The following is a 95,849-nucleotide window of genomic DNA, read 5'->3' on the forward strand; positions in this document are numbered from 1 at the left end:
CGGCATGACGTTCTTTTCGTACATTGAACTCAGATTAAACTAACAACACACAACTCGTAAATCGCTTCATGACTAAATCAGAGATTAAAAATTATCATAGAGTTATTGGATACGTAAACCTATCGTTGAGTGTCATGCATTTAATCTTCTCGAGGAATAGCGATCTTTCAGGCAGGCTCTTTGAGGCTATTCTCATTAACCTCGGATATCACATGCTCTACTACTACTTCGCTCTAATTTACAAGCTCACAACCAAGGTTAGATTACTAAACAAATTCAATAAAGTAGCCTTGTTAATTATGCTTAAACTTTTCGCAATTTTCGGCATACTTGGTTCTGCTTCTTTTGGGATTCTAACCATTTTTGATGCAATAGACTCCAGTAAACTCCACGAACTATTTGGTATATGTATTCCCTTTGGACTGTTCCTTGGGGCAAATTCACTTCTAAGAGATATTCAAGAAGAAAGCCAGAGTTTTATGGCCTAAAAGACATATTCCGCAGTAGAAGTTTTTATACTTACTAACCGCCACAACTCTGCTGTTGACTTTCTAAAAATGAATCTTGACTTAGCCTAACTCTTTTAAAACACTTTTCCCTTTTTCAATCAAAAATCCGGTATCTGTTCCACAGGCAATAAGTTGGTAGGGCTCCTTCTGCCTGAAAGGTTTAACCGCCTCCGGAGTAGTACCAAAGTAGCCCATGGGAATTCCTGCTTTATCACAAGCTTTTTCAACTTTATCGATGGCTACTTTCACCAGCGCATGCTCTACTTGCCCGGCCACTCCAAAACTGGCAGAAAGATCATAAGGCCCAATAAAAACCACATCAATCCCTTCAACCTCCACTATTTCATTGATGTGATTCACCCCTTCGAAGTGCTCTATTTGAATAACCACCAGCGTTTGCTCATTGGCCTTTTCTACATACTCCTTAAAGCTAAGTCCATAGCCATGGGCACGGGCCGCACCCACTCCGCGCACCCCTTGCGTTGGGTATTTGGCATAAGAAACAATTCGTCCAGCCTCCTCGGCCGAATTGACTTTCGGTACAATAATGCCTTCAGCCCCCGTATCGAGCACCTTTTTAATACTAGCCTCGCTCAGCTCCGCCACCCGCACCAGAGCGCTACATTCCGGTTTCATAGCCTGAAGCATCCGTTGCAACTCCAAAACTCCATGCGGCCCGTGCTCAAGGTCGATAAACAACCAATCGAAGCCCACCTGGCTCATTATCTCAGCTATTTCAGGAGAAGGCAGGCTCAATAGCGTACCCAATAGTGTTTCTCCCTGCTGCAGTCTTTTTTTCAGGTTCATAGCTCAAGATAATGAGCTTTGACAAACTTTTGCTTTTCAGTACCTTTCAGAATATCGGCTTTAAGTTGACAAAGCCAGTGGCATGAGCAAACTGCATAGTTTTGGCGCCTATGAACAGCCCCATGAGAAAAACACTGAAACGCATTGGTATTTCGCTACTGATTATTGTGGGGCTTTTAGTCATATTTGCCACGTTTTTTCTCAAAGGCATAGTCAACAATCAACTCAAAAAAGAGATTAAAACCACCTTTGGCGGATTCTACACGCTCACTTTCCAAAAGAGCGCTACCTCCCTTTCTACTTCGGGGTTTAATGTGCAATACCAAGGCGTCACCTTTCGATCCGACACCAGCAGCCACTCGGTAGGCTCGCTTCATCCTCCCCTTTTCTTTAAGGCAGAAAAGCTCGATGTATTAGAAATCAATGTGTTTGAACTCCTTTTTGGATCGACCATTAAGACCGGACGAATAGAGATAGACAGACCGGAAATGATATTCTTTGTGACCGATGATTCCAAGGCAAAAACCAACCATGCTGAAAAGGAAACATCGCAGCCCATTAGGCATATTGTAGTAGGCAAACTAAACATAAAAGAAGGAAAGGCTTCTTTTTTGGCCGATCGCAACCACCGCGATACCCTAGGGACAGGGCAACAACTGGATCTGGCAATCGAGAACCTAAACCTTAACATTGAATCTAACCTTAATTTTCTCCATTCGGCTACTTTAGACCAGTTCAAACTGGCTCTCAAGAAGCTAAAAATGAAACCTCGTGATGGGCAATACAGCTATTCCATCGATCAGATGCACTTCGATTACCAGAAAGAGGTACTGCGTTGCCTCGGGCTTAGCATGGAACCTCAAGGCAATCCGGTTCAAATGGCTGCCCACTCGAAGTACCGAAGGTCGGTTTTCCAAATCACTACCGATTCTATGGTTTACCACTCCGATAATTTCAGGACACTCAAAAATCGGCAGTCCATTGATGGTAGTTCCCTAAAACTCTACAAGCCGCGGGTGACTATTCATCGTCACAAGAGTCTTCCGCTCAATGAAAACCAATACAAACGGCTGTTTCATGAATCATTACTCGCTCTGCCCCTTGAGGTTGAATTAGATAGTGTGCAGATAATAGACGGGCATATAGACTACCGGATATACAGCAATGAGGTACAACCCGGCAACCTGGTACTCAGTCGGTTGAATGCTTTAATAGCACCAATAAATACACGACAGCGCACCACTATTCAGGCACAGTTTAATGGACGCTTTATGAACGCATCGGCCTTTTGGTTACAACTGAACCTCCCCCTTTCTACCCCGGAAAAACACAGTTACAAAGGGGAAATTGAATCTATGAAATTTACTGCGCTCAATCCGCTCATTGCCAATTTGACCCGTGTGCAGATGGAAAACGGCACACTTGAACATATAGCTTTTAGTGGTACGGGAGGCACCTTGCTAAACCAGGGCCAAATGACTCTCCGCTATTCTGATTTTAAATTTTCATTGACTAATAGAGCCAATGATAAACGGTGGTTGCAGTCTGGTTTGGGTAACCTATTAGTTCGTGGCAGCAACAAAACCGATAAGCAGGGCGAACCTTTAACCATCAGCTACTCTTATAAGCGACCGCCCTACAAGGATCACCTCGATTTATATGCCGGAGGACTGATTGACGGATTTGCCCAGGGCGTTCTACCCAAGCTTATTTATCAGTTAGTGATGCAGGATTGAGGGGGCGGGAAGCGGGAAGTATGAAGCGTGAAGCTAGTTGCGTGAAGCCGTGTTTCCACAATCCAACACCTGACTTTGGGTATCTGTAATCTCTAGCCTTATCCTTTTCCATGCCGAGCTCAGCCGAAGCATCTGCGAGTATTTAAACTTGGGCAGACCCCTCTCTAAAGTCGGGATGGGGAAAACTGGGACGTGAAGGGAGCGCCAAGTTTTGAAAATCCGATATCTAGGCTCAAGCGTGATTTGCACACAATTCAATAAAGCCGTTGGGCAATATGAAGCAAACAACTTATTTTGCCATAGGTCTAAACCATTGCACAACCTATGGACATTTTTGCAATCATCACCATTCTTACGGTACTCTCTGCTGCTTTCGCATTCATAAACACACGCTTCCTGAAACTACCCTTTACCATTGGCCTGATGATTATTGCCATGTGTTTTACACTGGTTATTCTGGCCCTGGGGCAGTTCAATCATAGTATACTGGAGCAGTCTAAACAGCTAATTCAATCCATAGATTTCAAAACTGTATTGCTCGAAGTAATGCTGAGTTTCCTGCTCTTTGCAGGAGCACTGCACACCAAACTGGATGAGCTTTCCAAACAGCGCTGGCCAATAATGCTATTCGCCACATTTGGGGTAATCACTTCAACTTTTATAATTGGGGGTATTTTCTATTTCGTTACGCAAGCAGTTGGCCACCCCATTGAATTCATCTATTGCCTTTTGTTTGGTGCACTTATATCTCCTACCGACCCTATTGCTGTATTGGGCATATTAAAAGACGCTAAAGCACCCAAGAAACTTGAGATTAAAATTGTGGGCGAATCGCTCTTCAATGATGGCGTAGGCGTAGTGGTTTTCCTTGTTATTTTCGCCATTGCCCAAAAAGGTATTGCCTCAGTAGAAGCCGAAGAAGTTGGTCTTTTATTCTTCGAAGAAGTGTTTGGTGGTATTGCTCTGGGTTTGGTACTTGGCTGGCTGGGTTTTCAAATTATGCGCACGATTGACCATTACGAAACGGAGGTAATGATTACCCTTGCACTTGTAATGGGTATTTATACCATTGCCCATTACGTACACTTTTCAGGGCCTCTGGCCGTAGTAGTGGCCGGAATTTTCATAGGCAACAAATCGCCAGAAATTGCCTGGTCCGATACTACCCAAAACTACGTGGATAAGTTTTGGGAATTGGTCGATGTATTTCTGAATGCCATTCTCTTTGTACTCATTGGCTTCGAGCTATTAATTGTGGTAATTAACGGAGAGTACATTTTACTCGGAATACTAGCCATTCCTATTACGCTGATTGCGCGATACATTGCCCTGAAGGGTCCAATTATGCTTTTCAATAAGAAGTTGGAGTTTATTCCTAAAACCGATCTTATTATGACCTGGGGCGGAATACGCGGAGGTATCTCTATAGCATTGGCTCTATCTCTGCAGCCTGAAATGGAGCGGGAGCTATTCTTAACCGTAACCTATGTCATTGTGGTTTTCTCCATTATCGGTCAAGGCCTCACCATTGGGCCATTGGTGAAGCGGGTACTGCGCAAATAATAGACATCAACGATAGTAGATCACTACTTTGGGCTGTTCAGGAAGGGCTCTATATATAGCGGTTAAAGCTTTGTTTTCAGCTTCCAGATAAACTTTGGGCTCGTACGTATATTGGCTGAATGTAATCACCGATTTTAGAAATACCCCTCTCCTCCTCCAACGATAGGCCGAGTATAGCTTACGTCCTGTTCTCCCTCCAAACTTGTTGGCCTCATCGCTTAAAATAAGCTGTGTGCCATTGTCTAAGGCAAGGTGCACGAAAGCCGGGTCGTAGATTAACGAGTCGGGAGAAGTTACAGAAGCCAAAAACTCTTCCTGAGTTTTGGGAGCCACCTTTTCGATCACAGGCTCCTTTACAATGTTTGCTTGCGAGAAGACTGTTTTTCGAGGAATACTCCACTGTGCCCAATATACCGATGTGTTCAGTCGCTTTATCAGTGGGTCAACCTCAATGGCGGTGGCTTTTGCCTGGTAGATGGTTAATCCATTCATAAACAGGTTAATACTGCTGTCTGCCAGGTTAACTAGCAAATGAATAGAGTCCTTTTTCGGCAATTCCAAGAGAGCTTTTCTTAGAGCCAGTTCACGTTGAAGGGAGTCCAATGGAGCCGTATTAACCGGCCAAGGCCCATTCTTTGCACGAGATGCTTCAATGGGCTTTTCCCAATCATTCAGCTTATGTATAGGTGCCATTACCCATTGCGCCAATGTAACCAAAAGTATCAGGCATAGGCCAACTCCCACCACCAAAGCGGTACGCTTGTGTTTCATTGACCGGATTATTGACAGACTCATTTTTTTAGAATATAAACACCTTGGAACCCATGGGCAGCGACTTATAAACCAGCTCAAGGTTTTCGTCATCGAGACGAATACACCCGTGGGTGACAGGAAGTCCCAGAAATCGCTGAAACAAGGTGCCATGAATGAGGTATCCATCGCCCAGGCTCAGAGAATAGTCTCCCAGTACTCCATATTCGAAACGAGATGGGTGGTTGGCCGATGGTACCGGCAGCCCTTCTTCCACAAAGGCCCAGTCTGGCTTTTTCCAAACCGGATCTTTGGTTTTATTCCTAATCCTAAACTCTCCTTTAGGTGTTTTGAACATCCACTTTTCTTTTTCGCTTTTTTTGAGCAGCACATAACTACCGGTAGAGCAAATGTCTTTCTTCACCATTTGTTCTCCTTTGTATAGGTAAAACTCGTTGACCGTACTATTCACTACGAGGTAGTGTCCTTTGGGAACATTTGCCCTCAGTTTCTGATCGAGTTCTTCGAGTTCTTTTTGGCCCGTATGCTCTAAAGCCATCAGTGTTGAATCACTTACACCGGGCGACCAACTGATGGTGACCAAGGCAATGGCAAGAGGCTGCAAGTTGAACAGTACTACAAGTACAGCTACCACAGAAGCCGATATCCAAACTGATTTATGAACTTTTGTAATCATATTATTTACCCTTTCCGGGCACGGTTAAAGCCCCTACAATTACTACAGGGGTATTTTCTACAACAGCATCAAAAATCTTATCCATATCCTTGTTTTCCAGGGCAACACAACCATCGGTCCAGTCAATCCCCTTACCTCCATCGCCATGTATTTCAATCAGATTGCCAATAGAGGCATTGGCGGGTATTAGGCCACTAGCCTTGTTTTGCTTAAATCGCTTTTTGTCTTCCTCGTTGGGATAATCGAGCAATAACGCTTTGTAGTATCGGGTTTGTCCGTTCTTCTTTTTGCGAACGACTTTGTAATGACCTTCCGGGGTTGTTTTATCACCGGCCTTCAACTTGTCTCCCATCCAGTTGGCACCCAGCTCTACCTTGTAGGTGGCCACAGCTTTGCCGGCTTTGTATATGGTGCATTTTCGCTCATACTTTTCCACCACCAAAAGAGCTGTACCCTTTCTTTTAGACTCTTCTATGGCTTGGTTTACCAGCCTGTTCCACTGCGGAATTTCTTGTTCCAGTTCGGCCACCAGTTTTTTTGCCCTTTCTGAAAGTTGACGCGTATCTTTTTCCAGTTTATCAAGTCTTTTCTCGAGTGCTTCCAGATTATCCTGAGCCAGGGCATTGTTAAGTTCTTGTTGAACCAGCTTACTACTTGCCAAAAGCTTTACTTCTTCCTTGCTGAGTGGCAAATGCTTGAATTGAGTATCGAATTGTCTTAACTGATTTTCTACAGATGCCAGCCTGTGGAGATAAGCATTCAGCGCCTTTTTAGCGGCTTGCGAGGCTGTATTTGCAGCTTGTTCGGCTATTTGAGCTGCTTTTTGGGCATGCTGCTCTACGGTTTTAAAATTTCTTAGCAACAGAAAACGCCTGTTTTGCTGTGTCCAGCCGGTCATGGCCGAATCGTAATGAGCCGTAGCTTGTTGCAACTGCCGTGTGGCATATGCACCAGCCTTCTGTTTTTCGGCCTGTGAAATCTTTTCGCGCGCTGCCTCCAACACTTGTACGGGGGGCTTCGGCAAGAAAATCACTCTTAGAACAACTGTGAGAATAATTAGGGCCATTATGGCCAAAAACAACCTTTTCAACTTCATGAACGCACCTCTCTAAAAAGCAAACAGTTGGCTAAATCTCGAAAAGTGGGTTGCCTCAGAAACTACCCCAACTTCACATGCTTCGTCAACCTTAAACCACCTAAATGGTAGCCGATGAAGCAATTGCCAGTCTCCGAGACTTAGCCAACTGTCTTATAATAAAAATCCCCTTGGGGCCGAAGCCTTTCCGGGGACCTTCAACCAATTACAAATACATTACTTTCTGTTAGAAGCAGTTTTGTATTTGCTGATCACTTCTGTTAATTCTGTATTGATGGCACTTGCCTTTTCTCTGGCAGCGCTAAGTTTTTCCATGGTTGGTTTCAACTCACCGTTCTGATACATGGCGTTTGACTCGTTTACAGCAGACTCAATTACATCTAGCTCAGCTTTGATGGCAACAAGGGCAGTTGCGCCTTCCTTACCTCTCGGGGCCTCGCTAATTAAGTTTCTGCCTTCAACCACCAGGTTTTGAACCTCTGTAATGGCAAACTCGATTTCTGCTTTCAACGACTCAATAGCCTCGTTGGTGTTGGCAGTCACTTGTCCGGCCATTTCAGTTACAGCGTTTAGCTTCTCTACGGTTTTGCTGTAGTTCTTGAAGAATTTAGATTTTTGCTCTTCAAGGCTAGTCATAGCAACGGCCATAGAATCGTTAAGCGCCTGGAATTGATCGGCTACATAAACATCGGCACCTGCAGCTTTTGCCTGCTCAATAGCAGCATTAGCAGCGTCTACTTCTGCCTGAGGCAGCTCAGCACAAGATGAAAGGCCAATAATGGCAATAAACAATGCACTGATAAATGTGTACTTGGTTTTCATAATTAGTTATTACTCTGTTTTTAGTTTTAGTATGCCCTGTGGGCTTCTTCATTTTTCGAGCATATGACGTAACCTTAGAAAAAGGTCACAGGTGGAAGGCAAAAATATTTTTAAAAGAGCGAAACCTTTTATAACTAATTGAAATACAGAAAATTAAAAACCATAACAGATGCTTCGGCTGCGCTCAGCATGGAAAAGGAGAAGGCTAGAAATTACAGATACCCGAAGTCAGATGTTGGAATACGGAAACCCGGCTTCACGCTGCTAGCTTCATGCTTCGCGCTTTCAACATAAACTCCTCTAGTCGTTGCCCCTTCTGGCCGGAGGTAAGGCATGATGAATCCGATCGACCAACTTACTGAATGGAAGGCTTTGCAAATACACCTTACCGGGCCCCTGCAGGTTGACCAAAAACAGTCCTTCTCCTCCAAAAAGAGCATTTTTAAACCCGCCTACAAACTGAATATCGTAATTAACGGTGCGGCTAAAAGCCACTACACAACCGGTGTCTACACGCAGTGTTTCTCTGGGCTGCAAGTCTCTTTCAATAATGGTTCCTCCTGCATGAATAAAAGCCAGTCCGTCACCCGTAAGTCGCTGGAGAATAAATCCTTCGCCTCCAAAAAGTCCGGCTCCAAGACGCTTGGTAAAGGCAACTTCTATTTCAACCCCATAGGCCGCACATAAGAAGGCATCTTTCTGACAGAGAAACTCCCCTCCCATTTTAAGTAAATCTATAGGGACAATTTTTCCGGGGTAAGGTGAGGCAAAACCTACTTTTTGCCGACCGGTACCTATGTTGGTAAAAGAGGTAATGAAGAAGCTCTCTCCGGTAAACATCCGCTTAAGTCCTTTCATAAGTCCGCCTCCTGTACCGGTTTCCATTTGGATGCCTTGGTCCATATACATCATTGTTCCGGCCTCAGCTCTTACTGTTTCCTGTGGGTCGAGCGTTACCTCCACCAATTGCATATCATCTCCTATTAATTCATAGTCTATTTCGTGTGCCATAATATTAGTTAAGTGATTAATTGTAATATCGTTTCAATATTGCTTAGGCTTATTCGGCCTTGTAATCTACTACTACAGAATCTTCAATAAGTTGCCCATGTTTACGTCCAAAGGCTACATGAGCCGGGTGAATAAGGTACAAATCTCTGTCCTTTTCGTTTTTAAAGGTGAGCAAAAAAACATGGGTCATACCTTTATCGTACCCTTCAGGACTCACGTTGAGCCCCCACTCAAAAGATTTAACTAAATCTATTTGCTGTTGCAGGCCGGCAAAATCTTCAATAAGACGGTTTACCTGATCTTTTGTGGCTTCAGGAATAAACTTAAAAGTCACCACGTGCCGGAGTTCACCTTTCATTTCGGGTAATGGTTGATTACAAGAGTTCATAAGTAACAAACTCATTAGCAGTATAGCGATTCTCTTCATGGTTTAGCGCAGAGTTAATTTCAAAGTTAAGAGGAGTATCTGAAGCACAAGCTATCTCCCCTGAACCAACAGGTTCACCCTCAGTTTTTAAAAAGTGACAGAAATTTAAGGTTCATCCGCAAGTTATCTACCGGGCTGGCATCTAAGAAGCAAAACCATAATTAACCATGAAACAAAAGACACTACTTTTTTCAACTCTTCTACTTGCACTGTCTTGCTCCGACTCTGGCGATGGTAATGCGCCTCAAGATGAGGTTACGGATGTACCGGCTGTTTATCAACGCTTTACAGATAACGTAACGCTTTATGTTGAAGGAGAATTTTTAGTCATTGAAACAGACGACATCCCCAACCACCCCAGCCCATACTTTAGCCAGACAGACTCGCGATACGAAGCATACAATGGCGGCAACAGCAATTTCCATAGAAACCCTAATACCATAGCCGAGCAAAACATTACCCTGCGAATTCCCCTCAACCCTACTCCCGCCACCCAAAACGAAGCCACGCCTCTGGGTGCTATAGGCATTAGCCTGAATGGGGTTGTTTTTTTCAATCAGTATGCAGGCCCCAATAATCAGCCTTTAACCAACGAAATCGATTCTTTTGATCAGTATCTGGGACACCCGGCCAACTCGGGCAACTACCATTACCACCAGGAACCTCTTTACCTAACCACAAACAATGGGTCTGATGCTCTTCTGGGTTGGTTACTGGACGGGTATCCGGTGTATGGCCCGGTAGAAAACGGTAGTCGGGTGAATAATGGGCAATTGGACGAATTTCATGGGCATAGCCATGCCACAACTGACTATCCGGAGGGTATTTATCATTATCACATCACCGATGCCGACCCTTATATTAATGGCAGTGGTTTTTATGGTGTTGCAGGAACGGTGACCAACTAAATGAAACGACTGAGTCCTTATAGCATCTTGTTTATTCTTGTCCTGGTGGTTATAGTGACTGCAGCAAGAATACCTCACCACACCATTGATGCCAATGAGCTGAGAAGGCAGGGGGGCCTTTTTTACCATAAGGATAAACCCTACACAGGCAGAGCCATAGAGTATTACCCAAGAGGCGAAATAAAAGCTGTTCGGTACTATGCAAATGGCAAGCGCCAGGGCAGACAAAGGGGCTATTATGAAAGCGGGCAGTTGGCTTATAAACGCTATTACATGCAAAATCGGAAAAGTGGCCTGCACCTGGGCTGGTGGCCCAATGGTCAGCAAAAGTTCATGTACTCGTTTAGAGATGGTATAGCGGAAGGCATTAGCAAAGAGTGGTCTGAGTCAGGCACTTTGTTAAGGGCTATGACTTACCAAAAAGGCAAAGAGGATGGCGCACAAAAAATGTGGAATGAAGACGGAAGCATTCGCGCCAACTATGTGGTAAAAAACGGCCGCAGATATGGCCTAATAGGACTAAAGAACTGTAAATCTGTAAGCAATGAAATTGAAGGTTTTACTGCCATTGATTATTAGTGTAGGTCTCACTGCCTGCCATAGCCCCAAAAAAATTGAGGGCTTGCCGTTTTTTAATTCGGCCAGCTTTAGCCCTGAATGGATTTCTAGCAATGACGAAGCCTTTGGTCAAATCCATACTATTGCCCCGTTTCAGTTTATCGATCAGAATGGGGTTCTGTTTGGAAGCGAACAATTGAAAGGAACTCCTTATGTGGCTGACTTCTTCTTTACCTTGTGTCCAAGCATTTGTCCTAAAATGACCAGCAACCTGGCAGAAATTCAAAATAGCTTTGAAGCCAGCGAAGTGCAACTGGTTTCTTTTAGCGTAATGCCCTGGGCCGATTCGGTGACGGTGCTACGAGACTACGCTGAAGCTCGGGCAATTGATGACAAGCAATGGCATTTACTCACCGGAGACACAGGCGCCATTTATACTCTGGCTCGAAAATCTTTCTTTGCTGAAAAAGAAATGGGGCTGAACAAAAACTCAAATGAATTTTTGCATACCGAAAACTTCATTCTGGTAGATGGTAGCGGAAGAATTCGAGGGGTATATAACGGTACGCTGAGCCTGGAGATGAAACGACTGAAGGAGGATTTACAGATTCTCCTGACTTCAGGCTAACAATTCGGCACACCATTTTATAGCCTCGGCCGACCATACCACCAATATTCCCAACCTCGATTTTATTTTCTTAAAGCTTTTAAGAAAGAGCACACCGAATCCTAACAGGTAGAGCATTCCGAAAATATATTTGGGAATCATCTCATCGAAGCCAAGCACCTCGGAAACCGTAATGAGTACTATTACAACAGCAGTACCAATGAGAAAGGCTTTGTGGTAGTTTTTCAGGTTTAACGAATTGGCCGACTCCACAGAAGCTAACACTGAGCAAAAAGCAAATACATAGGTACCAAAAGGGCCTATACCCATTATGGGATCGAGATAGATAATGCTAGACAAGGCGAGCATTACTGTGACCATTTTGGTTAGTGGTTTTCGGGCAAAACGCACTAAAATAAGTCCGGCCAAGGCACAGACTAAAGTTAAGGTTGAAGAAATCATACGGCTCTGTAAAGGTAGTAATTATTAACCACCAATATCCTGATAAACAATCGATTAAAGATTAAAATAAAGTAGCCCCAATGTTACCATCGGGGCTCTTTTTCACCTAAACACTGTAGTATGACAGTTACTTCTCAACCATCAACTTCAGATTTCTTACCTGACCGGCCGTCACCAGTCTTACTATATACATTCCACTTGGCAGTTGCCCTGCATCGTAGCCTACTTCTACCTCCGTATTGGCTTCGAGTTCACCGGAGAATACTTCTTCCAGTTCTATGCCAGAAGTAGAAAGCAGCGCCATACGGGCCGAACCACTTACGTTGCTGGAAATTTTAAACGTTGTAACGCCTCTGGTCGGGTTAGGATAACTTTCCAGTTTGAGTTCCGGCACAAATAGCTCTTCTTGAGCCGGCTCACCCAGCGTAAACTCACTGGCTGTCATTATATTTCCGGAGTCACAAGCTCCCAGAGTAGCGCCTCTTCTTATCATGTCTTGCACCTTGTTGCGCTTAACCACTAGCTTTCTGCCTTTGTAGCACATTTCTATGTACTTACCCAGGTTAGAAATATCAATCACTTCTACATTGATTTGGCCATATCCTATATTGCCGGCCTTATCTTTGGCGGCTACAGCCACCTGATTCATTCCGGCATCGGCCACACCAAATCGTTTCTTGTCGAAGTAGATTTTGTATACACCACAGTTGTCTGACACCAAAGGCTCCACGTCCTTATCTTTCAGATACTCTGTGTGTTCTTTGGTATATACCTTCCGTCCTTTTCTGTACTCCTCATTGTACACTACAATTGTGGCAGGCTCTGAAGAGAACACGGGCGCGAGATCATCTACTATAGTGATGTAGGCCGTGGTACTGGAAGAATTACCGGCAGCATCAGTAACAGTAAGGGTTACCTTATGTCCTTTCTTCTTTGTGCCTTTCTTATGGCCCCAGGCATATCCGTTGCCCGGATCATTGTCGTCATCATCATCGCCATAGTTATGGCCTTTACCTTTTTTGTTCTTATGACTGTCGCCTTCAGTTGCTTCGTAATAGTAGGTTCCTTTGCCCACATCGTCACAACTAAAGGTGTCTCTGTCTATACTAAAGGTAAGCGGACAGTCTGTATTATCGGTACTGCCTCCATCGAGCAAGGCCGGATCTACCACCACGGTGCCATCGGCTCCTAAACCAACGGTTATGTTTTGCGACACAGCCACCGGAGCTATATAATCGTTTATAGTAACTGTTATTGGAACTGTGGTAGTGTTACCACTTTGATCTGTGACAGAAACGTTGACCGTGTTGGTGCCCAACTGCAGGCAGGTAAAGTCTGATACATCTACTGCCGTTGAGGCAATGCTACAATTGTCGCTGGTGTATACTGTTCCGTCAGGAACCGGCACCAGACCACAGTTGGCTATATCGAAGTTGAAATCACCACGTTGCTTTTCGCCTTTGAGATTGGTATAGTTAATCCATCCCGACATGCCATAATCAGCATCTTTGTCGTTGGCCCCATCTCCAAGCTGGAATCCGAATTTATCGTTTCCATTTTCAAGAGGCATCACCTCTCCGGCATTTCTTCCTTGCCCTACCAACTGGCCAGAAAGAAGTTCAAAGTAGGTCCAATCTTTGTACTTATCCCACACAGTCCACCAGTCGCCTTTGAATGTTTTGCCCATGGCTCTCCACTCCTGCCAGTTATATCCCTGGCTCAGGTTTAGAGTTACTTCCCATTGGTCGGTAGCATCGTTCAGGTTTTGCAATACTCCTGTTACAGTAGCTGTACCATCGAGTTGTCTGGTAAGCACTCCTGCCGAAGTAAATGTGAATCGAGCGTCTTTTACTTTTGGTTTCCCTCCATCGTCATCATCGCTATCTCCACCTTTATCATCGTCATCGTCATCATCACTACCGTTTTTACCTTTCCACTTCTTCTTCCATTTGTTCCAGGAGCTTGAGTGCGAAGCCTGTCCATTGAGCACATTATCGGTATTAATACCCACAATTGGTGCATTGCCGGCATTGCCCGGAACATACTTTTTAAGGAACATACCGTGGTCTGTGGCATCGGTTACGTCACACTCGGTAGGTCTTTCGATATCATCTTCTGAATAGATGAGTACGTCTTCGGCAGTAAAGCTGGCCTGACCGTTTTCATCCAATTCTAGGGCTATATCATTGGCATTTACCGTTGGTGCTATGTTGTCAATCACTGTGACAATAGCTATTCCGGTATTGACATTGCCATTTACATCGGTTGCAGTGAGGGTCACATTGTTTTGCCCCAGGTCTTCACAACCAAAACCAGACGTATCGATAGTAAGCGAGGCAATTCCACAGTTATCGAAGGTACCTCCATCAACATCGGCCACCACAATAGAGGCTGCTCCCTGCTCATCGAGGAACACATCAATGTGTTGCGGAACAACGGTAGGCAGAATGTTATCTATTACTGTTATGATAGCTTGAGCGGTGGTGGTGTTTCCGGAGGCATCGGTGGCTGTAAGGCTCACAGTGTTTTCTCCTACATTGCTACAGTCAAAGCTTAGCTTATCTAGGCTCAGGGTAAATGAGCAGTTGTCGAAACTTCCGTTGTCTACTCCTTCTGGAGTAATACCGGCTTCTCCATTTTCATCTAAATAAACTGTTAGATTCTGAGTAAACACTGTTGGAGCAATTACGTCTACCACGCTAACGGTGGCCGTGGCAGTACTCATGTTGCCGTTAGTATCGGTAACGGTGAGTGTAACCGTGTTGCTTCCCACATTGGAGCAGTCGAAGCTTGTTTTATCGAGCGTCATTGTAGCAATACCACAGGCATCACTCGAACCATTATCTATGAGCGCAGTAGTTATTGAAGCCGTACCGTTGGCATCGAGCTCCACTGTGACGTCTTGAGTAATTACCACCGGAGCAATATTATCTTCTACTATTACAGTAGCAGTAGCGGTGCTTGCATTGCCATTTACATCGGTAACGGTAAGGGTAACCGCATTGGCCCCAACATTGGAACAATCGAAATTGGTTTTATCAAGAGCCAACGTAGCAATACCACAAGCATCGGCAGAACCATTATCAATTTGCTGAGGGGTAATGGTGGCCACACCCTGACTGTTTAACTGAACGGTTATGTCATTGACCTGTACAACCGGGTTGGTAACGTCTCTCACCTCAACCAGCGTTTGGCCTCTGTTTACATCCATATTACCATTCACATCATAGGCTCTTGTAGTAACCACCAGGGTTCCTACATCGGCACACGTAAAGGTAGACTGGCTGATTTCCAGTCGATCGATACCACAATTATCATTACTTCCCAGGTCTAAATCGGCCGGTGTAATGCTGGCATTTCCGTTTTCGTCAAGTTCTACCAATAGGTAATCTCTCACCACAACTTCCGGCTCAGCTGCATCTACTATGGTAAGTATGGCCTGCTGAATGTTTTGGTTTCCGCTCTCATCTGTTGAGGTGACGGTGATGATGTTATCGCCAATATTGGAACAGTCGAAACTACTCTTGTCGATGGTCACCACTACCGGTCCTCCACAATCGTCATTTGACGAGTTGTACATGGTTTGCGGTGTAATGTTTACCTGTCCGTTTTCATCGAGGCCAAAGGTTCTATTAATCACATTCAGGTATGGCATCGTCACGTCTCTTACCGTAACCACCGCTGTGGTTGAGGTGGAATTACCGTTCACATCGGTTACTGTAAGAGTTACCGTATTTTGTCCAAGATCCTGACAAGTGAAGAATTCTTTGTCTAGAGACAGGCTCTGTATACCACAGGCATCACTTGAGCCCGCATTCACTTGTTGTGGAGTAATAAGAGCCCCTCCATTGGCAATATCTACCGTAAGGTCTTGCGCAAGTGCTATCGGAGCAACCACATCGTTTAGTTCGAAGGTAATGGTGCCAGTGGCGGCCGACTGAATATCGCAGTCTCCTGCATTACCGCCATATTCTACCACATATCCGGCAATAGCTGTTCCTACATTGTTCGGGTAATCGTTCCATCTTCCATCTAAAAGGAAGTGAGCCACATCTTCACCATTCACAAAGAATCCTCCGGCTCTATAGTCGTTTGGTTCTCCTCCGGCCCAGTTATGATAGGCTCCGTTTACCGGCCCGGTAGATCTACGGTAGAACAAGGTACCGGCTTCAGGGCCGGTCACCCAACGCCACTCTCCTTCTACTTGCGAGTCGTTGGCGCCAATCCAGCCCTGACCTTGCAGTTTAGATTTGGCAAAGTCATTTTCGGCTGCACTGGTAATGGTTACCAGGTATCCTTGCTGACCGTTGTAAGTTCTGGCCTCAGCGGCCACCTTAGCATCGGACCATGTGATGCCCGGAGCTGTTACAAACTCATAGAAGTGTCCGTTACCAGAGAACACAACCGTACCATCATCTCTCTTCACAATATACTCGGCTGTGGCCGTGTGGTTGGTAGACTGACCGGGAGTATATGTAAAGGTGCCATTGCCATTGTCTACTATACTTCCGCTGCTGGGCTGCCCCACAAAGTCTACCTTAAGTGTTTCTCCATAAGGGTCAGAATCATTACCTAACAAATCGGCTACGGTAAACGTAATCGGCTGACATGAATCCAGTGTAAAGTTGTCTTCTTCGGCAATTATTGGCAGCACATCGAGCACGGTTACCGTAACATCACGTTGAGTAACCCTGCCATTCACGTCAGTGACTGTTACCGTAACTGTATTGTCTCCAACTTCTGTACAATCGAAAGACAAATCGGTTGCTGTTTGACTGGCTATGCCACAATTATCTGTAGCCGAAGTAAGTATATCCGAAAGTTGAATACTTCCGAAGCCATTCTGATCGAGCTGTACGGTAGCGTTTTGAACCGTAATGGTCGGGGCTATTTCATCGGCAACAAATACATTGGCTGTTCCTGAAGCCTGACTTCCTAAAGTTGAAGTAGCTGTAAGTGTCACTGTATTGTTCCCCACATTGGAGCAATCGAATGAGCTAACATCTAACGATAGCCCTGATAGTCCTACCACCGAGCTTGACCCATTATCTACATCTTCGGGGGCAATGGTCACTTGTCCGCTGGCATCGAGGAATACCGTAATATTTCTAGTAATGACCACCGGCACAGGGTCTATAACTGTCACCTGAACATCGACTGTGGTGGCATTTCCACCCGGGTCTGTACCGGTAAGCTGCACAGTAACCGGGCTATTCGAAGCATCATTGGCTCCAAAGGTATCCTGACTCAGGGTATAGGTAACCGGGTTACAGTTATCAGATCCGCTGTCTAGTACATCTTGAGGTGAAATGGAAACGGTACCTGAAGAAGTTAACGTCACTGAAATATTTTTACCCACCACATTGGGAGCAGTTTGGTCTATACCCAATTCGCACTCACAGGTTGCTGAGGCACTGGCACTGGTTCCTACTCCTTGCCCACCATTGGCCGAAAGCGGAACTCCATTAGAGTCTACCGAACCGGAAAGTGTTCCATCGGCATTAATGGCATCTAGCCCTAAACCAAGACCTCCTTCTACAGAGTCGGCACAACCATCACCGTCAGAATCCAGGTCCAGGTTATTGGTAATTCCATCTAGATCGAAGTCGCAAAGGGAGAAGAAGTCTGCCCCAAAAGCAAAGTTCACATATGTCTCGTCATTGAGGTAGTCAAAGTTGAGTTCATTAAAGGTTCCGTTAAAACGGATAACTACGTTGCCTTCTTTACCCGTAACCGTTCTGGCCTGGGCGTTATAAGAGGTGGTGTTGCTTTCAATCCAAAGAATATCAAAGTCATCTTCGAACTGTATAGTTACGGTAGGGCCTCCTCCAATAGAAGCAAAGACGAGAACCGGGTTGGTCATGGGTTCATCGAAGGTCAGTGTGTTCTGAGAGGCATAATCGTTTCGAATAGAAGTTTGGTTTGGTATTTCTAATTCGCTCGGAAACTTCTGGTGGCCAAACAAATTGCCTGTAAGTCTGAAGTTTACATTGGAGGTATAGGTATAACCAATACCGTTTATGGTACCCCTGGCCGATCGGCCAACGGTTGGTCCATGGCCTGAACTCCATGTAGGGGCATTGGACCAGTGGAATACTGATGAAGAACACTCTACGGTGTCGAGTATTCCGTCATTGTCATCATCCAGGTCACAACTGTTTGGAATACCATCTAAATCTGTATCTAGCCCACCATTGATGGTCACATTTGCTGTTGTACTGGCTTGCTCCCCGTTTGTATCGGTAGCGGTCAGGGTTACAGCAGTGGTTGTGCCATTATCGGCACAAGAGAAGGTATAGGTTTGATCTAAAGTCAGGGTTACGGGCCCGGCAAGTGTGGAGAAACTTCCGTTATCGACATGTGATGGTTGCAGATTAAAGGTACCGTCATCTCCGAGTGCCACCGTAATGTCTTGAGCTATGGCTACGGGAGGCGCGCTGTTGTTTACCGGAACAGGCGATCCGTTTATGGTAATATTGGCATCTCTTAGGTTGTTTCCTACAGCGCAATCATCGAACTGAACAATGACAATTCTGTTCAATTCTCCGGGCACTGCCAAATCGCTGTAATCTTGACTGAAATTGGTTCCTCCATACAGCTCTCCTCTATACGTACCATTGGGGTATGCGGAGTTAAAGATGTAGGCTCTTACTCCGTCATCTACCTGGCCAAAAGTAACGGTGAGTTCATTCAACTGAATATCGGCCGGTATATCTACAAAGGTTTCAAAGTAGGTAAAGTCAAGTGCTGTGCCACATGGGTACCCCCCAAGTTTTGAAGAGTTGCCACTCCCAAAGAGAATATTTCCTGAACCATCGAGCGGAGCTACCTGCCATGAGAGGTCACTTGTGGGGGGAATATTAGCGTACTGATAGGCATTGGGGTCTCCCCTGAACCCTTGAGAGATTCCTGAAACTATATCGTCAGACTCATCGGAGATTCTCCAGGGAGTAATGGTTATGGGCTCTCCCACTTCCACAGTTCTGGTTACGACAGCAGACTCATTGCCTGAGCCATCAATGGCCTTATAACTGAGTGTATAAGAACCGGGGGTGTTGGTATCGACCGAACCGCTAACTTCAACTTCGGCAGAACAATTGTCGGAAGCTGTTGCTCCCGGGTCGTTGAATGTTTCGCCAGTCGCTATAAACACCGATGAGGCTCCATTGAGTTGAATGGTTGGCGCAATATTGTCTTCTACAGTTACTGAAAAGGTTTGTGTTCTGTAGTTGCCCAGCGGGTCGGTAGCTGTAAGGGTTACGGCATTGCTTCCTCCCCCTCCTTCATACGCATTGCCATTGGCAATTTTAATACCTACGGGGTTGTTGCTCAACTGATCAATCCACATTACCTCTCCATCGAAGGCCATGCTGTACGGATTTCTTCCTGTATAAATGGAGGTGATATAGTTGCCATCCATATCTAACTGGTGCAGGTATTGATAGTTGTTCGGGAAGTCTGACCATCCGTTAGCTCTACCTCCAATATAGATGTATCCGTTGGCTACGGCCATTGTTCCCCAGGTATAGATAGTACCGGGAAGGTTAATGTTTCTTATGAATTGTCCGGTCTGTTTGTTGAGCACTCGAATCACGTTTTCCCACACGCCATAGGCATAGACATAATCAGCATCTGTAGTCACACAGGAGGCTGTTCTACCCATATTATATGTCCAAACCGTAGAGGTGCCGGATCGTCTTGTAATAGTATTATAACTCCAGTTGGCAGTATAGTAATCTTCACTGTTCAGATCCATCCAAAGTTGCATCATCTGAGTCTGGCCAGAATTAAAGGTACCTAACAAGTTACCGCTTGGGTTAAGCCTGTAAACCGTACTATTGGACCATCCCGGATACCAAAACTCATTGGTGTGAGGGTTGTACCCTCCACCGTGTGAGTATACATTTCTGGAGACAAAGCCTAAGCTTTCCATGTTAATGGCGCTGGAGTTTCCACCCAGATTATCGCAATTGAATGTATTCACATCGATGGAAAGAGTTACCGGTCCATCAGGGTCAGTTGTTCCATTGTCAATGTCTTCAGCACTAATGGTAGCTTGTCCATTCTCGTCTAGCTGAACCACTATATCCTGCCCTTGTATGATGGGGCCGGAGCTATTGAATTCAACCTTGTACACTTCAATTTCGGTAATTAACCCACTTGAAAAGCTATAATATGTGCTGGAAGTATTAATACCGGTAAGTGCTTTTAGTGCAGTTGAAGACCTGTAGCCACTTCCGTCTACAGAGTTATAGCTATGCACATTGAAGTAACCACCATCCATGGTGCTGTTAATAAAAATATCGTGCCCTCCGCCAAAAGTCGGACCATAAGAGCTGGAAGTATAGATGCTGTACTGTGGGTAATAGGTACTCGCCCGTTGGTTGGTAGTCAGGTTGAAGAGAAAAGCATCTTGATTGTGCCGGTAGCCACCGGACGAACTAGACCATGATTCTGGAGAGTAGCCTCCAAAAACGGTTCCATTGTTCAGTTTGAAAATCACCAGAGTAGGCCCCTGACCGTCTACCCTGTTGTGGAAAACAGTCGAGTTGGCCCCATCACGAGATCTTCTGTAGAGCAGTGTACCGGAGGGTGCTATTCCCAGGTCGTCCAGCCAACCTCTGAGTACTGCATTATCGTCTGAGTCAGACATTACAGAACCCGGAAGAATTGGGAAGGTAGTTTGTGCATTAACGTATAAAGCCGATGAGCAAATCATCAGCAGAATTAGATTCAGTTGTATAATTCTTTTCATGGCCTTAGTTGTTAATGGTCAGTTCAAATGCTTTGATGTAATCCGAAAAAGCCACGGGATAGTCATCGTCCTTTTGCTGATTCAGGATTATCCTGGGTGCTTCGTCACATTTATCGAGAAGGGTTGTGCCCGGTGCCAGACTCAATGAATGCAGTTCATTACTGCTGTTTTTAGTCACTTTAGAAAAAGTTACCGATCTGTTGGAGCTGTTGGAGTTGACAAACTTTAGCTTCAGTGTCTGATGGCCAAACCCGATGGTTGCGGCCTGAAGCGGATCGGGAACCGACTGGCTCTGACAAGCCTCTGGCTGATAAAACACTTTTACCCCGTCACTTTCTTTGAGCAGGGTCCAGTTGTCTTCTTGAGCTTGGGTGGAAATGGAGATGAGCATAAGAGAAAAAATGCCCAATACACCTCGTAAAAAATAAGTAAAGCGATGATCCGATGCCTGTGTGCAAGCACGGTTCGCCCTCCTTAGTGATAAGGGAGAGTTCATATACTACATGTTTTGGTTGCGATGAATTACATCTGAAGTAGAGACAGAAGGGCCACTACGAGTGCTCAGGCGAAGCAAGAATAAATCTAGCCTATATTATTGTGTAAAAAGGATTTATTGTTGTGAACTACCGATGTTTGTATGTGAACTACATTGTCGAGAAAGGAGCTATTGATTGAAACGTGTAAATATTTCGGCCTTTTTCGATCGGCCGATAGGAATCTTTTCTCCCTTCAATTCCAGATGATCACTCCCTACTCCGTCCACCATTCCCATATTTACTATGTACGATCGATGAACTCTTAAAAAGGTCTCTTCCGGAAGTAATTCATTAATCTCAGATAGACCAATACGTTGTACATACTTTTTTTGCTCAGTCTTTATTTCAGTATACACGTTGTCGGCCTTTAACCACATAATGTCCTGATGCCTAATCTTAATAAGGTTATAGCCATCTTTTAGCTTCAAGAAGTTTCCTTTACTCTTGGCCAGTTTTATGCGGGCAATGTTGAGGGTTTTATGTACCTCCTCTTCGGTAAAAGGTTTGAGTATGTAGGCAACCGGGTCGAAGCGCATGGCGCTTTCAATGGTTTTGGTATCGGAGTATGAGGTAAGGTATATAAACGGAACACCCCTCTGCTGGCACATACCGGCCAAATCTATACCGCTCTTTTCGGAATCCAGGTTGATATCGAGAAATACCAAATCGGGCTTGTAGTCTTCCAGATGCTTCGCGAAGTCGTCATTGCCGGAGAAAAGCACATTTACCTCGTGCCCTTTCTTTTCCAGAATGCTCCGAAGATATTCAGCTATGATAATCTCATCCTCTACAAGAGTGATGCTCATGCCAGCAGCCATTACAGTGTTTTGGTTGATAGAAGTAAATATAATTTCTTTTTTTACATTTCAGTCTGCCAGCACATTTGCCCTATGAAAGCCCATAGTAAGAGAAAAATTACCACCTACTTAAACTTTAAAAAGTTCTATTTAATACTTCCGTCTATTTTCACACTCACTACACTAACATCATCTATATCAACGAGTTACAATTCAAACACTCAAGAGGAGTCACTGAGAAAAGAAATAATTGAAAGTAATACTGAAACTGAAAAAACTCTAAAAAATCTGGAGAGGGCTATTGAGCTCACTGACTACGGCAACTACAAAGAAGCCTCGAATTATTATCAGATACTAGATACTTCTGCGGTGATCCAATCGAATGATTCACTGCGAATGGTCATGTTGGAATCGCGGTCTTTTATGAATAAAGTGCTGCAGCGATTTAGCAAGTCGCTGGAAGACCTGTTGGCCATGCTCGATTACTACACCAAGCAAAACGACATGAACAACATAGCAAAAACGGAGACTCTCCTTGCCGAGTTTTACAGGGCCAGAAACCTGAAAGAGCTGGCGTTTAAACACCTCGGTTATGCCGAAGAAATTATTGCTCAGGGAGGTGTAGACCCTTGCAATATTGCCTATTGGTTTAGCCGAAGGGCTGCCTGCGAAACACAGTTTCAGCCCAATACAGACAATATTGTTTTCTTCTGTAACAAGGCTCTTGAAATTAGCAACACAGAATGCTCAAGCTACACCGAAGCACTGATTTACAATGAGTTAGGATTTACTTATGGTCATACGGAATTTGACAATGAAGAAAAGGTTATCTCCTATTATAAGAAGGCACTGGAAATACTGGAAGAAAGCAACCGCATGCGCGATGTAGCTACGGTAATTCACAATCTAACCACCTACTATGCCCGAAGAGGCTATTTTGACAAAGCATTGGAAGAAGCAGCTCCCATTATTGAACTGGCCGAAACCAATAACTGGCATGGTGTATTGGAAGATTTATACCTTCTTAAAATGACCATTCTCTATGGGTTTGGGCGTTACAAAGAGGCTTATGACTTATCGCGAAAATCGTATCTCTCCAAAGTTCAACTAATGAACGACCAATATGCCATAGATGTAGAAGAGCTACAGGCCGTTCACGACAAAGAGCTGGCCGAAAAGGCCCTTAAAGAGGCACAAATTAAGGCCGAGGCCAACGAAAGGGCACTAGCATACACCGTGGTGAGTAGTGTTCTTTTAGGAGCTTCTACCCTCACTGTGGTGCTACTTTTTTTACGGGTACGAAGAAAAAACCAACAGCTCAACTTACAACAGGCGGCTATTGAAAGTACCAACGAACAGCTATCTCATTCGCTGGAAGAGAAAGAGTTGCTTTACAGGGAACTCAACCATAGAGTAAAAAACAACCTGATGGTTCTCTCGGGCCTCATTTACCTGCAGCAAGAAGAAGACCCTGACGGAAACAATGAGTTATACACGGCTTTAAGAAATCGTATTCAAACCATGGCCATTGTCCATGAAAAGCTGTATGGCATTAATAGCTCTAAGAATATTAATTTTCAGGACTACCTGGAAGAGCTGGTCCCTCTGGTGTTTAATAGCTTAAAGAAAGGCAATGGCCACATGCCGTTTACCATTCGGTGCAAGGCACTTTTTCTACCCATAGACAAGGCCATACCTTTGGCTCTCATTTTTAATGAACTCATCACTAACTCCATAAAACACTCTACTCCACAGTCCTTAGAAAAGGGCATTGTTATTCAGTGTAGAAAGGAAAACAACCTGACCATTATTGAATACTCCGATTTTGGCCCTGGCATTAAAGGAAGTGGCCAAAGTGGGGCCACAGGAAGTATGGGAATGCGTATTATTAAGCTCATGGTCATGCAGCTGAAAGCCACTCTAAAGCGGCTCCCAACGCATGAAGGTCTTTCTTTCGAAATCAGGTTTTAGTTTCCTTTTTTAAGAGGTCTTTTCCAGCGAACCGGAGCCGGTGGCTCGGGCTTCAGGATTACGCCCTCTGTTTCTAAGAGCCTAAGAGCTTCTTTTACTGCGGCTTCCAGCTGCGGGTCTTTTCCGTCAATAACCAATTTAGGCAGTTGTTCCACATAAATATCAGGAGCTACTCCTACTCCCTCTACATCCCACTCTCCCTCAGTATTGTAGAAACCTCCGCGGGGCGCTACCATACGTCCGTTGTCAATGAACCGTGGTGTATCCCAGGTACCAACCAGCCCACCCCAGGTTCGGGTACCCACCAGCGGGCCTATCTTCATTTGGCGGAACATAAAGGGCAGTAAATCTCCACCCGATCCGGCCCTCTCATTGATAATCATAACCTTTGGTCCCCAAATACCAGCTCCGGGCGATGGGAAGGGGGTGTTACCCTCTACCCTGCTATTGAAATAGCCATGCAACTCACGAGCCATTACATCTACCATATAGTCGGCTGCGGAACCTCCACCATTGTTCCGTTCGTCAATTACAGCCCCTTTCTTGTGTTGTTGAGCAAAGTAATATCTGTTAAAATATGTATAACCAGGATTACTGGTATTGGGTACATATACATAGGCCAACTTGCCTCCCGATAGTTCATCAACCAGCCTTCTATTGCCCTCAATCCAGTCGAACTGGCGCAGGCCATTTTCATTGCTTATGGCCTGTACCAAAACTGTGCGAGCTCCATCTTTTGTGGGCTTATCATTTACCAGCAAAGTCAACTGCCGGTTGGCAAGTCCTTCAAAATAACTGAAGAAGTTCTGTTTCAAAGAAACATCCTGACCATTGACCTGTAAAATATAGTCTCCCTCCTTAATCTCTATACCGGGCATTGCCAACGGAGCTGTCAGGTTAGGGTTCCAGCTTTCACCGGTATATATTTTTTCAATTTTAAAGCCATGTCGATCGCGCACTATATCGGCTCCTAAAAGTCCAACCCTGTCACTGGTTAGGTCAGGATAGTCTCCACCCGACACATAAGAGTGACCCACGGCAATTTCTCCGCTTATAATGTCAACTATGTAGTTAAGGTCAGAACGATGCCTCACATGCTCTACCCAAGGGGCGTACCACTTCCATACATCGTCCCAGGGAGCACCGTGGGTATTGTCTACATAAAGAAAGTCACGCATAAATCTCCAACCCTCTTTCAGGATTTGCCGGGCTTCTTCCGTAGGGTCTATCTTTATGCGTATACCCGATATATCAAGTCGTCCATCACCCACTTTCTTTTCCCCTCCTTTGGTAGAAACTATGCCCCAGGTGCTTCCACTTCTATAGAGCAAGTTTTCTCTATCGGCCGAAACCACCCCCTGGGAAATTCCGGATAAGAAGGTAATGGCCTTTTGTTCAGTAAGGCTGTAGCGCTGTAACCTGTTTCCCTGCTGGGGAACAGACTCTATATAAAAGAAGTAGCCTTCCGGACCGGGCAACAATTCGGTGTAGTTTCTTGCCGGAACATCTACCGCTACAATGCGACTGGCAATTCCGTCAAGGTCAATTTTCACTTCTACCTTCTCCTTGGCTTCTTTTTTATCGCTATCACCCTCCGGCTCTTCGTCACTTTTGGGCAAGAAGGGAGATTTACCATCTTTTTGAAGTACCATCAGGTAAGGCGTATAACTCAACGGTACGTTGTAGGAGCTCATATCGAGCCAACCGCTATTAAGACCATAGTCTGTTGAAGCCAGGAAATAGAGGAATTTACCACTTGCATCCCACACAGGCGATATGGCATCGGCCATGGCATCGGTGAGCAAGTGTGTTTTTCCGGTAGGCACATGATACACTTTCACCGCTTTAAACTGGTTAGGCTGAAGCTGCACATAAGCAATCCATTGACTATCTGGCGACCATTCCGGATTCATGGAGCGATTGGGGTGAGCAAACAAGTCGGTGTCAATTTTTCTCGCTTCACCGGTTTCCACATCCACATACCACATATTATAATCTGTATCGGTATAGGCTATGTACTGACCATTGGGCGACCATTGAGGCTTAAAATAAAAGGTAGGGTTTGGCAAGCTTATGAGCTTGGGGCTTTGCAACCCTTTCTGATCTGAAATCATTAACTGATACTCTCCCGACTGATCGGTAAACCAGGCCACCTTGTCTCCCTTGGGCGACCATACCGGAGACCGATCGGCATACAAACTCGTATTGGTCAGGTTTCTCCAGGCACCCTCTTCTTTGGGCACCGTAATAATATCGCCCCTGAACTCAAAGATAGCCCGCTGACCTGTGGGTGATATTTGAGCATTTTGAAGGTCGAAAGCACTCGCTTCTACCCATCGTGGACGTCCCCAATTCATATCTCCGGCCACATGAATTTCGAGTGCCTTCGTGGTTCCGGTAGCCGGATTGAGTAAATGAAGTCTCCCACCTTGTTCATAAACAATTCGGTTGCCACCGGCATCCAGGTTTTTCACATCGAAATCGGTATGAAAGGTCAGTTGCTTTTCTTCTCCCGTCTTGGGGTTGAATTTCCAAATGTTGTTGGCAAAGTCTCTTTCGGATAGGTAATAGACTTCTCCGTTCAACCATACAGGGCTGGTGTGTCTTTCGCTATCCGGTTGCGGAGTCATTTTAAGGTCATAGTTCTTTAGGTCAACAATCCATATAGGCTTGGCCTGCCCTCCGCGGTGATTTCTCCACTCAGGATCCCAAAAAGAAATCTGTTGGTAAGCAATCCACCGGCCATCAGCCGATATTTCTCCATCTACTGCTCTGGGTATGGGCAATTCACGCGGCTGGCCACCCTCTGGTGAAACGGCAAAAAACTTAGATTCCTTAGTCGGGTGCCCCTTTCTGCCAGAAGTAAAAAGCACCTCTCCTTCTGGGGTCCACCCTGTTACGTTATCAGCCGAAGGGTGCCATGTCAGGCGTTTGGGCTCTCCCCCCTGTGCAGGAATTACGTAGACATCCTGATTGCCATCGTACTGCCCTGAAAAGGCAATTAGTTTACCATCGGGAGAAAAGTGAGGGTTAGTTTCTCCTCCAATGTTGGAGGTGAGCCTGCTGGCCTGGCCACCATCCATACCAACAATCCATAAGTCGTTGGCATAAACAAATGCAATATGCGTATCGGATATGGTGGGTTCTCGGAGCAGCATAGTCCCCTGAGCCCGGGCCTGATCAAAAACCAACCATACCAAACAAAAGGTAAGCACTAATCTTTTCATAGTTTCTTGGATTGAATGTTTGGTTAAAATATGAAAAATAGATTGTCAATCATTGTCGAATCATTCCAATGGATGTATCATTTTTTTAGACATTTTCCATACATTGTACCCCGCAAATTGGAATTGTAGAAGATGCAAAAAATCAAGAAGGTTTGTGTGTATTGCGCTTCGAGCGAAAAAATTGACACGAAGTATTTCGAAGCTACCAAAGTGGTGGCCAAAGCCTTGGTGAAAAACAACACTACAGTGGTGTATGGCGGTGGTGCCCGAGGGCTTATGGGTCAATTGGCCGATACTATTCTGGAAGAAAAAGGCAGAGTAATTGGTATTATGCCTCATTTTATGAAAGAGGTAGAGTTTCATCACAAAGATGTCAATGAGTTTATTTTTACTGCCGATATGCACGAGCGCAAAAAACAGTTTATGGTTGGTGTAGATGCACTCATTACCTTACCCGGAGGTTGTGGAACCTTTGAGGAACTCATGGAGGCCATAACCCTAAAACGCCTGGGCATTTTTACAAAACCAATAGTCATTCTCAACCTGGACGGGTACTACGATCCCTTGCTTAACATGCTTAACAAGGCTATTGAGGAAGGTTTTATGGGAGAAAGACATAGAGAAATCTGGACTGAATTTACAGACCCGGCTAAAGTGCTGGAAGCTATTCAAAGCAGCGCACCCTGGTCGAACGATGCAATTAAATTTGCGCAAGCATAATTTGTGCAATTGCTTCATCTTAAAATTCATAATTGTAATTTGCAGGCCAGAAAGAATCTAGCACTTTACTAGATCTATTGATGAGGTTAGTCAAATTACTGTACTTAATTACATTCATGCTACTATGGGGGGCTTCAACCCCTTTAATAGGCAAGCCGGCTTTTTTCAATAACCTCCACATTTTTAATGAGCACAAAAGCCAGACACTGGATCCACAGCGTATTTTGGTCTACACCGATGAAACCAATAGCCTGGATATTGACGATATCCGGAACATGGCCCCCGAAGACTTTCTGGAAAGCAGTTTTATTACACGCTTTAATAAAGAAGGTACTTACTGGCTGTATTATCAGGTGCAAAACCGATCGAACGAACGGTTGAGTCACTTACTGCGAGGAGGAAGCAACCCTTTCGAAACCTATTACATTCTCATAGACAGTGTAATGACTGAGCAGCGAACGGGCTATAAGTTTGCTGCCAAAAGTAGGAGCATACCACAAGGTTATACCACCAAGGTACTGTTGGACATTCCCCCGCAAAAAACTGCTCATGTGTATGTGAAAGTGCAGAGTGCCGATAACATGCCCATAGACCTTAGGGCCAGCCTTGAGCCTTATTTGGAATGGACTAGGAAGAAAGAAAGCATTAACCTTTTCGAAGGGATGTTTAGCGGATTGTTGCTGGTAATCATGCTCATCTCCTGCTTTCTTTTTGGCTACACCAAGCAAAACGTCTTCATCTACTTTGCCTTCTATGCCCTGCTCAATTTTATCTATTTTCTGCAGGTATATGGTATTATAGAAATTTGGTTTCACCCGGAAACGCCAGACCCACTACCCATTTTGTGGGTGCTACCTATACTGAGCGCAGCAGCCTATTTTATGTTTGCTAAAGAGTTTCTCGAACTCCGAAAAACACACCCGCAATGGAACAACACCCTCATATGGGTGAGCCGGACTGCTTCCCTGGCCTTTATTTTGGTGTGCGTCTATTTTTGGATAACCAGAGACATTCACAACAGCGTTGAGATAATGATCTACGCCATGATAGTGTTGGCCGTTTTTGGCATTGTGTTCCTCATTGCCATTAACAGAAAGTCTACACTCATTATCAGGTACTTTACTCTTGGCACTTTTCTTATGTTATTAGGAGTACTTATTTCGGCTATTTCTCGAGCCACCGGTATCTCTAACGATGTGCCGGTTTATGTTCAGGCAGGGCTAATTGTAGAACTCATTGCTTTCTCGCTGGGCATAAGTCATAAACTGAAACGCGATTACGAAAATCATGAAATAACTCAGCGGTCGCTTATTTTACAATTAAAGAACAACGAACGCCTACAACTCAACATCAACCAGGAACTCACCGAATTGGTAGCTGCCCGAACTCAGGTAATCAAAAAACAAAACAAGGCACTGGAAATTGCTCGCGAAGAGGCAGAAAGAGCCACTAAGGCTAAGTCGGAATTTCTTTCTGTAATGAGCCATGAAATTAGAACCCCGCTCAATGCCATTATCAGCCTGAGCCACATCATGGAAATGGATAATGAAGATGCAGAAATGCAGGAATACATCGATGCACTGAAATTTTCTGCCGAAGGCTTGCATTCACTCATCAACGATGTGCTCGATTATAATAAGATTGAAGCCAACAAACTGGTGTTGGAGTCTATTGAGTTCTCCATAATAGACCTACTACGCAACATTCGCGATAGCTTTAAATACAAAGCGAGAAGCCAGGGAATAGACTTACTCGTAGAAATTGGTGAGCATATGCCGGACAGGGTGATTGGCGACCCCACGCGTCTTACTCAAATCTTTAACAACCTTATTGGTAATGCCATCAAATTCACACATGAGGGGCACGTACACATTAAAGCCAGCCTGGAAGGTCTGAAAGACGATGTGGCCACCGTAAACTTTGAGGTTAATGATACGGGTATTGGAATACCCAAAGACAAGCTGAAAACGATTTTCGAAGAATATGAACAGGCTGGTAATGAAACCACAAGACAGTATGGCGGTACAGGTTTAGGACTTTCCATTACTCAAAAATTGCTTCGCCTCATGCAAAGCGAAATACGTATTGAATCGGCCGAAGAAGAAGGCACCCAGCTCTCCTTTAGTGTGTCTTTTAAAATCAATCAGGCTTTTGACATGGTCAATCTTCAGGATCAAACCCGCGACAAAGACCTGAAACAGAAGAAGGTTTTGGTAGTGGATGATAACGACATGAACAGGCTGGTACTTAAAAGGCTGTTGGTTAACTGGAACGCCCAGTTTGAGGAGGCCAGCGATGGACAAATAGCCGTAGAGAAGTGTAAGCAAAACGAGTACGACCTGGTGCTAATGGACATAGAAATGAAACCTCTTTCGGGTTTTGCTGCGGCCGAACTTATCCGAAAGATTGAGATTAAGAACAGCACCACCCCACTCATTGCCATGAGCGGCTACCTTACTTCAGAGTTTGAAGAAGAGTTCTCCAATTCGCCCTTTCTTACTCTTGTACAAAAACCATTCGAACCCAACGAGTTGTACCGAAAGATTTTAAAACACATTGTAAATAAGTCATGAGTAAAAGAACAAACTACAGCAGTGGAAGCCCCTGGGAAGACGTTGTAGGCTACTCAAGAGCTGTGCGGGTGGGCAACGTAGTTGAAGTTACCGGCACTGTAGCCGATGACAAAGGCGAATTGGTTGGCGGAAACGATCCTTACTTACAAGCCAAATTTGCCCTGCAAAAGATACGAGGCGTTTTAGAACAAGCCGGTGCCCGTATGGAAGACGTGGTGCGTACGCGCATGTTTGTTACCGATATTACACAATGGGAAGCCATCGGAAGGGCACATCAGGAAGCATTCGGCCATATAAAACCCTGCACCACCATGGTTCAGGTTTCACGGTTTATTGATGACAAGTACCTGGTTGAAATAGAAGCCACAGCCATTATTTCCGAATAAGCTGCTCCATTATGGCGGCTAGCTCACTAAGCATCATAGCCGTGGCACCCCATACCACCTCGCCATGCACATCGTAGTAGGGAGAATGAATGGTGAATGGTGGGAATTTCATGGTTTTAACTTTCCGCTGTTCCTCGTTGTACAGTACATCCAGCGACATGGGCAACACGCGCGCCACCTCTATGGGATCAGGAATGAAGTTTGGTTTTTCGTATACCACCCCAATGGTTGGCAAAACTTTAAAGTTACTGGCAATAATAAACAACTCAGACAAGTGCCCCAGTACTTCAATTGCCGATTGCGGAATACCAATTTCCTCTTCTGTTTCTCGGAGTGCCGTGTGCGTTAGGTCTATGTCCATAGGTTCCCAGGCTCCACCCGGAAAACTTACCTGACCGCTATGGGTGCCATTATATACCGGCCTTTTCATTAAAGGAACATGAATTCTTCCTTCATCAGGGTACAGAAGCACCATTACTCCACCCTTTCTGGGTGGCCTTTCCGGATTTTCATTAAAGCGTCTTTCGTCTATGGGCCGCGGGGCCATTTCTACTTGCGCCTTTTTGCCCGGCAGAGGTTCGGCCAACCGCAGTTTCAATTGCTCCACAAAACTTTCAAAACCTTTACGGGTCACTTCCTAAACTATTACTGGTTTTTGATGCTGTAAAATAATAAACTGTACCTCTAATTAATCGTTCCAAGTAAAGACAACTCCAAAAATTCATGCAAAAGACAATTGGTCTTCTTTTTATCCTTCTATTGAGTGTTAATGCCTATGGGCAATCAGAGCCACTCAAAATAGCAAAACTTCAATATGGAGGTGGTGGCGACTGGTATGCCAATAAAACGGCTCTGCCCAATTTGGCCAAGTTTTGTAATGAACAACTGGGTACCAACATCGATGAGCGCGATGCGGTGGTGCAAGTTGGCAGCCCCGAACTCTTCGACTATTCATTTATATATATGACCGGGCATGGCAATGTAGTTTTTAGTGCTTCAGAAGCCGAAAACCTCCGAAAATACCTTACCTCGGGGGGCTTTCTCCATATTGATGATAATTATGGTCTTAATGCCTACATCAGACTAGAGATGAAAAAGGTATTTCCAGAGCTTGAATTTGTGGAACTACCACACGACCACCCGGTGTATAAGCAAAAGTTTGAGTTTCCGCAGGGGCTACCCAAAATTCACGAGCACGATAACAAACCCGCCCAGGGCTTTGGCTTGATTTATGAGGGCAAACTGGTGTGCTTCTATTCCTATGAGTCGGATTTAGGCAATGGCTGGGAAGACCAACGGATTCATAACGACCCGGAAGAAGTAAGAAGAAAAGCCCTGCAAATGGGAGCCAATCTTATAGCTTATGCCTTTACTCAACTCTAAAAAAATAAACTAACCTATTAGTTTGAAAACTACCCGGATAGTTGTATAATTGATCATTATGTATGTAACAATGTTTGCGATATGAAGGAATTAACTAAGGCTGAAGAGCAAGTGATGCAGATACTGTGGGAAATAGAACAAGGCTTTGTAAAAGACGTTTTGGCCAAAATGCCTGAACCCAAGCCCGCATACAACACGGTATCTACCATAATAAGAATATTAGAAAAGAAAGGATTTGTAGGCTACAAAGCTTATGGAAAAACCCATGAGTACTTTCCTATAGTAGACAAGAAGTCTTATAGCAACTTCTACTTAAAGAACTTTTTAGGAGGCTACTTTGGAGGATCGTTCCAAAAATTGGTGTCCTTCTTTGCCAAAGAAAATGAAATGGATATTCAAGACTTTGAGTCTTTGATGAAGCACGTAAAAAGTGATTTGGACACTGAAGAGCAAGAACAATAAATGAAAAAGCACCCAACAGTAGAACTATTGGAATCGCTCAATGAAGGAGTGATCTACCTGATTGAATCAGCCACTTGTTTGGCTATTCTCTATCTGCTATATCATTTCTTTTTCAGAAACGATAAAAGCTTTCAATACAACCGGTTCTATCTGTTGGCTGCCCTATTCTTGTCAGTGTCTTTCCCTCTCATGGAATTTTCTTACGACCCTGCAACCACTCCGGGGTTCTTCAATTCCATTCATCAGTTTGGCAACGGAGTAGGTAGCGAACCAATCATTGAAGCCGAAAAGGCCTACTCCTATACAATTACGGCCCAATCGGAAAGGCCCTTCTTACTATGGTGGGAAGCACTGCTTATGCTCTATGTTACAGGCGCTGTATACGGCTTGCTGAAACTCTTTATTCAAATACGCTCTTTCAAAGAGGTAATTTGGTATAAACGACATAACACTCGGTTTAAAGACAACTATTTTCTGGTGAGTACCGATGGCACTATGCCCACCTTCTCTTTCTTCAATTACCTTTTCTGGGACAATTCTCAGGAGCATACCGAGGAGCAAAAAGAGCAAATAATCGCTCACGAAAGAGCTCATATTGACCAAAAACACTCCTTTGACATCATATTCATTGAGGTATTAAAGATTATTTTTTGGTTCAACCCGCTCGTGTATCTGTACAAGCAACTGCTAGAGGAAGTTCATGAGTATGCGGCAGACCATGCTGTGGTGAGCAAAACCGGTCATAGCCAGTACGCGCACTTGCTGGTTTCTACGGTGTTCAATAAAATGGGACTTAAATACGGTAGCTACTTCGGTAAAAATAAAACCCTCAAGCGGTTAGACATGATGAAGAAAGTAGCCCGAACCAACTACATGAAACTGCTCATCCCCGTACCAGTGATGGCCTTGTTGTTCTTTATTTTCTCTTTTGAGGCACTTCCTGTAGAACAGGTAAATGTAAAAAACTACACCATAGAACCATTAGCCAATAGCATGCAGGAAGTTCCTATGCCCGAAATTGGCATTGAAAACTGGAAGCAGATGCTGGAAGAAAGCATTGAGTATCCTGAAGCAGCCAAGGTAGCCAACACTGAAGGAGAAGTTTTAGTATCGTTTGAGGTAAACCAATTGGGTGCTATTCAAAACCTAAAATTCCACAACCGCCTGGGCTTCGATACTGAAAAAGCTATTATTAATGCGCTCCAGCGCTCCAGCCGATGGAAACCCGCTAAAGCCAACGGCAATGCCGTTACTTCAGTGATCAAACTGCCAATTGAGTTTAAAAAGTCTTAGTGGTACTTTCTTCGGAATATTTCTGAAGCTACAAAGGCCTTCTTTACATCGTCCAAGTTTTCAAACATAGTAGCATAAGAAGACTCCGTTTGTTCCTCTTCTTCCTCTAACTCATATCCTTTTAGATGATCGCTGGTTTTTGATCGTATGCGCTGAACCTCTAATTCAGCTTCCCTCTTCCTTTGAGCAGACTTTTCCTGGGCAATTTCATAAACCGAACGCCTGCTTTGCGAAGCATTTTCTACAACCACGGGCTTTACCGGCTCAACTATTGGTTCAGGATCTTTCTGAGGCTGCTGGCCTGTAAACTCGGCCAATAATTCCTCGAAAGTAGGTCTTCGCTTATTCGATTCCCTGGGCTCATAGGCCTCTTGCTCACCTCTTTGGTTTGAACGCTTCTTCTTGTTTTTACTGCCCGACTGAACAATAAAATAGATTATCGCCAAAACAATGTAAAGTAAGGTACCGAAGTCGAAATCCATGCCAATAGCAAAGCTAGCAAATTGGGGCAAATATGCCAGAGACAACTACAAAAGCCATGCAGCATACAAAGCCACCCTGGCCAACGAAACTCTCTGCATTTTTTTACGCATTACCACTGAATTGTCGGTGTTAATTTTAATTTTGCTAGCTACTCTAATTTTTTGAGGCATATCAGTTCATGCAACTTACCAAGCTAGAAATAAAAGGGTTTAAAAGTTTTGGCGATAAGGTCATCATTAACTTCGATGAAGGCATTACCGGCATTGTTGGCCCCAATGGCTGCGGTAAATCCAACGTGGTAGACTCAATTCGGTGGGTTTTGGGCGAGCAAAAAACCCGGATGCTCCGTTCAGAAAAGATGGAGAACATCATTTTCAATGGCACAAAAAAACGCAAGCCCACGCAGCTGGCAGAAGTATCTCTCACATTTAAAAACACAAAAAACCTTCTCCCTACTGAATATACCGAAGTTACGATTACCAGGCGATACTACCGCTCAGGAGAAAGTGAGTACCTGCTCAACGGTATAAGCTGCCGCCTCAAAGACATTACCAACTTGTTCATGGACACCGGTATAGCATCCAATAGCTATGCAATCATTGAACTGAAAATGGTAGACGACATTCTGAACGACAAAGACAACTCTCGCAGAGCTCTTTTCGAAGAAGCAGCCGGTATCTCCAAGTTCAAAACCAGAAAGAAAGAAACCCTCAAAAAGCTGAAAGATACTGACGATGACCTGGACAGGGTTGAAGACTTGCTTTTTGAAATAGAGAAAAACCTTAAGTCGTTGGAAAAGCAGGCCAAGCAGGCCGAGAAGTACTATCGGCTTAAAGATGAATACAAAATTGAGAGTGTTGCGCTGGCCAGAAAAACGGTAGCAGAAAAATCGAACCGCTTCAAACAACTTGAAAAAACCATTCAGCAAGAGCAAGACCGAAAGCTGGAAATCAATCAAATGATCGCCAGCCAGGAAGCTCAGATAGAAAAAGGCAAAACCGACCTCATAACCAAAGAAAAACTACTTGCTTCACGGCAGCGTACCCTCAACGAACATGTCAATAAAATCAGACAGTTTGAGAGCGAGCGCAAGATTAAAAACGAGAGGCTCACATTTCTGGAAGACAAAAGTGATAACCTCCGAGAGCAACTCGAAGCCGACAAAAAAAGCAACGACAGGGCCTCTTTTAGTCTCGAAAGCCTCCAAAACGAACTGGAAGTAGCCAGTAAAGAACTGGGCATCATTGAGCAAGAGGTGCGTTCGCTGGAAAAGATATATGCCGAACAGAAAGAAGTGGCCCAAAATGCTCAACTCGCTTTCGAAGAACAACGCAAGAGTTTCACCTCCAAGAGAGAGCGCCTGTTCAATCTTAAGAAAGACATTGAGATCAAGGAAATTCAGCTCCAAACACTGAAATCGGAGTTTGAAAAGACTGAAACCGATAGTTCGGAACAATCTGAAACGCTCGACCGCTTTGACGAGAAGCTGGCCCTACTGGAAGAACAGCGCGATGAAAAAGGAGCCCTCTTGCAAAAGCGTAAGGCCGAAGAAGAAAGACACCTGAAGGCCATCCAAGACACCAGCGAAACCATAGACATGGTGCGCGATGAAATGACTCAGGTAGGCCGTAAACTCGATAGTAAACGCAACGAATACAACCTTACCAAATCGTTGGTAGAAAATCTGGAAGGTTTTCCGGAAGCCATCAAGTTTCTCAAAAAGAAAGCAAACTGGAATAAGAATGCCCCCCTACTCTCCGACATCATTGCCTGTGACGATAAGTATAGGGTAACCATTGAGAACTATCTGGAGGGCTACATGAACTACTACATAGTAGACACTGAGCGTCAGGCTTTCGAAGCGGTAAATATTCTTAGCGATGCATCAAAAGGCAAAGCCAACTTCTTTGTGCTTGATGCATTCGATAAATATGAAGCTCCTCCTTCCAGACTTTACGATAATGCCATACCGGCTACCGAAATCGTTGAATATGATCCCAAATACAGGCGGCTTATAGGCTACATTCTGGAAAATGTATACATAGTAAAAGGTGGCCCCGGAGATATTCCTATGGATGAGCACGCTATTTTTATTACAGAAAGCGGCAAGTACACCAAAAGAAGATTCAGCGTTTCAGGAGGTTCAGTAGGCCTCTTTGAAGGAAAAAGAATAGGTAGAGCCAAAAACCTTGAAAAGCTTCAAAAAACAATTAAAGAACTCGAAGCCAAAAGCGTTGATATCAAAGATCGGCTCGACCAAAAACAGCAGGAACTGGCCAGACTTAAATCCAACTCTTTTAAATCAGAAATAGAAGAACTTCAGCGCGAATTCAACCTAATCAATGAAGAGTATATTTCCGTAAAAACACGGAAAGAACAGCTCTCTCAAATGCTCTCCAGCCATGCCAATCGCAAAGAAGAAATAGTCAAGGGCATTGAACGACTAACCACTCAGTTAGAAGACCTGCGTCCACAAGTGGAAGATGAAGAAGCTGTTTTTGAGGAAATAGAGGCAAGTATTGCCGAGTTGGAAGCAAGAGCCAAAACAGAGTCTCAACGACTGTCTGAAAAATCACAGGCCTTTAACGATAAGAACATCGTTTTTCATCAAAAGCAAAACCGGGTAGAATCCATAAAGCAGGAAATAAGTTACAAACAAACTGCTTTTGAAAGCAGCAAGCAGCGCATTGCCAAAAACCAGGAAGAGCTGGAGAAAAACGAACTGGAGATAAGAAAACTCATCGATACTTCAGAAAACAATGAGGATGAGCTCATTGCCATGTATGATGAAAAAGAGGCTATAGAAAAAGGAGTAAATGAGGCCGAAAAAGACTACTACGCACAACGAGGCGATATTGATGTAGCCGAAAAAACACTGAGAGAACTACGCCATAAAAGAGAGCTGGCCGATACGCTCATTATGGAACAGCAAAACAAGCTCAATGAAACCAAACTTGAGCTGAGTGCTGTAAAGGAACGGCTGTCGGTAGAGTTTAAAGTAGACCTTGATGCTGTGCTGAGAGAAGAGGCCGAACCTGATGACCGCGCGGTTGAAGAAATTGAACAGGGAGTGCTCAAACTACGCGAAAAAATTGAACGTATTGGCCCAATCAACCCTATGGCCATGGAAGCCTACGATGAAATTAAAGAGCGTCACACTTTCATAACCGAACAAAAGAATGATCTGATTGAGGCCAAAGATTCGTTGTTGCAGACCATTGATGAAATTGACACAGTTGCCCGTGACACCTTCTTGGATGCCTTTGGCAAGATCAAAGAAAACTTTGTCAACGTTTTCCGCTCACTGTTTACTGAAGAAGACGATTGTGACCTGAAACTGGTAGACCCTTCCAACCCGCTGGAGTCTGAAATAGAAATTATGGCTAAGCCAAAAGGCAAACGCCCTCTTACCATCAACCAGTTGTCGGGAGGAGAAAAAACACTAACAGCCACCTCGCTTCTCTTCTCTATTTACCTCCTTAAACCGGCCCCTTTCTGTATTTTCGATGAGGTAGATGCCCCTCTGGACGATGCAAACATTGATAAGTTCAACAATATCATCAAGAAATTTTCAGCCGAATCGCAGTTTATTATTGTAACCCACAACAAACGGACGATGGCTGCTACCGATATCATCTATGGTATTACCATGATTGAACAAGGTGTTTCAAAAGTCGTTCCTGTAGACCTTAGAGAACTGGCCGATTAACAACAAAGGATCAAACCGCCTATGAAAAGTATTTCACTCTGTATTATAGCCTTATTTATGGTCACTGGCTCAACGTTTACCCCCATGAAGAATCAAGAATCTCAACTCCACTATTTGGCCCTTGGCGACTCTTACACTATTGGAGAAAGTGTAGATGAAAACCAACGCTGGCCGGTACAATTGACAAAACGCCTTAATGAGAACGGATTTACCCTTGCCCCACCAAAAATAATTGCCACCACAGGCTGGAGAACCGATGAACTGAAAGCGGCTATTGAAAAAGACGCTGAGCTTTTACCTCAATACGACATGGTTTCGTTGCTAATTGGGGTAAACAATCAATACCAGGGCCGCAGTGTAGAAAGCTTTGCTCCTGAGTTTGAAGAACTACTACAAATGGCTATTGAGCTGGCTGGAGGTAAGAAAAAGCGCGTTTTCGTTCTTTCTATCCCCGATTATGGCAAAACACCTTTTGGGGCTGCCAAAGCTGAGCAAATTGCACGGGAGTTGGATGCCTACAACGAAGTATCTCAACAGATATGCAAGAAATACGGAGTAAAGTATTTCAACATTACTCCTATTTCCAGAAAAGCCGACAAAGACAAGGAACTGGTTGCACCGGATAACCTCCACCCTTCCGGAAAAATGTATAGCCAATGGGTAGACCTGATTGAAAAGGACGTTAAGAAATTGTTGAAGAAATGAGGCGCACTCTGCTCTATGTGTTAGCCCTTAGTGCTTGCCTGCATTTAGTTGGCCAAACCACCGGGCCTGAAAAAGGCCACCTGATTATTGCCGGAGGAGCCCTTGCCGATACCTCCGTATATAATAAGTTTATTGCACTGGCCGGTGGCTCAAAAGCTCATATAGTGGTTATTCCAACCGCAGGAGGCTATGATGTAGACCAAGCGGCTAAAGAGAGAATTACCGCCCAATGGCAACGCAGAGGTGTAGGCAAGGTGAGTATACTCCACACCACCGACCCTAAAATAGCCGATACCGAAGACTTTGCAGCCGTGTTAGATAAGGCAACCGGGGTATACTTTCCGGGAGGACGGCAATGGAGGCTGGCCGATGCTTACCTTGGCACTAAGGTAGAAGGTAAACTGCATGCACTGCTCGACCGCGGAGGCGTCATAGCCGGTTCATCGGCTGGAGCTACCATACAAGGCTCCTACCTTGCCCGAGGAGATAGCAAAACCAATACTATAATGATGGGTGACCATGAAAAAGGCTTTGCCTTTATTGAAAACGTAGCCATCGATCAGCATACGTTGGCCAGAAACCGACAGTTCGACATGTTTGAAATTCTGAAACAATACCCTGATTTACTGGGGCTTTCTATTGATGAAAATACGGCTATATGGGTTCATGGCAATACGTTTGAAGTGCTGGGCCAAAGCTATGTATTGGTGTATGACGGCACACATTGGAATCAGAAGGAAGGCCGATTTGTGAAAAACGCCAACGGGCAAGAGCGGTTTCACCTGCTCAGAAAAGGTGCCCGTTACCATATGTTGAACCGAAGAGTGGAAGGTAACTAAAACATGTGTTGAGCTCCACTGGAAATATTCATCTCGTAAAAAGCTTTCAATATACTTTTGGCTCCGCCTTCTTTTATCACCTCACCAAAATGGAGATCGTCTAGTTTTACATAATCTTCCAACTGGCAAAGATCTTCGTCATGTACCTCTTTGAAGGCCATGGCCCAAGCGCCAAACTCACGCTCTTCAATATCTTCTTCAAAAAGAATAGTCACATTGCGATGACGAACGTCTTTACATATCCTTTTGAACAATCCTTCAACCTCCTTTTTATCGCCCTCAATTACCTGAAGAAAAGTACCATCATGATAAATGAGCAATCCGGAGATTTGTCTTGAATTGTTGTATCGAACACTTTCTTTTAAAATGCTTTTTAATACTTCCTCATTTATCGCGGTATTAGCCGAGCTAGTATAAACCACGCTTTTTAACATAACCCTGAAAATTAATAAACCCTAAAAAGTCTGAATGGCTGAATGCGGAAGAGGTGAATTACAAAGAGAGCGATAGAATGCGAGAATCTTATAGGTGTTTCACCTAATCATTACCAGAATAATTAAAATTTTAGTAGTAAAGGCAAATGCTCACCTCAAGAGTCTCTCTCAATTTAATGAGTCCGAAAAGTTTTTTAGGAGGGCTAAGTTCAAAACTGCTTGTACTAAGCTTAAACTCAGATTTTAAATAAGTATTTCCATGCTTATCGATCTTAATAAAACGCAATTCTAAAAGCTCAGACACTTTTCCGCCCAAAGTCAAGCTTACTGTGCTCAGATAATAGTTTTCTATTTTTCGAAAATTGTCTACACTGATTCCAATACTCGGATGTTCTGCTGCTCTAAGGGTTTCACGGAAATCTTTATTGAGTATTTTATTTCCGCAGTCAAAATCTTCAATCGGCAATTCTAAAAAAAGTACAGGAATTGGGTTGGCGCCATTTCTTATAAAAGCGGCTTTAGGCTGGTGTATTTCTGAGTATGTGCAGGCAAATTTACCGAGCGAAGTTTGCCCCTGAATGGTAATGGATTTCCCGGTTATCAACAGGCTATCTTGAGCACTGACGGACAACGGGGAAACCCACACTAATGCTAAGACCAATAGTCTCATGGTCATTGAGAACGCTTGGTTTTAGAAGCCAATAACCGCCTCCAACACTATACCATTGAACTGTCCGTCCTGGAATCGACTATTGGCAAAACCGGCTCCACTATACTCCTGATTCATATATTCCAACTTAACCAAAACATTGTTGGTCATGAACCACCCTCCGCCAATATTGACCCGGCTAATTTCACGGGTTGATCCGGCACTGGTGGTTTCGCCAGACACAGTGTTGTACCGACCACCAAAATACCACTGCTCTGCATTACCAAAGCGGTACAAGCCCTCCAAACCCAATTGGGTAAAATCTCCTCCTACAGCATCGTTGCCATTAGAAACAAACTCCATCAACCCAAAAAATTCAAAGCCACTAATTTTTATAAACGGATTGATTTGTATGGCTGTTTGGTAAGCAAACCGTGGGTTATAACGGGGATCAAAATCGGAACCGCCATTGGCTACGGTAGCCAACGTTCCGTAGTAGCGTCCTCCTGCCCGGTCTCCGCCATAGAGGTAGTCTCTGGTTCCTTTGTCAGAACTGCTATACAAAGAGCCGGTTAACCGTAGGCGTAAGTCATCATTCACTTGCTTGTCCCATCCTACCTTACTAAAAAACACAAATCCGTCATCGCCTTTTAGTGGGCTTTGGTTGAGTCGTCCATTGGTAAGGCCCACCACAAAAATCCAGTCAGAAGGCATGAGAGTAAGCTCCACAAAAGGCTCGGTGGTAAAAGCATCCATGATGTAATTGCCCACAAAGGGATTATATATGGCCATAGCGTTGTCAGAACGTCTAAACTGTGCATCGCCATAGTTTATCTGGTCCATACCCACTCTAATAGTAGCTATATCCATTAGACCGGAAAGTAATCCCTCCTGAATAAAATCTAACCTGTCGAATTGCAGATAGCCTCCCTTTACATAAGCCTCTGTGTGGTGTCTCGATGAGAGGTAAGTACGCAAATGCATGCGAAGCCCATCGGCCAACTGTGCATCTATGTTTAAATTGGCTGTGGGCAAATTGAAATTGGAGCCCAGATCTACCAATGGGTCTCCAATTATGGAGTTTTCATGACTAAGCCCCTGAAACTGAAGGGCAAAGTCTCCCCCTACACGCACATGGAACCCCTGGAATTTCACGGTGTCTTTTTTTGAGGTTTCAAAGACGTTAACTCCTTGCTTACCGGGTATTCTATAGTATTGCAATAGCTTTCGCTCATCGGTTTGGGCCAGCGCCACTACACCGGAGAACAGAAATAGAATGAGAAAAGTAAACCTCAGATTTTTCATGGTTATAGAGTTTTGAAAGTTGTGTTGAATTCAATGGTGACATCATCACCTGTTTTTATGGTGCCCATGAGTGCTGTGGGCGGTTCTATGTTGAAATCCGTAAGACGGAAGGCCGTGCGGCCTGTAACTTCTACTATTCCCTCGATGTATTGCAGCTCTACAGTGAATGATACCTCCCGGCTGGTGCCAGCCAGAAACAGTGTACCCAGTGCTTTGCCTCTGCCTGTTTCATCGATAGAAAGATTTTGGAGCCTAAACTCTATGATTGGGTACTTTTCGGCATAAAGAGCCTTATAGGCGTTTTTATCCAGCCCCTTCTTTCCACTCTTCAAGTCTTTGGCCTTAAGCGTTACCCTAGCCTCTTTTATCGTAGGATATTCCCCTTCATTGGCAAGGCACTCCAGAAATCCTTCAGCCACCGAAGTTTCCATGTGCCAGTCATGTAACGTAGAAGTACCGAGTACTTTAAACTGCGGCCGGGCTTGTAAAACAAAGCGTTTTTCCTGGGCCCACAGGGCAGTGCTTTGCATTAGCCAAGCAGCCAGTAGTGCACAAAAAACGTAGATAAATCTGCTCATCATGACCTCCTCTTTGAATAACTCAAAGTTACCCTGAGCTAATGGCTCAGCGGCTGATGTGCGTCAACTCAGAAAATGACTTATAGTGGTGAAAAAAACTGATATAGATCAGTATTAGTCAAAGAGAAACTGGTTCATAAAAATGACTGAAATGGGCAAGCAAATGGGCAACAGATTCCGGCCTTTGGGGCTATTATAAGAAAGTGCATTGACCCACTCCAGAAAAAAAACAGACTCCGAAAAAATCAGTCTTGCCCCCTGTATTCGCGCAGAAGTTGGGCCAAGCGCTCACAATCCTCTATTATGGATGGAACCATTGGACGCTCTTCTTCATGGGCCATAGACTGAATGCATTGCTCTATTCGCTCGGTAAGATCGTTTTGGCCACACATGCGGAAGGTGGTTCTCATTTTGTGCAGTATAAAGTTGGCCGAAGACTCGTCTTTGTTCTTAATGTAGCCGGGAAACTGCTGCACAAATTCTTCCAGATTGAGGATGAAGCTACCCAAAAGGCTATTGGTAAAACGCTCATCACTTACAGAATATGACTTAAGCGATGCCTTTATACTGTCCAAACTTACGTTTACCTGACGAGAGACTTTTTCGCTGGCAACAGGCTCTACCGCACTGGCACTACCTTTTATACTGGCTATAATTTTTTTATGGAGCTCAGAAGGCATAAATGGTTTTACCACAATATCGTTCATACCAAACTCCCTGATTCTGTTCATGGTACCGGCATCGGAAGAAGCAGTGAGAGCCAGAATAGGCACTTTCTGAAAATACTCCTCTTCCATTTGTCTAATTTCTTTGCTGGCCGTCAGACCATCTTTCTGCGGCATTTGCAAATCCATCAACACCAAATCGAAGGCTTTCGACTTGATAAGATCAATGGCTTCATTTCCATTTTGCGCAAGGCTCACTTTCACCCCCCACTTTTCTAAAAACTTAGTGGCCACAAATTGATTGGCCTGGTTGTCTTCTACCAACAACACATGAATATTGAGGCTATTGATATCTTTTTGAGATTCATAGTTACCTCCCAAGTCTACCTGGTTTTCGCTTTGTTCTTTGTATGGCACTTTTAATACAAATGAGAAGGTAGAACCTTCGTTTACTTTACTCTTCACTTTTATCTCCCCTCCCATTATTTCTACCAACCGTTTAGTAATTGAAAGTCCTAGCCCGGTTCCGCCAAAACTTCTGGTTATATATGATTCGGCCTGAACAAACCTGTCGAAGATTTTGGCCAGGTTTTCTTCTGATATGCCAATACCCGTATCTCTAATTTCGAATTGCAGCTCTATTTCATCTTTGGTTCGGCTCAACTCTTCTACCTTAATCCGAACACTTCCTTCTCTAGTAAACTTAATGGCATTACTTAGAAGGTTATTCAAAACCTGAGATAAACGCGAGGGGTCACCAATGATAGAACTCGGGATGTCCTTATCGTAAAGCAGCTTCAGCATGATAGACTTTTCATCTGCTTTGTAGGCATGCGTGTGTTTAATGTTATTTACCAGCTCTTCGAGGCTGAATTCTATATTTTCCAAATCTATTTTTCCTGCTTCTATTTTATTATAATCAAGTATATCGTTCACAAGGCTGAGCAGGTTTTCACCGGAAAAGCGAATGAGCTTCAGGCCGTGCAATTGATCTTCTCTTGGATCTTCTTGCATGAGCAAATGAGACATGCCAATAACCGCATTGAGCGGTGTGCGAATTTCATGCGACATTACAGAAAGGAAATTGGCTTTGGCCTGCGAAGCTATCTCCGCTTTTTCCTTGGCCTCTCTCAATTCAATTTCCTGTTCCTTTATTTTGGTAACATCATCGGTGAGCATTATCACTCCACCTATATCTCCTTTTCTATTGTACCATGGCCGCACCTCCCACTTAATCCACTGTATGGAGCCATCTTCCCGCTCAAACCGGTCTTCATCTTTCCTATGGGTTTTACCCTGAAGGCATTCGCTATGAATTTTTTTCCAGTCATCTCCAATTTCAGGGAATATTTCATAATGGCTCACCCCAATAATATCCCTGCCCTCCAAACCATAAGTTTTAAGCCATTGGCTACTATAGGCCAGATACTTCATTTCAGTATCGAACATGGCCACCGGAGCGGGCGTAGCCAAAACAAACGACTCTAACCGCGACCGTTGATTGTTAATAATGGCCTCTTGCTCCTTACGGATCTGTATGTTGCGGGTAGAAGATCTCAAAGACACTACCTTACCTTCTTCATCTTCTATGGCCGTGGAGATAGACTCGAACCAAAGGTATCGGCCATCTTTATGCCGCAGTCTGTACTCAAAGTAGTTTTCCTTCTCTCCCTCTAAAAGGGGTTGATGCGCTTCTTTTTGGGCCCGTTCAATATCTTCCGGATGCATGAGGTCGTAAGGAGAAGTACCGAGTATTTCTTCGGGTGTATAGCCGAGGTTATCGACTACCGAAGGAGAAACGTAAGTATATTCTCCCTTGAGGTTGTGCATACATACCAAATCCTGGGCCGATTCTGAGATGAGCTTATAGAGTTCAGCATTTTCATCGAACTTTCGCTGAAGCTGCACCTCGCGGGTTATGTTTCTCGAAATGGCCGTTACTTTTACCAGTTCACCTTCCTCATAGATGAGCTTGGACTTTTGCCCAACAATTAGCTCAACCTCCGGATTGCTTTTTATCAGTACCCTAAACTCTATGTAACAATCGTCTGCCCCATTGGCTATCTGCTCCCGATAAAACTCTTTTACTCTGTGCCTGTCATCCGGATGCACCAGATCAGTGTAGTGCATGGTTAGCAACTCTTCGCTGCTAAAGCCCATTTCTTCAGACATTAAAGGGTTGCAATAGGTAAACATGCCCTTGGCGTTAGCCTCAAACACAAAGTCATCTACATTTTCAATAAGGGTTTGGTACTGTCTACGGGCTTTCTCTAAAACCTTATTCTTCTTTCTGAGCTCCAATTGACTTACTACCTGACGCGAAAGTGCTGCAAGTGATTTTTTTTGTTCTTCAGAGAGTTTTTTGCTTACCCTGTCAATTACACATAGGGTTCCCAACAAATGCCCTTCGGGCGAAACCAAAGGTGATCCGGCATAAAAAACTATCCTCGGATCTTCAGTAACTAATGGATTATCATGGAAGCGCTCATCTTTTCGGGCATCGGTAATCTCAAAAATATGCTCCGGGTCGTGTATGGCATGGGCACAAAAACTTACGTCCCGAGAAGTTTGCGGTGCTTCTAATCCCACTCTCGATTTGAACCACTGACGGTCTTTATCTATTAAGCTAATGAGAGCAATTGGTGTGTTGCATATAACCGAAGCAATCTGTGTGATATCGTCAAAATCTCTCTCCGGAAGGGTATCTAATATCTCATACTCTTCTAAGGCTTTTTGCCTCTCTCTTTCGTTGTGTGGAAAGTCCGGTTTAATCATTTTGAGCTTCGGGGCGAAAGGTGAAAATCAAGCACTTAGACACTCTTTTCAAGTCTTGATTTTGCAAGCACGCAAGATACTATTTAATTGACGCATTTTTATGTAGCAAGGTTATTTTTTACCCAAATCGGGAGCCTCTGTCCCATATTGGGATGAATTTGTGACGAACAACATTTATAAGTATCTGAATATCAACGGAAGTTCTCTGAGGCGCGATGATTGTACCATTTTGGTCCATGAAGTGTTCATCGCTCCTCAAACTTTTCTGTATTCTCCTTTTTGCACTCAATTTTTACGGATGCTCAGGTCTGTACCATCAAACCAACAGACCAGGACTTTTTGGCAAATCTCCAGAAATTGAATTGACAGGAATCGAGGGTAAATGGAGCGGTATTCGACAAGACTATCCAATTGAGAGTTTTCAGTACTATGAGTTTTCCCAAGATGATGAGGGTTGGAAACTTTTGCTGAATAACAAGGAAATGCAAACTGAAAGCTTTAGCCGTGTGAATGACCTCACATTTGTAATACGCTATGTAGACCAGCAAGGCATGCCCAACAGTATTCTGGCTCAATTTAAGAGCTACGAAAAATCGGTACTCAATCTCTTCCATCTTACAGAAATAAGTACCGAGGCTCAAGACATTCGCGCTGTTTCCTTAAAAAAAGACTTCAATAAACATCAGTTAGATCAAGTGGTTGTAGCAACGCGGCTTAAAGGTACCCTCAATAAAATTGACTATTGACTACCTTTGGCAGCATGCCCAAAAGCGGAGGTGTTCTCAAAAGCTAGGTCAGCGTCACCCTAAACTTGCCTATAGATAGACAAGTTGAGATGACGAATTTTAAGGCTTTTGAGATACCTCTTTTTGTGTTTCATTAACTGGCCCTTCAGTAGCAACCCTACCGCTTTACCGGTGCACGAAGAAATATGTTTAACTTTCTTCAAACTATTTTCTCTCGCTGTTCATCGTAGAACAGGAAGCACAAAGCAATGCGGGAATTCAACCTAATGCCACAAACCAACTTCTTAGTAAAGGCAGCCCAACAAGGCGATGTAATAGCACTTAATCAGCTGGTTAAACAGTGGCAAAAGCGTATATACAACTTCGCCTTCAAATACTTTGGCGATTATGACCAAGCCATGGAGGTAACTCAGAAAACGTTTATTTCCATGAGCAAAAATCTTGGCAGCCTTAAAGACGAATCGAGTTTTAAGCCATGGATTTACCGCATTGCCTCTAATTATTGCCACGAAGAAATTCGTAGGCAAAACAGAAAATGGGTTTTCCCCTTTTTAAAAGTGCAAACCAAAGACGATCAGCGCACCATTGCCGATACTTTTTCCGACTCTAAATCGGATAACCCGGAAAAAGCCTTCGGCAACAAAGAACTCAAAAATGTGCTCACCAAAGCATTGGCTACTTTACCCGAGGAGCAACGTATGGTGGTGATAATGAAAGAGTACGAGGGGCTGAAAATAAGAGAAATAGCAGAGGTGATGGATATCTCTGAAAACACCGTAAAGTCTAGGCTTTATTATGCACTCGGTAGCCTTAGAAAGCTACTGGAGGAGTGGAACATTACGAAAGAAACGGTACACTATGAATTATAAACCGACCAGGGAAATGCTTATCGATTACTTATACGATGAGCTTCCCGAAGAAGAAAAACAGGCCATAGAGGCCTACCTGAAGGAGCATTCGGAGGAGCGAGCAAAGCTGGAAGAAATGCAAGAAACCAGCTTGTTGTTCAGTGAGTTAGAAGATGAAGAAATGCCTCAGCCAATGGCCTTTATTACGCCATCGAAAAACGAAGAATGGCTGTATTGGCGCAAGTACGTGGCCGTTGCGGCCACTCTGCTCCTGGTTTGTGCCTTTGCCTGGTTGAGTAACTTTAGAGTAGAGAAAACGAATAACGGATGGCGGATGGCCTTTGGGCCTGCCCAGTATGGTATGTCTGAAGAAGAGGTAACCGACCTCATTTACCAGGACAGGCTAATGGTTTTGGACTACATGAACACCAGCTTGCGCAACCGCAACGATAGTATCAATCGCAAATTCAGCGCATTACAAGCCAGCCTGAATGATGACACCTTTCTGAAAGAAGCATTTAACAGAGAAAGAGAAGCACTGCTCAATGAGCTGACTGTATTTTCCGAAAAGGTAGGTGAAGATTATCGCGAAATTCTTCATCAAATAGTGCTGAACTTCTCAAACAATTTAGAAACACAGCGCATCGAAGATTTAAGAAACATTCAGGCAGCCTTTAGCGCTCTGGAAGACGCCACTGTTAATAGGCAAATTGATATGGAAGAAGCTATCATTGACTTAACAGAACGTGTGAATGCGGTAGCTGCCAACTTATCTAACAACAAATAAAATGGTCAAAAACTCAAATTATCTACTCACTGCCTTTGCACTGGTGTTTCTAACCATAAACACCAGCCAGGCACAAATGAAAAACGGAAAGTTCAGTCCGGTAGAAAGGGATCTGGAAATTAGCCGGGTAACACTGGAGAATTTTCTAAAAAAATGGGAAGGTGCTCCACTGCTCAACCGAATTCAAAAAACGGAAAGTAGCTATACCGAAGGTCAGGGAGCAACTATCTTTATTGAAGCCCCAAATGCACGCATATTTCTTGATGGCCGTATGAATTGGAGCCGAGAACTAGATACGGACTTAATGGATACGTTCTACGACAACGAGATTGTGGCTTTACAACAGCAAAGGCTCAAGAGCAGTCTGGCCCACTTCCTGCATCAGTTTAGTAATTACCTGCCCGGAGTAAAGGCCAACGAATCTATAATCTTTCACTTCGACATTCACGACCCTGTAATTAACCAAGAGGAAGACCCGGCCACAAGCCCAAAACAACCCGAAAGAACCTATCAAATCAGTTTTTCAATAGCACAGGCCGATGTATTGAACATTGAAAGTAACAAGCTCTCTGTTGAGCAAATCGAAAACAGAATAAAAACAGCTAAAAAATAAATATCTGAATTATGAAAAAGACAACACGAAACATCTTAGTAGCTCTGCTGGCTCTCTTTATTGCCAGTCCGGCAATGGCCCAGCAGTTTGTAGACGTTGCACAGGCTACTGTTAGCGGCTACAGCCACCAAACACAAGACCTTTCCAAACTACCCAAAATGGAAAAAGACATTGTGATTCTTCAAAACGTATTGGGCGACTTATTTAGCGATAGTGAAAACTCCTTCTATTCTTCGCGCAGTGCCAAAGGCATGTACATTCCTGGTAGCGGAGTTATTTTCTCTATGGGCAACTCTTTCTATGGCCGTGTCTTTTTGGATGTATTGAGAGGAAAAACCGAAGACGATGGTGGCGAAAAAGCTGATGAACTTTCGGCCGAAGAAATGAACAAACAGAATGCAGACCGACTCCGAAAACTATCGAAGGAGTTTTTGGCCAACTATGGGAGTTTGCTCACCGAATTAAAGCCAGGGGAAAAAATAATGCTCAATCTGGACTATACAGACATCATCACGGAAGAGAAGGTAAATACTTCGGCCAACCGTATCTCCTATGCAAGGCCTACCACCCAGAAAAAGAGAATGCAAAGCAGCATATCTCAAAAAACGCTGAGTGATTTCACTTCAGGCAAACTGAGCCTGGAACAGGCCATGAATGCCATTGAAGTAAAAGTTAATGAAGATGTTGAAAAAGAAATGACCGATGCAAAAATTCTGGCAGGTATTCTTGATGACTTGCTTCAAAGCAGCATGGACGGAAAGTTTAGAAGAAGAGGCCGAACTAACTGGACATACTTTGATGGTTTCGGACTTATGTTCAACATTCAGTTAAGCACCAGTGTTTCCGGCAACGTGGCGATTCTTAGCCAGACAATTGGCAGCGGCACACGAGTTGTATCTAAAAACTCCGAAGACAAGCAAAAGGAAATTGAAGAAGCCATGAAGGCTGTTGAAGAAGCCTATCCCGATTTTGAAAACATGCTTAAAGAAAATGTAATTCAGTATGGCAGAACCCTAAGAAGCCTTGGCAGCAACGAAAGTGTCATTATCAATGTAGACCTTGGCTCAGCTTACCGAAATGCTAATATTCCCAGAAGCATACGCATGGTTATACCCAAGAGCACAATAGATGCCTATGCCAAAGGGCAGAAGTCGTTGGATCAGGTGAAAAACGAAATCGATGTCACTAAAATGCAAACCAGCCTATCCGGCAGCAGTCACTTATGGTCTGTGCAAGATGTAGACTTCTTCCCAACTGTAATAGAAGCGGTTCCATCGCCCCCCGCTCCATTAAAAGGAGCGGTCGGAACATCAAGCAAATCAAACCGCTAAAATTCGCGACTTTAGCAAAAAGCCCGGTTGGTCACCGGGCTTTTTTATTGGCATAGTCATAAACATCTTCACCAAACAAACGATAATTAATAACTTGTGCCAAAATTCAACCCTATGAAGAAAATACTCAAATATATTCTGCTCGTGTTGGTCGTTGGCCTGGTGGTCATCCAGTTTATAAACCGACCGGAGAGAATAAATGAACCGGTTACTGACAACGACCTTATAGAAACCCTTCAGGTGAATGCTCAAATGACCGATTTTCTAAAGTCGGCCTGCTACGATTGCCATAGCAACCAGCCACGATACCCCTGGTATGCCAGCATTGCTCCCTTTAGCTGGTCTATTGCCGAGCATATAGAGCACGGTCGTGAAGAGCTAAATTTTTCTGAATGGGCCACCTATTCTGCCAGAAGAAGAGATCATAAACTGGAAGAAATGGTAGAAGAGGTAGAAGAGGGCCATATGCCTCTCCCCGGCTACCTTTGGCTGCACAGCGATGCGAAAATAACGGAAGAACGCCTGGAAATGCTCAAAACCTGGGTAGAACAAGAAAGAGCAAAAATTAGTCAAGAGGCCAATTAGTTACTGGCTTAGCCTTTGTTGTTTAAAGTATTGAAGCTACCAATTCTTTAAGAGTGGGTAGCTTTTTTTTTGATTAGGTTTTGGATGGTTTATCCTGCCAAAGCCTTGTGAACAATCCGGCCGGCAGAATAGTAGGTAATAGAAATAAAAAAACCCCGACCATTGGCCGGGGTTCCACTCTACTTTTTAAGGGCTACCGATCGATTGACCCGGTAACACGTTTCATAAATTCATTGAGGGCTTCTTTCTTAGGTTTCCCTTTTCGGATGGACTCATTTACCTCTATGGCGCCATAGAGGTTCGAAATAAGCTCCCCTATCACGTCCAGTTCTTCATCTTTAAGGTTTTCACACTCGGTAAGGTTTTCGAGTGTTTCTATAGCCTCCAAAACAAAGTCCTGATCGTTTTGCTCAATGAATTCTGTAATATGCTTAATTAGCGGCAACCTCATCGACAAGTGCTTTTAGCGATTCGAACTTATTGGTTTGCACCTGATTTACCAGCTTACCACCTTCATAGGCAGCAAAAGTTGGCAGATTGTTCACGTTGGCCAGTTTCCTTGACTCAGGGAATTTCTCCGCATCAACGATCACAAATCGGGCATCTTCTCGTTCTGAAGCCAGCTTCTTAAACTTTGGCTTCATAATTCGGCAGTTTCCACACCAAGAGGCAGAAAACTGAACGAACACCTTTGAGTTCTCGTTGAGAACTTCCTGAAGGTTATCTTCACTCAATTCAACGACCATCGTTCAATCTTTTTTCAATTGTTGCTTAGATAAGAAGTAACCCCTTCTCTGTTGGCTGTCATAGCCTGTTTTCCTTCTTCCCAGTTGGCCGGACAAACCTCACCATGCTGTTGCACGTGGGCGTAAGCATCAATAAGTCTCAAGTATTCTTTCACATTTCTACCTACGGGCATATGGTTAACCCCTTCGTGGAATACAGTACCTTCTTCATCAATCAGGTAAGTAGCTCTGTAGGTCACATTGTCGCCCTCTAACAACTCTACTCCTGTTTCTTCGTCATAGCTCACACCAGTGATATCAAGAATATCCAGTGTTCTGGCCAGGTTTCTATTGCTATCGGCAATCAGGCTGTAGGTTACGCCTTCTATACCTCCGTTGTCTTTCGATGTATTCAACCAGGCAAAGTGCACCTCGGCCGTATCGCAAGAAGCACCAATTACAATAGTGTTTCTCTTTTCGAACTCAGGTAAAGCTTCCTGAAAAGCGTGAAGCTCAGTAGGACATACAAAAGTGAAGTCTTTAGGGTACCAGAAAAGCACTACTTTTTTGTTGTTTTTTCTGGCTTCTTCCAGCACGTTCAACTTAAAAGTATCGCCCATTTCGTTCATGGCGTCTACGGTAATGTTTGGAAATTTTCTACCTACGTAGCTCATATTGCATTTTAGTTTTATAGTGAAATGTATGTTCTGTTAAATAATGCTGCGAAGGTAACCTTCAACAATGAATTAAAGCCTATCCGGCAGATTGGTTTTTTGAATTTCTTATTGACGTTATCAATAAGAAGCAATCAGCTATTTTTGATGAAAATACATTATCCACTGAGCACTAATCAGTTAAGAACCGATCCGCTCACTAAATGTGAGATGAGATAAAAAAGATTAATTGAGCTATTTTTAGTAGCTTTTCGCCAGGCACAAGACCAAATTGCATATTTCCGAATCTTTGATTACACCTAATACATCCTACCACACAATCCATTCAATAATTCACCTAATACAAAAGTAAATTTTGTATTTCTATAGATTTCATCAATAAGAATCCGCCTCTCTCACAAAGCACCGGACAAACCCACTGCCCTTTTAAGTTTTAACTAAATTGCCCTAAAGAACAGGAATGAAAGTTATAGAGGACGAAACCATTACGGGTAAAAACCTGGACAACTGGCTAAAGCAGGGCATGCAGTTTGAATACTGCACATTTAAGGGAGCCGATTTTTCCAAGAGCAACCTATCCGGTTTTAGCTTCTTGGAGTGTGAATTTACCGACTGCGACCTTTCGGGTATAGAACTAGTTGATACAGGTTTAAAATCGGTTCGTTTCGACTCCTGCAAACTCATGGGACTCCGGTTTAGCCAATGTAATCCTTTTCTACTCTCCATGCATTTTCAGCGCTGTAAACTCGATTTTTCCAGCTTTTACAACCTTCAGCTAAAAGAAAGTTCTTTTGTTGAATGTAGTTGTCTTGATTGTGATTTTGCCGAGGCAAACCTAACGGGCACCAATTTTAACAAGGCCAATTTACAAGGGGCTGTATTTGTGGGATGTAACCTGCAAAACGCCAATTTTCAGGAAGCTTCGGGGCTAGACATAGACCCCAATAAAAACACCCTAAAGGGTGCTCAATTTGAACTTACGCAACTCCCGAGGCTTCTCAATCAACATCAAATTATAGTCATTTAGGGTCAGTAAGACTTAGCCCTCTTTTCCAACGCCATTCAAACTCACTCTCAAAAACACTTGAAACTAAGAATTGACCAAAAACAAACATTCCCGAAGACCTTGGTTTTCCATGCCTTCGGGAATGCCCTGTATCTATCAGGTGAGAGTATCTAGTTTTGTCCCTTACCCTTTTCCAGTTTAAGGCTGGCTCCTTCGTTTATTTTTTCTTCTGTCTGTTCGTCCACAAGCTCATATCTGAGAGTTCGACCTTTTAGTGTAGCCGGTAGACCATAGGCCATCCATTCCGGCATTGGAGCATCTTTCAGGTAATGATCAAAGAATTGTCCCATACGCACAGAAAGGTCTTTTCTGTTCTTACGCTCTCTCAGGTTATGGGCTTCATCATTGTACACCACCATCCAGCTGGGTTTTTGTAGCCTTCTCAAAGCCATGTAGAACTCAATACCCTGATACCATGGCACTGCACCATCGGCATCGTTGTGCATAATAAACAATGGGGTATTAATATTGGGCACACCGAACAAAGGTGAGTTTTCTACATAGAGATCGAATTTATCCCAAAGTGTACCTCCTATTCGAGACTGCGTTTTCTCATACTGGAACATTCGGCTCATACCCGACCCCCAACGTACACCACCGTAGGCAGAGGTCATGTTAGACACGGGAGCCCCGGCTCCTGCAGCCGCATACATATCGGTCTTGGTCACAATGTAGGCCACCTGATAGCCTCCCCAGCTTTGTCCCTGAATGGCCATTCGCTTTTCGTCTACAAAACCTTTGGCCATAACCGCCTTGGTGGCCGGCACCACATGGTCCATAGCACTTTTGCCCGGATGTCCGATTTCGTATTTAATATCTGGCACCAATACCAGGTAGTCATTACTTACAAAGTAAGGAATATTCACCGTGCTGGCACTTGGCGCAGGACTTGGGTGGCTATGCAATGAGTTAGACCTTCTTTCGTAGAAGTATACAATCATAGGATACTTCTTATTAGGGTCGAAGTTTTCGGGTTTGTAAAGAATGGCCTGCATTACTTCACCATCAAAGCCCGACTCAAACTCCACTAACTCTGCGGTACCCCACTTGTAAGGGTCTTCTTGAGCGTCCATATCCGTTAGCTTGGTCAAACCATCCATTTGCAACGAATTGGCCATATACACCTCAGGATACTCCTCGTAGGTAGACATACGCACCAATACTCTTTCGGCATCTTCAGCTTTTTCTAAACCAAACACGCTCATGTCTTTCATTACAATTACCTCCGGAACTCCCGCACTGGCCATTGAAGCATAGGCATAACCTGAGGCTTTGGTCCACTCATTAAAGACACTTACAACAGCTTTGCCGGAAGTATTCACATATTCTTCCTCACGGTCCATTCGCTGATAACGGTACACCAATTGATTGGCTCTTCCATGCCCTTGAGTTATATTCTGTGCAGCTGAGCGGTTCTCCGGATCGAATTTCCAAATATCATAGCGATCGTACAGATAGAACGCCTCATCACCTTCTGACCAACCCGGGCTACCATAGCTACCGGCCAATGAAGGGCTGTCGTGAAGTTCATCGGCAAAAGACACTTCCATATCGGCTGTAAGGTTGGTTATTTTTCCTGAGGTCACATTCATGGTATAATAATTACCATCCTCCTGATTGAACCATGACAAGTACTTTCCTCCGGGCGATAGTGATGCATAACCAACGGTGCTTTCCAGCAACAACTCTACCCGACCGGTGAGCGCATCTACCTTATAGTAGTCTCTGGGCAATTGAGTATCCCAGGTATACTGCGTTCTGAACCGCTGGTCGTCCATGGCCAGATAAAAACTTCTGTCGTTGTCTGTATCTACATAAACAGATTCAAGGTCGGTTCCTTCCAATTGAACCAAACGCCTGTTGTTTATATGAAAAACGGCCTCATAGGTTCTGTTGCGTTCCCTGCCGGCCTGCAATTTTTGCATAGGCTGAATGTATGGATCGTTGTAAGACCACACGTCCACCTCAGGACGCTCCTCTTTGAGTATAGTGGTATCGCTTTCGTATGCATACTTCATGGGCTTGGGAGCCGTACCAAAGTACATGCGCTGGCCCGACTCGGAGAATCGAATGCTGCTATTGTCTCCAACCATCCAGCCTTCCGGTATACCTCGGTTGGTAGAATCTATCCATATTTGAGCCTGTGAGTCTCCGGCCTTCCAGCCCATAATGCTCCAAAACTTTTCTTCATCCTTTTTATCGCTTGCCGTGGCAAAGAAGGCCAGCATATTGCCGTCTTCATGAATGGCCACTTTTTTATAATCGGTCATTCCGGTACTTAGCGTAACCGTTTCTCCGGTCTGTGTATTGTAAGCATAAAGGCCTGATGGATTCAGCGAATCTATTTCATCGAACTCATAAACCAGCAGATTGCCCTTTTCAGAGAAATCGTACTCCATCACCCCTTCAAAGCTCTTCATTTCTCCGGTGCGCATATTAAAAAGCACCAACTCTGTGCCCTTAGACTTGGCCCTTGGATCTTCAACTTCTTCGGGTTCTGGAGTTTCTTTTGGTTCCGGCTGCTTCTTTTTGTTCTTTTTCTTCCTCTTGTTTTTAGCGCCTTCTTCCTCGTTATTCGGCTCTTCCTTCTTTTCTACTTTCTTTTTCTCAGGCAAAGGCTTTTCATATTGCCAGGCCACCCACTCGCTCGATTCGCGCGGAAGCTGATAATTCTTTACCCTTGCAAATTTTTTGATTTCTCCGTTGCTCAAGGAAACAATAAACAAAGAGTCCTTTGGCATTTTGCTCGAAGGAGTTTTCTTTAGTTTCAGTGTTCTTTCCTCCTCGTAGGCAGGCTTAATTTCTCCCACCACAAACTGGCTATTGTTAGAAAAAGCATACCTGGAAACCCTGTCGATGACAATGCTATTTGAATTATTCAGGTTGCGCAATTCAAGTTGTGCATCGCCCACTTGTGGAGCAATTCGCCACCCGGCCCAATTGCCATCGTTGCTGATGCTCACCGACTGTATACCTTTCCAGTCATCATAAACATCGTGGGTAAGTGGTTTTTTCTGTGCCCAGGCAATGGACACCAGTACACTAAAAAGTACTGTTAATCTGATTCGTATGGTTGACATGTTCTGATGGTTTAATTATGAAGCCCCACAAATATAATTGTCTGGTCGTCTTAGCAAAGACTTCTTATATTGATGGGAATCATTCAGATAAAACTAAAGCTTCATGAATAAACGATTTTTTCTCATTCTGGTCCTTATGATAGGCTGGCAGGCAGTAAAGGCCCAGAAAAGTATAGAAGAGGCCACTCAAGGCACAGAAAAGAAAGAAGGATTTTTTACCTATTACTGGGACGAAAAGAACGGAAAGGTTTGGCTGGAAATAGACAAACTGGACACGGAATTTCTCTACGTAAACTCCTTAGCTGCCGGAGTAGGCTCTAACGACATTGGCCTGGACAGAGGGCAGCTTGGTGGTACACAAATAGTAGAGTTTAGGCGGGTTGGCCCAAAAATTCTTATGGTACAGCCTAATTATTCATACCGGGCCATTTCAGAAAATGCCGATGAAGTGAGGGCGGTAAAAGAGGCCTTTGCCGAATCAGTACTTCACGGTTTCACGGTGGCGGCCGAATCGGAGGGTAGTGTTTTGGTAGACCTTACTCCCTTGTTGCTCTCCGATGCCCATGGGGTAGCCAATACGCTTAGCCGATCCAGACAAGGCAACTTCAGACCCGATGCAAGCCGGTCGGCCATATACCCACCCATGCTCAAAAATTTCCCAAAAAACTCTGAGTTTGAAGCCACTATTACTTTTACCGGAAGTGGCGCAGGAGGCTATCTTAGAAGTGTAACTCCGTCTTCAGACGCTGTAACAGTGCGCATGCACCACTCTTTTATAGAGCTACCAGACAATGGCTATAAGCCGCGTAAGGCAGACCCCCGTTCGGGCTATGGCACCATCCGATACATGGATTACGCCACCCCCATTCAGGAAAACATTGTCAAGCAGTTTACCCGAAGGCATCGATTGGCTAAGAAAAATCCAAAGGCCAAAGTAAGCGAGCCGGTAGAGCCTATTCGCTATTATGTAGACCGTGGCGCACCAGAGCCTATCAAGTCGGCTTTAATTGAAGGTGCCCGATGGTGGAACCAGGCTTTTGAAGCTGCCGGCTATAAAAATGCCTTTATCGTTGAAGAAATGCCTGAAGGAGCCGATCCGCTGGATGTACGCTACAATGTAATTCAATGGGTGCACCGCTCTACCAGAGGTTGGTCGTATGGTTCCTCGGTAACTGATCCCCGAACAGGCGAAATTATTAAGGGCCATGTAAGTCTTGGTTCGCTACGGGTGAGGCAGGATTTTCTGATTGCACAGGGACTTTTAACCCCCTACGAAAACGGCACTACTCCTGACCCACGACTACTGGAAATGGCCCTGGCAAGACTTCGCCAACTTTCAGCCCATGAAGTAGGCCATACCATAGGCTTAATGCACAACTATATTTCCAGCACCAATGGCCGTGCTTCGGTTATGGACTATCCACACCCACTCATTGAATTGCAGAAAGGGCAGATTTCGCTTAAAAATGCCTACGATGCAGGTATTGGCGAATGGGACAAAGCAGCGGTAACCTGGGGCTATCAGGACTTTCCAGACAATGTAGATGAAGACAAGGCGCTGGATCAGCTAATTGAAGATCAATTCAAAAAAGGCCTTCAGTTTATTACTGATTTTGATTCACGCCCCATTGGTAGCAGCCATCCAAGTTCTCACCTGTGGGATAATGGCAAAAGCTCTGTAGAAGAACTCAACCGTTTGTTAGAGGTTAGAAACCATGTACTTAAAAACTTCTCTGAAAAAAACATTCCTGTTGGAGCCCCATTGGCCACTTTAGAAGAGGTGCTTGTGCCCATGTACATGCTCCACCGATACCAACTGGAGGGTGCTGTGAAAGTTTTGGGAGGCACGTATTATAACTACAAACTCCGTGGAGACTCCCAGCCCCTGCCTTCAACCGTATCGAAAGAAGAGCAAGAGGCTGCCCTCAATGCACTTTTGCGGGTAGTGAGCCCGACCCAGTTGGCCTTCCCGGAACATATTCTGAAAATCATTCCTCCCCGACCTCCCGGTTTTGGCCGTTCTCGCGAAACCTTTAACGGACGTACGGGAATAGACTTTGACCCGGTTGCTCCCGGAGAAACTGTTGCCGGAGCTGTGATGAGTTACATTTTCAATGCTCAGCGCGCTACCCGACTGGCTCAGCAGAAGGCTATGAATCCTGAGCAAATTGGCTTAACCGATGTTATCAACACCATCTTTTCTTCTCTTTTTAACGTTACTTACGCCAACCCATACTATCTGCAGCTTAACCATGCAACGCAAAACCAAATGGTGGCTGCTTTGATGGATCTATACAAAAGTAACAGTGCCTCTACCCAAGCCCGGGCCGAAGCTCTCAATGGTTTGCTCAAAATCAAGCAATTTGCAGGCAACAATGCCAACGGCAGCGAAGCAAGCTCCAATGCTCACTACCGATATCTCAATCATTTGATAGAGCTGTTTATTATGAATCCGCAAGAGCTTGAAGTTCAAAATGCGCTTTCTCCGCCCGATGGCTCGCCCATTGGTATGGAAGCCGAAAGCTGGTGTAGCTTTAGCGATAATTAATTAACAGCATACAATATCCATCAACCTCAGGGGTTCTTTCATGTGAAATACCCTTGAGGTTGTTTTTTAAAGCCTTTCCAAGTCCGTGTTACCTTTGTTTACTTTGAATCGTCTTGCACAAGAATATAACCTATGAACAGCAGAAACATAATTGCCCTGGTATTGATTGTGGTATCGCTAATATGCCTTTATCCCGGGCTCACCTTGCCTATTATTAATATTAACATTGGGGCCAACATACCATTATTGGGTAAATTCGAACTGTACGACCGCACGCAAAGTGTAATTAGCGGCATTAAGCTACTCTATGAATACGACAATCATTTGGTTGCTTCACTCATCCTGTTTTTCTCGGTAATTGTACCAATTCTCAAGGCCGTTCTGTTGTTTATGGTATTGGCTTTCAGGCAATGGAAGTTGCGCCTGAGGGTCTATCAATTTGTGGCTTTAATTGGCAAATGGTCTATGGCCGATGTGTTTGTGGTGGGCGTGTTCCTGATGTACCTGGCCACTTCTTCTGAAGAAAACATTTCTTCCAGCATTTTAGACGGCTTTTACTATTTTACAGCCTACTGTATAATTTCCATAGCTGCCATTCAGGTAATGAGCCTCAAAGACATTACCTCTCAACCCGGCACAAAGTCGGCCGATCCTATTCAGTAATTAGGCCGGCTTGTTCCTAAAAATCAATTGACGCAGAGAGTTGTAGCCTTGAAAATTTAATCTGATCTTACCAAGAAACACAGGTTATGGATCAGTTGAAGGAACTACTGGCTTCTACCCCTTGGTGGGTATATATATTGCTGCTTTTGTTGATCGTGTTTGTGCGAGACATTCTTCAGAAGAAGCATACCATTAGTCACAATTTCCCCATTGTAGGGCACCTGAGGTATTTGCTGGAAAGAATTGGTCCAGAACTACGGCAGTATATTGTAGCCAATAACCGCGAAGAACTTCCCTTTAACCGAAGTCAGCGCTCATGGATTTACGCCAGTTCAAAGAAACAAAACAACTATCAAGGTTTTGGAACCGATCAAGACCAGAGCGCAGCAGGCTATGTATTTATTAACCCGGCCTTATTTCCTTACACTCCTAAGCCAGACCACCCCAACGTAATGCACAAAGATCTTGTGCCTTGTGCCAAACTTATGGGTGGGTACAATCAGCGCAAAAGACCTTTCAGACCCCGTTCCATTGTCAATATTTCTGCCATGAGTTTTGGTTCACTGTCGGCCAGGGCCATAGAGTCGCTCAACAGAGGCGCCTACGCTGCCGGAGCTTTTCATAACACAGGCGAAGGAGGCTACTCTCCCTATCATCAGAAGGGAGCCGATACTGTTTTGCAAATTGGTACCGGATACTTTGGGGTTCGCGATGAAAATGGAAACTTCGATCTAAACAAACTCATTGAACTGACCACGGCACATCCTCAAATCAGAGCCATTGAAATAAAACTATCGCAGGGAGCAAAACCGGGAAAGGGAGGTGTTCTTCCGGCTTCTAAAATAACTCGCGAAATAGCGGAAATCCGGCACATTCCCATGGGACAAGATGTGGTTTCTCCCTCCAATCACTCTGCCTTTAGCACGCCCGCGCAACTCTTGGATTTTATAGAATTGTTAGCCGCAGAAACCGGCCTTCCGGTGGGTTTCAAAGCCGCTGTTGGTAAGCTAGAACTTTGGGAAGAGCTTACCGACCTGATGCTAGAGAAAAACATAGGCCCTGATTTTATTGCCATAGATGGTGGCGAAGGAGGCACGGGAGCAGCTCCCCCATCTTTTGCCAACCATGTAGCACTGCCTTTTGTATTTGCCTTTGCGGCCGTTTACAAAATTTTTCAGAAGAAAGGACTCACCAACCGGGTGGTATTTATTGCTTCCGGTAAATTAGGGTTTCCCTCCAATGCACTCATGGCCTTTGCTATGGGGGCCGACCTTATAAATGTGGCCAGAGAGGCCATGATGTCGGTAGGCTGTATTCAGGCGCAATCCTGCCACACCAATACCTGTCCTGCAGGAGTAGCTACTCAAAACAAGTGGCTGCAAAGTGGTATAGATGTTAAGGATAAATCGGCCAGATCTGCTCAATACCTTAAAACCCTTCGAAAAGAAATTTTAGAAATTACCCATGCAGCCGGCTATGAACACCCTTGCCAAATGACAATGGACGATGTAGATGTGGGCATGGGAGATAACAACTATACTACAACACTTACACAGGCTTATAAATACCAAAAAGAACCGGTTCCATTTAGCGGGATGAACAGTCTTATCGAATGCCCACACCTTGGAGCCATCAAGACGGAAAACTAAGCACAGGGCTCTAAGCCCCGGCAATGCCAGGGTATAGAAAGGAGCCTACATACTCCAAATCAGAGACTTGTCGTAAAATTCAGGTTTCGAAGAACTTTCTTTTTAGCTATCTTCCATTCAACCAAAGAATTATGAAGAAGCTATTTTTACTAATTGGCACCTTATTTTTTGCCTGCTCTCCCAACACCGAAAAGTTCGATATTCTTATTCTTAATGGTTCTATATACGATGCCGAGAACCAAAGCTTTTATGAAGCAGACCTGGGGATTAAGGGCGATAAGATTGCGAAAATTGGAGATCTTAAAGACGCTGCAGCCCGCCAAACCATAGATGCTACAGGCCATGTAGTAAGCCCGGGATTTATTGATGTACACTCCCACATAGAAGCTATAATGCGCATGCCCGATGCAGAAAATTTTGTTCGGCAAGGCGTTACCACAGTGCTGGCCGGGCCTGACGGCCGGGGTCCCTCTCCTATGCAGCCCTTTCTTGATTCGTTGAGCACTTACAAACTTGGCCTTAATACGGCCTGGCTTGTGGGACATAATACCATACGAAGGAACATTATGGGTACGGAAAACCGCGCCCCTACCGAAGAGGAACTGGAAGACATGAAGAGTGCCGTAGCCGAGGCCATGCAAAGTGGGGCATACGGACTATCGACCGGACTTAAGTATGTGCCGGGTTCCTTCTCCAACATAGAAGAGGTAATAGCACTTTCCAAAGTAGCTGCCCAGCAAGGAGGCATATATACCTCTCACCTGCGAGAGGAAGGCCTGGGACTAATTGAGGGCGTTCAGGAAGCCATACAAATTGGTAAAGAAGCGGGAATTCCCATTGTGCTTACTCACCACAAAGCCATAGGCAAACCCATGTGGGGAGCCAGCACTAAAACACTGGCTATGGTAGACTCTGCCAGAAACCTTGGCATTGATGTAATGATGGACCAGTACCCTTACACAGCCAGTTCTACGGGGCTTTCGGTACTGATTCCTACTTGGGCCATGGCCGGTGGACAAGAGGAATTTAAAAAGCGAATCGATGACCCGGCTACCCGCAAAAAGATCAAAGAAGAGATTATGTTTAACATAGAGTACGATCGTGGCGGTGCTGACCTAGCAGTAGTTCAGTTTGCCAATGTAAGCTGGAAACCCGATTTAAATGGTAAAACCCTGAAAGACTGGGCCATTGAAAAAGGCCTAGAACCCACCTTTAGCAACGGAGCCGAACTGGTTATAGAAGGACAGTTGAACGGTGGGGCTTCATGTATATTCCATGCCATTGGCGAAGAAGATGTGAAGAGAATTATGCAGCACCCGCTGGCCATGGTTGCTAGCGATGGAGGCCTGGCAAAACCCGGACAGGGACACCCTCACCCAAGAAGTTACGGCACTTTTCCCAGGGTACTGGGGCATTATGTCAGAGATGAAAAAGTAATTTCTCTGGAACTGGCACTGGCCAAAATGACTTCACTGCCTGCGGACCGATTGGGATTAAGCGACCGAGGCTATATCAAAGTAGGTATGCTGGCAGACATCACCATTTTCGACCCGGAAACGGTAGATGAAGGAGGAACTTTTGAAGACCCGCATCACTACCCTGTGGGCATTCCTTATGTAATCGTCAATGGCACAATTACCGTAGACCAAGGTGAAATGACTGAAAATAGAGCTGGAAGGGTATTGAGGAAAAAGTAATTATCGAACCTCAGCAATGGAAAGCTTTGCCTGATCAAGTATGGAGACTCTAAGTGTCTTGATAATTTTATTGGTTTCAATATCCTTAATAAGCACTTGATTACGGTTAGAAACATATTCCCATTTGGCCTCATCCATATAATGAGCATCCGCAGGGTGCAGCACCAGGTAGTTTACTGTTCCATCGGCCCGGAAATCATAGACTTGTCTGAAGCGGCTCAAACCAAAGGTTTGAGAATCGCAACCTTTGTATATAGTCTGCCCCTCTTCGTAAGCATGGGTCCAGCAACCGACTAAATCTGGATTTTCCACCTCGCATGAAAAGGTCATCAGTCCTAAAGACATCAGCAAAATAAGCCCCCTCAACAAACCCATTTTCGATTCAAAGCTCATAAACATAAGGACACCCCTTCTCTTCAAAGAGTTGTAAATCAGTTGATCAGCTTTATTCATTTTCTATTCCTCATTTCACTCCATTCAAATTATCAGCTATCTTAAGAGAGTTATTCAACTCATTCAGACCGCATGAAAGCAAGATTTATCCTTTTCCTTTTCGGGTTATTCACCACTACCTTCTTATGCTCACAGTCCGTCTCAGAACAAGCACACACAAAACTTCAAGCCTTCGTGGAGAAGACGCAGGTTCCCGGACTAAGTGTTTCCATCAGTCAAAAAGGCGAACTGGTCTTTTCAAAGGGTTACGGATATACCGATCTCGAGAAGAAGACCCCGGTAGACCCGTCCAAAAGTATGTTCAGAATAGGCAGCGTTTCCAAAACATTGACTGCTGCTGGTTTGGCCAAACTCTATGAAGAGGACAAGGTAGATTTAGATGCCCCTATTGAGCGCTACGTACCCATTTGGCCCGATAAAGGAGCCACCATAAGTTTAAGACAATTGGCCGGACATTTAGCGGGCATCAGGCACTACAAAGGGCTGGAATTTTTAAGCAATGTACATTATGAAGAAGTGGTAGATGGTCTGGGCATATTTATCAACGATCCACTAATTAATACTCCGGGTACGGAATATGTCTATTCTTCCTACGGTTGGAACCTTATCTCGGTGGCCATGGAAAATGCAGCGGCTCCCGAAGCCGGCTTTCTGTCTGATGTAAGTTTTCTTTCCTACATGGAGTCGGAGGTATTTGCGCCTTTAGGCATGAACCATACCCAGCCAGACTATGCCAATCAGGACATACCCAACCGGGTGAGCTTCTATCAGTTTCAGGACGGAAAAGTGGTAGAAGCCCCAACAGTAGACAATAGCTACAAATGGGCCGGTGGCGGATTCATCGGCACCACAGAAGATCTATGCAAATTTGGGCAGGCTCACATGAAAGAAGGCTTTCTCAAAGCTGGTACTCTCAAAGAATGGATGACTTCACAAAAGACCATAGCGGGTAAAGAAACCGGCTACGGAATTGGGTGGCGAATTTTTGAACGCCCGAGCGGAAAAACCTTTTACGGACACAGTGGGGGTTCGGTAGGCGGCATCACCTACTTTCTCATTCACCAGCCAAGCGAAACAGTGCTGGCTATTACCGGCAATATGGATCCGCTCAACTACGGTGGGCTTCAGTTTGAATTGATGGAAATGTTCATAGATAACGCAAAGTAAAAATCGATCAGGCCATTTCACTCGATGACCTATTTTTCAGAATCTATCTGTCAGCGGCAAAGGATGGTTTTGGAAGCATACCGAAAATCCCTTTACGCCCTTTAATCCGGAACACCTTTTGCCGTAACACTCAACTATCTTTCAGCGAGGCTTCTTTTTTATTTCAAAATAAACTAATACATTAGTTCTGAAATTATTTTATTAGTTAATCAATCAACCCTATGAAAAAGTTATTACTACTAGCCTTAGCTGCGTTTGTCTTCTCCTGTTCAGACAGCGAATTATTTATAGAGCCTCAGGAAGATATCTCTGTAGCCTATTTAGAAGTAGAAAAGCCGGTAAGCATCGACCAGGTTTTTACAGTCGTTGATGAACAGCCCATTTACCCCGGAGGTATTGATGCCTGGCACAACCACCTTTTAACCAACCTTACATACCCCGAAAAGGCCAAAGAAAAAGGAGTGGAAGGGAATGTCTACCTAAGCTTTGTGGTAGATAAAACCGGTGAATTGCGTGATTTTAAGGTAATGAGAGGAATTGGAGCGGGCTGTGACGAAGAAGCATTGCGTGTGCTGATGGAATCAGAAAAATGGGTACCTGGCAAGCAACAAGGCGAGCCCGTAAGCGCTCGTATGCAATTACGCATTGCATTCAAGCTCTCGGAAGGAGACAAAGGTCCATCATCAATCAGTGTTGAAGAGGAAGAAGAAATTGTTGAGAACTAGGTTAGTCCTATCGATTATTCCGAAGTCACTTCCCATTGAGTCCAAACGGTCAAAAAACTTTCACTGTCAAAGCAAGCCTTATTATAGGGCTTGCTTTTTTATTCCTCTATAACTGTCAAAAAAGTGCAGTCACTGTTAACTATGGAAGTCTTATACCGGCTTACCACACCATACACATTCCGGCTTCATACCCTGGAGGAATTACAGCATGGAACAACTTTCTGAAGGAAAACATCAGATACCCCAAAACTCAGTTAAGAATAGAAGGAAAAGTATTGTTGAACGTGTCCATTGATTCTTCCGGAGAGGTAAGCCATGTTAAAGTAGTTCGGGGTTTGCACCCCTTATTAGATGCAGAAGCCAAGAGACTAGTGCTAAGTTCGGGTAAATGGAATCCGGCCACACGGAGAGGCAAGGCTGTCAATGATTCTATTGCTTTTTTCATTTATTTCAGAAATAACCAGATCTCACAATCAAACAGGAACTCTACTATTAGTCACCGTTCGTTGCTCATGCCAGGTTAGATTTACCAAGAACTTTTCGCCAAATTGAACTCATGAACTACGAGACTTTTAACCCCCATCCAGATTTAGAAGCGGTAGTCAAGTGTTATTGGACGTTGGAAGTCCCCAATGGTTCACAGGCACCCAAACAGCGTATTGTCCCCGATGGGTGCATTGAAATGTGTTTCATTCTTGGCGATGACATTAAAAGGTTTACTTCCGAAATGGCCTATGTTCTTCAGCCCAGGGCTATGGTCATTGGCCAGATAACCACGCCATATTATGTGCAGCCAACAGGCTATGTCAACTCATTTGCCATTCGCTTCTATCCATACGGCTTTGCTAATTTTATCCGAACCCCTATTCAGGAATTGGCTGACAAAGACACCCCTCTTCATGCTCTTTTCGATGAAGTCTCTATTGGTTCTCTTGAGCAGGACATAATAGAGGCTACTTCAACTAATGAGAGAATAGAAATAATCGAGCGCTTTCTCAAAAACAGGCTTAACGAATCTGCCGTGGTCGATCAGATTGTTAAGTCAACCATAGATGCCCTCTACAAAACAAAGGGTAAAGCATCTATTGGCACCATACTGAAAGAGGAACCGCACAAGAGGAGAAACCTTGAAAGGAATTTTTCCAGATTAGTGGGAATTAGCCCAAAGCAACTTGGGAAGATTATACGGCTGCAAGCTGCACTGCAGTCTCTTTTGAATAAAAAAAACGAAACACTGACCCAAATAGCCTATGAAAGTGAGTATTACGATCAGGCGCACTTTATCAAAGATTTCAAAGAGTTTACAGGCATAAATCCAAAGGAGTACCTGAATGATGAACAAATGATGCTTTCCTCATTGATTTACTCCGAAAGCTAGACCTGTCGCATTTTTACAATTCTGTATTTTAAAACTGACCTAACTAGCACCCACATTAAATAGTGTTGACCAATGAAATACCGTACCCTTAGCTCTGCCATTCTATTGGTTTTGGGGAGCATAATTATTTACTATGCCGAAAATCGTTTAAACTCTAATCAAATAATCCATCCACAAAACAAACCAGCCATGCAAAAATTTGTCTCTATTGTTGAAATTCCTGCCACCGATATATCGAGAGCCGTAAAGTTTTATCAATCCATACTAGACATACAAATTGAAAGCATAGAGATGCAGGGAACAGAGATGGGAATTTTTCCGGCTGACGGGCAGTCTGCATCGGTTGTAATCACCAAAGGCGAAGGCTATGAGCCATCTGCTACGGGTGTGCTTGTTTATTTGAATGGTGGTGAGGACTTAGAGCCGGTATTAAAAAAGATTGAGAAAAGTGGTGGACAAATATTACTGGCTAAAACCCTAATTGACGAAGAAAACGGGTATTTCGCTCTATTCCTCGATACGGAGGGAAACAAAATGGGCTTGCATTCTATGAATTAATCAACTTGGCCTTTGCAAGCATTACAAAGGCCAATTAATTTTGATCCTTCACTTCCTATAGAGCACCTGCCTAAGCTTTTACTCAGCCATTGATTTCCTTAGTTCACCAATTCCCCAATCATCCTGCCTTTGACCTCTCCTCTTCCATTTCTTTGAGCTTTCTGCGTAGAATTTTACCCACATTGCTCTTGGGCAATTCATCTACAAACTCAATGTATTTCGGTTTTTTATAGCCGGTAAGTTCTTCTTCACAATAAGTTCTTAGCTCTTCTTCCGTAAGGCTGGCATCGGATTTCACCACAAAGGCCTTTACACATTCAGTAGAACGCGCATCGGGCACCCCAATAACGGCCACTTCCAGTACTTTAGGGTGGTCTACAATCACATTCTCCACTTCATTGGGGTATACGTTGAAGCCGGAAACATTGATCATATCTTTCTTGCGGTCTACAATCTTGAAGAAGCCCTCTTCATCCATCAGCCCTATATCACCCGTGCGGAACCATCCGCCATCAAAGAAAACACCTTCATTGCTCTGGTTCCAATAGCCACTCATTACTTGTGGTCCCTTAATGCAAATCTCCCCTATTTCTCCCTGCGCCAGTTGTTGGCCTTCATCTGTAAATATAGCCAGTTGGGTAGAGGGCAATGGCAATCCGATGGTTCCCATCTTGTGTGTACCATCTAGTGGATTACAGCTGGCAACTGGCGAGGTTTCGCTCAGTCCATAACCTTCTACCAGATCCGAGCCGGTGGTTTCTTTCCACTTGCGGGCCACAAAATCCTGCACAGCCATGCCTCCGCCAATGGCTCCTTTCAAATGGCTCCAGTCTACCTCCTTTACATTCGGTTGGTTTAACAAACCATTAAACAGCGTATTTACTCCTGTAAAAAGGGTAAATGAATGCTTTTTAAGCTCCTTTATAAAACCGGGCATATCGCGCGGGTTGGTAATCAGCACATTTTTGGCTCCAATGTACATCATAAACGTACCGTTGACATTGAGGGCAAAAATGTGATAGAGCGGGATTGCGGTGATCATAACCTCCGTTTGCCCCTTTCTGAGCAATGGCCTGAACCACTCATTAATAATGAGAGTATGAGCCACTACATTATCATGGCTTAAAGTAGCTCCCTTAGAAACACCTGTGGTACCGCCTGTATATTGCAAAAAGGCCGTATCGGCTCCTGAAATATCTACTTTGGTGTATTTCATGCGAGCACCTTCTTTTAGCACTTTTTTAAAGGCCAATGCTTGGGGAATTGAGTAGGCAGGCACCATTTTCTTCACATGTTTCACCACCAGATTCACAAGAGTACCCTTAAAGCCGCCCAGCATATCGCCCAGCTCGGTAATAATGATGTGCTCTACCTTTATTTTTTTCAAAGCCTCTTCCAGGCTATGGGCAAAGTTGGCCACTATTACTACAGCCTTAACCTGAGCATCGCTAAACTGATGCTCCATTTCCCGATGGGTGTACAGAGGGTTCGTGTTTACCACAACACAGCCGGCCTTGAGAGCACCAATGAGCACTATGGGATATTGCAGGCAGTTGGGCATTTGAATGGCTATTCGATCTCCCTTCTTCATCCCCAGCTTATTCTGTAAATAAGCTGCAAAGAAGTCGGATTGCTGGTCTACCTCATGGTAGGTCAGCGATTTGCCCATATTTTCAAAGGCTTCTTTGCTCCCAAAGTTCTTGAAAGAGGTTTCTAAAAGCTGAATTAGGTTATCCGGCCTTTTGTCAGAAATATCTGCAGGAATTCCTTCAGGGTACCTTTTTACCCAAATGCGTTCACTCATGTAAATTCTAGATTTTGGCTATCTCCAAATATAAAAGAAATGGCAAGTCAATCGATTGCCAGACTCACATATTTGGATGCGTTTATGGTTTTGCTTTTAAATAACTATCCAACAGCAGTCTGGTTTGCGGATCGGACGGCTTTGGAGCAAAAACGGATATAATCTGAAAAGAAGAATCTAACAACAGGTATCGTGGAATGGTAATAACCTTGTAGTCCGCAAGATCTAACCGGTTGATAGCGTACTCGTTGTCTTTTTCTAATTGGTGTTTCTCCAGATACTGCTGCCATGCCTCCAAATCGGTATCTATAGAAACCGGAACGAAAGTTATCGGATCGTTGGCGTAGTCGTTTTTGAGTTCTTCAAAGGCCGGAAACTCTGCAATACAAGGCCCACACCAGGTAGCCCACAGGTCTACGTAAATCAGTTCACCTTTAAACGAACTCAGGTTTACCTGCTCTCCCAGAGCATTTGTCAATACCACATCGAAGGCCGGCTTACCAGGGTTCAAGGCCTCATAAGACTGCAACTTGGTTTGAATCATTGCTTTGTAGTCTTCGGCTATATTGGAAGCTAACAACTGATTGGTCTCCTGCTCCATTTCCTCGGTTAAACCTGCCAGTTCCAATTGGGTAGACCATGCACCCATTTTGTCATACTCAATCATGTAGGGGGTAAAGGTCAATTCTGCAAAAATGCCTACCTGCTGCAAAGCCGGATCAACGAGCTCCAGCAGCATGTCCCTAAAGTTGGGGTGCTTCATGTACTTGTCTTGCATAAGGCCAGCAGCCAATGAGTTTATTTCGTCTTTGAGGGGAACCAGTAGTTCTGCTTTTTTCTTTTCAGAGTACTCCCAAAAATCTTTGAACGAACCATATATGGGCATTGAAAGAATGGTATTGAGCTGATCCAGCGTTAACCGCATACTCTCCAGCTCCATAAATTCTTCCGTAGCTTCAAGTTCTTGCAGTGCTTTTCTTCTTTCTTCGGTTTTGGCTTTGGCCAATGCCCAAGTTTCAGACACATTGGCACTTTGGAGGTTTCGCCCACCTTCTAAATAAGAACCACTCTTAGGAAACGGCACACCGCTTAAATAGGCCTGCAGAGTAGCACTGGCTCCATTGAACACCGCTGCTTCCGGATCTCGATAATCTACTTCCAGATAAAGTTCATCACCAGGGCTAAGGTAAAGTTTGTTTCTACCTAAGGAAAAATAGCCCGGCTCATTAAGCTCAAAAGAAAGACTAAACTGCCCCTCTTCATTAGTATGTATAAGTTGATCGTTGCCCAAGCCAAAATCGGAGGCTAGGGATCGGTCATTTAAAATTTTGGAAGCATTGCCCCAGTTTACCAGTTTACCGGATAAGCGCACCCGACTGTCTATATTTTCGCTGTTTTGGCAAGAAATCGCCAGAAAAATTAAAGCCATCAAGGCCTGGGCAACCACTGTTTTTCTAAAAATTCGCATGCCTCAAAAGTAGTAAAAGCGATATAAAAGTCATGCCGCTCATAAAATGGCCCGGCTCTCTATTTAAGATCGGCTCAGGGAGGGGTTTTAAATACGGAAGATTTTGTTGAACTTAGAAAGTATAAACATCACACATCAGTATTATGGATAAACACATACCCCCCAGGTTAGATGTATTTCTAGACATTTCAACTTATCTCACCGGCTTCCCCCTAATCGATCTTCAGAGCACGGGCATGGCCGAGGTCTACTTCAATACTATTGTAGCCCATGTAAACCCGCAAACAATCGATCAATTCTATGATGCTTGCAAGTCCATTCTAAAGCTAAAAAGTACTGAAGCCATAAACGAGGCTATTGAGAAAGAGCTAATTCCTAATGGCAATTATGCCGGATTAGGCCAGAAGATTATTCTTATGTGGTATTTGGGTACCTGGGATGGCAATGTAATTTCAGCCCAGAGCTACACACAAAGTCTGGTGTGGGAGGTTGCCGAAACACATCCGCCAGGAGCCAAACAACCCGGCTACAATTCGTGGAGTGAGCCACCCATTAAAATTAACTGCTAAACACACACTATTATGGAAAACAACACCACTGAATACGATGTAGTTATCGTAGGGTCAGGGATTGGAGGCTCTATTGTGGCCAAAACCTTGTCACAAGCCGGTAAAAAAGTCTTACTTCTGGAAGCGGGACTGGAAGCAGGTATGAGTTTTCAGAAGAAAGAGGCCTTCGATAATTATATGGGCTACTTGAATACCTTTTACGAAAAGGCAGCAAAAGTTCCCAACTCCCCTTATCCCAATTTAAAAGATGCTCCATCGCCCGATGTACTGGATATAGAGCCAATTACTGCCTGCCAACCTTCTACCAAAGGATACCTTGTTCAGGCCGGCCCATTGCCCTTTGGCAGCGATGCCTGGCGGGGTCCCGGAGGAACCACCATGCACTGGCTGGGCTCTACACCGCGCATGTTGCCAAACGATTTCCGAATGAAAACACTCTACGGAGTGGGTGTCGATTGGCCCTTCGACTACAACACACTTAAGCCTTACTATGAGATGGCTGAATTTGAGATTGGTGTATCGGGCAGTGTTTCGGAACAAAAAGGGCCTGACGTAGATGTGGAAAGAGACTATGGTGAAAACTATCAGTTTCCCATGAAAAAAGTACCGCAAAGCTATTTGGACAAGCAAGTGATTGATAGTGTTCCTTCCGGTTTTAAAGTTTTCTTCAATGGCAAAGAGCATGAACTTCAATTTGTGAGTACTCCTCAGGGAAGAAACTCCATTCCGAATGCCGATTACCCTTATGCCGATATAGTTTGGAACAAAAGCAGTGGTAAGCTACAACTGCAGGCCGAAAAACGCTGGAATACTTTTACCAAAGCCTACGAACATGTAGAACAACGGCATGCCACATATAGCCCGGTTGGAGCCGTATGGGACGACCATCAAGGACACAGATGTGAGGGAAATGCAAGCTGCGTTCCCATTTGTCCGGTACAAGCCAAGTACAACGCCCTTAAAACCCTGCGCAAATCAGACCCAAAACATATCGCCATCCGCACCCGCTCAGTGGCCTCCAAAGTACTCACCAATGAAGAAACCGGTGAAGTCACTGGTATTGTATATAAAAAATATGAGAACCCATCTTCATCCGTATTCGAAAGTCATGTAGCCAAAGGCAAAATTTATGTATTAGCAGCCAATGCCATTGAAAACGCTAAACTCTTGCTCGCTTCCGGCATAGCCAACTCAAGCGACCAGGTGGGTAGAAATCTTATGGATCACATGGTAATGCTCACTTGGGGCTTGCTTCCCAAAAAGGCCTATCCGTTCAGAGGACCTGGTTCTACCACCAACATACCCACCATGCGCGATGGCGAGTTCCGCAAAGATCATGCAGCCTGCATCTCTCCTATCGACAACTGGGGCTGGGGCTGGCCCAAGTTTTCTCCTGGTTCCGATGTAGAAAATGCAGTGGCTCAAGGCATGTTTGGCGAAAGCCTGCGCAATCACATACACCACATGGTGCCAAGACAACTGTTATTGCACTTTGAGTGTGAACAAACTCCGGAGCCGGAAAACAGGGTAACCATCGACCCCAATTACCTGGATAATCTGGGTAATTACCGTCCGGTAATCCATTACAGTGCCTCGGACTACATGAAAAAGGCCTTTGCTGAATACAAGAAAGTGTCCGATCAGATTTTTAAAGCTGCGGGTGTTCAAGATTTTACCGAATACACAACCGACAATCCCGACCATGTAGAGTATCAGGGCAAAGTCTACAATTTTTGGGGTGCCGGTCATATTGTTGGTACTCACCGCATGGGCAACGATAGCAAAGATTCCGTAGTCAATGAAAATGGCCAAACCTGGGACCATAATAATTTATACCTGGTAGGATGTGGAAACATGCCCACTCTGGGAACCTCCAATCCAACACTCACCATGTCGGCTCTGGCCTTTAAAACCTCTGAAGCAATTCTTAACCACTTGAACAGCTAAATCATGAAACTCTCCTTTCGAAAAAAAGATAATCCAAAACGTCACCTGTTAATTCCTGAAGCTGATCAGTCACGCGGTGAAGACCAGCGTTTCGAACAGTCTATACTCTTAGAGGCTGCAGAACATGCTTCAGAAAAAAAATCTATTGAAGACCTTAAGGCCGATCTGCAAACAGCCATGGACCTGGAGCTTTCTACCATTCCCCCCTACTTATCGGCTCTTTACTCTATAAAAGAAGGTACAAACCTAGAGTCGGTAGAGATAATTAAAAGTGTGGTGATTGAAGAAATGCTTCATATGGTTATGGTAGCCAACCTGCTCAATGCGGTTGGTGGCACACCTAGCATAGGCACTTTTACTCCCAATTATCCATCACAACTGCCGGGAAATGTAATGCCTCAGCTCATCGTACCCCTGGCTCCATTTTCCATAGACTCTATCCGTACTTTCGAGAAAATTGAGCACCCCGAAGGCGCCTTGCAGTTTCTATCAGAGAAAGATAAGGAGCTGGCAAGAAACAGTGCAGACCCTAGCTTTACCGGCATTGGCGAATTTTACAAAGCCATTAAAGACACACTGATTAAACTGGAAAAAGAAGCTCAAAATAAAGGTGAAAGCATATTTACTCCCAACAGAAACCAGGTGAGCGATGAACAGTACTATGGTTCCGGAGGTAAAATAATTACTGTGAACAACCTGACAGACGCTATTCAGTTAATCGATGAAATAGTTGGGCAAGGCGAAGGTACATTAGGCACTATCTTCTCGCAGGAATACGACCCTAAAGACGATGATTACAAACTATTTGGCCCCGATGTTGAAGAGTATGCCCATTATTTCCGCTTTAAAGAAATAAGGTTTGGCAGATTCTATGCCGTTACCGATTCCGCTCACAGAGACAGCCCCAATAAAGGTCTGCCAACGGGCCAGCCCTTTAGGGTAGACTGGGGAGCCATGTATAACTTCAGGCCAAACCCTAAGCTTTCCGACTATGACAAAGGTTCGGCAGTTTATGAAAAATCATTGGAGTTTAGCAAAACTTACACGGCTCTTCTGAAAAACATCAATTTAGCCTGCAACGGACAACCCGACCAACTCATAAAAGGAGTGACACTCATGTATGATCTTAAATACAAAGCCATGGAGCTGATGAAAATACCACTAGATGACGGAAGGTACACGGCAGGGCCTTGCTTCGAAATTGTGGATTGCGACTAACCCAAGGCAAATCCACCTTTCAAAAGGGTAAAGATGCCCATCTGCTACCTGCAGAACTTCTAGGTATATCACCTTAAACCGGGCATCTTTTCTACGAAAGACTGACAAGAATTACTATTGGTAAATTTTAACTTGAAGCGGTTGGCTGACTTCCAAAAGCATGGCCTCTGTAACCAGCACATTAAAATGCTGTAGGAGAAGGATTACTCGTACCCACAAGCACGCCCTCATCCCCTCGTGAATCTCCGCTACGCTGCGATTTCGAACCGTTCGAATCCAGAGATTCATTACTTTATTCATGCTGTAGGAGAAGGATTCGAACCTTCACGGAGAGGTTAGGCCGATTGGCTTTATCCCAGAGTCTCCACCCTCGAGAAAGGAGGGCACGGCTGCCTGTTTCGTCATCCTACAGTGTAAAACATTCTTTTCTGTTACTATTCCGTTTGAATGTGATTCAAAGGTAGGTCAAAACTTCATTTGAATAAAATATCAATAACAAAACAAATCAATTATTACAGATTAATTAATAGAATGTATATTTGATTCAAAATTCAATAATTTAAGAAAGCTGATATGCCGGAAAATTACGAAATCGATAATGTAGACCTCAAAATACTGTCGCTGCTTCAAAACAACGCCAAGAAACCCTACACAGAAATTGCCAAATCGGCCTTCGTTTCTAGCGGAACAGTACATGTAAGAATGAATAAGCTCGAAAAGATGGGCGTAGTTAAAGGTGCTTCACTCGATCTTAACCTGAATAAACTGGGCTATACGGTCAGTAGTTTTTTGGGAGTATTCCTTTCTAAAAGTTCGCTTTACGACCGTGTGGCCAGTCAGCTAGTGAAAATTCCGGAAATTACATCTATTCACTACACCACAGGTAACTACAGTATGTTCATTAGAGTATATGCCAAGAATACAGACCATCTTAAAAACATACTGCATGATAAGATTCAGAAAGTAGATGGAATAGAGCGAACCGAAACCTTTGTAATTCTCGAAGAAACATTGAGCAGAAGTATACAGTTAGACGTCTGACGGTGATGCACTATTGACATCCTCTATAAAGTATTGGGAAATTTCTCTGTCAGGAAACCATTACTTCGGTGGATAGGTTGTAACTTTGTGTTTAAAACCAGTCTAAATAAGATTGTATGAGTGACGATAATCAAATCCTTGAAGAGTTTACCTCCAAAGAATACGAGTTCGGATGGACCGTGGATTTGGAGGCTGATGAAGCTCCAAAAGGGTTGAACGAAGATATAGTCCGTTTTATCTCTGCCAAGAAAGAAGAGCCTCAATGGCTATTGGAATGGCGACTCAAGGCTTTCCGGATTTGGCAAAAAATGGAAGAACCTGATTGGGCCAATGTAAAATACCCAAGGGTTGACTATCAGGATATCAAATACTATTCTGCGCCCAAACAAAAGAAAAAACCCAAATCGCTTGACGAGGTAGATCCGGAGCTTCTGGCTACTTTCGAGAAACTTGGTATTTCACTAACCGAGCAAAAGCGACTCACCGGTGTGGCCGTAGATGCAGTTATTGACTCCGTGTCGGTTGCCACTACCTTTAAAGAAACGCTTTCTGAGCTGGGCATTATTTTCTGCTCGTTTTCAGAAGCCGTTCAGGAACACCCGGAGCTCATTAAAAAGCACTTGGGTTCTGTTGTACCTCAGACCGACAACTATTTTGCAGCGCTTAACTCGGCTGTTTTTTCCGATGGCTCCTTCTGCTACATTCCGAAAGGCGTTCGCTGCCCAATGGAACTCTCTACTTACTTTAGAATTAATGCCGCCAATACTGGTCAGTTCGAAAGAACACTGATTGTTGCCGAAGAAGGTTCGTATGTAAGTTATCTGGAAGGTTGTACAGCCCCGATGCGCGATGAAAATCAATTGCATGCGGCCGTGGTAGAAATCAAAGCAGCCAAAGATGCCGAAGTAAAATACTCTACCGTGCAAAACTGGTACCCTGGCGATAAGAATGGCAAGGGTGGTATTTACAACTTTGTGACCAAAAGAGGGATTTGCGAAGGTGATAACTCCAAAATATCATGGACACAGGTAGAAACAGGCTCAGCCGTAACATGGAAATACCCTTCTTGTATACTAAAAGGAGATAACTCTCAGGGTGAGTTCTACTCTGTAGCTGTTACCAACAACTATCAGCAGGCAGACACCGGCACCAAAATGATTCATATTGGTAAAAACACCAAGTCTAGAATTGTTTCTAAAGGAATTTCGGCCGGGTTCTCGCAGAACAGCTACCGCGGACAAGTGCACGTAATGAAACGAGCCACCAATGCTCGGAACTTCTCTCAGTGCGACTCTTTGCTCATGGGCGATAAGTGTGGAGCCCACACCTTCCCCTACATAGATATAGAAAACAGTTCGGCCCAGGTTGAACATGAGGCCACAACCTCAAAAATTGGAGAAGATCAGATTTTCTATTGCCAACAAAGAGGTATTGATGAAGAGTCTGCCGTAGCCCTGATTGTGAACGGCTATGCCAAAGAGGTATTAAATAAATTGCCAATGGAGTTTGCCGTAGAAGCTCAGAAGTTGCTGGCACTAACCCTCGAAGGATCGGTAGGGTAACTCCTGGCTCGTGGTTTTTAATTCATAGTTTATTGTTCATAGACTCAATTGCATGGCTCTAATTAACAAAATAGAGGATTTGAAGGTCTGGCAGGAAGCCAGAGTTTTGGATAAGCTTGTTTTTGAGTTTCTATATAACAATTCATATTTAAAAGATTATGACTTAAAAAATCAGGTCAACTCAGCTTCAGGCTCAATAATGGATAATATTGCAGAAGGTTTTGGTAGAGGTGGAAACAAGGATTTTAGGCAGTTTTTGACCGTTGCCAGGGGATTTTGCGCTAAAGTCCGGTCACAAGTAATAAGGGCTACTGATAGAAATTATACTACCATTGACCAAAGTAATGAACTTCTAGAGAAGCTTGAGTTGGTTACTAAAACGATCAATGGGTTTATCAAATATTTAAACAACACAGACTTAAAAGGAAGTAAGTATAAAGTTGAGGAAGAAGCCTCTGGTTACGGTTTTGACCTTAAACTTTGAACTATAAACAGTGAACTAAATGCTTAGCATAAAAAACCTACAAGCTAAAATTGAGGAGAAGGAAATCCTGAGAGGCATCAATCTGGAGGTAAAAGCAGGTGAAGTACATGCCATTATGGGACCTAACGGGTCGGGTAAAAGTACGCTAGCCTCTGTATTGGCCGGAAGAGAAGATTATGAAGTAACCGGTGGAGAAGTAACGTTTGACGGAAAAGACCTGCTGGATATGGATGCCGATGAAAGGGCTAGAGAAGGTGTTTTTCTTGCGTTTCAGTATCCGGTAGAAATTCCGGGAGTGAGCACTACCAACTTCATGAAAACTGCCATCAATCAGGTGAGAGAACACAGAGGTGAAAAGCCACTGGATGCAGTTTCGTTCCTTAAGCTGATGAAGGAAAAAATGAAGCTTGTAGATATTGACCAGTCGCTATTGAGTAGATCGCTCAACGAAGGCTTTTCAGGAGGAGAAAAGAAACGCAACGAAATCTTCCAAATGGCCATGTTGGAGCCAAAACTCTCTATTCTGGACGAAACCGATTCAGGTCTCGACATTGATGCGCTGCGCATAGTTTCCAATGGAGTAAACGCCCTAAAGTCTAAAGACAATGCCACCATAGTAGTTACTCACTACCAAAGACTTCTGGACTACATTGTGCCAGACTTTGTGCATGTACTCTACAAAGGAAGAATCGTGAAATCTGGTGGCAAAGAGTTGGCACTCGAACTGGAAGAAAAAGGATACGACTGGATTAAAGAAGAAGCTGAAGCCGCAGTTTAAATATGAAGAAATTCGCAGGACAATCCATCATAGATAAACTCTCTGAAAGGTTTGAGGCATCACGGCCGCAGCTTACCAGCAACACGGCTATAGCCGAGATTCGCGAAAAAGCTCTCAACCATCTCGTTCAGAATGGGTTACCCCATGCCAAGGCAGAAGAGTATAAGTTTACCAACCTTACCAAGGCCCTGGAAAAGCACATTAACTTTTCCATGGAAGAAGAAAGTACAGAGGTAAACCAAGGGGATGTTGAAAAGTATAGAATCGAAGGCCTTGAGGCTTATTACATAACCTTCATAAACGGAAAGTTCTCAGAGCAGTTTTCCGATACAATTGAAGAGAATAGTATTTCATTCTCTACCCTTTCTAATGCTATTGCCAGCAATAGCGCATTGGCAGAAAAACACTTCGACAAACTTTCTAAGTGCACGGAAGACGCATTTGTAGCCATGAATGCAGTGCTGGCCAACGAGGGAGCTGTTATTGACATAAAGGCCAATGCAGTTATAGAGAAGCCCGTTTTTATTCAGTTCATAAATACGCGGTCGTCTGACGTTCAGGTCAAAAACCTGATTCGCGTTGGAGAAAATGCCCAGGTAACCATTATCGAAAAAGTGGATACCCTTGCAGCAGAGCCCGGTTTTAGCAACGTGGTGAATGAGATTGAGGTGGCTGCAGGTGCCAATGCCAAGTTCTACAAAATTGAGAACGATAGCCCTACCTCCTACCACATATCCAACATACATGTAACACAAGCCAAAGACAGCACATTTACGGTCAATACTATCGCCCTAAATGGTGCCATGGTTAGAAACAATCTGGACATTAAGCTTAATGCCGAAGGTTGTGAAGCCAATATGAACGGATTGTATCTGTTAGCCGGTAAAACCCATGTAGACAATCACACCACCGTTGATCATACCATGCCTAATGCGCTCTCCAACGAGCTGTACAAAGGCATTATGGACGATCAATCGAAAGGCGTTTTCAACGGAAAGATTTTTGTGAGAAAAGATGCACAAAAAACAAACGCCTTTCAGTCTAACAAAAACATACTCCTAACAGACGATGCTACGGTGAACACCAAACCACAGCTGGAAATATGGGCTGATGATGTAAAGTGTTCGCATGGATGTACTACAGGTCAATTAGATAAAGACGCCCTCTTTTACCTGATGGCCCGCGGTATTAAAAAAGACAGAGCCATGGCCATGCTCTTGCATGCCTTTGCCAGCGATGTTATAGAAAACCTTGAAATTGAGGCCATTCAGGCCTATGTAGAGGCAATCATTACCAGCAGATTAGAGAAATAATATGTCAGATACTTCAGTAGTATCAACGCAACTCGATATAGAAGCCATAAGAGCAGAGTTTCCCGTACTTCATCAACAAGTAAACGGAAAACCTCTGGTTTACTTCGATAATGCCGCAACCAACCAAAAACCTCTTCAGGTTATCAACGCGTTGAAGCATCATTACGAAGCAGATAATGCCAACATACACCGCGGCATACATACTTTGGCCGAGCGCTCTACAACGGCCTTTGAAGACACACGCAAAGCGGTGCAGGCTTTTATTAATGCCAATGAAGCCGAAGAAATTATTTTCACCAAAGGCACAACAGAATCCATCAACCTGGTGGCCTCATCGTGGGGTAGAAAGTTTCTCCAGAGTGGAGACGAAATCATAGTATCCGGACTAGAGCATCACTCCAATATTGTGCCCTGGCAGCTAATAGCCCAAGAAAAAGGAGCTAAAGTAAGAGCTATCCCTGTAATGGAAAATGGCGACCTAGATATAGCCGCCTTCAGTCAACTATTGTCTGACAAAACCAGGCTGGTAGCGGTGAACCACGCCTCCAATTCGTTGGGTACCATTAACCCGGTAAAACAAATTATTGAAATGGCTCATGCCCGGGGAGCAAAGGTGCTGATCGATGGTGCGCAGGCATCGTCTCACCTCCCCATAGATGTTCAGCAACTCAACGCTGACTTTTATGCCTTTTCGGCTCACAAAATGTATGGTCCCACAGGTGTCGGTATTCTCTATGGTAAACGGTCGTTGCTGGAGAAAATGCCTCCATATCAGGGAGGTGGTGAAATGATCAAAGAGGTTTCTTTCGAGAAGACCACTTTTAATGACATCCCGTACAAGTTCGAAGCCGGAACCCCCAACATTGCCGATGTAGTGGCCTTCAAAGCCGCTATCGATTTTATTAATCGTGTAGGTAAAGAGCATATAGCTCAGTACGAAGAACAACTGCTCACCTATGCTACCTCACAACTCAAAAATATTGAAGGGGTAAAAATTATTGGAGAAGCACTTCATAAAGTGAGTGTGGTATCTTTTGTGGTCGAAGGTATACACCATTTCGATCTGGGCATGTGGATGGACGCCAAAGGTGTTGCCGTACGTACGGGACACCACTGTACACAGCCTCTGATGGACAGATTCTGCATAGAAGGAACTACTAGAGCCTCTTTCTCCGTTTATAACACCATCGAAGAAATTGATGTATTCATTGGTGCCCTAAAGGACATAATCAAGAAACTGAAGCCATGAGTCAAAGTATTCAAGACATTCAGAACGAAATAATTGAAGAATTTTCCATGCTGGATGGAGACATGGAAATGACTATTGGCTATGTAATGGAGCTGGGTGAAACACTTGAGCCCCTGGAAGAAGAGAAGAAGACTGAAGAAAACATTGTGAAAGGCTGCCAGTCTAAAGTGTGGCTTGACGCGCAACTGCAAGGTGATAAAATTCATTTTAAGGCAGATTCCAATACAGCTATTACCAAGGGATTAGTTAGCATTTTGGTAAGAATACTTTCTGGCCGAAGCCCTAAAGAAATTGTGGATGCCGATTTGTTTTTTATCGATAAAGTGGGTCTGAACAGGTTTATTGGTACACAGCGCTCCAATGGTCTTGGGGCAATGATTAAGCAAATGAAGATTTATGGACTCGCGTTTGCAACGCAAGTAAAAAGTCAATAGTAAAAGCATCAAGTTCCAACAGGGATTAGATAAACACGCAGCATCTATGGATAAGCCATAGGATTTAGATATTGAGAGTGCTGAATTTTGCCTGTGGCATCTTGGGTTTTGTTCAAAGCTCGACAATTGACTGAGCCCATAAGGGCGATTCAAAACCACCTGATAAGAGCATCAGGCTCAATTAGTGCGAACTATATCAAGGTTAATGAAAAACTTGGAGACAAGAATTTCAAGTTTCGGTTAAAGATTGCGAGAAAGGAAGCCAAAGAAACTATTTATTAGCTGAATTGGGTTTCAACTCATAACGAGGTTAGACTTGAGAAGACAAGATTAAATCTTCTCAAAAAAGCAGAAGAACTTCAGCGAATTCTTTCTGCAACAAGCAACAAATTCTGAATTGGAATTTGACACATTGAAAATTACGAAGGAATGAGTGACGTAATAAAAGAAGGATTAAGAGATGAGGTTGTAGCAGCAATAAAGACTGTTTATGACCCTGAAATCCCTGTGGACGTATACGAACTGGGGTTGATCTATGAGATTAATGTATACCCGGTAAACAACGTCTACATATTGATGACGCTAACCTCTCCTTCCTGCCCTGCTGCAGAAGTATTGCCCGATGAGGTAAAGGAAAAGGTAAAAGCTATTGAAGGAGTAAATGAAGTTGAACTGGAACTCACCTTTGACCCTCCTTTCACTATGGACATGATGTCTGAAGCAGCAAAGCTGGAACTTGGCTTCATGTAGATTAGTTCAAAGTTTCTGGTTCAGGCCGCTTTACAATGAACTTTGAACAATGAACAAATAACTTAAAACATAGAACTTTAAAACTTATAGATATGTATCCAGAGCATTTATTGGTTCCATTTAGACAAGAGCTAACCGATGCAGGCTTTACCGAGCTAAAAACAGCAGAAGCTGTTGAAGAGCATTTCAAAGACCACAAAGGCACCACGCTCATCGTCATTAACTCAGTTTGTGGTTGTGCCGCAGGAACCGCCCGTCCGGGAGTAAAAATGGGCCTTAAGCTGGCCGATAAGAAGCCTGACCATTTAATGACCGTTTTTGCCGGAGGCGATATTGAAGCCACCGCTAAGGTTAGAGAATACCACTTACCTTATCCACCTTCTTCACCTTCAGTGGTGCTTTTCAAAGATGGTGAATTGGTACACATGGTAGAAAGACATCACATCGAAGGAAGGTCGGCCGAAGTTATAGGCAACCACCTGGCCGATGTATTCGAGGAATACTGCTAATTTATTTTCAAATTTTGTGCAGCCATCATTTTGCTGTTGGCATACAAAGTTTCGTTAAGCACTGGCAAAAAGCCTTGTTATTAACACTTCACCCCCATTTAGGGTATTGAACAGTTGCCAAAAGATGTTTAAAATTGAATCAACCTAAACATCTGAAGTAACTCAATCATTCAGAACAGAAAGAGGGCAATCTATAGATTGCCCTCTTTTTATTTCTATGCACCTTTATAAATACCAAGATTTAGGTATTTTTATTTATATTCAATTCAATCATCTTAAACTCCTGTATACACACACTACCCCTTCCCGGAGCGTATTTATTATACTTATTAAACAATGAGATTTAGATTACTTCTGGAAAGAACCAGCAAGCCAGGTTTTATACCTATCAACTACCAATACGAGCTGTCGGCAGCCATCTATAGGATTATAGATCAGGGCGACTCCAACTTTGCAAGATATCTGCATAACACCGGATATGTTGTAGACAATAAACCCTTTAGGCTTTTCACCTTTTCCAGGCTCAATTTTGAAGGCTATAAAATCCATAAAGAGAATGGCCGAATTCAACATGTTGGGCTAAATGCCACGCTGACTGTTTCTTTTTTAATTGATAAAGCAGCCGAAGAATTTATTAAAGGCGTATTCTTAAAGGCCAGCCTATATATAGGAGACAAAATATCAGGAGCACACTATACCATTCGACTGGTTGAAGCGCAAGCCCCAGCCTATTTCTCAGAAACCATGCATTACACCTGTATCTCTCCTGTACTATTGAAAAGAAAAAGGATTACTGGTGGAGAAGATTATCTGTCGCCTACCCACCAAGAGTTTACTAAAATACTAATCAGTAACCTGCTCAACAAAGCACGCGCATTCACCACCACGGTTAATACCAGCTTACTATGGGAAGACCATGCAGAAATTGCTTTCAAGACCAAAGGCGAAATCAAGAAAAACGGGGTAACACTCAAGGCCTTTACCCCAGAGGCGACCAAAATGATTGCTTATATCTTCGACTTTGAACTAACCATGCCTACCTACCTCCACGAAATTGGCTACCATGCCGGTTTTGGCCATTTAAATAGCCAAGGCTTTGGTTGTGTAGAGGTAAGGAACTTCTCTCAAACGCGTGAAGATAAAAACGACCAAAAGAGAATATGAAAATGAGAGATAATGAATATGTAAATTTTAAGGACACAAATGCTAGTTTCAGTCGGCCTGTAAAGCTAATAAGCATGTTTAGGCTTCTCCCTTTGAGTTTCTCTAAAAGCTCAGGCATCACCTTCAATTCTATTCCTCTTTCTTTTTCCACACTTAAACTTCCTTTAGTAAGGTCTGAATCCTTCTTTGGTATTAAATATATTATCCAATTTTCAAATCATAACAAACAATTCCATGAGTAAAAAACTAAATAATCAACCTCTATGGAGACAATAATTTTTAAAACTTACACTGGAAACGCAATGCTCAACAATGCACTAATGACCATTGAAGCATTAGCTGGGCTTAAAAGTGTTAATCAAATCACCCCAAAAGTATTATTGAGTTTATATGAAAAGTATGATTTAAAATCATTGAGTAAAAGAATGAAAAGCTACACAATGCTTTTCACCAAAAATGGCCCGTTGCATAATGATGCCAAAAATGGCTTGAAAATCTATGATGGATTAATGATATCCATTTTTGATAATGTTGAGATAGAGGGTAATTATAAATGCGAAGTATCCGGGTTGAAGTTTAATACTACTTTCGAAAGCCATTTCACAGGGGTTCTTAAAAATATTGGTTTGAATGAAAAGGAAATAGCTAAGAAAGATACCAGACTCAACAGAAATTGGTTTCCTCTTATCGGAGGTCTTGGATCAGATGCCCATGCTTTACCACAAGCAAAATTCACAATTCAAATTCATCCAATATGTGTTACGATAATGCAATTTCTTCCACTTTCAGCCTTACTCTATAAAAGAGGAATATTACTGGTCGATTCTTCAAATTTTGAATTCGCAAGAAGCTTTATCAAAGAAAACGTGAAGAATGTAATTGGGAGGATTGAAACAACCCCTTCCAATCGGCCAATTGAAAGTATAAGGGATTACGCAAAAGGGCATTTTTTACTAAGGGCCATCAGGATTTTAGAAGATAAAGAAATGGAGGATGAGCATTCCGACCTTAATCTTTGGAGCTTTTCCAATTCTGGTACAGGAGCAAGTTGTGAGATAGAGCGAGTACCTAATAGCCTAATCAAGAAGTTGATACGATTGAAACAGGATACCAGAATCAGTGGAGAGCTGAAATGGATCTTAGCTAATAGCGATAGAGCATATTGGTTCTTAGAATGCTTAGAAGAAAACAGGGAGTGGCTTGGGTTATATCCTTATGTTTCTGGCTCTGGAAAAAGGAAAGTTGAGTTTGATGGTGTTTCAGTTGAATTTATAGAAGCATATTTTAAAGAAATAGACAGTACTCAAAAGATTCAATATGCCAAGTATTTAGCTGGATTAATTGATAAATACAAAACTGATGCTTTTGATAAATATTTAGGAAAACGAGAAGCCTACAAAGAACCAGGGTTTAAAGAAGACTTATTTGTTGTACTGATAAAAGCAACAGAGAGAGGTGAATGGGATTTACGACATCATTTGCAAATTCTTGATGATGCAGAGCAAGTTCCTATTAGAAATAGTTTTTACAAAATACTCAAAATCACTCACTTCTACTATTATAAAAAGGTTTTCGCTTCTAAACTACCAACTCTTGATAATAATAAGTCTAATGCAGAAAAAGTCTGTGAATGGCTCATTGCATATATTCAGCAGGATACCAGAAGGGAGTCTATTGTGAAAGATTTACTAAGTAGTCAAAAGTATTTGGCGACTAATTATACCAATATTTTTTACCGTGCATCAGAAAAAGATGTATTGGATTTTGAAAGTATCTATTACGCATTATTTGGTAATTCTTACAGAAGTTTCAGAATAGGACTAAATGGTTTGCTGAGAATATTCTTTAGTCAACCAATCCAGGAAATATTTCCAATAAAAGCATTGGAAAAGCCTGAAAGTTGGGAGTTAACAGGCTCTACAAATAGCTGGCTAAAAAAAGTCAGAGGCTTTGCTGAAGATTATCAAACCTACTATTTCAACAAGTATGAAGACAGGGAAACTGGCGATAAACCAATTGATAAATTCTTAGGCTTAGTGAAATCCATTCCGAATGAAAATTCAAAATTCCTAATCTGGTTCTATGAAGCGATTGAGAATATTAACGAATTCTTGAAGACTTCAACAGATGATAATAACATTAGCGATAAATGGTCTGATGCTTTGCTTTATTCACCTGATGGTGAATATGCTCTTTTAGTTGCAAAATTTTCGATCAAATTCACTCTTTTGAAGCAGTGTCATCACTTTAATGAGTTGTATATCAATAACTAAATCAATTTTATAATGGCAAATCTTAAAAACATTGCAGGTGGACTTCTGATAGACGCATCCGCAGCATTTCTAAATGGTTTTGGCCTCAAAACTCAAGAGGATAAAAATGAAATTATTCCTAAAACTTTCAGAACAAAGGTTAATGGTCGATATGAACAAGTTCCGTATGTCTCGGCCCAAGCATGGCGAAGGTGGTTGAGAGACACCACAAATGAAGAAAATCAATGGGAGCCAAGTGAAATAGAAGCAATAGGCTTTAATGCGAAAGGATCGACCAATAAGGTTTCTAATAAACTGAACCCAATTGAATATGCTGAGGATGATATTTTTGGATATATGAAAGCAGGAGGTAAGGAGAAAAATGAGGAGGGAAAAGAAATAAAAGCTGAGAGCCTCCAACGAACTACTGCCTTCAAATCATCCATTTTAAAGGGCATTCCTAATATGTATGCTTTCACCACTGATGAAGGTACAGTATTTCCTAAAAATGGAACTCCCTTGAGATATTCTACTCAATTCTATTCTAGTCACTTAGAAGGCTTTTTTAATTTGGAATATTACAGGCTTGGTGTCTATGATAATCTTGGAAGTCACCAAGAGCTCTCTAAGGAATTTGTGGAAAGGTATAAAGACAAATTTGAAATATCTGATTTATCAAACCCTAAGCATAAACGTTATACCCTGAAAGATGCCGAGAAAAGACGGAAAAATCATGCTGCTGGTCTTTTGAAGGGACTGGCCTTTTTAAGGGGTGGTGCCAAGCAAGCTGCTTTTGGTTCGGATGTCACTCCAAAAGTTTTAATTCTTGCAGGAATGGAATCAGCCAATCCCGTTTTTAACAACTTATTTGTAGGTACTGGTGAAAGGCCAGCCTTGAATATCGACACAATTAAACAAATCCAGTCTGACTTCAAATCCAAACTTGCGACTGATATATACATTGGAATTCGATCTGGATATCTACAAAATGAAGGTGATGTAAAAGAGTTGGGTGAAGGCTTTACTATAGACTCTCCGCAGGGTGTAGTAAATAAGTTCATAGAAAGCCACTTGAAGAATGGATAAAGTTCTGGAGATTCATATGACTGGCTGGACAGCCACTCCCAGAATGCCCTTTGTCTTATCTGGTAATTCAGTCTGTATGTCTGTGCCATCATATTCATTACTGCTAGGGCTTATTGGATGCTGCTTGGGAAGAAATGTTGATTGCACGGAAGTGAAAATTGGTTTTCGGTATTCATTTGATTCGGTTGCAAAAGATTTAGAAACCCGTCAGCGTCTGGAATTTGATGGAAAGAAAGTGAAGCCGCATACTAAAGGATCGGATGCTTATTTGAGAGAGTTTCATTCATCGCCCAAGCTTACTCTATGGATTGATCGGTTGGATTGGGAACATTACTTTCTAAACCCGGTAGGTACTCCTTGTCTTGGGAGATCCCAAGATATTTTAAAAATAGAAAGGGTTTGTGTTAGACGAGTCAGGCAAGTTGATGAAGCGACCATTTCGGGTTGTATGATTCCATTCAACTCGGATTTAAAAGCTGGAGGGCAATTGGTGCAATTAGCGGAAGCATATCGAGAAAATGAAGAGGTAGGAGGAGGAAGGCTTGCCACCAAAACAGCAATATTTATGGCTATCCCGTCAGATAATGAGGTAATGATTAGAGTTCCTAATCTGCTTCAGATTGAAGGAGAGAATAAAGCATTTTACTTTCATCAATTTTCAGAATGAGCAATTTTTTTAGTGCGTTTTGGGCCAAAAGTGATGGAAAAACGACATTGGAGATGCACACCCGGCATGTAATACAAGCTGGCGAAAATTTAATCCAAAACTTACCTTTCTCAGATTATGAAAAGCACTATTGGAAAGAAAAACTTTTCCGGTGTGCTGTTTTGCATGATTTGGGCAAAATCCATTCTGAATTTCAAAGACGATTAGCTGGTGCTAAAAACACATCAATCAGACATGAAATCATTTCACTCTGGTTTTGTGAAAATTTCTTGGATATTCCTATCGATGAATTGTTTGCCATAGCCACTCACCATAAGGGAATAATGCGAAGTGATGGGGGGAATGGCAGGTTAGAAAAGGTTTCATTGGAATCTTACATGCAGTCGCATCTGGAAAGTGATAGAACTCTTTTATCTGTTGATACGCTCACCAAATGGCTACAATTGATGGGCTTGAAATTGGAAGTATCGAAAGGCTATCCGCATCCTCAAATTTCAAAGGACTTGATCAAGGTATTACATCAGCGTTATCAGGAAAGGGTAGTCAATGATATTGAGACCAGAAGGCAACTATCACTTACCAGAGCTTTGTTAATAGCTGCGGATCATATTGGGTCGGCAAGGTTGGAAAATGAGGTACCACGATATAGGCAATTAAGAATAAAGGACTTTCAACCAAAAGATAAAGAGGGGAATTATTTCCCATTTCGGAACTTTCAAAAGGATTTGCAAAGAGAAAAATCAGATGTGATACTGCATGCGCCTACAGGTGCTGGAAAAACTGAAGCAGCTTTAAGTTGGGTTTATTCCAATCAGTCCAACAATGCGCGTTTGTTTTACTTGCTACCCTATACAGCAAGTATCAATGCAATGGTTGTTCGATTGCAGGAGGTATTTGGAAAAGAATGCGTTACTGCCCAACACTCAAAGACCTTAGATTTTTTTTATGACCAATTATCCGAAGAAGCTTCTAACAATGAACCGATTGACTATGAACAGATAGAAAAGGAGGCCCGATCAAAAAAATCACTTTCGAGTGAATTGTTTTACCCTGTCAAGGTAGCCACCTTACATCAGATTTTGAAAACATCCTTAAAAGGAAAGGGCTGGGAATTAGCCCTTTATGATTATAAGAATGCTCTCTTTATTATTGATGAATTTCATACTTACAATGCGCTGCTAACCGGAATGCTACTGGCAAGTATTAAACTTTTTAGGAAGATGTTTAATGCCCGGTTCTTCTTTATGTCGGCTACCATTCCTGAGTTTATGCTGAAAAACATTATTGAGGTTGTGTTTGATGGTGATGAAAGTAAACTAAAAAGACCTAACCCCGCTATTGATAGTGACCAAGAGGTTTTAGATAGAAAAAGGCATATCCTGCATTGCCAGAAGAGACAATCGATTAAAGACAAAATTCATCTTATAGAGGAATACTTGCATGCTGGAAAAAGCGTGTTAGTTGTTGTCAATAATGTGAAAACGGCTCAGGGACTATTAAGGGAAATACTTATTGATTCTGATAAAGTAGCATTGCTACACAGTGGATTTCACAAAAGGGGTAGAATTGAAATTGAGAAAAGAATCACAAGTAAGGTTTCAGAAGAACGTCCTCAACTTTTGATCGCTACTCAAGCTGTAGAAGTTAGTCTGGACATAGACTATGACATAGCATTTATTGAAAATGCTCCGATAGATGCGCTAATACAGCGATTAGGGCGTGTAAATCGAGCTGGCAAGAAAGAATTGTCCTCCATTTACCTTTTTGAAGAAATCATCGGAAATACGAAATATTTCTATGATCAAGAAGTGCTTTCTGATACATGGAGAACTCTTTTAAACCTTGATGGACATGAGCTTTCAGAAAATGATCTGGTCTCAGCTTGTAATCAAGTTTATAAAAATGGCTACAACGATAATCAGAGGAGGGACTATGAACTTGGTTTGAGAAACTCGACAATAAATCAGTTTGAAACGGATTGGATTGCGGGAGACTGGGAAGACTGGATTGAAGATGTTTTAGAACAGAACAATCAAAAGGTAGAGGTTTTGTGCAAAAACTTGATTGATGAATTTGAAGCTTTACGTATTCAAAAAAGATATATTGAGGCTAATCAACTCTTAGTGCAGGTTTATCAATATGAATTAAAAACAACAAATCATTCAAAAGACTTGCGAAATAATTTAATTGTGGCGTTTGACTTTAAATATGAGGACAAAATTGGTTATGTTAAGGAAAGGGACTCTATTGATGAGAGACTGCTTTAAAAGTTATCTCTACCCTAAAAAAGCTAAACAAAACTCATTGACCTAATGTCTCACTATGACTATGAGCATCAGGTTCCCCAAACCAACAGATAACTATAAGGTTTTTTTGAATACACTCAGGCCATCAAAACTTTAAAACCTGATAATCTGATTGAAATAGCACCACCATGCCAGACCATAGAATACCATTAGAGCCAGAACGAGTTTACCATGTCTACACTCATGCCAATGGAAGCGAAGATCTGTTCCGTTCCGATGAAAACTATCGGTATTTTCTGGAAAAGTACGCCACATATATATACCCCATCGCTGAAACCTTTGCCTATTGCCTTATGCCCAATCATTTGCATTTGATGGTGCGAATAAGGGGAAGGGAGAGTTTATCATCCCTTCAAGGGTTCAAAACCCTTGAAGGGATGGAATTATCCAACACGATCAGCCGCCAATTCTCTCATTTGTTCAATGGCTATACCCAGGCCTACAACCGAATGTTCAATAGAAAAGGCAGTCTTTTTATCCCAAGGTTCCATCGAAAACTAATCGACTCCAATACTTATTTTTCCACCCTTATCGCCTACATACACAACAATCCGGTAAATCACGGTTTTGTTAACAGCGCTGCCGATTGGCCTCATAGCAGTTGGAAAATCTATACAGGCAGCAAACCAACCAAACTTGCCAAAACCGAAGGCCTAGGTTGGTTTGGCGGTCAACAAGAATTCCTCGAATTCCACCTAGGCGTAAGCAATCGAAACCTTCTAACCGACTTTGAATTCTAAGCCAGTAATGCCCATAACTGCCACACATATTGCGTACTTCCATACCTGCCAACGCAAGCTTTGGCTATTTCATCACGGCATACGCATGGAGCACAATTCAGAAATTGTGGCAGAGGGTAAGCTAATTGGCGAAAGCAGCTATCAGGATCGTGCCACCAAATACACAGAACTCGAAATAGATGGGGTAAAAATAGACCATTATGACCCCAAGAATAAGATCATACATGAGGTAAAAAAGTCCAATAAGGTAGAACAAGCCCACATAGCTCAGGTGAAGTACTATTTGTATGTGCTTCACAAAAATGGAATTCAAGGAGCCAGTGCCATAATTGAATATCCTAAGTCTCGACAAAGACAGACCGTTGAATGGGAGAATGGAGATGAAAATACCATCCACCAATGGCTCAGAGAAATTGATGTACTTTTGAACTCTGCGCTATGCCCTACCCTACTCAACAAGCCCATTTGCAAAAAATGCAGCTACCACGATTTCTGTTATATCAATGAACCCCTATGAAAAAAGCCTACTACCTGTTCAACCCTGGCAGGCTAAGCCGCAAAGACCATACGTTAAAATTTACTCCTGTGGACGAAAAGAGAAATGAAGGTACTCCAAAGTACATTCCTGTGGAAGCCGTATCTGAGCTTTATTGCTTCGGTAGTCTGGATGCCAACTCAGCCCTCTATAATTTTCTGGGTAAAGCTGGCATTAGCGTGCACTTTTTCGACTATTACGAACACTACACAGGCAGCTTTCAACCCAAAGAATATCTTTTGGCCGGAAAAGTACAGATTGCCCAAACACTGCATTATGCAGACCCGGAAAAACGGCTTTTACTGGCCAAAAAACTGGTAGAAGGAGCAGCCTTCAACATTTTAAAAAACCTCCGATATTACCTCAACAGGCAAAAAGATGTACACCAACAGATAGGCATGATCAATGCTTTGAGCGATAAAATTGGTTCTACCCAAAACATACCAGAGCTAATGGGTATAGAAGGTAATATCAGGCAAACCTATTATACAGCTTTTGACATTATTTTGAATGACCATGCCATGGAAGGTCGCAGCAAACAACCTCCTCTCAATGAGGTAAACGCATTGGTGTCGTTCGGCAACATGATGTGTTACACCCAATGCCTCGACCAAATTTACCATACCCAGCTCAACCCAACCATCAGTTTTTTGCATGAGCCTGGCTTTAGAAGATACTCCTTGGCGCTAGACATTGCGGAAATCTTCAAACCAATTTTGGTAGACAGGGTCATTTTTAGGGTACTGAACAAAAAGGAAATACAGTCGAAGGATTTCGACTTCCACATGAACAAAGTGCTGCTAAAGGAAGCAGGCAAAAAAACATTCATCAAAACATTCGAAGACCGCCTGAACGAAACCATTCACCACCGTACGCTTAAAAAGAATGTAAGTTACAAACACCTGGTAAAACTGGAATGCTACAAGCTTAGCAAACACATATTGGAAATAGAAAAGTACGAACCTTTTAAAATTTGGTGGTAAAATGTATGTGGTATTAGTATATGATATTGGTGAACGCAGGGTGGCCAAAATGCTCAAGCTTTGTAGGCAGTATTTGATATGGATACAGAACTCTGTTTTTGAGGGCGAGATTACCGAAGCAAAACTGAAGGAACTTATTTTTAAGGCCAAAAAAATCATGAAACCGGAAGAAGATAGTATCATAGTTTTCAAAAGTCGTGATGAAAAGTGGTTGGAAAAGGAAATCGTAGGTCATGAAAAAAATCGTCTGGATAACTTTATTTAAGGTTTAGGTTGTCGATGGGCCAACACCCTTCCCTTTGATTAGGCAGTACCTCCCCTAATACCCTCTAACCTTTGCCCAGACAGATAATTAGGGGGTTGTCGAAGCCCAGTCAAAAACAGGTTATTGCCGATCGACAATAGCCTAGCCAAAAAATCAACACATACACCCTTCCAAATAGTTTAAAAAGGTCTATTTTCGTTGTCGAACCCACGCCTTCTAATCGCACCAAGTAGGAATTGAAATATGAAACGAAGAGAGAACTAAAACAGGCGTAATGACTTCTAATCGCACCAAGTAGGAATTGAAATAAGTGGAAGCTCATTGTGAGGCTGATCAGGCGAAGCTTCTAATCGCACCAAGTAGGAATTGAAATAAACCAACTCCGTAAGGTTAAAACTAGCCAGACGCTCTTCTAATCGCACCAAGTAGGAATTGAAATATTTATATAGGAGTGATGAAGCGAAAGAAATTAAGGCTTCTAATCGCACCAAGTAGGAATTGAAATATGGTCAAGTTTCTCCGGACAAGGCATACAGGTGGCTTCTAATCGCACCAAGTAGGAATTGAAATACAGTGGGTGGAATCTGGCCGCAACTGTTGGTGGCCTTCTAATCGCACCAAGTAGGAATTGAAATAAATTAACTGCGCCTTTATATACGCATTTACTCGAGGCTTCTAATCGCACCAAGTAGGAATTGAAATGTGCTTCAGGTTACAGAATCTGTTGTTGTTATTGTTCTTCTAATCGCACCAAGTAGGAATTGAAATTGTATTGATTGCCCTGGTGATAGCCGGAGGTAGCCTTCTAATCGCACCAAGTAGGAATTGAAATCCAATTCCGGATGCACCGGTGCTGAACTTCATCAGCCTTCTAATCGCACCAAGTAGGAATTGAAATAAGTATAGTAATCAGGAGAAGAATAGGGTTATAACTTCTAATCGCACCAAGTAGGAATTGAAATATGCATAAGACTAGGAATTTTTATTGGTCAGGCTACTTCTAATCGCACCAAGTAGGAATTGAAATCAACAAGGAGAGATCTGGCCAAGCATGCAAGCCAGTCTTCTAATCGCACCAAGTAGGAATTGAAATATTCTACAGGCATACTTAATGATGCCTTTAATGAAACTTCTAATCGCACCAAGTAGGAATTGAAATTTATTCAACTCGATTGCCCTTATGGTGCCCCTGGCGACTTCTAATCGCACCAAGTAGGAATTGAAATAAAAACATGAAGAATGTACTCAAATTGTTTGTGCATCTTCTAATCGCACCAAGTAGGAATTGAAATATGACGAGTCAGTAAGAGAAATAGCCTTTAGTTTGCTTCTAATCGCACCAAGTAGGAATTGAAATCTTTTGGAGAAAGGGGGCGAAAATGCCTAAGACATACTTCTAATCGCACCAAGTAGGAATTGAAATAGTTTAAAGAGAATAGTGCCAATTATTCGGCTCCCCCTTCTAATCGCACCAAGTAGGAATTGAAATTTTGGAAATGGTCAGGTCAATGTTGAGGAGCTCGAGCTTCTAATCGCACCAAGTAGGAATTGAAATCTCGCAAGAATGTTTCCGCCCGATGTCTCGATGTTCTTCTAATCGCACCAAGTAGGAATTGAAATAAGGCAAAAGCTTTTGAGGGACAATGTGAGGGCAATCTTCTAATCGCACCAAGTAGGAATTGAAATCTGTGTTTGCTACCATTTGCTGGTGCATACTGATCACTTCTAATCGCACCAAGTAGGAATTGAAATTCTAAAGTAATGCTTGTAGTGCTTGCTATTCCTGCCTTCTAATCGCACCAAGTAGGAATTGAAATAACACAAGGTAATTAACCCCGTTTATACGCTTCTTTCTTCTAATCGCACCAAGTAGGAATTGAAATACCAGTCAACCTCATTATTGCCATTAAAATATAAATCTTCTAATCGCACCAAGTAGGAATTGAAATACATACACACCGAGCAATGATGAGTTTTTAAGGAATCTTCTAATCGCACCAAGTAGGAATTGAAATCTTATAAGCTCATGTTCATATTGCGTTACACACGTATCTTCTAATCGCACCAAGTAGGAATTGAAATTAGAATGCAAGTGCATAGTTTGAGGTGAAAGCCCTGCTTCTAATCGCACCAAGTAGGAATTGAAATTCAGCAGCTAACCAGTTAGCCCCTGCCGTTGCGTACTTCTAATCGCACCAAGTAGGAATTGAAATCTCGTTGTGTACAAAATAGAACCCATAACAAGCGCGCCTTCTAATCGCACCAAGTAGGAATTGAAATCAATTCAAAGTAGTTACCTGCAAGCCCGTTATTACTTCTAATCGCACCAAGTAGGAATTGAAATAACAACAACAGCGAGACAGAGTTTCAAGGATTCTTTCTTCTAATCGCACCAAGTAGGAATTGAAATGTATTAATAATAAAAAAACGACAAAGCAATGAAAACTTCTAATCGCACCAAGTAGGAATTGAAATTCCGTTATAGTCAGCTCACCGAGCGCGAAAGAAAGGCTTCTAATCGCACCAAGTAGGAATTGAAATCCATCCGCCCTAAAGCCTGCAAAACTTTTAAACAAACTTCTAATCGCACCAAGTAGGAATTGAAATCATTCAGGCCGTCAACATAGCCTTTATCTATTGTACTTCTAATCGCACCAAGTAGGAATTGAAATTAAGGTTCAACCGTTTGGAACATAATGGTCAGTGTCTTCTAATCGCACCAAGTAGGAATTGAAATCTGGTAGCGAACAGAGTTGTAGACAAATTCCCTATCCTTCTAATCGCACCAAGTAGGAATTGAAATTGGGTCTACCACTTTGGCAATGGCATAAAAATCAATCTTCTAATCGCACCAAGTAGGAATTGAAATAAGCTTGCATCATCAAATAACGGATGGATAGTAGGGCTTCTAATCGCACCAAGTAGGAATTGAAATATAGCTGCTCATTAAGAACTTACCCTTGAGCTGGCCTTCTAATCGCACCAAGTAGGAATTGAAATGAATTACTGAGGAAATGGGTCTGATAGGTGAATTCCTTCTAATCGCACCAAGTAGGAATTGAAATGGGCTTGAGAGTGAGAGATATACTAACACGCAAAAGCACTCCCCATCGGAGAGTGCTTTTTAGTGAGTCTGTTAAAAACAGTCTCATAGACACATAGTTGTCTGATCTACATACGTAGCCACGGTCTATTTCTCTACAGTAATGGTGTATTCACCGGCCAGTCCTGCGC

Annotated in this window: 80 protein-coding genes and 1 CRISPR repeat array; of the genes, 54 read left to right on the top strand and 26 right to left on the bottom strand. The window is 43.4% G+C overall.

Translation table 11 applies throughout. The features are described 5' to 3' along the window. Positions 1-68: 68 nt before the first annotated feature. Complete coding sequence (locus tag B3O12_RS12865) at positions 69-488, top strand: hypothetical protein (RefSeq protein WP_286748029.1); 420 nt, start codon at positions 69-71, stop codon at positions 486-488. An 81-nt stretch (positions 489-569) separates the two neighbouring features. Here the strand turns inward: B3O12_RS12865 and B3O12_RS12870 are convergent, their stop codons facing one another. Then, positions 570-1,316, bottom strand: coding sequence for an HpcH/HpaI aldolase family protein (locus B3O12_RS12870; protein ID WP_286756567.1), 747 nt, complete (start codon positions 1,314-1,316; stop codon positions 570-572). A 122-nt stretch (positions 1,317-1,438) separates the two neighbouring features. On the opposite strand from B3O12_RS12870, the gene B3O12_RS12875 reads away from it, so the two are divergent. Together B3O12_RS12875 and B3O12_RS12880 are read left to right on the top strand one after the other, a co-directional pair. Next, complete coding sequence (locus B3O12_RS12875; RefSeq protein ID WP_286756568.1) at positions 1,439-3,052, top strand: hypothetical protein; 1,614 nt, start codon at positions 1,439-1,441, stop codon at positions 3,050-3,052. A 324-nt stretch (positions 3,053-3,376) separates the two neighbouring features. Next, complete coding sequence (locus tag B3O12_RS12880; protein WP_189630901.1) at positions 3,377-4,615, top strand: cation:proton antiporter; 1,239 nt, start codon at positions 3,377-3,379, stop codon at positions 4,613-4,615. Between the two features lie 6 nt (positions 4,616-4,621). Here the strand turns inward: B3O12_RS12880 and B3O12_RS12885 are convergent, their stop codons facing one another. From B3O12_RS12885 to B3O12_RS12910, 6 genes are all read right to left on the bottom strand, one after another. Next, entirely contained in the window at positions 4,622-5,386 is a 765-nt protein-coding gene (locus B3O12_RS12885) for a hypothetical protein (protein ID WP_286756569.1), read from the bottom strand. A gap of 28 nt (positions 5,387-5,414) precedes the next feature. Beyond that, on the bottom strand, positions 5,415-6,062 hold the full coding sequence (locus B3O12_RS12890) for a L,D-transpeptidase (RefSeq protein WP_286756570.1): 648 nt from the start codon (positions 6,060-6,062) through the stop codon (positions 5,415-5,417). 1 nt (position 6,063) lies between these two features. Then, positions 6,064-7,158 carry a L,D-transpeptidase family protein gene (locus B3O12_RS12895; protein WP_286756571.1) on the bottom strand — a complete coding sequence of 365 codons (1,095 nt, stop codon included), beginning with the start codon at positions 7,156-7,158 and terminating at the stop codon, positions 6,064-6,066. 216 nt (positions 7,159-7,374) lie between these two features. Next, positions 7,375-7,980 (bottom strand): hypothetical protein, encoded by a 606-nt coding sequence (locus B3O12_RS12900; RefSeq protein ID WP_189630897.1) that lies wholly within the window; start codon positions 7,978-7,980, stop codon positions 7,375-7,377. A 300-nt stretch (positions 7,981-8,280) separates the two neighbouring features. Beyond that, the gene (locus B3O12_RS12905) at positions 8,281-8,991 is read right to left on the bottom strand and encodes a TIGR00266 family protein (protein ID WP_286756572.1); all 711 of its coding nucleotides are present in this window, start codon (positions 8,989-8,991) and stop codon (positions 8,281-8,283) included. A gap of 49 nt (positions 8,992-9,040) precedes the next feature. Beyond that, positions 9,041-9,418: a Dabb family protein gene (locus tag B3O12_RS12910; RefSeq protein ID WP_286756573.1), complete on the bottom strand. Its 378-nt coding sequence runs from the start codon at positions 9,416-9,418 to the stop codon at positions 9,041-9,043. A gap of 167 nt (positions 9,419-9,585) precedes the next feature. Between B3O12_RS12910 and B3O12_RS12915 the strand changes: the two genes are divergently transcribed. The 3 genes from B3O12_RS12915 to B3O12_RS12925 are packed head-to-tail and all read left to right on the top strand — an operon-like array spanning position 9,586 to position 11,512. Further along, positions 9,586-10,326 (top strand): YHYH protein, encoded by a 741-nt coding sequence (locus B3O12_RS12915; RefSeq protein WP_286756575.1) that lies wholly within the window; start codon positions 9,586-9,588, stop codon positions 10,324-10,326. Continuing rightward, positions 10,327-10,905 carry a toxin-antitoxin system YwqK family antitoxin gene (locus tag B3O12_RS12920; protein WP_286756576.1) on the top strand — a complete coding sequence of 193 codons (579 nt, stop codon included), beginning with the start codon at positions 10,327-10,329 and terminating at the stop codon, positions 10,903-10,905. Continuing rightward, positions 10,871-11,512 (top strand): SCO family protein, encoded by a 642-nt coding sequence (locus B3O12_RS12925; protein ID WP_286756578.1) that lies wholly within the window; start codon positions 10,871-10,873, stop codon positions 11,510-11,512. Before B3O12_RS12920 ends, B3O12_RS12925 begins: the two co-directional genes overlap by 35 nt. Here B3O12_RS12925 and B3O12_RS12930 read toward each other — a convergent pair. The 4 genes from B3O12_RS12930 to B3O12_RS12945 form a co-directional block, all read right to left on the bottom strand. After that, the gene (locus B3O12_RS12930) at positions 11,504-11,953 is read right to left on the bottom strand and encodes a hypothetical protein (protein ID WP_189630890.1); all 450 of its coding nucleotides are present in this window, start codon (positions 11,951-11,953) and stop codon (positions 11,504-11,506) included. The genes B3O12_RS12925 and B3O12_RS12930 overlap by 9 nt on opposite strands. A 127-nt stretch (positions 11,954-12,080) precedes the next feature. Next, entirely contained in the window at positions 12,081-20,708 is an 8,628-nt protein-coding gene (locus tag B3O12_RS12935; protein WP_286756579.1) for a TLD domain-containing protein, read from the bottom strand. A gap of 4 nt (positions 20,709-20,712) precedes the next feature. Beyond that, on the bottom strand, positions 20,713-21,204 hold the full coding sequence (locus B3O12_RS12940) for a hypothetical protein (RefSeq protein ID WP_189630888.1): 492 nt from the start codon (positions 21,202-21,204) through the stop codon (positions 20,713-20,715). A gap of 168 nt (positions 21,205-21,372) precedes the next feature. Then, positions 21,373-22,050, bottom strand: coding sequence for a LytR/AlgR family response regulator transcription factor (locus tag B3O12_RS12945; protein ID WP_286748136.1), 678 nt, complete (start codon positions 22,048-22,050; stop codon positions 21,373-21,375). 84 nt (positions 22,051-22,134) lie between these two features. On the opposite strand from B3O12_RS12945, the gene B3O12_RS12950 reads away from it, so the two are divergent. Beyond that, the gene (locus tag B3O12_RS12950) at positions 22,135-24,012 is read left to right on the top strand and encodes a sensor histidine kinase (protein ID WP_286756580.1); all 1,878 of its coding nucleotides are present in this window, start codon (positions 22,135-22,137) and stop codon (positions 24,010-24,012) included. Here B3O12_RS12950 and B3O12_RS12955 read toward each other — a convergent pair. Then, positions 24,009-27,239, bottom strand: a complete 3,231-nt coding sequence (locus B3O12_RS12955) for a S41 family peptidase (RefSeq protein ID WP_286756581.1) — start codon at positions 27,237-27,239, stop codon at positions 24,009-24,011. The genes B3O12_RS12950 and B3O12_RS12955 overlap by 4 nt on opposite strands. A gap of 132 nt (positions 27,240-27,371) precedes the next feature. Here B3O12_RS12955 and B3O12_RS12960 point away from each other — a divergent pair, with 132 nt between their 5' ends. The 3 genes from B3O12_RS12960 (at position 27,372) to B3O12_RS12970 (ending at position 30,918) form a co-directional block, all read left to right on the top strand. Next, positions 27,372-27,959: a TIGR00730 family Rossman fold protein gene (locus B3O12_RS12960; RefSeq protein WP_189630884.1), complete on the top strand. Its 588-nt coding sequence runs from the start codon at positions 27,372-27,374 to the stop codon at positions 27,957-27,959. Between the two features lie 116 nt (positions 27,960-28,075). Continuing rightward, positions 28,076-30,532, top strand: coding sequence for a hybrid sensor histidine kinase/response regulator (locus B3O12_RS12965; RefSeq protein WP_286756583.1), 2,457 nt, complete (start codon positions 28,076-28,078; stop codon positions 30,530-30,532). Further along, on the top strand, positions 30,529-30,918 hold the full coding sequence (locus tag B3O12_RS12970; RefSeq protein ID WP_189630882.1) for a RidA family protein: 390 nt from the start codon (positions 30,529-30,531) through the stop codon (positions 30,916-30,918). Before B3O12_RS12965 ends, B3O12_RS12970 begins: the two co-directional genes overlap by 4 nt. Here B3O12_RS12970 and B3O12_RS12975 read toward each other — a convergent pair. After that, the gene (locus B3O12_RS12975) at positions 30,905-31,552 is read right to left on the bottom strand and encodes an NUDIX hydrolase (RefSeq protein ID WP_229838698.1); all 648 of its coding nucleotides are present in this window, start codon (positions 31,550-31,552) and stop codon (positions 30,905-30,907) included. The two genes, B3O12_RS12970 and B3O12_RS12975, sit on opposite strands and share 14 nt — an antisense overlap. 89 nt (positions 31,553-31,641) lie before the next feature. Between B3O12_RS12975 and B3O12_RS12980 the strand changes: the two genes are divergently transcribed. From B3O12_RS12980 to B3O12_RS12990, 3 genes are all read left to right on the top strand, one after another. After that, on the top strand, positions 31,642-32,301 hold the full coding sequence (locus tag B3O12_RS12980; protein ID WP_286756584.1) for a DUF4159 domain-containing protein: 660 nt from the start codon (positions 31,642-31,644) through the stop codon (positions 32,299-32,301). 81 nt (positions 32,302-32,382) lie between these two features. Continuing rightward, a complete protein-coding gene (locus B3O12_RS12985) occupies positions 32,383-32,763 on the top strand; it encodes a BlaI/MecI/CopY family transcriptional regulator (protein WP_189630880.1) in 381 nt (126 codons plus the stop codon). After that, positions 32,764-34,056, top strand: coding sequence for a M56 family metallopeptidase (locus B3O12_RS12990; RefSeq protein WP_286756585.1), 1,293 nt, complete (start codon positions 32,764-32,766; stop codon positions 34,054-34,056). Here B3O12_RS12990 and B3O12_RS12995 read toward each other — a convergent pair. After that, positions 34,053-34,538: a hypothetical protein gene (locus B3O12_RS12995; protein WP_286756586.1), complete on the bottom strand. Its 486-nt coding sequence runs from the start codon at positions 34,536-34,538 to the stop codon at positions 34,053-34,055. The genes B3O12_RS12990 and B3O12_RS12995 overlap by 4 nt on opposite strands. 179 nt (positions 34,539-34,717) lie before the next feature. On the opposite strand from B3O12_RS12995, the gene smc reads away from it, so the two are divergent. The 3 genes from smc to B3O12_RS13010 all read left to right on the top strand — a co-directional run bounded on the left by smc (position 34,718) and on the right by B3O12_RS13010 (position 39,792). Beyond that, a complete protein-coding gene (gene smc / locus B3O12_RS13000; RefSeq protein WP_286756587.1) occupies positions 34,718-38,248 on the top strand; it encodes a chromosome segregation protein SMC in 3,531 nt (1,176 codons plus the stop codon). Between the two features lie 84 nt (positions 38,249-38,332). Further along, on the top strand, positions 38,333-38,953 hold the full coding sequence (locus tag B3O12_RS13005) for an SGNH/GDSL hydrolase family protein (protein WP_286748129.1): 621 nt from the start codon (positions 38,333-38,335) through the stop codon (positions 38,951-38,953). Beyond that, on the top strand, positions 38,950-39,792 hold the full coding sequence (locus tag B3O12_RS13010) for a cyanophycinase (RefSeq protein WP_286756589.1): 843 nt from the start codon (positions 38,950-38,952) through the stop codon (positions 39,790-39,792). Before B3O12_RS13005 ends, B3O12_RS13010 begins: the two co-directional genes overlap by 4 nt. Here B3O12_RS13010 and B3O12_RS13015 read toward each other — a convergent pair. The 5 genes from B3O12_RS13015 to B3O12_RS13035 form a co-directional block, all read right to left on the bottom strand. After that, entirely contained in the window at positions 39,789-40,226 is a 438-nt protein-coding gene (locus tag B3O12_RS13015; protein WP_189630874.1) for a BLUF domain-containing protein, read from the bottom strand. The genes B3O12_RS13010 and B3O12_RS13015 overlap by 4 nt on opposite strands. 130 nt (positions 40,227-40,356) lie before the next feature. Continuing rightward, positions 40,357-40,902 carry a hypothetical protein gene (locus B3O12_RS13020; protein WP_286748127.1) on the bottom strand — a complete coding sequence of 182 codons (546 nt, stop codon included), beginning with the start codon at positions 40,900-40,902 and terminating at the stop codon, positions 40,357-40,359. Between the two features lie 15 nt (positions 40,903-40,917). After that, positions 40,918-42,180 carry a hypothetical protein gene (locus tag B3O12_RS13025; RefSeq protein WP_286756590.1) on the bottom strand — a complete coding sequence of 421 codons (1,263 nt, stop codon included), beginning with the start codon at positions 42,178-42,180 and terminating at the stop codon, positions 40,918-40,920. A gap of 2 nt (positions 42,181-42,182) precedes the next feature. Continuing rightward, positions 42,183-42,761, bottom strand: a complete 579-nt coding sequence (locus tag B3O12_RS13030) for a YceI family protein (protein WP_286756591.1) — start codon at positions 42,759-42,761, stop codon at positions 42,183-42,185. Between the two features lie 242 nt (positions 42,762-43,003). After that, positions 43,004-46,198, bottom strand: a complete 3,195-nt coding sequence (locus tag B3O12_RS13035) for a PAS domain S-box protein (RefSeq protein WP_286756592.1) — start codon at positions 46,196-46,198, stop codon at positions 43,004-43,006. Positions 46,199-46,434: 236 nt separating this feature from the next. On the opposite strand from B3O12_RS13035, the gene B3O12_RS13040 reads away from it, so the two are divergent. The 6 genes from B3O12_RS13040 to B3O12_RS13065 all read left to right on the top strand — a co-directional run bounded on the left by B3O12_RS13040 (position 46,435) and on the right by B3O12_RS13065 (position 51,108). Next, positions 46,435-46,944 (top strand): hypothetical protein, encoded by a 510-nt coding sequence (locus tag B3O12_RS13040; RefSeq protein WP_229838696.1) that lies wholly within the window; start codon positions 46,435-46,437, stop codon positions 46,942-46,944. Between the two features lie 248 nt (positions 46,945-47,192). After that, positions 47,193-47,813: an RNA polymerase sigma factor gene (locus B3O12_RS13045; RefSeq protein WP_286748122.1), complete on the top strand. Its 621-nt coding sequence runs from the start codon at positions 47,193-47,195 to the stop codon at positions 47,811-47,813. Next, on the top strand, positions 47,803-48,579 hold the full coding sequence (locus B3O12_RS13050) for an anti-sigma factor family protein (protein ID WP_286756593.1): 777 nt from the start codon (positions 47,803-47,805) through the stop codon (positions 48,577-48,579). The genes B3O12_RS13045 and B3O12_RS13050 overlap by 11 nt, the downstream gene beginning before the upstream one ends. 1 nt (position 48,580) lies before the next feature. Then, positions 48,581-49,192 carry a hypothetical protein gene (locus B3O12_RS13055; protein WP_286756595.1) on the top strand — a complete coding sequence of 204 codons (612 nt, stop codon included), beginning with the start codon at positions 48,581-48,583 and terminating at the stop codon, positions 49,190-49,192. Positions 49,193-49,203: 11 nt separating this feature from the next. Then, on the top strand, positions 49,204-50,523 hold the full coding sequence (locus B3O12_RS13060; RefSeq protein ID WP_286756596.1) for a hypothetical protein: 1,320 nt from the start codon (positions 49,204-49,206) through the stop codon (positions 50,521-50,523). A gap of 114 nt (positions 50,524-50,637) precedes the next feature. After that, positions 50,638-51,108 carry a heme-binding domain-containing protein gene (locus B3O12_RS13065; RefSeq protein ID WP_189630865.1) on the top strand — a complete coding sequence of 157 codons (471 nt, stop codon included), beginning with the start codon at positions 50,638-50,640 and terminating at the stop codon, positions 51,106-51,108. Positions 51,109-51,301: 193 nt separating this feature from the next. Here the strand turns inward: B3O12_RS13065 and B3O12_RS13070 are convergent, their stop codons facing one another. The 3 genes from B3O12_RS13070 to B3O12_RS13080 are packed head-to-tail and all read right to left on the bottom strand — an operon-like array spanning position 51,302 to position 52,507. Beyond that, a complete protein-coding gene (locus B3O12_RS13070) occupies positions 51,302-51,559 on the bottom strand; it encodes a DUF6952 family protein (protein WP_189630862.1) in 258 nt (85 codons plus the stop codon). Continuing rightward, positions 51,540-51,854 (bottom strand): thioredoxin family protein, encoded by a 315-nt coding sequence (locus tag B3O12_RS13075; protein WP_189630861.1) that lies wholly within the window; start codon positions 51,852-51,854, stop codon positions 51,540-51,542. Before B3O12_RS13075 ends, B3O12_RS13070 begins: the two co-directional genes overlap by 20 nt. A 14-nt stretch (positions 51,855-51,868) precedes the next feature. Then, the gene (locus tag B3O12_RS13080) at positions 51,869-52,507 is read right to left on the bottom strand and encodes a peroxiredoxin (RefSeq protein WP_189630860.1); all 639 of its coding nucleotides are present in this window, start codon (positions 52,505-52,507) and stop codon (positions 51,869-51,871) included. Positions 52,508-52,967: 460 nt separating this feature from the next. On the opposite strand from B3O12_RS13080, the gene B3O12_RS13085 reads away from it, so the two are divergent. Further along, positions 52,968-53,534 carry a pentapeptide repeat-containing protein gene (locus B3O12_RS13085; RefSeq protein WP_286756597.1) on the top strand — a complete coding sequence of 189 codons (567 nt, stop codon included), beginning with the start codon at positions 52,968-52,970 and terminating at the stop codon, positions 53,532-53,534. Positions 53,535-53,683: 149 nt separating this feature from the next. Here the strand turns inward: B3O12_RS13085 and B3O12_RS13090 are convergent, their stop codons facing one another. Then, positions 53,684-56,653 carry a S9 family peptidase gene (locus tag B3O12_RS13090; protein ID WP_286756598.1) on the bottom strand — a complete coding sequence of 990 codons (2,970 nt, stop codon included), beginning with the start codon at positions 56,651-56,653 and terminating at the stop codon, positions 53,684-53,686. Between the two features lie 103 nt (positions 56,654-56,756). On the opposite strand from B3O12_RS13090, the gene B3O12_RS13095 reads away from it, so the two are divergent. The 4 genes from B3O12_RS13095 (at position 56,757) to B3O12_RS13110 (ending at position 63,210) form a co-directional block, all read left to right on the top strand. Further along, complete coding sequence (locus tag B3O12_RS13095; RefSeq protein WP_286756599.1) at positions 56,757-59,201, top strand: zinc-dependent metalloprotease; 2,445 nt, start codon at positions 56,757-56,759, stop codon at positions 59,199-59,201. 132 nt (positions 59,202-59,333) lie between these two features. Next, positions 59,334-59,864 (top strand): paraquat-inducible protein A, encoded by a 531-nt coding sequence (locus tag B3O12_RS13100; RefSeq protein ID WP_189630856.1) that lies wholly within the window; start codon positions 59,334-59,336, stop codon positions 59,862-59,864. A gap of 86 nt (positions 59,865-59,950) precedes the next feature. Then, positions 59,951-61,513 (top strand): FMN-binding glutamate synthase family protein, encoded by a 1,563-nt coding sequence (locus tag B3O12_RS13105; RefSeq protein WP_286756601.1) that lies wholly within the window; start codon positions 59,951-59,953, stop codon positions 61,511-61,513. A 131-nt stretch (positions 61,514-61,644) separates the two neighbouring features. Continuing rightward, positions 61,645-63,210, top strand: a complete 1,566-nt coding sequence (locus B3O12_RS13110) for an N-acyl-D-amino-acid deacylase family protein (RefSeq protein WP_286756602.1) — start codon at positions 61,645-61,647, stop codon at positions 63,208-63,210. Here B3O12_RS13110 and B3O12_RS13115 read toward each other — a convergent pair whose 3' ends face one another. Continuing rightward, entirely contained in the window at positions 63,211-63,663 is a 453-nt protein-coding gene (locus B3O12_RS13115) for a hypothetical protein (protein WP_286748111.1), read from the bottom strand. Between the two features lie 174 nt (positions 63,664-63,837). Here B3O12_RS13115 and B3O12_RS13120 point away from each other — a divergent pair, with 174 nt between their 5' ends. The 5 genes from B3O12_RS13120 to B3O12_RS13140 all read left to right on the top strand — a co-directional run bounded on the left by B3O12_RS13120 (position 63,838) and on the right by B3O12_RS13140 (position 67,491). Continuing rightward, a complete protein-coding gene (locus tag B3O12_RS13120; RefSeq protein ID WP_286756604.1) occupies positions 63,838-64,830 on the top strand; it encodes a serine hydrolase domain-containing protein in 993 nt (330 codons plus the stop codon). A 221-nt stretch (positions 64,831-65,051) separates the two neighbouring features. Next, a complete protein-coding gene (locus B3O12_RS13125) occupies positions 65,052-65,555 on the top strand; it encodes an energy transducer TonB (RefSeq protein ID WP_189630851.1) in 504 nt (167 codons plus the stop codon). A 284-nt stretch (positions 65,556-65,839) separates the two neighbouring features. Continuing rightward, the gene (locus B3O12_RS18795) at positions 65,840-66,079 is read left to right on the top strand and encodes an energy transducer TonB (RefSeq protein WP_414706605.1); all 240 of its coding nucleotides are present in this window, start codon (positions 65,840-65,842) and stop codon (positions 66,077-66,079) included. Between the two features lie 32 nt (positions 66,080-66,111). Further along, entirely contained in the window at positions 66,112-66,933 is an 822-nt protein-coding gene (locus B3O12_RS13135) for an AraC family transcriptional regulator (protein WP_286756606.1), read from the top strand. A 72-nt stretch (positions 66,934-67,005) separates the two neighbouring features. Beyond that, positions 67,006-67,491 carry a VOC family protein gene (locus B3O12_RS13140; protein WP_286748106.1) on the top strand — a complete coding sequence of 162 codons (486 nt, stop codon included), beginning with the start codon at positions 67,006-67,008 and terminating at the stop codon, positions 67,489-67,491. A gap of 118 nt (positions 67,492-67,609) precedes the next feature. Here B3O12_RS13140 and B3O12_RS13145 read toward each other — a convergent pair whose 3' ends face one another. Both B3O12_RS13145 and B3O12_RS13150 read right to left on the bottom strand, forming a co-directional pair. Then, positions 67,610-69,295: an AMP-binding protein gene (locus tag B3O12_RS13145; protein WP_286756607.1), complete on the bottom strand. Its 1,686-nt coding sequence runs from the start codon at positions 69,293-69,295 to the stop codon at positions 67,610-67,612. An 82-nt stretch (positions 69,296-69,377) separates the two neighbouring features. Next, entirely contained in the window at positions 69,378-70,763 is a 1,386-nt protein-coding gene (locus B3O12_RS13150) for a TlpA disulfide reductase family protein (protein WP_286756608.1), read from the bottom strand. Between the two features lie 143 nt (positions 70,764-70,906). On the opposite strand from B3O12_RS13150, the gene B3O12_RS13155 reads away from it, so the two are divergent. The 22 genes from B3O12_RS13155 to cas2 all read left to right on the top strand — a co-directional run bounded on the left by B3O12_RS13155 (position 70,907) and on the right by cas2 (position 92,615). Next, complete coding sequence (locus tag B3O12_RS13155) at positions 70,907-71,332, top strand: sugar dehydrogenase complex small subunit (RefSeq protein ID WP_286748102.1); 426 nt, start codon at positions 70,907-70,909, stop codon at positions 71,330-71,332. A gap of 12 nt (positions 71,333-71,344) precedes the next feature. Further along, on the top strand, positions 71,345-73,279 hold the full coding sequence (locus B3O12_RS13160; protein WP_286756609.1) for a GMC family oxidoreductase: 1,935 nt from the start codon (positions 71,345-71,347) through the stop codon (positions 73,277-73,279). Positions 73,280-73,282: 3 nt separating this feature from the next. Then, complete coding sequence (locus B3O12_RS13165; protein ID WP_286756610.1) at positions 73,283-74,497, top strand: ferritin-like domain-containing protein; 1,215 nt, start codon at positions 73,283-73,285, stop codon at positions 74,495-74,497. A gap of 573 nt (positions 74,498-75,070) precedes the next feature. Continuing rightward, positions 75,071-75,538, top strand: coding sequence for an Lrp/AsnC ligand binding domain-containing protein (locus B3O12_RS13170; RefSeq protein WP_189630843.1), 468 nt, complete (start codon positions 75,071-75,073; stop codon positions 75,536-75,538). Between the two features lie 116 nt (positions 75,539-75,654). Then, on the top strand, positions 75,655-77,100 hold the full coding sequence (gene sufB / locus B3O12_RS13175) for a Fe-S cluster assembly protein SufB (RefSeq protein ID WP_189630842.1): 1,446 nt from the start codon (positions 75,655-75,657) through the stop codon (positions 77,098-77,100). A gap of 52 nt (positions 77,101-77,152) precedes the next feature. Beyond that, positions 77,153-77,584: a four helix bundle protein gene (locus B3O12_RS13180; RefSeq protein WP_286756611.1), complete on the top strand. Its 432-nt coding sequence runs from the start codon at positions 77,153-77,155 to the stop codon at positions 77,582-77,584. 19 nt (positions 77,585-77,603) lie between these two features. Continuing rightward, positions 77,604-78,362 (top strand): Fe-S cluster assembly ATPase SufC, encoded by a 759-nt coding sequence (sufC, locus tag B3O12_RS13185; protein WP_189630840.1) that lies wholly within the window; start codon positions 77,604-77,606, stop codon positions 78,360-78,362. 2 nt (positions 78,363-78,364) lie between these two features. Continuing rightward, the gene (gene sufD, locus B3O12_RS13190) at positions 78,365-79,675 is read left to right on the top strand and encodes a Fe-S cluster assembly protein SufD (RefSeq protein ID WP_286756612.1); all 1,311 of its coding nucleotides are present in this window, start codon (positions 78,365-78,367) and stop codon (positions 79,673-79,675) included. A gap of 1 nt (position 79,676) precedes the next feature. Then, positions 79,677-80,924 (top strand): aminotransferase class V-fold PLP-dependent enzyme, encoded by a 1,248-nt coding sequence (locus B3O12_RS13195; RefSeq protein WP_286756614.1) that lies wholly within the window; start codon positions 79,677-79,679, stop codon positions 80,922-80,924. After that, positions 80,921-81,358 carry a SufE family protein gene (locus B3O12_RS13200; protein WP_286756616.1) on the top strand — a complete coding sequence of 146 codons (438 nt, stop codon included), beginning with the start codon at positions 80,921-80,923 and terminating at the stop codon, positions 81,356-81,358. The genes B3O12_RS13195 and B3O12_RS13200 overlap by 4 nt, the downstream gene beginning before the upstream one ends. Positions 81,359-81,451: 93 nt before the next feature. Beyond that, entirely contained in the window at positions 81,452-81,640 is a 189-nt protein-coding gene (locus B3O12_RS18800; RefSeq protein ID WP_414706604.1) for a four helix bundle protein, read from the top strand. Positions 81,641-81,787: 147 nt separating this feature from the next. Further along, positions 81,788-82,108 carry an SUF system Fe-S cluster assembly protein gene (locus B3O12_RS13205; protein ID WP_189630835.1) on the top strand — a complete coding sequence of 107 codons (321 nt, stop codon included), beginning with the start codon at positions 81,788-81,790 and terminating at the stop codon, positions 82,106-82,108. Positions 82,109-82,200: 92 nt separating this feature from the next. Further along, positions 82,201-82,617, top strand: coding sequence for a BrxA/BrxB family bacilliredoxin (locus B3O12_RS13210; RefSeq protein WP_189630834.1), 417 nt, complete (start codon positions 82,201-82,203; stop codon positions 82,615-82,617). Positions 82,618-82,953: 336 nt separating this feature from the next. Further along, on the top strand, positions 82,954-83,781 hold the full coding sequence (gene cas6, locus B3O12_RS13215) for a CRISPR-associated endoribonuclease Cas6 (RefSeq protein ID WP_286756617.1): 828 nt from the start codon (positions 82,954-82,956) through the stop codon (positions 83,779-83,781). Between the two features lie 263 nt (positions 83,782-84,044). Beyond that, positions 84,045-86,054, top strand: coding sequence for a hypothetical protein (locus B3O12_RS13220; protein ID WP_286756618.1), 2,010 nt, complete (start codon positions 84,045-84,047; stop codon positions 86,052-86,054). Positions 86,055-86,066: 12 nt separating this feature from the next. Then, positions 86,067-87,119, top strand: a complete 1,053-nt coding sequence (cas7i, locus tag B3O12_RS13225) for a type I-B CRISPR-associated protein Cas7/Cst2/DevR (RefSeq protein WP_286756619.1) — start codon at positions 86,067-86,069, stop codon at positions 87,117-87,119. Next, positions 87,112-87,786, top strand: a complete 675-nt coding sequence (locus B3O12_RS13230; protein WP_286756620.1) for a hypothetical protein — start codon at positions 87,112-87,114, stop codon at positions 87,784-87,786. Before cas7i ends, B3O12_RS13230 begins: the two co-directional genes overlap by 8 nt. Continuing rightward, the gene (gene cas3, locus B3O12_RS13235) at positions 87,783-90,053 is read left to right on the top strand and encodes a CRISPR-associated helicase Cas3' (protein WP_286756621.1); all 2,271 of its coding nucleotides are present in this window, start codon (positions 87,783-87,785) and stop codon (positions 90,051-90,053) included. Before B3O12_RS13230 ends, cas3 begins: the two co-directional genes overlap by 4 nt. A 167-nt stretch (positions 90,054-90,220) precedes the next feature. Further along, the gene (locus B3O12_RS13240) at positions 90,221-90,832 is read left to right on the top strand and encodes a transposase (RefSeq protein WP_286756622.1); all 612 of its coding nucleotides are present in this window, start codon (positions 90,221-90,223) and stop codon (positions 90,830-90,832) included. Further along, a complete protein-coding gene (gene cas4, locus B3O12_RS13245; RefSeq protein ID WP_286756623.1) occupies positions 90,822-91,349 on the top strand; it encodes a CRISPR-associated protein Cas4 in 528 nt (175 codons plus the stop codon). The genes B3O12_RS13240 and cas4 overlap by 11 nt, the downstream gene beginning before the upstream one ends. Further along, the gene (gene cas1b, locus B3O12_RS13250; protein WP_286745196.1) at positions 91,346-92,350 is read left to right on the top strand and encodes a type I-B CRISPR-associated endonuclease Cas1b; all 1,005 of its coding nucleotides are present in this window, start codon (positions 91,346-91,348) and stop codon (positions 92,348-92,350) included. The genes cas4 and cas1b overlap by 4 nt, the downstream gene beginning before the upstream one ends. Position 92,351: 1 nt before the next feature. Beyond that, a complete protein-coding gene (gene cas2, locus B3O12_RS13255; RefSeq protein WP_286756624.1) occupies positions 92,352-92,615 on the top strand; it encodes a CRISPR-associated endonuclease Cas2 in 264 nt (87 codons plus the stop codon). 213 nt (positions 92,616-92,828) lie between these two features. Beyond that, positions 92,829-95,680: a CRISPR direct-repeat array (repeat unit 30 nt; unit sequence CTTCTAATCGCACCAAGTAGGAATTGAAAT). Positions 95,681-95,849 lie beyond the last annotated feature (169 nt).

This window comes from Roseivirga sp. UBA838, from assembly GCF_002296035.1.
Taxonomy (GTDB): domain Bacteria; phylum Bacteroidota; class Bacteroidia; order Cytophagales; family Cyclobacteriaceae; genus Roseivirga; species Roseivirga thermotolerans.

Bases quoted from the DNA above. Each gene is read 5' to 3' on its own strand.
- B3O12_RS12895 (WP_286756571.1), bottom strand. From the start codon at position 7,158: ATGAAGTTGAAAAGGTTGTTTTTGGCCATAATGGCCCTAATTATTCTC.
- B3O12_RS13010 (WP_286756589.1), top strand. From the start codon at position 38,950: ATGAGGCGCACTCTGCTCTATGTGTTAGCCCTTAGTGCTTGCCTGCAT.
- B3O12_RS13240 (WP_286756622.1), top strand. From the start codon at position 90,221: ATGCCAGACCATAGAATACCATTAGAGCCAGAACGAGTTTACCATGTC.
- B3O12_RS13110 (WP_286756602.1), top strand. From the start codon at position 61,645: ATGAAGAAGCTATTTTTACTAATTGGCACCTTATTTTTTGCCTGCTCT.
- B3O12_RS12970 (WP_189630882.1), top strand. From the start codon at position 30,529: ATGAGTAAAAGAACAAACTACAGCAGTGGAAGCCCCTGGGAAGACGTT.
- B3O12_RS13025 (WP_286756590.1), bottom strand. From the start codon at position 42,180: ATGAAAAATCTGAGGTTTACTTTTCTCATTCTATTTCTGTTCTCCGGT.
- B3O12_RS13160 (WP_286756609.1), top strand. From the start codon at position 71,345: ATGGAAAACAACACCACTGAATACGATGTAGTTATCGTAGGGTCAGGG.
- B3O12_RS13165 (WP_286756610.1), top strand. From the start codon at position 73,283: ATGAAACTCTCCTTTCGAAAAAAAGATAATCCAAAACGTCACCTGTTA.
- B3O12_RS12955 (WP_286756581.1), bottom strand. From the start codon at position 27,239: ATGAAAAGATTAGTGCTTACCTTTTGTTTGGTATGGTTGGTTTTTGAT.
- B3O12_RS13115 (WP_286748111.1), bottom strand. From the start codon at position 63,663: ATGAATAAAGCTGATCAACTGATTTACAACTCTTTGAAGAGAAGGGGT.
- B3O12_RS13005 (WP_286748129.1), top strand. From the start codon at position 38,333: ATGAAGAATCAAGAATCTCAACTCCACTATTTGGCCCTTGGCGACTCT.
- B3O12_RS13205 (WP_189630835.1), top strand. From the start codon at position 81,788: ATGAGTGACGTAATAAAAGAAGGATTAAGAGATGAGGTTGTAGCAGCA.
- B3O12_RS13030 (WP_286756591.1), bottom strand. From the start codon at position 42,761: ATGATGAGCAGATTTATCTACGTTTTTTGTGCACTACTGGCTGCTTGG.
- B3O12_RS13095 (WP_286756599.1), top strand. From the start codon at position 56,757: ATGAATAAACGATTTTTTCTCATTCTGGTCCTTATGATAGGCTGGCAG.
- B3O12_RS12915 (WP_286756575.1), top strand. From the start codon at position 9,586: ATGAAACAAAAGACACTACTTTTTTCAACTCTTCTACTTGCACTGTCT.
- B3O12_RS13200 (WP_286756616.1), top strand. From the start codon at position 80,921: ATGAGTCAAAGTATTCAAGACATTCAGAACGAAATAATTGAAGAATTT.
- B3O12_RS13135 (WP_286756606.1), top strand. From the start codon at position 66,112: ATGAACTACGAGACTTTTAACCCCCATCCAGATTTAGAAGCGGTAGTC.
- B3O12_RS12900 (WP_189630897.1), bottom strand. From the start codon at position 7,980: ATGAAAACCAAGTACACATTTATCAGTGCATTGTTTATTGCCATTATT.
- cas6 (WP_286756617.1), top strand. From the start codon at position 82,954: ATGAGATTTAGATTACTTCTGGAAAGAACCAGCAAGCCAGGTTTTATA.
- B3O12_RS12920 (WP_286756576.1), top strand. From the start codon at position 10,327: ATGAAACGACTGAGTCCTTATAGCATCTTGTTTATTCTTGTCCTGGTG.
- B3O12_RS13035 (WP_286756592.1), bottom strand. From the start codon at position 46,198: ATGATTAAACCGGACTTTCCACACAACGAAAGAGAGAGGCAAAAAGCC.
- cas1b (WP_286745196.1), top strand. From the start codon at position 91,346: ATGAAAAAAGCCTACTACCTGTTCAACCCTGGCAGGCTAAGCCGCAAA.
- B3O12_RS12965 (WP_286756583.1), top strand. From the start codon at position 28,076: ATGCTACTATGGGGGGCTTCAACCCCTTTAATAGGCAAGCCGGCTTTT.
- B3O12_RS12890 (WP_286756570.1), bottom strand. From the start codon at position 6,062: ATGATTACAAAAGTTCATAAATCAGTTTGGATATCGGCTTCTGTGGTA.
- B3O12_RS12990 (WP_286756585.1), top strand. From the start codon at position 32,764: ATGAAAAAGCACCCAACAGTAGAACTATTGGAATCGCTCAATGAAGGA.
- B3O12_RS13125 (WP_189630851.1), top strand. From the start codon at position 65,052: ATGAAAAAGTTATTACTACTAGCCTTAGCTGCGTTTGTCTTCTCCTGT.
- B3O12_RS13075 (WP_189630861.1), bottom strand. From the start codon at position 51,854: ATGGTCGTTGAATTGAGTGAAGATAACCTTCAGGAAGTTCTCAACGAG.
- B3O12_RS12885 (WP_286756569.1), bottom strand. From the start codon at position 5,386: ATGAAACACAAGCGTACCGCTTTGGTGGTGGGAGTTGGCCTATGCCTG.
- B3O12_RS12940 (WP_189630888.1), bottom strand. From the start codon at position 21,204: ATGAACTCTCCCTTATCACTAAGGAGGGCGAACCGTGCTTGCACACAG.
- B3O12_RS13080 (WP_189630860.1), bottom strand. From the start codon at position 52,507: ATGAGCTACGTAGGTAGAAAATTTCCAAACATTACCGTAGACGCCATG.
- B3O12_RS13140 (WP_286748106.1), top strand. From the start codon at position 67,006: ATGAAATACCGTACCCTTAGCTCTGCCATTCTATTGGTTTTGGGGAGC.
- B3O12_RS12985 (WP_189630880.1), top strand. From the start codon at position 32,383: ATGAAGGAATTAACTAAGGCTGAAGAGCAAGTGATGCAGATACTGTGG.
- B3O12_RS13065 (WP_189630865.1), top strand. From the start codon at position 50,638: ATGAAGAAAATACTCAAATATATTCTGCTCGTGTTGGTCGTTGGCCTG.
- B3O12_RS13150 (WP_286756608.1), bottom strand. From the start codon at position 70,763: ATGCGAATTTTTAGAAAAACAGTGGTTGCCCAGGCCTTGATGGCTTTA.
- B3O12_RS12875 (WP_286756568.1), top strand. From the start codon at position 1,439: ATGAGAAAAACACTGAAACGCATTGGTATTTCGCTACTGATTATTGTG.
- sufC (WP_189630840.1), top strand. From the start codon at position 77,604: ATGCTTAGCATAAAAAACCTACAAGCTAAAATTGAGGAGAAGGAAATC.
- cas7i (WP_286756619.1), top strand. From the start codon at position 86,067: ATGGCAAATCTTAAAAACATTGCAGGTGGACTTCTGATAGACGCATCC.
- B3O12_RS12865 (WP_286748029.1), top strand. From the start codon at position 69: ATGACTAAATCAGAGATTAAAAATTATCATAGAGTTATTGGATACGTA.
- B3O12_RS12960 (WP_189630884.1), top strand. From the start codon at position 27,372: ATGCAAAAAATCAAGAAGGTTTGTGTGTATTGCGCTTCGAGCGAAAAA.
- sufD (WP_286756612.1), top strand. From the start codon at position 78,365: ATGAAGAAATTCGCAGGACAATCCATCATAGATAAACTCTCTGAAAGG.
- B3O12_RS12870 (WP_286756567.1), bottom strand. From the start codon at position 1,316: ATGAACCTGAAAAAAAGACTGCAGCAGGGAGAAACACTATTGGGTACG.
- B3O12_RS13045 (WP_286748122.1), top strand. From the start codon at position 47,193: ATGCGGGAATTCAACCTAATGCCACAAACCAACTTCTTAGTAAAGGCA.
- B3O12_RS13070 (WP_189630862.1), bottom strand. From the start codon at position 51,559: ATGAGGTTGCCGCTAATTAAGCATATTACAGAATTCATTGAGCAAAAC.
- B3O12_RS13180 (WP_286756611.1), top strand. From the start codon at position 77,153: ATGGCTCTAATTAACAAAATAGAGGATTTGAAGGTCTGGCAGGAAGCC.
- B3O12_RS12980 (WP_286756584.1), top strand. From the start codon at position 31,642: ATGCAAAAGACAATTGGTCTTCTTTTTATCCTTCTATTGAGTGTTAAT.
- B3O12_RS13105 (WP_286756601.1), top strand. From the start codon at position 59,951: ATGGATCAGTTGAAGGAACTACTGGCTTCTACCCCTTGGTGGGTATAT.
- B3O12_RS13230 (WP_286756620.1), top strand. From the start codon at position 87,112: ATGGATAAAGTTCTGGAGATTCATATGACTGGCTGGACAGCCACTCCC.
- B3O12_RS13170 (WP_189630843.1), top strand. From the start codon at position 75,071: ATGCCGGAAAATTACGAAATCGATAATGTAGACCTCAAAATACTGTCG.
- B3O12_RS13145 (WP_286756607.1), bottom strand. From the start codon at position 69,295: ATGAGTGAACGCATTTGGGTAAAAAGGTACCCTGAAGGAATTCCTGCA.
- B3O12_RS12950 (WP_286756580.1), top strand. From the start codon at position 22,135: ATGAAAGCCCATAGTAAGAGAAAAATTACCACCTACTTAAACTTTAAA.
- B3O12_RS13090 (WP_286756598.1), bottom strand. From the start codon at position 56,653: ATGTCAACCATACGAATCAGATTAACAGTACTTTTTAGTGTACTGGTG.
- B3O12_RS13060 (WP_286756596.1), top strand. From the start codon at position 49,204: ATGAAAAAGACAACACGAAACATCTTAGTAGCTCTGCTGGCTCTCTTT.
- B3O12_RS13155 (WP_286748102.1), top strand. From the start codon at position 70,907: ATGGATAAACACATACCCCCCAGGTTAGATGTATTTCTAGACATTTCA.
- B3O12_RS13085 (WP_286756597.1), top strand. From the start codon at position 52,968: ATGAAAGTTATAGAGGACGAAACCATTACGGGTAAAAACCTGGACAAC.
- B3O12_RS13040 (WP_229838696.1), top strand. From the start codon at position 46,435: ATGAAGTGTTCATCGCTCCTCAAACTTTTCTGTATTCTCCTTTTTGCA.
- B3O12_RS13020 (WP_286748127.1), bottom strand. From the start codon at position 40,902: ATGACCATGAGACTATTGGTCTTAGCATTAGTGTGGGTTTCCCCGTTG.
- B3O12_RS12935 (WP_286756579.1), bottom strand. From the start codon at position 20,708: ATGAAAAGAATTATACAACTGAATCTAATTCTGCTGATGATTTGCTCA.
- B3O12_RS12995 (WP_286756586.1), bottom strand. From the start codon at position 34,538: ATGGATTTCGACTTCGGTACCTTACTTTACATTGTTTTGGCGATAATC.
- B3O12_RS13195 (WP_286756614.1), top strand. From the start codon at position 79,677: ATGTCAGATACTTCAGTAGTATCAACGCAACTCGATATAGAAGCCATA.
- B3O12_RS13210 (WP_189630834.1), top strand. From the start codon at position 82,201: ATGTATCCAGAGCATTTATTGGTTCCATTTAGACAAGAGCTAACCGAT.
- sufB (WP_189630842.1), top strand. From the start codon at position 75,655: ATGAGTGACGATAATCAAATCCTTGAAGAGTTTACCTCCAAAGAATAC.
- B3O12_RS13100 (WP_189630856.1), top strand. From the start codon at position 59,334: ATGAACAGCAGAAACATAATTGCCCTGGTATTGATTGTGGTATCGCTA.
- B3O12_RS12945 (WP_286748136.1), bottom strand. From the start codon at position 22,050: ATGAGCATCACTCTTGTAGAGGATGAGATTATCATAGCTGAATATCTT.
- B3O12_RS13015 (WP_189630874.1), bottom strand. From the start codon at position 40,226: ATGTTAAAAAGCGTGGTTTATACTAGCTCGGCTAATACCGCGATAAAT.
- B3O12_RS12910 (WP_286756573.1), bottom strand. From the start codon at position 9,418: ATGAAGAGAATCGCTATACTGCTAATGAGTTTGTTACTTATGAACTCT.
- B3O12_RS13220 (WP_286756618.1), top strand. From the start codon at position 84,045: ATGGAGACAATAATTTTTAAAACTTACACTGGAAACGCAATGCTCAAC.
- cas3 (WP_286756621.1), top strand. From the start codon at position 87,783: ATGAGCAATTTTTTTAGTGCGTTTTGGGCCAAAAGTGATGGAAAAACG.
- B3O12_RS12880 (WP_189630901.1), top strand. From the start codon at position 3,377: ATGGACATTTTTGCAATCATCACCATTCTTACGGTACTCTCTGCTGCT.
- B3O12_RS12905 (WP_286756572.1), bottom strand. From the start codon at position 8,991: ATGGCACACGAAATAGACTATGAATTAATAGGAGATGATATGCAATTG.
- B3O12_RS13055 (WP_286756595.1), top strand. From the start codon at position 48,581: ATGGTCAAAAACTCAAATTATCTACTCACTGCCTTTGCACTGGTGTTT.
- B3O12_RS12925 (WP_286756578.1), top strand. From the start codon at position 10,871: ATGAAATTGAAGGTTTTACTGCCATTGATTATTAGTGTAGGTCTCACT.
- B3O12_RS13050 (WP_286756593.1), top strand. From the start codon at position 47,803: ATGAATTATAAACCGACCAGGGAAATGCTTATCGATTACTTATACGAT.
- cas2 (WP_286756624.1), top strand. From the start codon at position 92,352: ATGTATGTGGTATTAGTATATGATATTGGTGAACGCAGGGTGGCCAAA.
- B3O12_RS12930 (WP_189630890.1), bottom strand. From the start codon at position 11,953: ATGATTTCTTCAACCTTAACTTTAGTCTGTGCCTTGGCCGGACTTATT.
- smc (WP_286756587.1), top strand. From the start codon at position 34,718: ATGCAACTTACCAAGCTAGAAATAAAAGGGTTTAAAAGTTTTGGCGAT.